89 protein-coding genes, 1 tRNA gene, 1 pseudogene and 1 riboswitch (2 of these 92 only partly in view) are annotated in these 115,343 nt (G+C 64.5%); of the genes and pseudogenes, 55 read left to right on the top strand and 36 right to left on the bottom strand.

Features of this window, described 5'->3' with window-relative positions:
* The 6 genes in view from ISP20_RS16840 to ISP20_RS16815 are tightly spaced (each overlapping or abutting the next) and all read left to right on the top strand, a layout consistent with a single transcriptional unit that may run on beyond the window.
* A protein-coding gene (locus ISP20_RS16840; RefSeq protein ID WP_204637260.1) for an AAA family ATPase crosses the window boundary here: on the top strand, positions 1–596 show its 3' portion. The gene continues 400 nt to the left of window position 1, outside the view; the window shows 596 of its 996 coding nt (coding positions 401–996); its start codon lies beyond the left edge, outside the window; it ends in the stop codon at positions 594–596.
* Complete coding sequence (locus ISP20_RS16835) at positions 593–1,525, top strand: DUF58 domain-containing protein (RefSeq protein ID WP_204637259.1); 933 nt, start codon at positions 593–595, stop codon at positions 1,523–1,525. The genes ISP20_RS16840 and ISP20_RS16835 overlap by 4 nt, the downstream gene beginning before the upstream one ends.
* Positions 1,522–2,016: a DUF4381 domain-containing protein gene (locus ISP20_RS16830; protein WP_204637258.1), complete on the top strand. Its 495-nt coding sequence runs from the start codon at positions 1,522–1,524 to the stop codon at positions 2,014–2,016. Before ISP20_RS16835 ends, ISP20_RS16830 begins: the two co-directional genes overlap by 4 nt.
* A complete protein-coding gene (locus ISP20_RS16825; RefSeq protein WP_204637257.1) occupies positions 2,013–2,993 on the top strand; it encodes a VWA domain-containing protein in 981 nt (326 codons plus the stop codon). The genes ISP20_RS16830 and ISP20_RS16825 overlap by 4 nt, the downstream gene beginning before the upstream one ends.
* Positions 2,990–4,909, top strand: a complete 1,920-nt coding sequence (locus tag ISP20_RS16820; RefSeq protein ID WP_204637256.1) for a VWA domain-containing protein — start codon at positions 2,990–2,992, stop codon at positions 4,907–4,909. The genes ISP20_RS16825 and ISP20_RS16820 overlap by 4 nt, the downstream gene beginning before the upstream one ends.
* On the top strand, positions 4,906–6,615 hold the full coding sequence (locus ISP20_RS16815; RefSeq protein ID WP_204637255.1) for a BatD family protein: 1,710 nt from the start codon (positions 4,906–4,908) through the stop codon (positions 6,613–6,615). Before ISP20_RS16820 ends, ISP20_RS16815 begins: the two co-directional genes overlap by 4 nt.
* Here ISP20_RS16815 and ISP20_RS16810 read toward each other — a convergent pair.
* Positions 6,599–7,120 (bottom strand): O-acetyl-ADP-ribose deacetylase, encoded by a 522-nt coding sequence (locus ISP20_RS16810; RefSeq protein ID WP_204637254.1) that lies wholly within the window; start codon positions 7,118–7,120, stop codon positions 6,599–6,601. The genes ISP20_RS16815 and ISP20_RS16810 overlap by 17 nt on opposite strands.
* Positions 7,121–7,193: 73 nt before the next feature.
* On the opposite strand from ISP20_RS16810, the gene ISP20_RS16805 reads away from it, so the two are divergent.
* The 3 genes from ISP20_RS16805 to ISP20_RS16795 all read left to right on the top strand — a co-directional run bounded on the left by ISP20_RS16805 (position 7,194) and on the right by ISP20_RS16795 (position 12,205).
* The gene (locus ISP20_RS16805) at positions 7,194–7,658 is read left to right on the top strand and encodes a MarR family winged helix-turn-helix transcriptional regulator (protein WP_204637253.1); all 465 of its coding nucleotides are present in this window, start codon (positions 7,194–7,196) and stop codon (positions 7,656–7,658) included.
* 305 nt (positions 7,659–7,963) lie between these two features.
* Positions 7,964–9,094, top strand: coding sequence for an efflux RND transporter periplasmic adaptor subunit (locus ISP20_RS16800; protein ID WP_204637252.1), 1,131 nt, complete (start codon positions 7,964–7,966; stop codon positions 9,092–9,094).
* Between the two features lie 9 nt (positions 9,095–9,103).
* Positions 9,104–12,205, top strand: coding sequence for an efflux RND transporter permease subunit (locus ISP20_RS16795; RefSeq protein ID WP_204637251.1), 3,102 nt, complete (start codon positions 9,104–9,106; stop codon positions 12,203–12,205).
* Positions 12,206–12,364: 159 nt separating this feature from the next.
* Here the strand turns inward: ISP20_RS16795 and ISP20_RS16790 are convergent, their stop codons facing one another.
* The 3 genes from ISP20_RS16790 to ISP20_RS16780 form a co-directional block, all read right to left on the bottom strand.
* The gene (locus tag ISP20_RS16790; protein ID WP_204637250.1) at positions 12,365–13,804 is read right to left on the bottom strand and encodes a M20/M25/M40 family metallo-hydrolase; all 1,440 of its coding nucleotides are present in this window, start codon (positions 13,802–13,804) and stop codon (positions 12,365–12,367) included.
* A gap of 141 nt (positions 13,805–13,945) precedes the next feature.
* Complete coding sequence (mscL, locus tag ISP20_RS16785; RefSeq protein ID WP_204637249.1) at positions 13,946–14,362, bottom strand: large-conductance mechanosensitive channel protein MscL; 417 nt, start codon at positions 14,360–14,362, stop codon at positions 13,946–13,948.
* A gap of 79 nt (positions 14,363–14,441) precedes the next feature.
* Entirely contained in the window at positions 14,442–15,128 is a 687-nt protein-coding gene (locus tag ISP20_RS16780; RefSeq protein ID WP_204637248.1) for a fumarylacetoacetate hydrolase family protein, read from the bottom strand.
* Positions 15,129–15,355: 227 nt separating this feature from the next.
* On the opposite strand from ISP20_RS16780, the gene ISP20_RS16775 reads away from it, so the two are divergent.
* From ISP20_RS16775 to ISP20_RS16760, 4 genes are all read left to right on the top strand, one after another.
* Complete coding sequence (locus tag ISP20_RS16775) at positions 15,356–16,609, top strand: efflux RND transporter periplasmic adaptor subunit (protein ID WP_204637247.1); 1,254 nt, start codon at positions 15,356–15,358, stop codon at positions 16,607–16,609.
* Between the two features lie 73 nt (positions 16,610–16,682).
* Entirely contained in the window at positions 16,683–17,369 is a 687-nt protein-coding gene (locus ISP20_RS16770) for an ABC transporter ATP-binding protein (protein WP_204637246.1), read from the top strand.
* Between the two features lie 10 nt (positions 17,370–17,379).
* Positions 17,380–18,546: an ABC transporter permease gene (locus ISP20_RS16765; RefSeq protein ID WP_204637245.1), complete on the top strand. Its 1,167-nt coding sequence runs from the start codon at positions 17,380–17,382 to the stop codon at positions 18,544–18,546.
* A gap of 10 nt (positions 18,547–18,556) precedes the next feature.
* Positions 18,557–19,876 (top strand): ABC transporter permease, encoded by a 1,320-nt coding sequence (locus ISP20_RS16760; protein WP_204637244.1) that lies wholly within the window; start codon positions 18,557–18,559, stop codon positions 19,874–19,876.
* A 71-nt stretch (positions 19,877–19,947) separates the two neighbouring features.
* Here ISP20_RS16760 and yedA read toward each other — a convergent pair whose 3' ends face one another.
* From yedA to ISP20_RS16745, 3 genes are all read right to left on the bottom strand, one after another.
* The gene (gene yedA / locus ISP20_RS16755) at positions 19,948–20,862 is read right to left on the bottom strand and encodes a drug/metabolite exporter YedA (protein ID WP_204637243.1); all 915 of its coding nucleotides are present in this window, start codon (positions 20,860–20,862) and stop codon (positions 19,948–19,950) included.
* A 126-nt stretch (positions 20,863–20,988) separates the two neighbouring features.
* Positions 20,989–21,867: a methylated-DNA--[protein]-cysteine S-methyltransferase gene (locus ISP20_RS16750; protein ID WP_204637242.1), complete on the bottom strand. Its 879-nt coding sequence runs from the start codon at positions 21,865–21,867 to the stop codon at positions 20,989–20,991.
* Between the two features lie 158 nt (positions 21,868–22,025).
* Complete coding sequence (locus tag ISP20_RS16745; RefSeq protein WP_204637241.1) at positions 22,026–22,298, bottom strand: hypothetical protein; 273 nt, start codon at positions 22,296–22,298, stop codon at positions 22,026–22,028.
* A 76-nt stretch (positions 22,299–22,374) separates the two neighbouring features.
* Here ISP20_RS16745 and ISP20_RS16740 point away from each other — a divergent pair, with 76 nt between their 5' ends.
* Entirely contained in the window at positions 22,375–22,719 is a 345-nt protein-coding gene (locus ISP20_RS16740; protein WP_204637240.1) for a Rieske (2Fe-2S) protein, read from the top strand.
* Positions 22,720–22,754: 35 nt separating this feature from the next.
* Here the strand turns inward: ISP20_RS16740 and ISP20_RS16735 are convergent, their stop codons facing one another.
* The 4 genes from ISP20_RS16735 to ISP20_RS16720 form a co-directional block, all read right to left on the bottom strand.
* Complete coding sequence (locus tag ISP20_RS16735) at positions 22,755–24,851, bottom strand: YjbH domain-containing protein (protein ID WP_204637239.1); 2,097 nt, start codon at positions 24,849–24,851, stop codon at positions 22,755–22,757.
* A gap of 38 nt (positions 24,852–24,889) precedes the next feature.
* Complete coding sequence (locus ISP20_RS16730; RefSeq protein WP_338031025.1) at positions 24,890–25,603, bottom strand: capsule biosynthesis GfcC family protein; 714 nt, start codon at positions 25,601–25,603, stop codon at positions 24,890–24,892.
* A gap of 71 nt (positions 25,604–25,674) precedes the next feature.
* Entirely contained in the window at positions 25,675–26,349 is a 675-nt protein-coding gene (locus ISP20_RS16725) for a YjbF family lipoprotein (RefSeq protein WP_204637237.1), read from the bottom strand.
* Positions 26,350–26,411: 62 nt separating this feature from the next.
* On the bottom strand, positions 26,412–27,416 hold the full coding sequence (locus ISP20_RS16720; protein WP_338031024.1) for a polysaccharide biosynthesis/export family protein: 1,005 nt from the start codon (positions 27,414–27,416) through the stop codon (positions 26,412–26,414).
* A 586-nt stretch (positions 27,417–28,002) separates the two neighbouring features.
* On the opposite strand from ISP20_RS16720, the gene ISP20_RS16715 reads away from it, so the two are divergent.
* From ISP20_RS16715 to ISP20_RS16670, 10 genes are all read left to right on the top strand, one after another.
* A complete protein-coding gene (locus ISP20_RS16715) occupies positions 28,003–28,452 on the top strand; it encodes a low molecular weight protein-tyrosine-phosphatase (RefSeq protein ID WP_338031023.1) in 450 nt (149 codons plus the stop codon).
* Positions 28,453–28,554: 102 nt separating this feature from the next.
* The gene (locus tag ISP20_RS16710) at positions 28,555–30,756 is read left to right on the top strand and encodes a polysaccharide biosynthesis tyrosine autokinase (RefSeq protein ID WP_204637235.1); all 2,202 of its coding nucleotides are present in this window, start codon (positions 28,555–28,557) and stop codon (positions 30,754–30,756) included.
* Positions 30,757–30,903: 147 nt separating this feature from the next.
* The gene (locus ISP20_RS16705) at positions 30,904–32,340 is read left to right on the top strand and encodes an undecaprenyl-phosphate glucose phosphotransferase (protein ID WP_204637234.1); all 1,437 of its coding nucleotides are present in this window, start codon (positions 30,904–30,906) and stop codon (positions 32,338–32,340) included.
* A gap of 99 nt (positions 32,341–32,439) precedes the next feature.
* Positions 32,440–33,990, top strand: a complete 1,551-nt coding sequence (locus ISP20_RS16700) for a lipopolysaccharide biosynthesis protein (RefSeq protein ID WP_204637233.1) — start codon at positions 32,440–32,442, stop codon at positions 33,988–33,990.
* A gap of 53 nt (positions 33,991–34,043) precedes the next feature.
* Complete coding sequence (locus ISP20_RS16695) at positions 34,044–35,006, top strand: glycosyltransferase family 2 protein (RefSeq protein ID WP_204637232.1); 963 nt, start codon at positions 34,044–34,046, stop codon at positions 35,004–35,006.
* A gap of 44 nt (positions 35,007–35,050) precedes the next feature.
* Entirely contained in the window at positions 35,051–35,797 is a 747-nt protein-coding gene (locus ISP20_RS16690) for a WecB/TagA/CpsF family glycosyltransferase (protein WP_204637231.1), read from the top strand.
* Complete coding sequence (locus ISP20_RS16685) at positions 35,784–36,986, top strand: hypothetical protein (RefSeq protein WP_204637230.1); 1,203 nt, start codon at positions 35,784–35,786, stop codon at positions 36,984–36,986. Before ISP20_RS16690 ends, ISP20_RS16685 begins: the two co-directional genes overlap by 14 nt.
* The gene (locus ISP20_RS16680; protein WP_204637229.1) at positions 36,979–38,109 is read left to right on the top strand and encodes a glycosyltransferase family 4 protein; all 1,131 of its coding nucleotides are present in this window, start codon (positions 36,979–36,981) and stop codon (positions 38,107–38,109) included. The genes ISP20_RS16685 and ISP20_RS16680 overlap by 8 nt, the downstream gene beginning before the upstream one ends.
* Before the next feature lie 58 nt (positions 38,110–38,167).
* A complete protein-coding gene (locus ISP20_RS16675; RefSeq protein ID WP_204637228.1) occupies positions 38,168–39,187 on the top strand; it encodes a glycosyltransferase in 1,020 nt (339 codons plus the stop codon).
* 204 nt (positions 39,188–39,391) lie between these two features.
* Positions 39,392–39,874, top strand: a complete 483-nt coding sequence (locus tag ISP20_RS16670) for a phosphatase PAP2 family protein (RefSeq protein ID WP_204637227.1) — start codon at positions 39,392–39,394, stop codon at positions 39,872–39,874.
* Between the two features lie 27 nt (positions 39,875–39,901).
* Here ISP20_RS16670 and ISP20_RS16665 read toward each other — a convergent pair whose 3' ends face one another.
* The 5 genes from ISP20_RS16665 to ISP20_RS16645 all read right to left on the bottom strand — a co-directional run bounded on the left by ISP20_RS16665 (position 39,902) and on the right by ISP20_RS16645 (position 46,293).
* Entirely contained in the window at positions 39,902–41,719 is a 1,818-nt protein-coding gene (locus ISP20_RS16665) for an SLC13 family permease (protein WP_204637390.1), read from the bottom strand.
* Positions 41,720–42,108: 389 nt separating this feature from the next.
* On the bottom strand, positions 42,109–42,822 hold the full coding sequence (gene trmB, locus ISP20_RS16660; RefSeq protein ID WP_204637226.1) for a tRNA (guanosine(46)-N7)-methyltransferase TrmB: 714 nt from the start codon (positions 42,820–42,822) through the stop codon (positions 42,109–42,111).
* A gap of 4 nt (positions 42,823–42,826) precedes the next feature.
* The gene (locus tag ISP20_RS16655) at positions 42,827–43,627 is read right to left on the bottom strand and encodes a thiazole synthase (RefSeq protein ID WP_204637225.1); all 801 of its coding nucleotides are present in this window, start codon (positions 43,625–43,627) and stop codon (positions 42,827–42,829) included.
* Positions 43,628–43,687: 60 nt separating this feature from the next.
* On the bottom strand, positions 43,688–43,888 hold the full coding sequence (gene thiS / locus ISP20_RS16650) for a sulfur carrier protein ThiS (RefSeq protein ID WP_121882580.1): 201 nt from the start codon (positions 43,886–43,888) through the stop codon (positions 43,688–43,690).
* 89 nt (positions 43,889–43,977) lie between these two features.
* Positions 43,978–46,293, bottom strand: a complete 2,316-nt coding sequence (locus ISP20_RS16645) for a DUF6600 domain-containing protein (RefSeq protein ID WP_204637224.1) — start codon at positions 46,291–46,293, stop codon at positions 43,978–43,980.
* Positions 46,294–46,628: 335 nt separating this feature from the next.
* Between ISP20_RS16645 and ISP20_RS16640 the strand changes: the two genes are divergently transcribed.
* The 6 genes from ISP20_RS16640 (at position 46,629) to ISP20_RS16615 (ending at position 50,982) form a co-directional block, all read left to right on the top strand.
* Positions 46,629–46,702 (top strand) — tRNA-Gly (locus ISP20_RS16640).
* A 47-nt stretch (positions 46,703–46,749) separates the two neighbouring features.
* The gene (locus tag ISP20_RS16635; RefSeq protein ID WP_204637223.1) at positions 46,750–47,205 is read left to right on the top strand and encodes an ATP-dependent zinc protease family protein; all 456 of its coding nucleotides are present in this window, start codon (positions 46,750–46,752) and stop codon (positions 47,203–47,205) included.
* The gene (rimK, locus tag ISP20_RS16630) at positions 47,202–48,119 is read left to right on the top strand and encodes a 30S ribosomal protein S6--L-glutamate ligase (protein WP_204637222.1); all 918 of its coding nucleotides are present in this window, start codon (positions 47,202–47,204) and stop codon (positions 48,117–48,119) included. Before ISP20_RS16635 ends, rimK begins: the two co-directional genes overlap by 4 nt.
* Before the next feature lie 113 nt (positions 48,120–48,232).
* Entirely contained in the window at positions 48,233–48,724 is a 492-nt protein-coding gene (locus tag ISP20_RS16625; protein ID WP_204637221.1) for a hypothetical protein, read from the top strand.
* Between the two features lie 301 nt (positions 48,725–49,025).
* A complete protein-coding gene (locus ISP20_RS16620) occupies positions 49,026–49,712 on the top strand; it encodes a response regulator transcription factor (RefSeq protein WP_046972192.1) in 687 nt (228 codons plus the stop codon).
* Complete coding sequence (locus ISP20_RS16615) at positions 49,696–50,982, top strand: sensor histidine kinase (RefSeq protein WP_204637220.1); 1,287 nt, start codon at positions 49,696–49,698, stop codon at positions 50,980–50,982. The genes ISP20_RS16620 and ISP20_RS16615 overlap by 17 nt, the downstream gene beginning before the upstream one ends.
* A 269-nt stretch (positions 50,983–51,251) precedes the next feature.
* On the opposite strand, the gene ISP20_RS16610 is transcribed toward ISP20_RS16615, so the two are convergent.
* The 3 genes from ISP20_RS16610 to metF form a co-directional block, all read right to left on the bottom strand.
* Positions 51,252–52,169: a branched-chain amino acid transaminase gene (locus ISP20_RS16610; protein WP_204637219.1), complete on the bottom strand. Its 918-nt coding sequence runs from the start codon at positions 52,167–52,169 to the stop codon at positions 51,252–51,254.
* Between the two features lie 73 nt (positions 52,170–52,242).
* Positions 52,243–52,836 (bottom strand): DUF4124 domain-containing protein, encoded by a 594-nt coding sequence (locus tag ISP20_RS16605; RefSeq protein WP_204637218.1) that lies wholly within the window; start codon positions 52,834–52,836, stop codon positions 52,243–52,245.
* A gap of 28 nt (positions 52,837–52,864) precedes the next feature.
* Positions 52,865–53,692 carry a methylenetetrahydrofolate reductase [NAD(P)H] gene (gene metF, locus ISP20_RS16600; protein WP_204637217.1) on the bottom strand — a complete coding sequence of 276 codons (828 nt, stop codon included), beginning with the start codon at positions 53,690–53,692 and terminating at the stop codon, positions 52,865–52,867.
* A gap of 224 nt (positions 53,693–53,916) precedes the next feature.
* On the opposite strand from metF, the gene ccoN reads away from it, so the two are divergent.
* Genes ccoN through ISP20_RS16550 form a run of 10 tightly spaced genes read left to right on the top strand, consistent with a single transcriptional unit; the run spans position 53,917 to position 62,736 of the window.
* A complete protein-coding gene (ccoN, locus tag ISP20_RS16595) occupies positions 53,917–55,362 on the top strand; it encodes a cytochrome-c oxidase, cbb3-type subunit I (RefSeq protein ID WP_204637216.1) in 1,446 nt (481 codons plus the stop codon).
* A 10-nt stretch (positions 55,363–55,372) separates the two neighbouring features.
* Positions 55,373–56,014: a cytochrome-c oxidase, cbb3-type subunit II gene (gene ccoO / locus ISP20_RS16590; protein ID WP_204637215.1), complete on the top strand. Its 642-nt coding sequence runs from the start codon at positions 55,373–55,375 to the stop codon at positions 56,012–56,014.
* A 1-nt stretch (position 56,015) separates the two neighbouring features.
* Entirely contained in the window at positions 56,016–56,156 is a 141-nt protein-coding gene (locus ISP20_RS16585) for a cbb3-type cytochrome c oxidase subunit 3 (protein ID WP_204637214.1), read from the top strand.
* Complete coding sequence (gene ccoP / locus ISP20_RS16580; protein WP_204637213.1) at positions 56,153–57,088, top strand: cytochrome-c oxidase, cbb3-type subunit III; 936 nt, start codon at positions 56,153–56,155, stop codon at positions 57,086–57,088. Before ISP20_RS16585 ends, ccoP begins: the two co-directional genes overlap by 4 nt.
* A complete protein-coding gene (locus ISP20_RS16575) occupies positions 57,085–57,387 on the top strand; it encodes a hypothetical protein (protein WP_204637212.1) in 303 nt (100 codons plus the stop codon). Before ccoP ends, ISP20_RS16575 begins: the two co-directional genes overlap by 4 nt.
* Positions 57,384–58,937 carry a 4Fe-4S dicluster domain-containing protein gene (locus tag ISP20_RS16570; protein WP_204637211.1) on the top strand — a complete coding sequence of 518 codons (1,554 nt, stop codon included), beginning with the start codon at positions 57,384–57,386 and terminating at the stop codon, positions 58,935–58,937. Before ISP20_RS16575 ends, ISP20_RS16570 begins: the two co-directional genes overlap by 4 nt.
* Positions 58,934–59,416, top strand: coding sequence for a FixH family protein (locus ISP20_RS16565; protein WP_204637210.1), 483 nt, complete (start codon positions 58,934–58,936; stop codon positions 59,414–59,416). The genes ISP20_RS16570 and ISP20_RS16565 overlap by 4 nt, the downstream gene beginning before the upstream one ends.
* Positions 59,359–61,824 (top strand): heavy metal translocating P-type ATPase, encoded by a 2,466-nt coding sequence (locus ISP20_RS16560; protein WP_204637209.1) that lies wholly within the window; start codon positions 59,359–59,361, stop codon positions 61,822–61,824. The genes ISP20_RS16565 and ISP20_RS16560 overlap by 58 nt, the downstream gene beginning before the upstream one ends.
* Positions 61,821–62,024, top strand: coding sequence for a cbb3-type cytochrome oxidase assembly protein CcoS (ccoS, locus tag ISP20_RS16555; RefSeq protein WP_204637208.1), 204 nt, complete (start codon positions 61,821–61,823; stop codon positions 62,022–62,024). Before ISP20_RS16560 ends, ccoS begins: the two co-directional genes overlap by 4 nt.
* Positions 62,014–62,736 carry a sulfite exporter TauE/SafE family protein gene (locus ISP20_RS16550; RefSeq protein ID WP_204637207.1) on the top strand — a complete coding sequence of 241 codons (723 nt, stop codon included), beginning with the start codon at positions 62,014–62,016 and terminating at the stop codon, positions 62,734–62,736. Before ccoS ends, ISP20_RS16550 begins: the two co-directional genes overlap by 11 nt.
* 137 nt (positions 62,737–62,873) lie before the next feature.
* On the opposite strand, the gene ahcY is transcribed toward ISP20_RS16550, so the two are convergent.
* Positions 62,874–64,307 carry an adenosylhomocysteinase gene (ahcY, locus tag ISP20_RS16545; protein ID WP_204637206.1) on the bottom strand — a complete coding sequence of 478 codons (1,434 nt, stop codon included), beginning with the start codon at positions 64,305–64,307 and terminating at the stop codon, positions 62,874–62,876.
* Positions 64,308–64,347: 40 nt separating this feature from the next.
* Positions 64,348–64,449: riboswitch (S-adenosyl-L-homocysteine riboswitch) on the bottom strand.
* A 141-nt stretch (positions 64,450–64,590) separates the two neighbouring features.
* On the opposite strand from ahcY, the pseudogene ISP20_RS16540 reads away from it, so the two are divergent.
* Together ISP20_RS16540 and ppc are read left to right on the top strand one after the other, a co-directional pair.
* Positions 64,591–66,978, top strand: a pseudogene (locus ISP20_RS16540) (S9 family peptidase); the annotation flags it as partial.
* A 238-nt stretch (positions 66,979–67,216) separates the two neighbouring features.
* On the top strand, positions 67,217–69,922 hold the full coding sequence (gene ppc / locus ISP20_RS16535; protein WP_204637204.1) for a phosphoenolpyruvate carboxylase: 2,706 nt from the start codon (positions 67,217–67,219) through the stop codon (positions 69,920–69,922).
* A gap of 84 nt (positions 69,923–70,006) precedes the next feature.
* On the opposite strand, the gene ISP20_RS16530 is transcribed toward ppc, so the two are convergent.
* Positions 70,007–71,875, bottom strand: a complete 1,869-nt coding sequence (locus tag ISP20_RS16530) for an ATP-binding cassette domain-containing protein (RefSeq protein ID WP_204637203.1) — start codon at positions 71,873–71,875, stop codon at positions 70,007–70,009.
* A gap of 387 nt (positions 71,876–72,262) precedes the next feature.
* Between ISP20_RS16530 and ISP20_RS16525 the strand changes: the two genes are divergently transcribed.
* The gene (locus ISP20_RS16525; protein ID WP_204637202.1) at positions 72,263–73,384 is read left to right on the top strand and encodes a serine hydrolase; all 1,122 of its coding nucleotides are present in this window, start codon (positions 72,263–72,265) and stop codon (positions 73,382–73,384) included.
* A 108-nt stretch (positions 73,385–73,492) separates the two neighbouring features.
* On the opposite strand, the gene ISP20_RS16520 is transcribed toward ISP20_RS16525, so the two are convergent.
* The gene (locus ISP20_RS16520) at positions 73,493–75,667 is read right to left on the bottom strand and encodes a TonB-dependent siderophore receptor (protein WP_204637201.1); all 2,175 of its coding nucleotides are present in this window, start codon (positions 75,665–75,667) and stop codon (positions 73,493–73,495) included.
* A gap of 265 nt (positions 75,668–75,932) precedes the next feature.
* Here ISP20_RS16520 and ISP20_RS16515 point away from each other — a divergent pair, with 265 nt between their 5' ends.
* The 4 genes from ISP20_RS16515 (at position 75,933) to ISP20_RS16500 (ending at position 89,213) form a co-directional block, all read left to right on the top strand.
* Positions 75,933–76,718: an alpha/beta fold hydrolase gene (locus ISP20_RS16515; RefSeq protein WP_204637200.1), complete on the top strand. Its 786-nt coding sequence runs from the start codon at positions 75,933–75,935 to the stop codon at positions 76,716–76,718.
* A gap of 158 nt (positions 76,719–76,876) precedes the next feature.
* Positions 76,877–77,809: a helix-turn-helix domain-containing protein gene (locus ISP20_RS16510; protein ID WP_204637199.1), complete on the top strand. Its 933-nt coding sequence runs from the start codon at positions 76,877–76,879 to the stop codon at positions 77,807–77,809.
* A 317-nt stretch (positions 77,810–78,126) separates the two neighbouring features.
* Complete coding sequence (locus ISP20_RS16505; RefSeq protein ID WP_425490842.1) at positions 78,127–88,788, top strand: autotransporter-associated beta strand repeat-containing protein; 10,662 nt, start codon at positions 78,127–78,129, stop codon at positions 88,786–88,788.
* A complete protein-coding gene (locus tag ISP20_RS16500) occupies positions 88,761–89,213 on the top strand; it encodes an autotransporter outer membrane beta-barrel domain-containing protein (protein ID WP_204637197.1) in 453 nt (150 codons plus the stop codon). Before ISP20_RS16505 ends, ISP20_RS16500 begins: the two co-directional genes overlap by 28 nt.
* A 41-nt stretch (positions 89,214–89,254) precedes the next feature.
* Here ISP20_RS16500 and ISP20_RS16495 read toward each other — a convergent pair whose 3' ends face one another.
* Positions 89,255–91,294, bottom strand: coding sequence for a S9 family peptidase (locus ISP20_RS16495; protein ID WP_204637196.1), 2,040 nt, complete (start codon positions 91,292–91,294; stop codon positions 89,255–89,257).
* A 208-nt stretch (positions 91,295–91,502) separates the two neighbouring features.
* Here ISP20_RS16495 and ISP20_RS16490 point away from each other — a divergent pair, with 208 nt between their 5' ends.
* The 3 genes from ISP20_RS16490 (at position 91,503) to ISP20_RS16480 (ending at position 93,401) form a co-directional block, all read left to right on the top strand.
* Positions 91,503–92,411 (top strand): LysR family transcriptional regulator, encoded by a 909-nt coding sequence (locus ISP20_RS16490; RefSeq protein ID WP_204637195.1) that lies wholly within the window; start codon positions 91,503–91,505, stop codon positions 92,409–92,411.
* 63 nt (positions 92,412–92,474) lie between these two features.
* Positions 92,475–93,005 (top strand): DUF3455 domain-containing protein, encoded by a 531-nt coding sequence (locus tag ISP20_RS16485; protein WP_204637194.1) that lies wholly within the window; start codon positions 92,475–92,477, stop codon positions 93,003–93,005.
* 102 nt (positions 93,006–93,107) lie between these two features.
* The gene (locus tag ISP20_RS16480; protein WP_204637389.1) at positions 93,108–93,401 is read left to right on the top strand and encodes a DUF6916 family protein; all 294 of its coding nucleotides are present in this window, start codon (positions 93,108–93,110) and stop codon (positions 93,399–93,401) included.
* Here the strand turns inward: ISP20_RS16480 and ISP20_RS16475 are convergent.
* The 4 genes from ISP20_RS16475 to ISP20_RS16460 are packed head-to-tail and all read right to left on the bottom strand — an operon-like array spanning position 93,394 to position 95,568.
* Entirely contained in the window at positions 93,394–93,948 is a 555-nt protein-coding gene (locus ISP20_RS16475) for a GNAT family N-acetyltransferase (RefSeq protein ID WP_204637193.1), read from the bottom strand. The two genes, ISP20_RS16480 and ISP20_RS16475, sit on opposite strands and share 8 nt — an antisense overlap.
* A 2-nt stretch (positions 93,949–93,950) precedes the next feature.
* A complete protein-coding gene (locus ISP20_RS16470) occupies positions 93,951–94,484 on the bottom strand; it encodes a phage tail protein (RefSeq protein ID WP_204637192.1) in 534 nt (177 codons plus the stop codon).
* Between the two features lie 34 nt (positions 94,485–94,518).
* Positions 94,519–95,046 carry a phage tail protein gene (locus tag ISP20_RS16465; protein ID WP_204637191.1) on the bottom strand — a complete coding sequence of 176 codons (528 nt, stop codon included), beginning with the start codon at positions 95,044–95,046 and terminating at the stop codon, positions 94,519–94,521.
* 15 nt (positions 95,047–95,061) lie between these two features.
* On the bottom strand, positions 95,062–95,568 hold the full coding sequence (locus tag ISP20_RS16460; protein ID WP_204637190.1) for a phage tail protein: 507 nt from the start codon (positions 95,566–95,568) through the stop codon (positions 95,062–95,064).
* 302 nt (positions 95,569–95,870) lie between these two features.
* On the opposite strand from ISP20_RS16460, the gene ISP20_RS16455 reads away from it, so the two are divergent.
* Positions 95,871–101,417 (top strand): putative Ig domain-containing protein, encoded by a 5,547-nt coding sequence (locus ISP20_RS16455; RefSeq protein WP_239535982.1) that lies wholly within the window; start codon positions 95,871–95,873, stop codon positions 101,415–101,417.
* A 159-nt stretch (positions 101,418–101,576) separates the two neighbouring features.
* A complete protein-coding gene (locus ISP20_RS16450; protein ID WP_204637189.1) occupies positions 101,577–102,161 on the top strand; it encodes a sugar O-acetyltransferase in 585 nt (194 codons plus the stop codon).
* Between the two features lie 78 nt (positions 102,162–102,239).
* Here ISP20_RS16450 and metK read toward each other — a convergent pair whose 3' ends face one another.
* Entirely contained in the window at positions 102,240–103,439 is a 1,200-nt protein-coding gene (gene metK, locus ISP20_RS16445) for a methionine adenosyltransferase (RefSeq protein ID WP_204637188.1), read from the bottom strand.
* Between the two features lie 266 nt (positions 103,440–103,705).
* A complete protein-coding gene (locus tag ISP20_RS16440; RefSeq protein ID WP_204637187.1) occupies positions 103,706–105,529 on the bottom strand; it encodes an FAD-binding oxidoreductase in 1,824 nt (607 codons plus the stop codon).
* 210 nt (positions 105,530–105,739) lie between these two features.
* Here ISP20_RS16440 and ISP20_RS16435 point away from each other — a divergent pair, with 210 nt between their 5' ends.
* On the top strand, positions 105,740–106,435 hold the full coding sequence (locus ISP20_RS16435) for an SGNH/GDSL hydrolase family protein (protein WP_204637186.1): 696 nt from the start codon (positions 105,740–105,742) through the stop codon (positions 106,433–106,435).
* Here the strand turns inward: ISP20_RS16435 and ISP20_RS16430 are convergent.
* Both ISP20_RS16430 and ISP20_RS16425 read right to left on the bottom strand, forming a co-directional pair.
* A complete protein-coding gene (locus ISP20_RS16430) occupies positions 106,429–107,259 on the bottom strand; it encodes a class I SAM-dependent methyltransferase (protein WP_425490841.1) in 831 nt (276 codons plus the stop codon). The genes ISP20_RS16435 and ISP20_RS16430 overlap by 7 nt on opposite strands.
* Before the next feature lie 76 nt (positions 107,260–107,335).
* A complete protein-coding gene (locus ISP20_RS16425) occupies positions 107,336–108,259 on the bottom strand; it encodes an alpha/beta hydrolase (protein ID WP_204637387.1) in 924 nt (307 codons plus the stop codon).
* Between the two features lie 289 nt (positions 108,260–108,548).
* Between ISP20_RS16425 and ISP20_RS16420 the strand changes: the two genes are divergently transcribed.
* Positions 108,549–109,439 (top strand): CsgG/HfaB family protein, encoded by an 891-nt coding sequence (locus ISP20_RS16420; protein ID WP_239535978.1) that lies wholly within the window; start codon positions 108,549–108,551, stop codon positions 109,437–109,439.
* A gap of 44 nt (positions 109,440–109,483) precedes the next feature.
* On the opposite strand, the gene dusB is transcribed toward ISP20_RS16420, so the two are convergent.
* Positions 109,484–110,470: a tRNA dihydrouridine synthase DusB gene (gene dusB / locus ISP20_RS16415; RefSeq protein ID WP_204637184.1), complete on the bottom strand. Its 987-nt coding sequence runs from the start codon at positions 110,468–110,470 to the stop codon at positions 109,484–109,486.
* Positions 110,471–110,618: 148 nt separating this feature from the next.
* Positions 110,619–111,887, bottom strand: coding sequence for a nucleoside permease (locus ISP20_RS16410; RefSeq protein ID WP_204637183.1), 1,269 nt, complete (start codon positions 111,885–111,887; stop codon positions 110,619–110,621).
* A gap of 217 nt (positions 111,888–112,104) precedes the next feature.
* On the opposite strand from ISP20_RS16410, the gene rhtC reads away from it, so the two are divergent.
* Positions 112,105–112,728, top strand: coding sequence for a threonine export protein RhtC (rhtC, locus tag ISP20_RS16405; protein WP_204637182.1), 624 nt, complete (start codon positions 112,105–112,107; stop codon positions 112,726–112,728).
* A gap of 114 nt (positions 112,729–112,842) precedes the next feature.
* On the opposite strand, the gene ISP20_RS16400 is transcribed toward rhtC, so the two are convergent.
* The 3 genes from ISP20_RS16400 to ISP20_RS16390 all read right to left on the bottom strand — a co-directional run.
* Positions 112,843–112,944, bottom strand: a complete 102-nt coding sequence (locus ISP20_RS16400; protein ID WP_204637181.1) for an FAD-linked oxidase C-terminal domain-containing protein — start codon at positions 112,942–112,944, stop codon at positions 112,843–112,845.
* Between the two features lie 151 nt (positions 112,945–113,095).
* Complete coding sequence (locus tag ISP20_RS16395) at positions 113,096–114,466, bottom strand: FAD-binding oxidoreductase (RefSeq protein ID WP_204637180.1); 1,371 nt, start codon at positions 114,464–114,466, stop codon at positions 113,096–113,098.
* A 42-nt stretch (positions 114,467–114,508) separates the two neighbouring features.
* Positions 114,509–115,343: the 3' portion of an alpha/beta hydrolase gene (locus ISP20_RS16390; protein ID WP_204637179.1), read on the bottom strand. It continues 623 nt past the right edge of the window; the window shows 835 of its 1,458 coding nt (coding positions 624–1,458); the start codon falls outside the window, past its right edge — the gene reads right to left on this strand; it ends in the stop codon at positions 114,509–114,511.

The following is a 115,343-nucleotide window of genomic DNA, read 5'->3' as shown; positions in this document are numbered from 1 at the left end:
GCCAGATCACCGTCGGCCGCAGCACCTGGCGCCTGCCCGACCTATTCATGGTGATGGCGACACAGAACCCGATCGAGCAGGAAGGCACCTTCGCGCTGCCCGAAGCGCAGCTCGACCGCTTCGTGATGCATGTGACCATCGGTTATCCCGATGCGGCCGCCGAACTGGCGATCCTGCAACTGGCACGCGAACAGGCCCGCAGGAGCCTGCATCCGCTGCCGGTCTCGCGTCCCACCCTGAGCCAGACCGACGTCTTCAACGCCCGCGATGCCGTGCTCGACGTGCACATGGCGCCGGCGCTGGAGGAATACATCACGCAGCTGGTGCTGGCCACCCGCGAACCCGGTGTCTACGGCGCCGAACTCAAGCGCTGGATCGCCTGGGGCGCCAGCCCGCGAGGCACCATTGCGCTGGATCGTTGCGCCCGCGCCCACGCGTGGCTGGCCGGACGCGACTACGTGCTGCCCGAAGACGTGCATGCCATCGTGCACGAGGTATTGCGTCACCGCGTGCTGCTCAGCTACGAGGCGGAAGCCGAGGGCGTGCGCAGCGACCAGGTGATCCGTCGCGTGCTGGATCTCGTGCCATTGCCGTGAACGCCGTTGTCGACAAGCCGGTGGACGGCGATGGCCGAACGCGCGTTCGCCTGGCGGAACTGATGGCCTTGCGTGCCCGCGTGGCCAAGGCGGCGCTGCCGCGGCTGGAAAGTCGCGCCATGCGCGCTGGCCAGCAATCCAGCCGTCTATACGGCCGAGGCATGGACTATGCCGAATCGCGTGTCTACCAGCCTGGCGATGATGTGCGCCGTCTCGATTGGCGATTGACCGCCCGTAGCGGCCGGCTGCATACGAAGTTGTTCCAGGAAGAACGCGAGGGGCAGTTGCTGATCCTACTGGATGCGCATGAGAGCATGCGTTTCGGCACGCGCGTGCGTCTGAAATCGGTGCAGGCCGCGCGCGCTGCCGCGTTGGCGGCGTGGTACGCGGTGCGGGCGGGCGAGCGCGTGGGGCTGATGTCCTTCGGCAACGGTCACAGCATGTTGCGGCCGCAGGCTGGCACGCGCGGTGCGCTGGCGGTGTGTGGCGCGCTGGCCGACTGGGATGCGAACTATCCGGCCCTTCCTGGCGAGCCGCTATCGGATGTGATCCTGCGTGCCGCGCGCTTGATGCATGGCGCCAATCGAGTGCTGTTGATCAGCGATGGACTCAGCTGCGACGAGGCGGCGCGCGGCCGCCTGCTCGATCTCTCGCACAAGGCAGGCATTCGCGTGCTGGTGGTGGCGGATGCCCTGGAACTGGGCCTGCCGCCGGCAGGCCGCTATCCGATGGAACACGACGGCACCCGGCGCGAGGTCGCGCTGTTTGGTGAGCGCCAGCGCCGTGAATTCCAGCAGGCACTGGGTGCCGGCCAGACGCGGCTCAACGCGATGGCGCAGGCGCTGGCCTTGCCGCATGTCACCATCGATACCGCGGCCGATCCGCTCGACGCCGTGATCTCGCTGCTGGCCCCCGGAGTGCGCCGATGAACGCGCCGGCTGCCACGCCACCGAACGGGCCGGTGCTGCGCGATATCCATCTGCCGCCCCACCCGTCCTGGTGGCCGCTGGCGCCCGGTTGGTGGTTCCTGACGGTGCTGGCGCTGCTGGCCGTGGGTTTGGCGATCTGGTGGTGGCGTCGTCAGCGGCGCCGTCATGCGGAAGAAAAACAGGTGCTGGCGGAAGTGGATCGGGTGCTGGCGCTGTGGCGTGAACAGCCGCAGGCGCTGGCATCCGGCCTGCACCAATTGCTGCGCCGTGGCGCATTGCGTATCGATGCCACCGCCGCGCAGCAGCGTGGCGACGCCTGGCGGCAGACTTTGGCAACGATGACGGTTGACCCAGGCACACTCGGCCAACTGGATGCCCTGGAAGCGGCGATGTACCAGCCCGGCGCACCGCTGGACGCCGATGCCGCCGCCAGCGCCACGCGCCGGTGGCTACAGCTGGCATGGCGCAAACGAGTTGAGGTGCGCCCGTGACCGAGTTCGTATGGCCATGGGTGATCGTGCTGGCACCGCTGCCGTGGCTGTTGCGCTGGTGGCTGCGGCCGGCGTCGCCCGGGCAGGCGCTGCATCTTCCTCATCCGGGCGTGCATCTGGACACGCCGGAGCGGCAGGGCCGCGGCGGCTGGCGCACCTGGTTGCTGGTGCTTGCATGGCTGGCCTTGCTGGTCGCCGCTGCGCGGCCTCAATGGGTGGGTCCCCCGCAGGCACAGCAGCGCAGCGGGCGAGCGCTGATGCTGGCGGTCGATCTTTCCGGAAGCATGCGCGCCGAGGATATGCAGTTGAGCGGTCAACCGGTCAGCCGCTTCGGTGCCGTGGAAGCGATTGCCGGCGATTTCATCGCGCGTCGCAGCGGCGATGAAATGGGGCTGATCCTGTTCGGCAGTCGCGCCTTCCTGGTCACGCCGCTCACCTACGATCTGCAGGCCGTGCGCGCGCAGCTGCAGGGCGCCGCCGTAGGGCTTGCGGGCACCGAGACCGCCATTGGCGATGCGATCGCCGTGGCAGTGAAGCGCCTGGCGGGTTTGCCGGAACAGGCGCGCGTGGTCGTGTTGTTGACCGATGGCGTGAACAACGCCGGCAATATCGCGCCGCTCGATGCGGCCCACGCCGCGCAGGCCGCGGGCGTGCGCGTCTATACCATCGGCATCGGTGCGACGGAGATGAGCGTTCCCGATCTGTTCGGCACGCATACGGTCAATCCTTCCGCCGATCTCGACGAAACCATGCTGCGTTCGATCGCCACGCAGACCGGCGGCCGTTATTTCCGCGCCACCGATTCGAGCCAGCTTGCCGATGCCTACCGCGCCATCGACGCACTGGAGCCGATGCCGCAGCAGGGACCCTCGCTGCGACCGCGGCACGAGTTGTTCCGCTGGCCGCTCGGCTTCGCCGTCATCCTCTGGATGCTGGCGTTTGCGCCGCGCCCGCTCCGCCGGGAGGCCATGGCATGAGCGAGGCCTTGCAGCAGATGCATTTCCTGCGCCCGTGGTGGTTGCTGTTGTTGCTTGCGCTGCCGCTGCTGGTGGTGCTCGCAACCAGGCGCCAGGGCGCGCGCGATCAGTTGTCGCGGCTGGTCGATCCGGAATTGCTGCCGTTCCTGTTGAAGGGCCATGCGGTGCGTAGGCGTGCGTCGCCCTGGCTGTTGGCGTGCGGATGGACGCTGGTCACGCTGGCGATGGCGGGGCCGACCTGGAGCCGCGTGGCGCAGCCGCTGTATGCGAAGCGGGCCGCACAGGTGGTGGCGGTATCGATGTCGCAACACATGCTGGCGCGCGACGTGACACCCAGCCGGCTGGACCGCACACGCTACAAGGTGCGCGATCTGCTCACGGCCAATCACGATGGACTCAATGCCCTGATCGCCTATGCGGGCGAGGCGTTCGTGGTCGCACCACTGACGTCGGACGCTTCCGCGCTCAACGAACTGCTCGACGCACTGTCGCCCGACACCATGCCGCTCGATGGCGACGATGCGGCCAAGGCCATCGAGCGGGCCGTCTCCTTGATTCACGATGCCAAGGTCGGCGGCGGCTCGCTGGTGTTGGTCACCGACGATGCCGATGCCGATGCGCAGGCGGCGGCGCGCAAGGCGGCGGCCGCAGGGGTGCGTGTGTCGGTGCTTGGCATCGGCACGTTGCAAGGCGGACCGGTGCCGCTGTCCGACAACAGTTTCCAGCGTGACGCCCAGGGCGGCGTCATCCTGGCGCGGCGCAACGATGACAACCTGCGCGCCCTGGCCGCCAGCGGCGGTGGCCAGTACGTGGCCATGACCGACGACGATCGGGACATACGCGCTCTTGCCAGCGAACTGAGCGCGAGCGGTCCGGAGACGCTGGCCACGGATCTGCACGGCGACGAATGGCAGGATCGTGGCCCATGGTTGTTGCTCGCGTTGTTGCCACTGGCGGCGGCATCGTTCCGGCGCGGCTGGTTGATGCTGTTGGCGCTGGCGTTGCTGCCGGCGATGCCGGGTACCGCGCAGGCGGGCGCATGGAGCGACCTGTGGCGTCGCCCGGATCAGCAGGCCGCCACGGCGCTTCAACAAGGCAACGCCAGGCAGGCGCAACAGCTCGCGCGCGATCCGGCACTGCGTGGCGCAGCGGCTTATCGCGCCGGCGACTACGCAGCAGCAGGCAACGACCTGCGTTCGCTGCCCGGCACCGATGCCCAGTACAACCTCGGCAATGCGCTGGCCAAGCAAGGCAATTATCAGGCGGCGCTGGCGGCGTACGACCGCGCGCTCAAGGCCGATCCGCACAATGCCGACGCGAGCGCGAACCGCAAGGCGGTGGAGGACTGGATGCGGCGCCAGCCGCAGCATCCGAAGAACGACAACGGCGCCAAGGACAACAAGGGCAAGGCAGGCGACGGCCCATCGACCACGCCGCCCGAGAATGCGCAGGGTCAGTCGGGCCAGCAGGGCGACAAGGACAAACAGGACCAGGGGCAAGGCAAGCCCTCGCAGGATGCGCACGGCGACGCCCAGGGCAACGGTGGCAATCCGCAGAGCGAACAAGGCCGCAACTCGCCGATGGATCATCCGTCCGACAAGGACTCGGCAGGCCAGCCGCAAACGCCCGAGCAGCAAGCCGAGCAGCAGGCGCGCCAGCAGCAGGCGCAGCAGGCGCTGCAGAAGCAGATGGACGAGGCGCTGGGCAAATCGCCGGGCAAGGACAAACCGCAGAACGGCGCGCACGAGCTGGGCGCGATCGAAAAGGACGATGCGCAGTCGAAACTGCCGGCCGACGTGCGCCAGGCGTTGCAGCGCGTGCCGGACGATCCGGGCGCGCTGTTGCGGCGCAAGTTCGAACTCGAATACCGGCAGCGCCACGGCGGCGCGTCGTCATCAGAAGGTGATTCGCAGTGAAGTCGCGTTACCTGATCTTGCTGTCGTTCTGTCTTGCCTGCGCATGGCCGCTGCTGTCGCTCGCCGCCGATGTCACGGCAACGCTCGACCGCAACCGCGTGGAACTCGGTGAAACCGTCACGCTCAACCTGCGCGCCAGCAGTGGCGCGATGGCGGCCACACCCGATCTCAGCGCGCTGTCGCAGGACTTCGCCGTGCTCGGGTCGTCCAGCAACACCAGCCTCAGCATCATCAACGGGCAGCGTTCGTTGCAGGTGACGGTGGGCGTGGCGCTGCGCCCGCTGCATGTGGGCACGCTGCACATTCCGGCGTTGTCGTTTGCCGGCGGCACCACCGCGCCGGTCGATGTGGAAGTGCTGCCGCCCGATACGGCGGCGGCCGCGGAAGGTCGCAAGGACGTTTTCCTCGAGGCCACGATCGACCCGGCGAGCGCCTATGTGGGCCAGCAGGTGGTCTATACGCTGCGCTTGTTCTATGCCACCGACCTCACCAGCGGGGCGCTGGAGGATCCGCAGCTGCCGGGCATGGACTTCCCTCGGCTGGGCGGTGAAATCAATTACCAGGCCGAGCGCGGCGGTCGCCGCTACAACGTGATCGAGCGTCGCTATGCCGCCACCTCGCAGCGCGTAGGCCACCTGCAGATTCCCTCGGTCGCCTTTCAGGGCGAGTCGGTCGACATGGCCAACCCGGATGCCTTCTTCGGCAACGGCACGCCGATCACTGCCTCGTCGCCCACGGTGGCTTTCGACGTGCGTCCCGCGCCGGCCCAGGCCGCGCAGGGCGCCTGGCTGCCGGCGCGGTCGCTCAACCTCACGCTCGACGGCGGTCCCTCGCACGGCGACCTGCACGTGGGCGAGCCGCTCAACCTGGTGATGAACGTGCAGGCCGTCGGACTGCCATACGAAGCGCTGCCGTCGCTCAGCCTGCCGTCGCTGGATGGCGCCACGGTGTACCCGGACAAGCCCGTCAACGGCTCGCGCGTGGAGGGCCAGTGGTTGGTGGGGCGCCGCCAGCAGAGTTTCGCGGTGGTGCCCAATCGTCCCGGCACGCTCACCATTCCGGAGACCACGCTCACCTGGTGGAACGTGCTGGAAAACCATGCCGAGACCGCGCGTGTGCCGGCCCGGACGTTTACCGTCATGGGTGCCGCGGGTGCGCCTGCCGCGCCGCCAGCGGCAGTGCCTCAGGCCGACGCCGCTGCTGTCGTCCATCCCAGTGCCTCGACGGCGCCCTTGGCAGTGAGCGGAGGCGGATGGTGGCGCACCGTGGCCCTGGTCAGCCTCGCCCTGTGGGTGCTGAGTGTGCTGGCCTGGATGCTGTGGCGCCGTCGATCGAACAAGACCGCCGGGGCCGCCCCCTCGCCGGCCGCAGCTCAGGGTTCGCCATCGCGCCTGCGTGCGGCGTTCCTGGTCCAGGCGCGCGGCAGTGACGCCCCCGGGCAGGCCGCTGCCTTGCTGGCCTGGGCGCAGGCGGAGCGTCCTTCGCTGCGGAATCTGGGCGAATTGGCGCAGGCCCTGTCGGCCGGGCCCCAGCGCGAGGCCATCGAGGCCTTGCAGCGCAAACGCTACGCAGGCGCAGACGAACCAGGCCTGGGTTCGCGGCTGGCCGCCGCCTTCCGCGATGATGGCTTTGCCTGGCAGCCGGCGACTGGCTCCGCGGATGCCTCGCCGTTGCCGCCGCTCTATCCGTTCAGCTTGCGTCGCTGAGCGCCTCGCGCCAGATATCGGCCATGTCCCGCCCAAAGCAGCAAACCAGCACCTGCGAGGGGCCGCCCTCAGGCGCATCGAGCAGGCTGCGCAGGGCCACGCGCGCTGCCCGCTTGGGCGGATAGCCGTAAACCCCGCAGCTGATGGCGGGAAAGGCGATCGAGGCCAGGTCGTATTCGGTCGCCAGCGTCAGGCTGTTGCGGTAGCAACGGGCCAGTTGCTCGGGTTCGCCGCTGCCGCCGCCGAGCCATACCGGCCCGACGGTGTGGATGATGTACCGGGCGGTGAGCTCGAAACCGGGCGTGATACGTGCCTCGCCGGTGGGGCAGCGCACGCCGGGGCTGAGCTCGGGCAGGGCCTGGCAGGCCTCCAGCAGCCGTGGGCCGGCGGCACGATGGATGGCGCCGTCCACGCCGCCGCCGCCCAGCAGGGTGGGATTGGCGGCGTTCACGATGGCGTCCACATCCAAGGCGGTAATGTCGCTAACAATGATCTCTATGTTCATTGGCATTGGCTTCGTAAAATGTTGCGACGTATGCTTGACCTTCCTAACGCCTCGCCCGGACTGACCTATCGCCATGACTAAGGCAGAAGACATCTCGTTTGGCTATCTGCTCAACGACGTCACCCTGTTGTTCCGCAAGCACTTCGACAGGCGCGCCGTGAAATTCGGGTTGACCCGCGCCCAGTGGCGGGCCACCAAGATGCTCTATCACCGCGAAGGCCTGCGCCAGACCGAACTGGCCGAATCACTGGAAATGGAGCCCATTGCGGTGGGCCGCGTGATCGATCGCCTGCAGGCGGCCGGTTTCGTCGAGCGCCGGCCCGATCCCAAGGATCGCCGCGCCTGGCGGCTGTACGTGACCGACCAGGCGCGTGGCGTCATCGCCGACATGGAGCTGATCGCCAAGGGCGTGCGCAAGGACGCCACCCAGGGTATCGGCGTGCCTGAGCTGGAACATGCGCTGGGCGTGCTCAACCGCATGAAGGAAAACCTGCAGGCGCTGGACAACGGCGGCCCATCCGACGACGCCGAGCTCTGATCGCCCGGAAAAATCCGCCAACCAGGCCTTCTGGCAGGTGTATGTCACACGCGTGCCACACTATGTTGCGATGAACATGTCGCCTGCCTGACGGCAGGCGGTTTGCCAAGTGCTGTCGGTCGTGCGAGCCACGGACGCTGGCTGCATCACAATGCCCAATGAGACGCACTGGACGGAGTGGGGCATGCTCCCGAGAGCATGCCCGGTGCGGCAATCCCCTTTTGGACAGACACGCAGCGCGGCCGCTAGGGCGGCATCCCGGCGCATGCCGGGCATGCCGGCAGCGGTGGGTGGTCGGAGACATCATGCAAGGCACGTCCCGCAAGAAACTCTTGGTATTGGCCGTCGTCATCGTGGCGGCGATCGTGGCCGCGCAGATGTTCCGCGGCAGCGAACGCGCCAAGGCGAAAACGCCTGCGGTGGCCGCGTCGGTGCCGGTGAAGGTGGCCAGTGCGCATCGCAGCGACCTCGATCTCACCTTGAAGGTGATCGGTCGCGCCGAGGCGTTTTCCACGGTGAATGTGCAGGCGCGCGTGAGCGGCCAGTTGCAGGCCCTGCTGTTCAAGCCCGGCGGACAGGTGAAGCAGGGCGACACCATCATCCGCATCGATCCCAGCCTGCTGCAGGCGCAGCTCGACCAGGCGCTCGGCAACCTGGCCAAGGACCAGGCGCAGCTGGACAACGCCAATACCGTCATCAAGCGTTACCAGCCTTTGCTCGGCAAGGGTTATGTCTCGCAGATGGACTACGACACCTACAAGGCCAACCAGGGCATCTACAGCGCGGCGGTGAAATCCGATCAGGCTGCGGTGGAGCTGGCCCGCACGCAGCTCAGCTATGCGCAGATCCAGGCGCCGTTCGACAGCATCGCGGGTGCGCCGCTCGTTTATCCGGGCGCACAGATCACGGCGAACGACACCTCCATCGTGGTGTTGAACCAGATCCGCCCCATCCACATCACCTTCTCGGCACCCGAGACGGGTCTCGATGGCATCAAGGCCGCCATGGCGCGCGGCAAAGTGCCGGTGTCGGTGGCCATCCCGAACACCAAGACCGCACCGATGGAGGCCGAGCTCGACTTCATCAACAACTCGGTGGACACCACCACCGGCACCATCCAGCTCAAGGCGCGCTACACCAACGACGACGATCGGCTCACACCGGGCCAGTTCGTGGAAGTGGTGTTGCCCACCACGCGCCTCTCCAACGTGGTGACGGTGCCGGTGGTGGCCTTGCAGAACGCGCCGCTCGGCAGCTTCGTTTTCGTCGTCAATGCGGACGGCACGGTGCAGCAGCGCATGGTGACGGCCGGGCCCAGCACGGGCGGCCAGATCGTCATCGAGAAGGGCCTGAACGGCAACGAGACCGTGGTCACGGACGGCCAATTGCTGCTGGTCGATGGCGCGCACATACACGTCGTCACCGACAACGGCTGAGGCGGCGCCATGAACCTGCCAGCCCTGTGCATTCAACGCCCGGTGATGACGACGCTGCTGATGGTGGCGTTGCTGGTATTCGGCGTCGTCGCGTATCCGAAGTTGCCGGTGAACGAACTGCCGAACGTCGACTTCCCCACCATCACGGTGAACGCGAGCCTGCCTGGCGCCGCGCCGGAGACGATGGCCACGGCAGTCGCCACGCCGCTGGAAAACCAGCTCTCGACCATTGCCGGCATCCAGTCGATGACCTCGACCAGCGCGCTCGGCAGCACCTCGATCACGCTCACCTTCGAACTCGATCGCAGCATCGACGGTGCCGCGCAGGATGTACAGGCGGCCATTTCCTCGGCGCAGCGCCAGCTGCCCACCAACATGCCCACGCCGCCCACGTTCCGCAAGGTGAACCCCGCGGACGCACCGATCCTCTATCTCACGCTGCGTTCGCGCACGCAGCCGCTGTCGGTGGTGGACGACTACGCGGAGACGCAACTGGCGCAGCGCCTGTCGATGATCGATGGCGTTGCCCAGGTGAGCGTCTACGGCGCGCAGAAATACGCGGTGCGCGTGAGCGTCGATCCGCAGAAGCTGGCGGCCAGCGGCATCGGCATCGATACCGTGCAGAACGCGGTGGCCGCGGCCAACGTGAATCTCGCCACCGGTTCGCTCAACGGCAGTCGCCAGCTGCTGCAGGTGCGTTCGGACGGCCAATTGCAGCGGGCGAATCAGTACAACAGCATCATCGTGGCCTATCGCAATGGCGCGCCGGTGCGCCTATCCGACCTGGGCAAGGCCGAAGACAGTGTGCAGAACGACCAGGTCGCGAGCTGGTACAACGGCGAGCGCGCCATCGTGCTGGCCATCCAGCGCCAGCCGGGTTCCAACACGGTGGCGACCATCGACCGCATCCGCTCCGTGCTGCCCACGTTCGAGGCCACCTTGCCGCCATCGATCAAGCTGGCCGTGCTGTACGACCGCTCGGTGTCCATCCGCGAATCGGTGAACGACGTGCAGTTCACCTTGATGCTCGCGGGCGTGTTGGTGGTGCTGGTGATCTACCTGTTCCTGGGCAACGCCTCGGCCACCCTGATTCCCGCGCTGGCGCTGCCGGTGTCCATCGTGGGCACGTTCGGCGCGATGTTTGCGCTCGGTTACAGCCTGGACAATCTCTCGCTGCTGGCGCTGACCCTGGTGGTCGGCTTCGTGGTCGACGATGCCATCGTGATGCTCGAGAACATCGTGCGTCACGTGGAAGAGGGCATGGACCCGTACGAAGCCTCGCTCAAGGGCGCCAGCGAGATCGGCTTCACCATTTTCTCGATGACGCTGTCGCTGGTGGCGGTGTTCCTGCCGGTGATGTTCATGGGCGGCATCGTCGGCCGTCTGTTCCATGAGTTCGCGGTGACGCTGAGCGTGGCGATCCTGATTTCGGGCTTCGTCTCGATCACCCTCACGCCGATGCTGTGCAGCCGCTTCCTCAAGCATGCCGAGCACGAGAAGAAAGCTCGGGTCGTGCTGTGGTTCGATGCCGGTTTCGAGCGCGTACGCCGCGGCTACGTGAGTTCGCTGACCTGGGCCGTGCATCACCCGCGCAGCATCATGGGACTGTTCGTGGCCAGCCTGCTGGCTACCGGCGTGTTGTTCGTGGTGGTCGACAAGGACTTCATTCCCGCCGGCGATTCGGGTCAGCTCAACGTGAATGTCGAAGGCCCCGATGACACCTCGGTGTCCAGCATGGCGCAACGTCAGCAGCAGCTGGCCAAGATCGTGGGCGAGGATCCGAACATCGCCAGCTACATGTCCTCGGTGGGCAGCGGCGGTGCGCGTACCACCACCAACAACGGTTCCCTGTCGCTCACGCTCAAGCCTGCCAGCGAGCGGCCGCTCGACGTCAACGGCATCATCCAGGAGCTGCGGGCGAAGTTCGCCAAGGTGCCGGGCATCCGGGCCTACATCCAGAACCCGCCATCGATCCAGGTAGGCGGACGACAATCGAAGGCGCAGTACCAATACACCTTGCAGTCGATCGATACGCCCGCGCTGTACGACTGGTCGGGCCGGGTGATCACCGCCTTCAGCAAGCTGCATGGTTTCCAGGACGTCACCAGCGACCTGGACCTCAACGGCCCGTCCATCGTGGTGGACGTGAATCGCGACAAGCTCGCCACGCTCGGCCTCACCATGGACCAGGTGCAGACGGCGCTGGGTTCGGCATTCGGCGCCAACCAGATTTCCACCATCTACGGTGCGTCATCGCAATACTGGGTGATCCTGCAGGTGTATTACGCCTTGCAGAATGATCCCGAGGTGCTGTCGCAGATCTACGTCACCTCCAGCAGTGGCGGGCTGGTGCCGCTCAATGCGGTGGCGAGTTTCGAACGCAAGCCGCAGGCGCTCACGGTGAATCACCAGGGCCAGATACCCGCGGTGACGGTGTCGTTCAACCTTGCGCCGGGCGTGAGCCTCAGCGAAGCGGTGGCGAGCATCGACAGCGCGATGAAGCAGATGAACCTGCCGCCCACGATCACCGGCAGTGTGCAAGGCACGGCGCAGGCGTTCCAGGATTCGATGCAGGGCATGGGCTTGCTGCTGGTGATGGCGTTGTTCGTGATCTATCTGGTGCTTGGCATCCTGTACGAGAGTTTCATCCATCCGTTGACGATTCTGTCGGGCCTGCCATCGGCGGGCGTAGGCGCGTTGGCGACGCTGATGATCTTCGGTGCGCCACTCGACCTGTTCTCCTTCGTCGGCATCGTGATGCTGATCGGCATCGTCAAGAAGAACGCGATCATGTTGATCGACTTCGCGCTGGAGAAGCAGCGCAGCGATGGCACCGCGCCTGCGCTCGCCATCGTGGAAGCCTGCCACGTGCGCTTCCGACCGATCATGATGACCACCGCGGCCGCGTTTGCGGGCACCTTGCCGATCGCTTTGGGATTGGGCGCCGGTGCCGAGACGCGTCGGCCGTTGGGCCTGGCGGTGGTGGGTGGCCTGCTGGTGTCGCAGGTGCTCACGCTGTACCTGACGCCAGTGATCTATCTGTATCTCGATCGCTTGCACACGCGGCTCTCGCGCAAGCGGCGCGTGGGCGGTGCTGAGACGGCACACTGAAGCGGAGACCCTGTGGGAGCGCACTTGTGCGCGACTGCGGCGCCTTGTCGATGCCGCTTCGTTGGCTTGTCGCGCACAAGTGCGCTCCCACAGGTGAGACTCACCAAATAAAAAAGGGCGGCCATGGGCCGCCCTTTTTCGTTCGCATGCGCGGAACGATCACTCCTCCGCGCCATCTCCCTTGAACGCACCCGGCGCCGAACCGAAGTTGCCGTCGGCCTGGGCGGCCATGTACGAGAACGCGGCATAGACGGCGACGTTCTGCGCCAGTTCCTTCGGGTCGATCTTGTCGAGCGTGTCGTTGGCGGTGTGGTGGTAGTCGAAGTAGTCGGTACCGTCCTGCACCAGCGAGAGCGCGGCCATGCCCTTGCCGTGCATCTGCGACAGGTCGGAACCGCCGCCGCCCGGCTTGCTCGCGTCATAGTCCACGCCGATCGGTGCAAGCACCTTGGCGATCTGCTCGATGGCGCCGCGCGACTCCGGCTTCACGCTGGCCGTCATCAGCCAGATCTTGCGCGCGCCGAAATCGGATTCGGTGCCGAGCTGGAACTTCGCCACGTCGGAGGCGTGCTTGTCAGCGTACGCGCGGCCACCCCACAGGCCCATCTCTTCGTTGGCGAAGGCGATCACGCGGATGGTGCGGTCAGGGCGCTGCGGCATGTCGTGGATCAGCTTGCCGGCCGCCATGGCGATCGCCACGCCGGCGCCGTCGTCGATCGCGCCGGTGCCCGGATCCCACGAGTCGAGATGGCCGCCAATGACCACGACCTGGTCCGGATGCTTCTTGCCGGTCACTTCGCCGATCACGTTGGCGCCGGTGTAGCTGCCGTTGAAGCCGACGTCCAGGTCCAGCTTGACGCTGACCGGCTTGCCGAAGCCGAGGATGCGCGTGAGCTGATCGGCATCGGGGTTGGAGAGTGCGGCGGCGGGAATGGCGTCCTTCGGATCGGTGAAGCCGGTAACGCCGGTGTGCGGCGTGCGGCTGTTGGCATCGGTGCCGGCCGAACGCAGCAGGAAGGCGGCGGCGCCCATCTTGGCGGCGATCACCGGGCCGCCCACGCGCACGCCCGAACCGATGGCGTAGTCGGCGCCGTCCTTGTGGCGCTGCATGTGCGCATCGACGTAGACGATCTTGCCCTTCACGCTGGCCGGATCGGCCTTCTTCAACGCATCGAGGCTGTCGAAGCGCACCACCTCGGCGGTGAGGCCGCCCTTGGGCGTGCCGGCCGAATAGCCCAGCGCAATCAAGTCCAGCGGCTGCGGGAACGGCGCCACGATGGCGGCGTGCTCGCTGCGGCGTTCCCACAGCGGATAGGTCACCTGCTCGGTATAGACCTTGTCGAAACCCAGTGCCTTGAACTTGGCAATGGCCCACTCGCGGCCGCGCAGGTCCGCCGGACCGCCGGCAATGCGCGGACCCACTTCGGTGGTCAGCGACTCGACGATCTGGTACGCCGTGTTGTCGTTCATCGCCTTGTCGCGCAGCTGTTCGGCCGTCTTTACGGCTGCGGCGGGAACCGTGGTCTGGGTGGCTGCATGGGCCGAGCCGATGGCGAACATCAGGCTGGCGGCGAGCAGGGTAAGCGGCAGTTGACGCATGGGGACGTTCCTTGGGCGGAAACTTCGATTATGGCCCGCGTGCTCGTGGCTGCTTAGGCCAGAAGTCATGCTGCGGGGGTCAAAAACAGCAAAAACAAAAAAGGCGCCGCAGCGCCTCTTTCGCGCAACGTTCCTAGCTGCTTACTTCGGGTTCCGCGCCTTGAGCAGGTCGCGGATCTCCGTCAGCAGCACCACATCGGCCGGCGGCGGCGCAGGCGCGGCCTCTTCGCGGCGGGTGAGGCGGTTGATCGCCTTGACCACCAGGAAGATCGCAAACGCGATGATGAGGAACTGGATCAGGGTATTGATGAAGGTGCCATAGCCAATAGCCACTTCGGCGATTTTGTGTGCCGGATCGGTAGTGTCGGCCGGCTTGAGCACCCATTTCATCTGCGAGAAATCGACACCGCCGGTGAGCATGCCGATCGGCGGCATGATGATCTGGTCCACCAGTGAGCTGACGATCTTGCCGAACGCGCCGCCGATCACCACACCGACCGCGAGGTCGATCACATTGCCGCGCATGGCGAATTCTTTGAACTCTTTGAGCATGCTCATGCTTCTCTCCCTGGGCTGGATGGCCTCGACACTCTAACGCAGCGCGATGTGCAGGCGGCATGCAGCCGCCTTCGCAAGTTCAGACGACGGTGCCTTCGAGCGTGGCCACGCCGGCCAGTTCCGCATGAAAGCGGTCGCCGCGTTGCATGGCTGAAACACCGGCCGGCGTGCCGGTAAAGATCAGGTCGCCGGCCTTCAACTCGAACAGCGTGGAGAGCAGCGCGATGATCTCGTTCACGCCGTGCACCATCTCGCCCAGGCGGCCTTGCTGGCGCGGCTGGCCGTTCACCGTGAGGGTGAGCGCGGTATCGGCATCGAGCGATACCTCGCCGGCCGGACGCAGCGCCGACACCGGTGCGGAATGGTCGAAGCCCTTGGCCACATCCCACGGATGGCTCTTGGCCTTGGCGACGGCCTGCAGGTCGCGGCGGGTCAGGTCCAGGCCCACGCCGTAGCCCCAGATCAGCGCACCGGCCTGCTGGGCGGAAAGGTCGCGTCCGCCCGCGCCCAGCGCCACCACCATTTCCACTTCGTGGTGCAGGTCGTGGGTGGCCTGCGGATAGATCACGTCGGCGCCGTCGGTGACCACGGCATCGGCCGGCTTGCAGAAGAACAGCGGCGTGTCCTTGTCCACCGTCGAACCCATTTCGCGGGCGTGCTCGGCGTAGTTGCGGCCGATGCAGAAGATCCGGCGCAGCGGGAAACGTTGGTCGCTGCCGATGATCGGCAGGCTAGGAACGGCAGGGGGCGTGATGGCGTATGACATGGCCGGGAAGGTTACCACTCCCGCTTGCGAGCGCCAGTCTGCTGTCACGTCAGCTTTTTTAGCAACCGGCATGCGAGTACAACCGGGCCGGTTCTCTGCCCTCGATCGATGTCGGCCAGGTGACAGCTGTCACCGCGTTTGGCTGATGAGGGCTTCTGGAGTCGGCGGGCCCGCTCCAGCAATGTGTATCGCATCACGGAACCGGCAGTGACCGGCAGGGAGAGCGTGTGGCGAATGCGGATCTGTTGAAGGAACTGCGCATCGAGAAACATCTGCGCGAGGAGCATGGCCAGGGGCCGGGCCGTTGGCCGTGGATCGTCGGCGGCGTGCTGCTCGTGCTGGTGTTGATCGCGCTGGCGGGCTGGTTCGTGATGGGCCGGCGCGCCATCGAAGTGCAGACGGCCCAGGCGCAGTCGCCGGTGGCCAATGCGGCGGCCGGTGCGGTGCTGCAGGCCACCGGTTACGTGACGGCGCGGCGGCAGGCCACCGTGTCGGCACAGATCACCGGCACGCTGACCGATGTGCTGATCGAAGAGGGTGACCACGTGAAGGAGGGCCAGGTGGTGGCGCGGCTGGACGACTCGCAGTACAAGGCGGCACTCGATGCGGCCCGTACCACGGCCGCCGCTTCGCACGCCCTGGTCGCGCAGTTCCAGGCGCAACTGGCGCAGAACCAGCGCGATGCCGTGCGCAACGAAGAGCTCGCGGCGAAGGGCCTGGTCTCCAAACAGCTCGCCGAGCAATCGCGTACGCTGGTCGACAGCACACGCGCCCAGCTGCTGTCGCAGCAGCGCAGCGCGGCCTCGGCCGATGCACAGGTCGTGGTGGCGAGGGTGAACTTCGACTACTGCGTGATCCGCGCGCCGTTCGACGGCGTGATCACCACCAAGGACGCGCAGGTGGGCGAAATCGTCTCGCCGTTCTCCGCGGGCGGCGGTTTCACCCGCACCGGCGTGGGCACGGTAGTGGACATGGATTCGCTGGAAGTGGACGTGGACGTCAACGAGGCCTATATCGGCCGCGTGAAGCCGAGCATGCCCGCCGAGGCCGTGTTGGACGCCTACCCCGACTGGAAAATTCCCGCCCACGTCATCGCCATTGTTCCTGCCGCCGATCGCGGCAAGGCCACGGTGAAAGTGCGCGTGGCGCTGGAGAAGAAAGACGCACGCATCGTGCCCGACATGGGCGTGCGCGTGTCCTTCCTCGAGCAGAAGCAGGACCAGGCACAGGCACAGACGCAGGCACCGCAGGGCGCGCTGGTGCCGACCACGGCGATCGCACAGCGCGACGGCCACGGCGTGGTGTTCATCGTCAGCAGCGACATCGTGCAGCAGCGCAGTGTATCGCCGGCCGCCTCGAAGATCGGCGACCAGAGCCTGCTGCCGACGGGCGTGCAAGTGGGCGACACCGTAGTGGTGTCCCCGCCAGCGGCATTGAAGGACGGCGACCGGGTCAAGCTGGCGGCAAAAGCCGCAGAGTGATCCGCCTCGTCAACGCGTGATCGGGTGCATCGCCAACCGCGATGCCTGGCTATTCGCATCAGGAGCACATGCAATGAGCACATTGATCGAAACCCGCGACCTCTCCAAGGTGTACGAGCGCGGCAAGCAGAAGGTGGAAGTGTTGCACCACATCGACCTCGACATTGCCGAGGGCGACTTCCTCGCGCTGATGGGCCCCTCCGGTTCGGGCAAGACCACCTTGCTCAACCTGATCGGCGGACTGGATACGCCCACTGGCGGCAGCATCACCGTCGCCGGCCAGCGCCTGGATCAACTGGGCGGCGGGCAACTGGCGAAGTGGCGCGCGGCGCACGTGGGCTTCGTGTTCCAGTTCTACAACCTGATGCCGATGCTGTCGGCGCAGAGGAACGTCGAGCTGCCGCTGCTGCTGACCAAGCTTTCCGCGGCACAGCGCCGCAAGAACGCCTCCATTGCGTTGCAACTGGTGGGCCTTGGCGACCGTGCCTCGCACAAGCCGAGCGAGCTTTCCGGCGGCCAGCAGCAGCGTGTGGCGATTGCGCGAGCCATCGTCTCCGACCCCACCTTGCTGGTGTGCGACGAGCCCACCGGTGACCTGGATCGCCAGTCGGCCGAGGAAGTGCTGGGCCTGCTGCGTGTGCTCAATCGCGAGCACGGCAAGACCATCGTGATGGTCACCCACGATCCCAAGGCCGCCGAGTACGCCAATCACACGCTGCATCTGGACAAGGGCACCCTGGTCGAACAGGCGCTGGCGTGAGGATGCGACGATGAAATATCTCCATCTCATCTGGGCGGCGCTGTTCCGGCGCAAGGCCCGCACCGTCCTCACGCTCGTCTCGATCATTGCTGCGTTTCTGCTGTTCGGCATGCTCGATGCGGTGCGCACGTCATTCGACCAGGCGGGGCAGAGCGCCAACGGTGCGCAACGCCTGCAGACCGGCTCGAAACTCTCCTTCATCCAGACGCTGCCGCAATCGCTGGAACAGCAGATCGCGCAGGTGCCGGGCGTGAAGATGGTGACCTACGCGAACTGGTTTGGTGGTGCCTACCAGGACCCGCACAACCAGGTCTTCAGCTTCGCGGTGGAACCGAACTACATCGATCTGTATCCCGAGATCGAAGTGAGCGCGGCCGAGCGCAAGGCGTTTGACGATACGCGCACCGGCATCCTGGTGGGCGAAAAACTGGCCAAGCGCTTCAACTGGAAAGTGGGCGACAAGATTCCGCTGCAGTCGACCATCTTCCCGGATCGCAAGGGCAGCAAGAACTGGACCTTCGACATCGTCGGCATCCTGCATTCGAAGGACAAGAAGAGCGGCGGCTTCTTCGACCAGATGCTGTTGTTGCATTGGAAGTATTTCGACGAAACCACGCCCTTCAATCAAGGCACCGTGGGTTGGTATGTCACGCGTGTGAACGACGTGAACCAGGCCGACCGCGTGGCCAAGGCCATCGACGCGATCTCGGCCAATTCCGATCACGAGACGCGCACGCAGACCGAACAGGCGGCCACCGCCAGCTGGATGAAGCAGCTCGCCGATATCGGCCTGATCGTGGGTTCGATCATGGGCGCGGTGTTCTTCACGTTGTTGCTGCTGTCGGGCAACACGATGATGCAGGCGGTACGCGAACGCACCAGCGAGTTGGCCGTGCTCAAGACGATCGGCTTTTCCAGCCATGCGGTGCTCGGCATCGTGCTGGCCGAATCGGTGCTGCTGCTGTTGCTGGGCGGTGTGATTGGGCTTGGGTTGGCGTCGCTGATCATTCCCCTCGTGAGCGCCGGCAGTGGCGGCATGCTCAACCTGCCCAGCGTGGGCACCAGCAGCTGGATCCTGGGCCTGGTGCTGATGGTTGCCATCGGTCTGCTGGTGGGTGCACTGCCGGCGGTGCGAGCGATGCGACTGAACATCGTCGACGCGCTGGCCGGCCGCTAAGGAGAGCCACATGAAGAATTTCCTGATCAATCTTGGCCTGCTCCTGCTGATTGCCGCAGTGCTCGTGGCCTGGATCATGCTGCCGTGGCAGGGCGTGATCGTGCTGGCGCTGCTGTTTGCAGCGTGGATGGCGTTCACTCGTAGCGGGCGCCGTGCGGCTTCGGTAGCAAGCGTTGGCATCAGCACGCTGAAGCAACGCCTTGGTTCCTCGGCGGTGATCGTGATCGGCATCGCTGGCGTGGTCGGCGTGCTGGTGGCCTTGCTGGCGATGGGCGAAGGCTACTCGGAGACACTGCGCAAGACCGGCAGCGACGATACCGTCATCGTGATGCGCGGCTCGTCCGCGGCGGAGGTGATGTCCGTGCTCGACCACGACAGCGTGACGCTGATCCCGCAGGCCGCCGGCATCGCCAAGGACGCCAAGGGCGAGCCCATCGCGTCGCCGGAACTGGTGGTGGCAGCGAATCTTCCGCTGAAGGGCAGCACCGCGGACGACGAAGGCAGCGTGCAACTGCGTGGTGTCGGCGAGCAGGCGTGGGCGGTGCGGCCGAACGTGAAAGTGATCGACGGACGCAACTTCAAGCCCGGCATGCGCGAGCTGATCGTGGGCAAGGGGGCGGCCAAGCAGTTCGAAGGCCTCACGCCCGGGCATACGGTGAAGCTGGGCAACCAGCAGTGGACCGTGGTCGGCGTGTTCTCTTCCGGCGATGCGATGGATTCGGAAGTGTGGGGCGACGCCAGCGTGGTGGCCGATACGTATCGTCGCGGCAGCAGCCGTGCCTCGGTGACGGTGCGCCTGGCCGATCCCAAGGCCTACGACAAGTTCAAGGCCGAGCTGGAAAGCAATCCGCAGCTGAAGGTCGATGTGAGCACCACGATCGCCTATTTCAGCAAGCAGTCCGAGGGCATGACCAAGGTGATCAGGGCGGTGGGCATCGCGGTGGGCCTGATCATGGCGATCGGCGCCATGTTCGGCGCGCTCAACACCATGTTTGCCGCGGTGGCCGCGCGTGCACGCGAGATCGCCACCTTGCGTGCGATCGGCTTTCGCGGCTTTCCGGTGGTGGTCGCTGTGATGCTCGAAACGATGTTGTTGGCGCTGATCGGCGGTCTGCTGGGCGGCCTGCTGGCGTGGCTGATCTTCAACGGCTACAGCGCATCCACGCTTGCCGCGGGCACCGTGGGCAAGCTGAGTTTCGAATTGCGCGTGTCGCCGGCGTTGCTGTGGACTGGTCTCAAGTGGGCGCTGGCCATCGGCTTCATCGGTGGCATCTTCCCGGCGATGCGTGCTGCGCGTCTGCCGGTGACGACGGCATTGCGCGAACTCTGAGGTTCACGTGGAAACAAAAAAAGGGCGCGTCGAATGGCGCGCCCTTTTTCTTCGCCAAGCCACGACGGTCGTCAGCGGCGCTGACGGGCCAGCGTGATGGCACCCACGCCCACCAGGATGATGGCCATGCCGAGGAGGTCGTACGGCCCCACGCTTTCGCCGACCAGCAGGACACCGAACAGCACGGCCACCGGCGGATTCACATACGCATAGCTGGTGGCCAGGGCGGGGCGCGCGTGCTTTAGCACATACAGGAACGCGCTGAAGGCGATGATCGATCCGAACACGGCCAGGTACACCAGCGCCAGCGTGGCGCGCGTGGTGGGATGGGCCGGCAGCTGTTCGCCCTGGGCGAAACCGACGATCAGCAAGGCCACGCTGGCGCACAGCATTTGCGCCGCCGTATTCATGGGGCCCGCCGGCATGTCCTGACGCCGGCTCCAGGTGGCGCCGAACGCCCAGCTCATGGCGGCGACCAGCAGCGCGATGGCACCCAGTCGCGAACCGGAGAGGCCGGCACCGAGGTTCAGCACGACCACACCCACGAAACCGATCACCAGACCGACGGTTTCGCGACGCGAGGGCCATTCGCCGTATACGCCGGCAAACACCGCGGCGAACAGCGGCATGCTCGCCACCGCGACGGCGGCGATACCCGAGCTCACGCGCTGCTCCGCAAAACACACCAACCCGTTGCCAACGCCCAGCAGCAAGAAACCGGTGATGCCGGCATTGCGCCATTGGATTGCCGTGGGCATCGCCACACCGCGCAAACGCAGGAAGGCGAACAGTGCGACACCCGCGCCGAGGAAACGAATGCCCGCAAGCAGGAAGGGCGGGTAGCTCTCCAGCGCGTAATGGATGCCCAGGTAGGTCGAGCCCCAGATGATGTACAGCGCAAACAAGGCCAACGGCACCAGCAGGCGCGTGTCGGCAACGGGCGCATGAACCACGGGGGCGGCTGAAGGAGTCGTCGTGTCGGTCATATCGGGCTACGCGGGGGACATGGCGGGGTGTATGTCGCCCATAGTTTATACGCAGCTCAACCATAGTCCGGGCGCCGACGGGTCGGAAGCGAGGCTTCCGCAAGGCAGCCTTGAGCGGCGCTCAAGTCACGCGGCGGAGCGCTGTCCCTGCCGGTGGTCGTCGCGCCGTTCGCTGGCAAGCAGTTCGCGCTTGCGCTCCACGCCCCAGCGCCAACCGCCGAGCGAACCGTCTTCGCGCACGATGCGGTGGCAGGGCACGATCAAGGCCAGGCGATTGTTGCCGCAGGCATTGCCGATGGCGCGGGCGCCCTTGGGCATGCCCAGTTCCGCGGCCAGCTCGCCGTAGCTCTTGGTGGTGCCCGACGGAATCCGCGTGAGCGCGTTCCACACGCGCCACTGAAACGCGGTGGCGGCCACGTCGAGCGGCGGCAGATCCGGCGCATCCGCATCGCTCCAGCCCAGTTCGCTGGCGATGCGGGCGATCACCGCATCGAGCCACTCTTCGCGGCCGGCATCCACGCGTTCGTGCGAGGCCTGCGGAAATTCATCGGCGAGGCGCTTTTCCAGCTCCGCATCGGTATCGCCCAGCGTCACCGAGCAGATGCCGCGCGAGGTGGTTGCCACCAGCAGCCGGCCCAGCGGCGTATCGGTGGTGGTGTAGCGAATGTCCGCGCCGGCACCACCCGCCCGGTAGCTCGCGGGGGTCATGCCGAGCAAACGGTCGCTGTGTTCGTAAACCCGGCTACCGGAGCCGAAACCCGCGCCGTACACCGCATCGGAGACGGCAGCGCCCTGGCGCAGGGCGCTCTTGAGCTGGCCGAAACGGCGTGCGCGGTGATACTCGGCCGGACTCATGCCGTAACGGCGCCGGAAGGCGCGTTGCAGGTGACTGGGGCTAAGACCGGAAGCCTCCGCCAGCGCCAGCAGGGTGGGCGCCTCGTCGGCGCGTTCCAGCAGCAGGCGGACCTGTTCGAGGGTTTTTCCGTTGGCGTGGCGGGCAGTCATGGTCGTTCATCCGAAGCACCGATGGGTCCAGCCTAGTGCCGGCAGCGGGTGCCAGCCATCCGGATCTTGCTCTGCACGGCGCTCAACGCAATGACCCGGTCATCGCCGGGTCATGACAACACTTCGGAATGTGGCGCGGCGGCCCGCAGGCCGGGACGTCAGCGGGCGACGTGATGTGTCCGGTGCAACACCACATATTCGCCCTCGATGACCTCGGGCTGGTGGCCACGGCGAGGCGCAGGCGATACGCTGCCGCGCTTGCGCGACCAATGGCGCAGTGCAAACACCAGTGTCCCGCCGATCAGCAGCACACCGGCCACCACCAGGCCGAACACCATCAAGATGCCCACCACAGCGAGCCCCAGCAGCAGCGACAGGGCGCGGACCAAGGGGTGGCGGGAACGACGCGGCATGGGCAGTGAGAAGCGCATGTTAAAAATCCGTGTGGTAAAATCAACGACTTACGTGCGTAACGATGGGGCCTTAGGGCCGGAGAGGCAAGTGCCGATGGATCCAGTGACACCCGACCAGGCGCTTTGCCGGCTGGACGATATCCCCGACGGCGGCGCCATTGCCGTTGATGCCGTGCTGCGCGACGGCGAAGAAAGCGTGATCGTGCTGCGTCGTGACGACGCGGTGCACGCCTATCTCAATATCTGCCCGCACGCAGGGCGCCGGCTGGACTGGGCGCCGGGCAAGTTCCTGCTGAAGGACGGCCTGCTGGTCTGTGCGGCGCACGGCGCCTCGTTCCAGGATGTCGACGGCCTGTGCGTGGGTGGCCCTTGCCGGGGCGAACACCTGCGCCGGGTGGAAGTGCGCGTGACCGAGGGCGACGTCTGGCTGGACGACTGAACGTCTCGTTGGCCCGGCCAAACCGGGCCTTGCCTTCACTCGGCGATCTTGTCGAGATTGCTGTTGAAGTTGTCCAGGTCGCGATCGCTGGTGAGCGAGTAGAGCGAGTAGCGCCGGCTCAACATGGCACCGCCATCGCGGATCAGCGGATCCCACACGAAGGATGCGCTCGCCCGGGTGGAGCGGGGCAGCATCAGGTCGAACGGAATCGACAGGTAGATGCCCTTGTCGAAGCTGCCTTCGCCGAACTGTTCTGCCGACACATTCGTCTTGGTGGCGTAAGCCCCCATGCGCACGCCGTTGCGAAATTCACGCGACACATCGAGCGTGGCGCCCCAGTCGCCGGCCAGGTAGCGGCCCGCGCTGATCGCCACCAGCACATCCTTGTAGCCCAGGTCGAAATAGCCGGTGACGTGACCGGTCACCACCTTGTAGCTGCGGAAGCTGAAGTCCTGGTCGTAACCGCGCTGCTTCACCCAGTTGATGTTCGAACCGATCGCCCAGCGCTCGCCAAACGGTCGATAGAGCACTTCGCCGCCCACGCCGCCGAACATGCTTTCGAGCATGCCGGCATAGGCCATGCCATAGAGATCCTGGCCCAGCTGCCGCGTGCCGGTGAACTGGAAGATCGGCAGGGTGACGGTGGAACTGGTGATGTACTTGCGCACATCGGTGCGCACGCGCGGCAAGTCGCTGGGCGCGTCGTATTTGAACTTGTCGTAGTTGTCGATCAGGTCGGCCGACACCACCGCACTCCACCAGAGGTTCCGGGTGAAGTGGAAATCGATGTTGTAGGTGGCGGCGATCTGATACAGCAGGAACGCGTCCGGACCGCCGAGGTTCTGCTGGTAGGTCAGCGCGAACGATTGCTCCACGCGTTTGACCGGCGCACGATAGAGCAGCTCTTCATGGCGTGGCGTCGGGGCGTTCTGCTCCACGCTCTGGCGGAACTCGCTCAGCGTGATGTCGTGATCCAGCAACTGCGCGAAACGCTGGCGATTCACGCTGGTCTCGGTGGTAGCGAGGCCTTCCTGTTGCGCAACGACGGTAAACCAGTCGACGCCCGGGCCCAGTGCGTTGTCGAGCACGCGTGCGGCCCGACCTACGCCCTTGGCGCTGTAGAAGTAGTCTTCCTGCTCACCCTTTACGATCACTTCGCTGCCGCGGCGCGTGATGCTCGACACCTGGATGCCGGCGTTGTCGCGCAGTGCGCGTGCCACCTCGGCCCAGTCCACTTGTTCTGGCGATGCCGGTGCAGCGCTGCGTTTGGGCGGTGCAGGATCGAGCAGCTTCGCCGGCCCTGTGTTCTGGGCCAGGTTGGTGTGCAACGTAAGGCCGAACATCACCGTATCGCCCCGTTCAAGCGCGACGCTAAGATCCATATTGCGATTCGGGCGAAACACTGCGCCGACGTTGATCGGCGAGCGTTGCTGCTGGTTGTTGTGCTGTGGCTCGTGCCGATAATCGTTGCCGTCGTATTCGGCTTTCAGCACCAACCAATCCCACGGTGTCTGGTAGTCGATGCCGCCAAACAGCGCTGTCGGACCGCGAAAATAGCGATTGCCGGAAAATTTGCCCGCGCCCTCATGACTGGCGGGGCGCACGTCGAACGTGTGGCTGATGATCGATAGCGGATTCTTGATGTCGCCACGCCCGCCTACATAACCCCAGCCCATGCCCAGGCTTGCATCGAACGGGCCGAAGCGCTTGCTCATGACCACATACTCACCGGCGAACAGGCCGGTGCCGCCGATATCGCGTGCGCCGATGCTGAGATCAGGCAGGTAGCGACTCTCCGTCCACAGGCGCAGCTTCACGTCGATCGACTTGTCTTTGTAGCTCTGGCCGCCGCTCAATGCCTCCGGGCCGTAAAGACGGTTGCTCACCGCGGTGTAGCGGAAGATGGCCTCCAGCCAGGGCAGCGGCTGGAGCGACACGTTATAGCGGTCATATGGCTCGACATGACTGGCGGTCAGTGCGGCCTCGCCTTCCTCCGCCATGCGCGCCGTCGGTGTCTGCCACAGGCCGACACCACCAAAGTCGCTTTGTGTGGGTGCGTTGTCGGCATGCGCCACGCTTGCAAGCAGGCCACCAGCCAACCACAGGCAGCCGTGACGTTGGCGAAGCCGCATGCTGGCCAGTCCAGCAGGACGTCCTGTCCATTTGCGCATTATCGAGAGTCCTCTTCCACGCCGATCGGCTGCGTAGCCAGAAACGCCGCCAGCTCGCGATTGAGATCCGGCGACACGGCGTGTCGCCCCGTCTCGCGCAGCGGTACAAAGATCACCGCGCCGGGCGCCAGTGGCATCGCCAAGCCACGATTCCACAGCCCCATGCCCTGTCTTGCGATGCGCCCATCGGGCTGGATGACGAAGATCCAATCGCCATCGGCCAGCGGCGACGGCTTGCAGGTGTCCAGATAGTTGCGTGCGTCCTGCAAGGTAATAAGCGGCAACGTACAGGTCCGTACCACGGCGCCGACCACGCGGATGGTGCTGGGGCGCCGCGGATAATGCACCGCGTCGCCATCGGCAACAGGCCAGTTCTCGGCGGCGTTCACTTCTACCGAGCGAGGATCGAGCAAGGCCACTTGCCGGCCCGTCACCGGCATCGGTGCCAGCCAATCGCGTAGTGATGCAATGGTGTCGGCCAACGCGGGAAAGTGGTCGCGCTGCGATTGTCGCTGCGCGCTGTCCAGCTCGAACATGAGTCCAGCCTTGAGGCGAGATTGTTCGACGCGTAGCGATGTGCGTTGCCAGGACGCACCGAGCGGGTAGGCATCCTCGCGCAGCGGACTGGCCAACGCGGCATCGCTGAGGCGGGCATGCCCGGCGAGCTGCTTGATGCCGGGTAGAGTCACGGCGCCGCTGATCTGGACGTCCACGGCGTGCGCGGCAAGCGTCGATAACCCTGCCGTCATCAACGCAAAAGCAACCCGATGAGAGTGGCGGCGCTTCAAGGCTCATCACCGCGATAGGGACGCAATTGCACAAGCTTGATGCCCACGCCAGGCATGACTTCCTGCTCGCTTACCCAGATGAAACCATCGGACGGATCCACCCAGTAGCGGTTGTTGGCGCGGTTGCGGGAAGCGCTCGTCGAGACCGCTTCGGTAACCAGTACCACATGGCGCGAGACACCAAGAATGTCGACGCGGTTCTCGCCGGATAGCTTCAGTTCGGCGTGCACTGGCACGCCATAGCGATAGCCGGGAGACCAGTCATCGGTGCGCTCGTAAGCCGTCGGCGCCGTGAGCTTTTGCAACCCACGTGCAAAGGGATCGTCGCCGTGATCGATCCGGCTGCGGTCGAGGTTCTGTGGCAATCCCATGGTTTGCACCACGCGACCGTGCTCCAACACCAAAGCAACGCCGTCCGCCCCATACCAGTACTGGCGGCTACCCACGACATTGCCCAGGATCAGAATGGCGTTGCCACGAGCGGTAATCGCCTGCAGCTGAAAATAAGGCTTCGCTTGCACTTGCTCGGCCGTGGGCGCCAGCTTGGCCGAGCCTCGCCAGGCGAGGCGCACGGTGTCGATGGTGGAATACGAAAGGCTGCTGCAGCCAACGAGAAGGGAGCCGGTCGCCGCGCAACCGGCGAGCAGCAGTGCAGGCCAACGCCAGCGCATGGCGCTGGATCGCCCCCCAAGCGCCAACCCGCCTCGTCCGCCCTGACAGGCTTGCCGTAACATCAGCGGTCGAGATTGTATGTTGCGCTTGCCGCGTTGCTGATGATGCCCGTCATCGGCAGCAGCTGCGACAAGAAGCGGTTCCAGCGAGTCACGCCCGCGGGGCCCACGAACACCACATCGCCCGGCTTCACCTTGAACTGGTCGGCGAGAACGAAGGCTTCAGGCGATCGCGCGTTCAGCTGATAGATCGTGCCTCTGACATTCTCCAGATCCGCGATGCCGCGGATGACGTAAACCGCGTTGCCGTTGGAGGTGGTTGGATTGAGGCCGCCAGCTCGGCCAAGCGCCTGAGTAAGCGTCACATCGGTCGTCTTGAAGGTGAGCGTCATCGGGCGATTCACCTCGCCGATGACATAGGCCTCGTGGCGATCGTTGTACGGCAGGAACAGGCGATCGCCCGGCTTGAGGTAAATGTCGCGCGCGATCGACTTGCTGGTGTTCAACGCGTCGAGATCGATGGGGTAATCACGACCATCGCGCGAAAGCACCAGACCGGAGAGATCCGCCTGCTCGGTATTGATGATGGCTATGCCAAGGGCTTGAGCCAGCGTGGTGGGAATGGCGGTGATCGGCTGCGGTTCGGTTTTGACGAACGCTCCCAGCACGGTGATCCGCTGGCTGCCGTAACCGATCACGCTGACATCGACCTGCGGATCTTCCACGTACTTGGCCAGCTTGTTGCTGATCGCCTTGCGCAGCTCTTCGATGGTCATGCCGGACACCTGCAATTCGCCCACATAGGGGTAGAACAGCGTGCCGTCCGAACGAACCAGACGGCCATTGGCAAGCGTCTGTTGTTGAGAGCCGGCGGGCGAGGTCAGTTCAGCGTGATCCCATACGGTGATGTAGAGCGTATCGCCGGCACCAATGCGATAGGGTTCCGGCGTATAGGCGAACAGTTCCGGCGCATTGATCGCTGCCGACTTCGCAGCTTTGTCCATCGCCAGCATTTTGGGTGTGATCGGCACGATGTCGACACGACTGTATTCGTCGTCGCGGCCCACTGAGCTGCTCGTGGAAAGGTACTGGCCCGGTGCCAAAGCGCAGCCTTGCAGAAGCAAGATAGAGACGGCGAGCGCCGCGGCAGAACGTAGATTCATGAGTGTGTCGCGTATCGAATAGGGGGTTGGCGCGTGCCCGCTTCAGCGGCATGGCTGCTTGACGGTGCTATTGGCGCAGCGACACACGACTTCTTGGATGGATCCCGAAGGCCGGTGAAGAACCAGGTGAAGTAGACACAATTTCTCTGATGAATTGAATAAGAGAAGTCGTAGCCGAAGCTGGTCTGAAATGGCTCCCGTGGATAGCAAGTTTCGGGAGCGAAGCAAGCGCTTATTGAAGCGTCGCCTATCTCGTTGGGCTGCTTGAAAAAGGCATTAGAAGGCCACTTTGATCTTCAAGCATCGTGCATCGATGCGGTAAAAAAACACACGTCATGCGATCGGTTTGGAGCATGCGACGTTGCGTTCATGTTCATCGATCGGCGCTGCTTTTCGGATTCGTCCGATGGTGACGAAGCGGACTAGGGCGCAGACTCATCGGCCGTTATCTGAGTTACCTCCCAATATCGTTGCGCTACTCGAATAGTTGGTGGCTGTGTTCAAGCGGATCTTGATCGTCTGTGTCGGAAATATCTGCCGTAGCCCCACGGCCGAATACATGTTCCGTCACCGCCTCTCCTTCGAGGGCACGTCTGTCCAAAGCGCCGGTCTCGGCGCGTTGGTGGGCAAACGCATGGACCCGTTGGCGCTGGAAATTCTTGGCGAAAACGGCATCGAAGGCGAAGGGCACCGCGCGCGGCAAGTTACATCGTCGATGTTGCGGGATGCCGGCCTGGTGCTGGCGATGGAGCAGGGGCACGTTGCGAGTCTGATGCGTATGGCGCCCGAAGCCAGCGGCAAGATGATGTTGCTGGATCGCTGGGAGCAGCGTGGCGACATCCCCGATCCCTATCGCCTGGGGCGCGAAGCCTTCGAGTACGTGTATCAGCGTATCGATCGAGCCGTAGAAAGCTGGATACCGCACCTACAGGCGCGCTGATCTGTCTGCCCGCAGCAGGCGATGAGCGCTGATGGGTGAGCTGAACGGATTTTTGAAGCGAAGCACGAACCAATTACCGCAGTAGATCCTGGATTACCGAGCATGGCTGTACCGGAAACCACCACGCCGCAAGACGATGCAGTCGACTTGCGGGAGCTGCTTGGAACGTTGGTCGATCACAAGTGGCTTATAGGCATCGTCACCAGCATGTTCCTCATGCTTGGTGTCGGCTATGCCGTGCTCGGCACGCCGATCTACCAGGCCGACGCGCTGGTGCAGGTGGAACAAAAGGTGCCAAGTCTGCCGGGTCTGAGTGCGATCACCCAGACGCTCGGTGCTTCGAGCTCAGAGTCGACCACCGAGATCGCTCTCATCACCTCGCGCTCGGTCATCGGCAAAGCGGTGGACGAGCTTGGCCTGCAGATTGAAGCGGCGCCCTATCACTTACCGATCTTCGGTGCCTGGCTTGCACGTCATTTCGTTGCGGCCTCGAGTATGGATGAAGCGTCTCCGCCAATCGGCATGAGCAGATACGACTGGGGTGGATCCAAGCTTGATATCTTCCAGATGAAGGTGCCGGCTTCGCTGGAGGAGAAGGAACTCTTGCTCGTTGCGGGCGAGCAAGGCGGCTATTCGCTCTACTTCGACGGCGAGGTGATGCTGACCGGCGGGGTGGGCCATCTCGCCAGCGGCCATGGCATCTCCATCCAGGTGCGCGAGCTTCGGGCCAATCCTGGCACGCATTTCAAAGTGGTTCACCACACGGCCCTGGCCGTCATCAACCGATTGCAGATAGACATCAACGCTGCGGAGCAGGGCAAGGAATCGGGCATCATTCAACTGTCGTACGAACACGAGAACCCCGACCTGGCCGTGCGGCTGCTCGACCATGTCACCCAGGCGTACGTAAAGCAGAACGTCGACCGCAATTCGGCGGAAGCCGCCAGCAGCCTTGCCTTCGTTCGCGAGCAACTGCCGCGCATCCGGCTGGATCTCGATAAGGCGCAAAGCGCTCTCAATGCCTTTCAAACCAAGGCACGTTCGGTCGACATCACGCTTCAGACCAAGGGTCTGCTCGACCAGGCCGTGGCCATCGAGACGAGCATCCAGCAGTTGCGCATGCAGCAGGCCGACATGGAGCGCCGGTTCACGGCGGCGCACCCGGCGTACAAAGCCTTGTTGGAGCAGATCGGCCAGCTTCAGGCGCAAAAGGGCGGCATCGACAAACAGGTCGGCGGCTTGCCCGATACGCAGCAGGAACTGTTGCGACTGACGCGTGACGTCGAGGTGCTCAATGCCACCTACACCGGCCTGCTTAATCAGGCGCAACAGCTCGACATCGCACGCGCTGGCACCGTGGGCAATGTCCGCGTGATCGATCCTGCAGCCGTGGATGTGTCAAAGCCGGCCAAGCCAAAGAAGGCGCTGCTGGTGCTTGGCAGCATATTTCTCGGTGCCTTCCTGGCGGTGGGCTTCGTACTGCTGCGGCAGATGCTCAGGCGCGGTGTGGAAGACCCGTCTGCCATCGAGCAGCTTGGCCTGGCCGTGTATGCATCGATTCCGAACAGCGTGGCGGAGAAGCAAAGCTTCCTGCATGGCCGGCGTTCACACGCCGACCTTACCCAGCGGCTGCTCGCGGTCAATGCGCCAGCCGACCTGGCCGTCGAGGCGTTGCGCAGTTTGCGCACCAGCCTCCACTTCGCGCGCATCGAGGCGAAGAACAATGTCCTGATGATCTCCGGCGCGAGCCCGGGAGCAGGCAAGACGTTCGTTGCCTCCAATCTGGCCGCTGTGATTGCCAAGGGTGGCATGCGGGTGCTGCTCATCGATGGCGACCTCCGTAAAGGCGCACTGCACACCGCCGTCGGCGGACGCCCCGACCGGGGCCTCTCGGAATTGATCGCCGGCCGGATCTCGGTCGAAGAGGCCGTGCGTCAGGTGCCGGATGTCCAAGGCTTGTACTTCATGGCACGTGGCAAGGCGCCGCCGAACCCCTCGGAACTTCTGATGCACGCCCGCTTCGCCGATCTGCTCGAGGCGATCAAGCCGCAGTATGACCTGGTGATCATCGATACACCGCCGATCCTGGCGGTCACCGACGCCGCGATCATGGGCCATCACGTCGGCACCAGCCTGCTGGTGATCCGTTTCGGTCTTAACCAGGCGCGCGAGATCGCACTGGCCAAGCAGCGCTTCGAGCAGAACGGCGTGCAGATCAAGGGCGCGGTTTTCAATGCCGTCGAACGTCGTAGTACCGGTTACTACTCGTATGGCTACTACGAGTATCGAAGCAGTCCAGGCTGAGCGACGTCCGGTGAGGGGCACTTTAGACACAAGGCTGCGCCAACCGATGTTCGGTTGGCCGACGCTGGCCGCGAGGCCGGGACGGGTCGAGCAACCCGCCCTGGCTTGTGCGATTGACGTGAACAGTTACATGGACGGAGCGTGGTGATGTTTTCCATTCCAGGCTTTCCGCAGCTGAGGCGGGCAGAGTCGCAGTTTCTCTCGAAGCACGCTGCAGTCTTGGACATCGCCCTGCGCATCGGCGATGTGCTGACGATCATCATGGCTGCACTCGCGATCCACCGGATTGAGCTCGGCCATTTCGAAGTAAGCGTGCGCTACTCCTACGGCCTGATCCAGACGGTGCTGCTCGCACTGGTGATCTTTCCCGCAGTAGGGATCTATCGCGGCTGGCGAGGCGAACGCCGCCTGCTGGAGATTGGCCGCCTGTGGGGCGCCTGGACTGCCGTCATCGTCGTTCTGCTCGTGACGGCCTGGGCGCTGAAGACCACGGAAACCCATTCGCGCATCGCATCGGGTGCATGGTTTGTTGCCGCCGGCCTCATGCTTACCCTCGAGCGGCTGATCTTGCGCCGGGTGCTCGGGAGCATCCGTGCTCGTGGCGTAGACGTACGCCGTGTCCTGCTTGTCGGCGGAACGCAGGCAGGCCAACGCATCGTCTCGGCGGCCCGAAAGAATGCCTGGATGGGTCTGGAAGTCGTGGGTTACATCAGTACGCCTGCTGACCAGGTGGATATCGTCGACATACCTTGTCTCGGTAGCATGGAAGAATTCGCCGAACAATGCCGCACGCCTGAGTTGGATCAGGTTTGGATTGCATTGCCGATGCGTGCGGAGAACGTCATCAAGCAAGTTCTTCGGCAAACGCTGGATGTTCCGGTCACCGTGCGATTGGTTCCCGATTTCTTCGGCTATGAACTCATCAATCATCACGCGACCCTGCTGGGCGGCGTACCCGTCATTACCCTTCGTGGGAGCCGGGTGGAAGGTCACGCGGGCGTAGCCAAGGCGATCGAAGACCGTTTGGTCGCCAGCGTGCTGCTGGTCCTGCTCGCGCCGCTGATGCTATTGCTGGCGGTAGGCGTGAAACTTAGCTCGCCGGGGCCGGTGATCTATCGCCAGAAGAGGCATGGGTTGGGCGGCAAGGAATTCGACGTCTGGAAGTTTCGCTCCATGCGCGTGCATGACGAACAGTCGGGTACGGTGACCCAGGCAACGCGCACCGACCAGCGCGTGACGCGATTTGGCCGGTTCCTCCGCTCATCGAGCCTGGATGAGCTGCCCCAGCTCTTCAACGTGCTCAAGGGCGACATGTCCGTTGTCGGCCCGCGGCCGCACGCCATCGAACACAACAGGCAATTCGGCGAGCGCCTCAACGGCTACATGCAACGAAACGGCGTGAAGCCAGGGATCACGGGCTTGGCGCAGGTCAAGGGCTTTCGCGGCGAGACCGAAACGCTGGAAAAGATGAGCCAGCGCGTCGAATGCGACATCCAATACATCAAGACGTGGTCGGTCTGGCTCGATCTGCTGATCCTGATCCGCACGCCGCTGGCCGTTTTGATCGGCAAGGGCGCGTACTGAGGTGGGCCTTGCGTGCGCATCTCGCGACCGCTCCCCTTCCAAAGCCCCGTAAGACAGGGGCGATCCATACCCGGCTCGCCCCGACAGTGAGAGAAACGCGTGTCACAATCTTCCCATCGAGTAGCGACCAATACCGCGCTCCTCTATCTGCGTACCGTGCTAAACATCGGCGTTCAGATAGTGGCGACGCGCGTTCTGTTGCGCTCGTTGGGGGTGGTGGATTTCGGCATCTTCTCCGTCGTTGCCGGTGTCGTCGTGTTGCTGTCGTTTCTGAATGCCGCGATGACCTCGGCCACGCAACGATTTCTTTCGTTCCATCAGGGCCGTGACGATTTGCCGGCTCAGCAGCGCGTCTTTGCCGCGAGCATATGTCTGCATCTGCTTCTGGCCGTCGCCGTGGTGCTGCTTTTGCTGGCGTTCTCGGGTGTCGTCGTGCAGCACGTCCTGCACATACCCGTGGCGCGAATGGAGGCGGCCCGCTTTGCGTTTGTCTGCATGTCTCTGGCCGTTTTCTCGACCATCGTCGTCGTGCCTTTTACGGCGAGCATCAACGCACATGAGGACATGATGACCATCCTCACTGTCGGAATAACGGAGATCCTGCTCAAGCTGGTGGCGGCGTTCTCGATCCTGTGGTTCGAAGCGGATCACCTGAAAGTCTACGCTTGCGGCATGGCCGCCGTCGCATTCATCACCAATGGCCAGTGCCTTGTTCACGCGATACGCAAGTATCCAGAGTGTGTGTTTCGCAGCGTGCTACGACCGACTACACAAGACCTCAAGGAGATCGGGTCGTTCGCGGGCTGGAATCTCTTTGGCACGCTTTCGCATCTTGGGCGTGTGCAGGGCCTTGCCGTGATCCTGAACGTGTTCTTTGGTCCGGCCATGAACGCCGCTTATGGCGTTGCCAATCAAGTGACCGGTCAGATGAACATGTTCTCGAGCATGATGATGCGCGCCATCAACCCGCAGATCATGAAGAGCGAAGGTGGGCGCGATCGGGACCGGATGCTCGATCTGTCCGTCCGGGCGAGCAAATTCGGTTTGCTTCTGCTCGGCGCGGTGGCAGTGCCACTCATGTTCGAGATGCCGTCCCTGCTGCGGCTATGGCTTGGGCATGCGCCCGTGGAAACAGCCATGTTCTGCAACCTGCTGCTGGTCGGCCTGATGATCAATCAGTCCACGACGGGGCTGCAGTCGGCGGTCCAGGCCACCGGCGACATCAAGCGATATGAAATCGAAGTGGGGGGCATTCTTCTGCTTAATCTTCCCATTGCCTACGTCATGCTCCGGCTGGGTGCGCCGTACTACACCATACTCATCAGCTATGTTGGGGTGGAGCTGGCGGCCGGTCTTCTCAAGTTGCGGTTCGCGCTTCGGCTCGCCGGCTTGAGGCCCGCGGCCTTTGCGGCAAACGTCTATGGAAAGGCCATGCTGCCCATTGCGGCAACGGCGCTATCGGGTGCGACGATGTCAGGCCTGCTTCGCCCTGAAGGCTTCTGGGGAATGTTGCTGTCGTTGGCATGCATGGAATGCGTCTACCTCACATCCACATACTTCCTGGCGCTGGCGCGGGATGAACGAGCCTGGATGAATGGCTTCCTTCGTCAATTGCTTGGCCGCGCCCGGCGCGAAAAGGCGATTGCCTGAAATGGACCGTCTTCCGTCGACTCCGTTGAGCCTCGTGGCTTTGGTGGATATGCATGAATAAGACGAAATTATGCTTCACCGCAGTGATCTGCAGCTTTGAAAACGCGGGACGCGAAAAGCGCCTCCAGCAAGTCATCGCCAATTTGCAGCGGCAGAGAGATATCACGCTGCAGATCGTGCTGGTCTGGAAAGGCTTCGATCGACGCCAGGTGCCTTTTTTCGACGGAGTGACGGTGATCGGCGTGCCATTCTGCGGATCCTCGGAAGCGCGAAACATCGGCGCCTCCCGGGCCAGCGGAGACATCATCTGTTTCCTTGACGACGATACCTTTCCTGTCGGCGACGATTTCTTCGTTCGCGCTGCGAACGAGCTCGACCTGCGCAAGCTCGACTTCCTGACGTGCAACATCAGCTCATCGGGCGCCGTCATGGCGGGGCAGGGTGTAAGCGCGGATGTAAAGCTCGTCGATGCAGGCCTCATAGGCAACATGTGGGAGCCCGGGCTGGTCGTCAGACGCGAAGCGTTTGCAAAGGTTGGCTTCGATCCCACATTGGGGATCTCATGCGTCCACGGTTCCAGCGAAGGCCTCGACTATGGCTGCCGTCTCGTGCAGGCGGGCTTTCGCGGCCAGAGGGTCGCGGCGCTTCTCATCGACCATCCGCCGCTGGATCTTAGTGATGGCCGGGCCGAGGACAGGACGTTCTTCTATTCGCTGGGCAATGGCAGTGTGCTGGTTCAACATCGTATGTACGCTGTCTACTTCAGACAGATCGCCAAGGCAGGCGGAAAACTTCTGCTGGCGACGGCCACCTTCGATCGCACGTCGCTCAAGCTCGCATTCATCCGGCTGATGTGCCTGATGCTCGGCCCCATGCTTCCACGGCAGAGCGCTCGGATACTTCCTCGCACAGGGAGCGGTGCGTTCGTCGGCATGGTGCAGGTTGACGATGTTGCCGCAACAGAAGGCACCGCCAGCAGCGACGTGGCCTCGCCCCGGGCCGAGGCGGAAAGTTGAACACGATGCCGCACCCTTCGAGTGAAAGGACCGTTATTCCCTTCATGGGCATCGCGTTCTGCGGGCTCTCGCTCGAGCAAATATCGGAGTTGTTGCTCAACGACCCGCCACGCGGAGCGAGCCTGGCGGTGACCTGCAACATGGACCATGCGCGGGAGTTGAGCATCAATCCCGACTTTCGCGCCGCGTATCGATCGGCAAGTATCGTGACCATGGATGGCAAGCCGCTGCAGGTATACGCGCGCCTCTGGGCCGGGTTGACGGTGCCGCATGTCACTGGTGCGGACATGTTTCTCCGGATGTTCAAGGGCCTTGATCCCGCGCGTCATCGCCCCTTCTTCGTGGCGAGCACGGACGAGGTCGGTTCGGCCATCGTGGCGGCACTCGTCGCAAGAGGGTTCGATCCCGATGGTTGCGGCTACGCTGTTCCCCCGCCGGGCTTCGAGCGCGATGCGGCTGGAACCACGGCATTGATCGAGGCGATCAATCTGCACCGGCCGACGCAGGTGTTCTTTGGCGTGGGCGCACCGAAATCCGAGATCTGGATCTGGCAGCATGCGAGCCGCCTGGCGCCTGCCCACTACGCATGTTTCGGGGCTGCGCTGGAATTCCTTGTCGGGACCAAGCGGCGTGCGCCGGGTTGGCTGGGGAGGCTTGGGCTCGAGTGGCTCTGGCGGCTAGCCAGCGAGCCACGAAGGCTTTCACGCCGGTACGCCAATAGCTTCTACTTCTTGTTGTCTCTGCTTCGCAAGAAGCCTACGCAGATCGATCTTCTCAATGAAAACCGCTAGCGGACTTGCCGAGTCGCAGAAGAATCTTCGCCTGCCCTTTGCGGTGGCTATTTTTTGCGCCACCTTCAATTTCGGGCTCGCCGTTCTCAATGCGGTGGCGGGCAGCGTCAATACGACGGTGGTGACGCTGGTGCAGGTTCTGGCGACGTCGATGGTCGTCGCGTGTCTCTTCAAATACCGCGCCCGGGTATCCCTGGGCTACCTCTATGTTGTCGTTGGTGTTGCGAGTTCCTGGGTCATGGTCTCCGCGTACAAGGGAAGTCACGACCTTTCAGGCCTATATGGCGCCGTTTCGGTACCGATCTTCGTCATCTTTGGAACGCTGTTTCGGCCATTTCCCACGCGCTGGTTGATGCGGTTCGTGCTGGTGGTGCTGGCCATCGCCATCTTCGAAACAGTCTTGCCCAACCTGTACGTCGCCATCGCCAATCCGCTTTCCTACTACCGCGCAACGCGAGCGTGGGTGGCAGCTCAGCAGGCTGCCGACAGCGATGGCCTCTATGTCGGAGCGATTCGAGCCGGAGGCTCGGTGTTCTCGTTCTTCAATCACCATCGTGCGGGAAGCATCTTTCTCGAGCCGCTTTCCCTCGGCTATTTCGCGTCCATCTCCTTCATCCTTTTCTCAGTCCTCTACCGTGGGCAGGGAAGACGTCTGTTCTCGGCATTTTGTGCGTGTGTCCTGATGTCGCTGTTGGCGGATACCCGGATATCGACGCTGATCATTGTCTTGACCATGGCGCTCATGGTCGTTCGGCGGCCTCCGGCTATCGCGACATGGACGATGATCGCGGTCGTCTACGTTGGCGGCTACCTGGCGTACCAGTGGATCGGCAAGTGGGGCGGAGATCTGGCCTATCGCCTCTCGCTGAGTTACGAGTCGTTCGCAAATGCCTCCTTCGGCCAGTGGCTTGCCGGCGACCTGCGAGTCCTGACGCTCGGCGACTCTGGCCTGGTGTCCATGCTGGGCAACTATGGTCTCATCGGGTTTGCGCTGTTCATGGTGGCTGCGCTCAACCTGCTGGATATCGCCTGGCTGCGAAGCTCGCATGCGCCGGTGGCGATTGCCTTGTACTTCTGCGTTGCGTCGCTCTTCGGTTCAGCGATGCTCTCCATCAAGACCTCCATATTTCTCGGTATCGCAGTGGGTGCGCTGGGGAAATTGCCAAGCCGGTCGATTAGCCATGCATAGCCATCCCCCAGCACGCCTGCCGACACTAACGATCGTGTGGCATGAAGCAGGCAACGAAAACTACAACGATCGCTACGTTTCGCTGCGTGACTGCTTCAACCTGGAGGTCCTTGGACCGAATCGATTTATGGGTAAGGCCTTCGGCAGATCCGCCGATCCATCGGTGTCTCTGCTGCCGTCGTTCTTTACCGGCCATTGGCTCACCTATCTTTCATTGCCGGTGCTATGGCGCATATGGCGTCGTCCGCCGAGCGTGTTGCACATCCATCAAGAGCCGCACTCGCTGATGGCGTTTTTCGCGTGCCTGTTTTGCCGGTCGAAGAGTGTTTTCCTGGAGTCGTCTGTCATCAACTCGAAGGGAAACCTGCGTGGATGGAACGTTTTGGAGCGGTGGGTCTACCGTCGCGTGGATTGCGTGCTCCCCAAGAATCCCGAAGTGGCTGAGGTTCTGGTTTCGCGTGGCTGCCCCAGGGACAAGATCACGGCACCTATCGGCAATGGTGTTTCAAGGCAATCGTATGCGCCCATGGACCGGGCCGAAGCCCGCCGGTATATGGCTGCCAAATTTGGTGTGGATGTCGGTGGCGAACCGGGTCGGCTCTGCCTGGGCTATGCGGGTCGGATATGGGAGGCGAAAGGACTTCGCCTGTTGGCCGACCTCAAGCGGCAGACCAACGTCGACGTATGGGTGTGCGGAGAAGTGAGGGACCAGGCCCTGCGAGACGACTTGCTCGCCTCGGGTGTGCAGTGTTTTCCAGCGCTCAAGAAGGCTGATCTGCGCTGCTTCTACAGCGCGCTCGATATCTTCGTGCTACCCAGCCTGCCTACTCCGGGGTGGCGGGAGCAGTTTGGGCGTGTTTGTGCGGAATCTATCTATTGCGGCACGGTAGCCATCGGTTCGCGTGTGGGCGGCATTCCCATGGTTGTCGGTGAGGCGCAGACATTTACAGCGGGCAGCATCGATGAAGCCATGCATCTTGTTGAGGCATTGACCGACAAGGGCGCGCGAGATCGCTGCCTGGCGTGGCAACAAGGGCATATCGAAAAGCACTTCTCCTGGGATGCCATAGCAAGACAGATGCAGGGGTTCCACACTGCACAATGCATGGATGGAGTTGGATGATGGCCGGCTTCCCGCAGGCAACTCTTGGCTTGCCTGATAAATTGGATGAGGGAACGGCATGATCGTCCATGATCTTGTCCTGGCTACGCGCGGCAAGCTGACGGGTATCGAGCGATTCGCCATCAACACGTTCGAAGCTGCGCGCGAGGATCGTGACGATGTGTTCGCTCTCGTGGCCAACGATGAACTACTGAACAGCAAGCGGAACGTCATCTCCGTCGGTCATGGAATGCTCTCCTGGATTAGGTCTGCATCGAGATTGCCGTATCCCCTGACGCCGGCCGATTCGCTCATATGCGCCGCATTTCCGCCAAGCCCGTCGATGCTTCGCCAGGACTGCTCGTTCGTGCGCGTCTTGCACGATGAGTTTGCCTGGACACGCTCTGCATCCCTGTCTTTCCAGGGGCGGCTGATGTTCAAGCACTACGAACAGCATTTGCTCACACGGTATGACCGTATCTTCTGCCCGACCGAACCGGTCCGTAGGGCGTTGCAAGGACTATTTCCGACCAGAAAATTCATGCTGTGCGGGAACGCGCCGGGGATCCAGCTCGCGCGGACATCCGCCCGACCTGTCGCCCATCTTGTCGGCAAGCCCTTCACGCTCCTGGTAGGAACCATCGAGCCGCGCAAAAATTATGAGCGACTTATCCGGCTCGCCGAAATTGCGCCCGAAAAATTGTTTGTCGTAGTGGGCAGGCCGGGTTGGGGTGGTGCAAGCGCATTGATGAGCGCAGCGACGTCTAACGTCTTGTGGTTAACCGATTGCGATGACGATCAAGTGGCGTGGCTCTACAACGCGTGCGAACTGTTCCTGAGCTTGTCGCATGCCGAGGGTTTCAACATGCCGCTCGTCGAAGCGGGCATGGCCGGATGCAGGATTCTCTATTCGGATATCGAAGTACATCGCGAGGTCGCCATTGCAACGGCCCGTCCGTTCGCCACCAACGCGGACGATGAGGAAGTTCTTGAGCAGCTGATCTCCCGTCACGAACGTCCTCGCGCAGATCTTGTCGAGTCATACAAGCACCGATTTAGCTGGGGCGCTGTCGCCGGAGCCCTTCAGAGGCGCGGCTGAGCGGGCGATCTTTAGCGTCGACCGCTGTCTGAGCATGCTCTTGTGTTCCAGCTTCGATACCTTGTCCGAAGGAGGTTCGCTTCGATGTCGTGGTGGCCTTTCGTTACCGCACTGGGTGATACCGGTGTTGTGCTCCCGGCATTCGCCTTCGCCGCTGGGTGGCTGGCCGTAAGGCGTCAGGTAGGCATGTGTCTATCGTGGACCATGCTTCTGATGCTTGTCGGGGGTGTGGTGATCGCTAGCAAGTTGGCCTTCATGACATGGAACCTAGGTATCGGTGCGCTCGATTTCACGGGACTCAGCGGTCATACGGCGATGTCGGTTGTCGTGTGGCCGCCCCTCTGCGTGCTTTTAGCGCGTCGCGAAGGCTGCCAGCGAGCCGTTGCCGGTATGGCGGGCGTTGTGCTTGCCCTGCTCATTGCCTGGTCGCGGATAGAGCTTCATGCCCATTCGGTATCGGAAGTCGTCGGCGCCCTATTGATCGGTTTGCCAGGCGTAGCGATCCTTTTCCGCACTCGGTGGTCGTATTGGGCCGTGTCCGGCGGACGAATGCTGCTGATCTTCGCTCTGTTGGCGATGCTGCCGCTTACATACGGGCATCGTTTCCCGTCCGATAAAATATTGCGTTTCGCAGCGATGCAGCTCAGTCCCAACCATACGATCTATCGGCGCGATCTTCTGCGCTGACGACTTGGGCATGAGCGAAACCTGGTTTCAGTGATACATCAAATTGATCGTCACCAACGTCAACACCAACACAAGCGCAGTGAGTGGCAAGCCGACGCGCAGGAAGTCCTTGCCGCGGTAGCCGCCGGGGCCGGCGACCATCATCAGGGCCGGATGGCCCGAGCTGAGCAGGAAGGTGTTGGACGAGGAAACGGCGACGATCAGCGCATAGGCCGATGGATTGTTGCCGGTGGCAACGGCCACGCTGATGGCAATGGGGACCATCATCACGGTGGCGCCGACGTTGGACATCACCTGCGAAAAGAGCAGGGTGAGGATGGCCAGCGACAGTTGCAGGATCCAGTGGTTGGTGTGGCCCAGATGCTGCAGCACTTCCTGCGCGAGCCAGGCGGCGGCACCGGTGGCATCCATCGACCAGCCCAGCGGAATCAGGCAGGCGGTGACGAAGATGGTCTTCCAGTTGATCGCCTTATAGGCCTCGTCCATGTTGAGCACGCCGGTCAACAGCATGCCGATGGCGCCGGTCATCATGGCCACGGAAAGGTCGAGGTGCGTGAACAGCGCGAGACACTTGGCCAACAGGAAGAAGCCCACGGCCTGCCAGACTTTGCCGGGTCGCTGTTCTTCCTTGGGAATATCGGTGACTACGACCAGATCGCGATCCTCGCTTGCAAGCACCAGGTCGCGCCAACTGGAATGCAACACCAGCGTGTCGCCGGCGCGCAAGCTCACCGAGCGCACGTCGTCGCGATAGACCTGGTCGCCGCGGTTCACCGCCAACACCGAGATGCCGTAGCGCTTGCGCAGCCGCAGGTCGCCCACGGTCTGCTTGAGGAAGCGTGAGCTGGGCGGAATCACGGCCTCGGAAATGCCGGCACGCGAGGGATTGAACAGCTCGCCCAACTGGCGCATGCGCGGCGAGAGCTTGCACAGCTGGTTGTTGGCGAACTGGTTGAGCTGGTCGCGCGGACCGAGCACGCCGAGCACGGAGCCCACCCAGATGACATGGTCCGCCGGCGGAGCCATGCGCGCATCGTTGCCGCTCTTGATCGCGAGAATCAAGGGTGCGCCGTAGAGCTGCTCGACTTCGCCGATGCTCATGCCGACCAGCGGGCTTTCCGCCGTGACCGTGAGCTCGGCGGTTTCGCCAACGATGCCGTAGGTATCGGCGAAGTAGCTCTCGGTGCGCCCGGGGGTAACCTTCAAGCGTTCGTCTTCGCGCTCGGGCAGCAGCTTCTTGCCGAAGAAGTAGAAGAACGCGACGCCCGTGAGCGCAAGCACCAGGCCCACCGGCGTGACGCTGAAGAGGCCGAACTTCGGAATCGTGTGCGCGCCGGCCGGCAGATTGGCGTTTGCGCTGGCGACCAAGTCGTTGAGCACGATCAGTGGCGAGTTGGCGATCAGCGTGGTGTTGGTGGCGGTGAGGATGCAGAACGCCATCGGCAACAACAGTCGCGAGATCGGCACGCCGGTGCGTGCGGCAAGGCGGCTGGTCACCGGGATCATCAGCGCGGCCAGCGCCTGGCTGGGAATGACCGCGCTGAAGAGGCTGGTGACGAGGTTGATCACCACGCCAAGGCGCGATTCCACGCCGCGCGCCATGCGCATCACGAAACTGGCAGTGAGCGTGAGCACGCCCGCGCGGTCCAGGCCGGCGCCCATGATCATGATGGCGATGATCGCGATGACCGCGTTGCCGGCGAAGCCGTTGAACACGCGTTCGGAAGGAATGAGCCCGGTGAGGCCGATCACCACCACCACCAGCAGGGCCACCATGTCGGCGCGGATCCACTCCAGCACCAGCATCAGCATGGTGAAGCCCACCAGCCCCAGCACCAGGATCATTTCAGGGGTGAGGGCAAGTCCCACTAGCGCGCGCCCCTTGGTCGGGCATCCTGGTGACGGTTGGATGTGGGCAGTGGGAGCTTCACGCTACGACGACTCGTCCCTGTTTGAGGCGTGAGTATAAACGTGTGCTGCGCTGGGCTGGTGAACCGTGTATGCACTGCGAGCCCGACATGTCGGTTACTCGATGGCGATGGCATACGGCGCAGATTCCCTCTCCCCTCCGGGGCGAGGGTTAGGGTGAGGGGCGGGTGCTCAAGATGGCGTTGCTAAGGCGGGCGCTTCGTGTGTGCGCCAAAAAAAGCTCGCAATAAACAGTGTCGAGGCAGCGTGGCCCCTCACCCCAGCCCTCGCCCCGGAGGGGAGAGGGAGCAACTGCGTGCCTCGTTCTAGCGCTTGCGGTACAGCAGATCCCACACGCCATGACCCAGTTTGAGTCCGCGGCGTTCGAAGTGGGTCTCGATGCGCCAGGCAGGTTTTTCGGCGTACTGGCCGGGGCCGAGCTCGTTGTGCCAGGCGGGGGCGGCTTCCATCACCTCGAGCATGTGCTCGGCGTAGGGCTGCCAGTCGGTGGCCAGGTGCAGCAGGCCGTTGGATGCCATGCGCGAGGCGAGCAGGGCCACGAAGTCGGGCTGGATGATGCGGCGCTTGTTGTGGCGTTTCTTGTGCCACGGGTCGGGAAACCAGATGCGCGCTTCGGCCAGGGTGCCGGGCGGGATCTCGTTTTCCAGCACTTCCACGGCATCGTGCTTGTACAGACGCACGTTGCCGGCATCGCGCGCGGCCAGCGCGTTCATCAGGCGGCCCACGCCGGGGCCATGCACTTCCACGCCGATGAAGTCGCGCTGCAGGTCGTGCTCGCTCGCCCACGCCAGCGCTTCGCCGTTGCCGAAGCCGATCTCCAGCACCAGCGGGACGCTGCGGCCAAAGCGTGAGGCAAAGTCCTGCGGCGAGCCGCTGTAGTCGATGCCGAAGCGGGCCCAGTGCTCGTCGAAGGCGCGTTGTTGCGCCGGCGTCATGCGCCCTTCGCGCAGCACGAAGCTGCGGATGCGGCGCATGAAGGGCGGCTGTTCGGCGTCGTCGTGGTCGTGCGTATCGCTCATGGAATCAGCCGATGGTGCCGTCGATCGGACTGGACGCCGAGGCAAAACGCTTGCGCGGGATGCGGCCGGCCTTGAAGGCAGCGCGACCGGCCTGGATGGCCAGCTTCATGGCGTGCGCCATCAGCACCGGGTCTTTCGCGCCGGCGATGGCGCTGTTCATCAGCACGCCGTCGCAGCCCAGCTCCATCGCAATGGCGGCATCGGAGGCGGTGCCCACGCCGGCATCGACGATGATCGGCACCTTGGCGTTCTCGATGATTTCCAGCAGGTTGTAGCGATTCTGGATGCCAAGGCCCGAGCCGATCGGCGCGGCCAGCGGCATCACCGCCACGCAGCCGATCTCTTCCAGGCGCTTGGCCAGGATCGGATCGTCGCTGGTGTAGACCATCACGTCGAACCCGTCGGCGACCAGCGCTTCGGCGGCCTTGAGCGTTTCCACCACATCGGGGAACAGCGTGCGCTGGTCGCCCAGCACTTCCAGTTTCACCAGCTTGTGGCCGTCCAGCAGCTCGCGCGCCAGCTTGCAGGTGCGCACGGCGTCCGCGGCGTTGTAGCAACCGGCGGTGTTCGGCAGCAGGGTGAACTCGTCGGGCGGCAGCGCGTCCAGCAGGTTGGGCTGGCCGGCGTCCTGGCCGAGGTTCACGCGGCGGATGGCCACCGTGACGATCTCGGCGCCCGCGGCCTGGCTGGCGCGGCGCGTCTCGTCGAAATCCTTGTACTTGCCGGTGCCGGTGAGCAGGCGCGAGCCGTAGCTCTTGCCGGCAATGATCAGCGGATCGGAAGCATCGAGCGTCTTGATATTCATGGGGAGTTCTTCAGTCTGCGGCGACGCCCTGGCGTCGCATGAGCGCGCATGCCGGGGCGATCAACCGCCGCCGATGGCATGGACGATTTCCACGCGGTCGCCGTCGGCCAGGCTGTGGCTGGCATGCAGGCTGCGCGGGACGATCTCTTGGTTCACTTCCACGGCGACGCGGCGCTGGCCGTAACCGGCGTCTTCAAGCAACTGGGCGACCGTGGTGGCGGGGGCGCAGTCGCGCGGACTGCCATTGAGCGTGATGTGCATCCGTCCATTGTAGCGGCTGGCGGCCCGAATGCCGCCCCGGACATGAAGAGGCCCGGCGGTGCCGGGCCTCCCGAGGGCGGTACGGACCCTCAACGCTGCTGGTCGTCCCGCCGTGGCGCCGGGTGGCGTTCCTCGTGGTTCGACTGCTGCTGCTGACGCTGCTCCGGCCGTGCCTGTTGGGGCTGCGGCTGCGGATTGTTGCGGGGCGCCTCGTAGCGCTGCTGCATCTCCTGCCGCTGTTGCATCTGCTGGCGTTGCTGCATGGCGTCGCGCTGCTGCATCTGCTGCTGCATGGCCTGGCGCTGCTGGGCTTCCTGTTGCTGCATCTGCTGCCGCTGCTGCAGGGCATCAGGCGGCTGCCTCTGTTGCTGCATCCGCTCGCGCTGCTGCAGGACGTCCTGCTGCTGCATCTGCTGCCGCTGCTCCAATTGCTGCTGTTGCTGGACCCGTCGCTGCTGCATCTGCTGTTGCTGGACGTCCTGGCGCTGCTGCATGGCGTTGTCGCGCTGGAATCGCTCGGCGTTGTCCTGGCGTGCCTGCTGCGGCTGGGCCGGTTCGATGCGGGGCGCATTCGGCAGCGTGCCGGGCGCCGCCTGGCCGCGCATGCGGTCCGAGTCGGCGCTGGGGATGAAGCTCACGCCGGGACGCGGCTGGTTGTTTTCGCCGCGCGGCTGCGCATTCGGCCGGGCGAAGCGGGCAGAGGGCAACTCGCCCGCGCGCATCGCGGCCGGTTCGTTGTCGCCGCGAGGCATCGGGCGGGCAGCGGGCGCATTGCCCCGAGGCCCGGCATTGGGCTGTGCCGCCGAGAAATCCTGGGGGCGCGCAGGGTTCGCGCCCCGCATGCCGGGACCCTGGCCATTGAGCAGCCGCACATTGTTCGGCGTGGGTGCCATGCGCGGTGCACCGGCGACATTCACCGGTCGACCGCCGAAGCCCGCGGCCGGCGGCGTACGCGCCACCACCTCGCGCTGGAATCCGCCGGCCGGCAGCGGACGCGCCGTGTTGGCGCGCGGCGGCGCAAAACTCGCCCGCACGGGGTTGAGGCCGCTGACGCCGCGCGGCATCACCGCCGCTTCGGAAAAGCGGCGCGGGTCGACCTGCGCCATATGGTTGCGGGCGTTGCGCGCGGCCACGAAATCCTGCCCCGACATGGCGCGGAACGCATGCGGCACGTCGCGGTTCATGTACCGCTCGTTGGGCATGGGGCGGCCATCGCGGAAATAGTTGTAGCGGTTGTTGATGTTGTTGATCACCAGGTTGCGGTTGTTGCGCACATAGATATTGGTGACGTTGACGTTGGTGTAGTAACCGCGGCTGGCGCGATACCACGGGTTGTAGACCTCGCCCGGTCCTAGCGGGAACCAGCCCACCGGGCCGCCCACGCCGATCGACACGCCGCCGCCGACGAAGGCCACCAGCGCCGGCGCATAGACCGGGCGCACGCCGACCGGGCCCGGCACCCAGCCCCAGCGGTTGCGCACATGGGCCCAGCGGCCGTAGTGATAGGGCGCGAAACCCCAGGGCGCGGCGTCCACCCAGGTCCAGCCCCATGGGCCGACGTACGACCAGTGGCCATCGCTATAGGGCGACCAGTCGGCACCCACGCTGGCGGGATACCAGACCTGGCCGTAGTCGGGATCGTTCTGCCAGTTGCCGTATTGATTGAGATCCTGGGCACCCACGATGTCCGGCGACACGTTCGGGTCGGCCGGGGTGGAGGCGTACTGCTGGTTGCGGCCATCCACCCAGGCGTCGAAATCGTCGCCGCCCTGGATGTCGTTGATGGACACCACGCTCAGCGACGAATCGACGAACTCGTACGAGCGGCCCGCGGCCACCATGCGCTGCGCGCCGCCCTCGCCATAGACCGTGGCGTGTCCGGCGAAGTCGGTGACGCGGGTGGACTTGCCGTCCTCGCTGATGTCCACCCGATAGCTGCCCGGTTGATCGATCACCAGCGCCACCGTGGGCGTATCGATTTCGTAGCTCTGGCCATCGTCCAGGCCCTGCACTGTCACGCTCGCCGTGCCCTGGGTCAGTTCGACCTGGGTGAGCTGGTCGTTGAGGGTGAGGAAGCCGAAATTGGAATCGTCGGCGATGCGTAGCGTGCCGCTGTCCAGCTGCAGTTCGGCGCGTGCGCCGTCGCCGGTGGAAAGGCGGTCGCCGGTGGTCAGCGGACGGTTGAGGCTGGCGTCGCCCCAGTCTTTCTCGCCGGCCGGCAACAGCCCCACATCGCCCTCGCGATAGGAGAGCCGTGCGATGCGCGACGGCGGATCGCCGGCGCCGTTGTCATCGGGTGGCGCCTGGGTCTGCGCCTGGGTCAACCCGCTGGCACAGAGCAACAAGGCCGCTGCCATCCATCGCCGGTGGTGCGGCGACGTCAGGAAAGCAGTAAGCACACGCATCGGGTTCTCCGGAGCTGGACGCGATGGGCATCGCGGAAGGGTGGCGTCACCCGCAAGAACGCATAGGGATTGCGGGCGCCGACGGACGCATTATGCGGATGTGTGCTCCGTCCATCGCAAGGACCGGCCGTGCCCGCAGAAAAAGTGGTTCAGCCGGCCGCCATGTCCGGTTCACGCCGTGTTCGGCTGTGGCAGGCGGAGCGCAACGCGAAATGAATGCCGGCGACCGCTGCGTCATGTCGCGATGCCATCGGCCGCCGATGCACCGATCCGTCGGACGTTCGCCATCGGCGGTTCCCAAGGCCCGCGGAGGCGGGTTACCATCGTCGGGCGTTGCGGGTGTAGCTCAATGGTAGAGCTGTAGCTTCCCAAGCTACTGACGAGGGTTCGATTCCCTTCACCCGCTCCATTTGCTCCCGACCCCCACGAGCTCCCTACACGCGGCGTACGCTGATCATGGCGGATGTGAACACCCTCGGCTGGCGGGAGCGCTTGGCATTGCCGATGCTCGGCATTCCTCTGCTCAAAGCCAAACTCGATACCGGCGCGCGTAGCAGTTCACTGCACGTGGACACGCTGGAGAGTTTCGAGCGCGCGGGCGATACGTGGCTGCGTTTTTCGGTGTCCGTGGGCGGCCGGCATCGCATCGCGGTGACCTGCGAGACGTTGGCGCTGGATCGCCGGGCGGTCACCGATACGGGCGGCCGGCGCACCTTGCGCTGGTTCATCCGCACGGACGTGGTACTGGCCGGCGAGCGCTTTGCCGTCGACATCAATTTGACCGACAGGCGCCATATGCTGTTTCCCATGCTGCTCGGTCGTAGTGCGTTGCACGGGCGATTCGCGGTGGACCCTGCGCTTTCCTATACACAGCCTCGACCCCTCCGGGCGGGCATCACGGGTGTTTCATGAAGATTGCCATCCTCTCGCGCAACACCCGTCTGTATTCGACGCAACGTCTGGTCGACGTCGCGCGCGAGCGCGGCCATGTGGTGCGCGTGCTCGATCCGTTGCGCTGCTACGTGCGCATTGCGCCGGGCAACATGTCGATCCGCTACAAGGGCAAGGCGATCAAGGGCATCGATGCGGTGATTCCGCGCATCGGCGTCACCAGCACCTTCTACGGCACCGCGGTGCTGCGCCAGCTGGAAATGATGGGGGTCTACACGCCCAACTCGTCCGATGCGGTGCTGCGCGCGCGCGACAAGCTGCGCTCGCTGCAGATCCTGGCGGCCCAGGGCCTGGACATGCCCGCCACGGTGTTCGGCGACAACCCCGACGATACCGCCGACGTGCTGGCCATGCTCGGCGAGCCGCCGCACGTGATCAAGCTCAACGAAGGCAGCCAGGGCACCGGCGTGGTGCTGGCCGAAAAGCGCAGTGCCTCGCAGAGCGTGATCGAGGCGTTCCGCGGCCTCTACGCCAACTTCCTGGTGCAGGAGTTCATCGCCGAAGCCAAGGGCACCGACCTGCGCTGCTTCGTGGTGGGCAAGAAAGTGGTCGCCGCAATGGAGCGCGAGGCCAGCCCCGGCGAGTTCCGCGCCAACATCCATCGCGGGGCCACCGCCAAGGCCGCCACGCTCAGCGCCGAAGAGCGGCGCATCGCCGTGCGGGCCGCCGCCGCCCTGGGTTTGGGCGTGGCCGGCGTGGACATGCTGCGCTCCAAGCGTGGCCCCTTGATTCTCGAGGTGAATGCCTCGCCCGGCCTGGAAGGCATCGAGGCCGCCTCGGGCGTGGACGTGGCCGGGGCGATCATCAAGTTGCTGGAAGGCGAAGCCGGCATCGGCCAGGCCCTGGTGAAGCGCAAACCGCAGCGCGCGGCGTAATTTTTTGCCAAAACCCGCCTTTCGGCCTTTGACCCGGTGCCGGAGCCCGGCCTAGCATGGGGATTCCTGCAGGTCGCGTCCCGAGGGGGGATGCCGCAGGGTGGAGGAAAACAATGAAGCGGAAGTACTGGCTGCCGGTCGCGGCGGCGATGATGCTCGTGTTGCAGGTGGCGTCGGTTCACGCAAAGGAAACCAAGCCTGACGTCAAGGCCGACACCAAGGACGAATTCGCCGCAGTGGCCGATCACGTTCGTCAGCAGATGGCCCCCGGCGGTCGGTTCGATTCGATCCCCAAGAACGACCAGCAAACGGTCACCCGCGACCTCAGCAGCATGGAGTCGCTGTTCGACAAGTTCGGCAAGGTCGATGCGATGGACCAGCCTTCGAAGGTCGAGTTGTTCAACAACCAGTCCGAAGTGAACGCCATCCTGACCCGTCACGACGGCGACCGTCAGGTGTGCGAACAGATCAAGCCGATGGGTTCGAACATTCCCAAGACGGTGTGCAAGACGCAGCGCCAGATCAACCTGGAGAACGACCAGTCCCAGCGCACCTTGCAGGACATCCAGAACCAGAGCCGCCAGAGCGCCGTCGGCGGTCACTGAGCGGTGGCGGTTAACGGTGGCGTGAGTACCGGTTAACCGCGATGTAACTGCGGGGCACCTATAAAGGCCCCACTGCAATGTGTCTGGCACTTTCCGCAAGGTCTGGTGACAGCAGATTTCGGTATCGGGGCAGTAGCTTGAGCCCAGGCGAGCGACCACGAGTCGAGCGGCCTGGGCTTTTTTCTTGCCCGATTTCGATACTTGTTCAGTTTCGCGGCCGCCAAGGCCCCCTTTCCCCGGCACAAGCTTGTTAAGCTTGTTGCCTCGGTCGGCCCTCATGCCGGCTGCGTATGGAGGATGCATGCGCGTATTGGTGATCGAAGACAACAGCGATATCGCGACGAACATCGGCGATTATCTGGAAGACCGGGGTCATGTGGTGGATTTCGCCGGCGACGGCGTCACCGGCCTGCACCTGGCCGTGGTGCATGATTTCGACGTGATCGTGCTCGACCTGACCCTGCCGGGCATGGATGGCCTGGATGTGGCCCGCAAGCTGCGCCACGAAGCGCACAAGCAGACGCCCATCCTCATGCTCACCGCCCGCGACGCGCTGGAGCAGAAGCTCACCGGCTTCGAGTCCGGCGCCGACGATTACATGACCAAGCCGTTCGCCCTGCAGGAACTGGCGGCGCGCCTGGAAGTGCTGGCTCGCCGCGGCAAGGGTCCGCAGAGCCGCGTGCTGAAGGTGGGCGATCTCACCTACAACCTGGACACGCTCACGGTCACCCGCGAGGGCAAGTCGATCCAGCTCAATCCGATCGGCCTGAAGTTGCTGCAGGCGCTGATGGAAGCCAGTCCCTCGGTGGTCACCCGCCAGGATCTGGAACAGCGCGTGTGGGGCGAAGAATTGCCCGATAGCGACTCCCTTCGTGTGCACATCCACGGCTTGCGTGCGGCCATCGACAAGCCCTTCGACAAGCCGCTGATCCACACACGTCACGGCATTGGATACCGCATGGTCGAACCGGATGCAGTCCAGGCGTAAGCTCAGGTTTCGCCTTGTCGTTTCGTTCGCGCTGTTCGGTTTCGGCCTCAGCGCGTTGTTCGCGTTTGCGGCGCTGAACATCCGTAGCAGGGTGGAGGACCAGTTGGTCAACTCCAGCCTGATGGATGATGCGAAATATGCGAACCAATTTGCGCAGGCGCATCCCGATGCGCCCGGTCCGGGCTCGCGCCTAATCACGGGCATGACGAAGAGTGAGCGCACGATCTACAAGGCGCCGCTGCCGTGGCAGAACCTGGATACCGGTATACACGACATCAACGAGCTGGCGGAGGATGGAACCCCGCATCACTACAAGCTGGCGGTGTACCGAGAGAACGGCATCATCAGTTTCGTCCGCTACGACGTTTCGCGAGAAGAGTTGGGCAAGCGGCAGCTGATTGTCAGTGTGGTCGCCGCGGTGTTTTTGTTTGGGCTGCTGTCACTTGTACTTGGCTTCTGGTTATCGCGCAAAGTTCTGAAACCGGTAAGCGATTTGGCACAACGGCTGCGTGATTTTCGCAAGAACGGCAAGGCCGAGCTCCTTGCGCCACACTTCGCCGATGACGAAGTGGGCGAGCTGGCGCTGGTGCTGGATGAATATTCCCAGCGACTCACCGCGATGGTGGAGCGCGACCGCGAGTTCAACTCCGACGTGAGCCACGAACTGCGCACGCCGCTGGCAGTCATTTCCAGCACAACCGAATTGTTGCAGGGCTCGCCCGATCTCACCGACAAGTTGCGCGAACGCCTCAAGCGCATCGAGCGCTCGTCGCGTCAGGCGACCGAGCTGATCGAGGCGTTGTTGCTGCTGTCTCGCGCCGAACGTCGCGGTCCCACGCGTGGCGAAACCACTGACGTGGGCAAGGTGGCTTCCGATGTCATCGAAAGCCAGCGTCCGCAGATGCGCGACAAGCCGCTCGAAGTGGAGTTGAGCGTGCGCCAGCCGGTGAGCGTGAATGCGCCGGCCTCGGTGCTGGCGGTGGCGCTGACCAATTTGATCGGCAATGCCATCAAGTACACGCTCGAAGGTCGCGTGACGGTGGAAGTGAGCGCCAATCGCATCGAAATCATCGATACCGGCCCGGGCATCAAGCCCGAAGATGCCGAGCGCCTGTTCCAGCGCGGCGTGCGTGGCGAAGGTGCAGGCGGCAGCGGTGCGGGCCTTGGTCTGGCGATCGTGCGTCGCCTGTGCGATCTCTACGGCTGGGACGTGTCGATGCGTCCGCGCACGGATACCAACGGCGCCATCGCGAGCATCGTGTTCGGTTGATGGGATGGCGTGCGAAGCGCCGGCCCTTTTTGCTCGTCATTCCGGCGCAGGGCGGAATCCAGTAGCGATGCAATCGAGTTTCGCGCGAGCTCACACAGCAGGCTGCCACGATGCGACAACCGGGCACAGACGCTACTGGATTCCGGCCTGCGCCGGAATGACGGCTAGGGGTGGTCGCGTTCGACTGAAGGCACGGTCCAACGCTGCACTCTGAAAAAAAGCGGCGCCATCACGGCGCCGCTTGCATAACTGCTGAAGTCCTCAGCGAATCAAAGCGGCTCCAGCCAACCCCACTGGTCGTTGGTCTTGCCGTTGAACAGGCCGAAGAACAGTTCCTGCAGGCGACGCGTCACGCGGCCGGCCTTGCCGCTGCCGATCTGCTTGCCGTCCACCGAGCGGATCGGGGTGATTTCCGCCGCCGTGCCGCACATCAGCAGCTCATCGCACAGATACAGGTATTCACGCGGAATATCGCGCTCCACCACTTCGATGCCGTCTTCGTGCGCCAGCGTCTTGAGCGTGTCGCGGGTGATGCCGGTGAGGATCGACGCGCTGGCCGGCGTGGTGTGCAACACGCCGTCGAAGACCAGGAACAGGTTCTCGCCCGCACCTTCGCTCAGCAGGCCGCTGGAGGCCATCGCAATGCCTTCGCCGAAGCCCAGGCGGCGCGCCTCACGCGCGATCAGCTGGCCGGAAAGATAATTGCCGCCCGCCTTGGCGCCGGCCGGGATGGTATTCGGGGCGAAGCGTTGCCAGCTCGACACGCAGGCCTCGATGCCGTTCTCCAGCGCTTCCGGGCCGAGGTACGGACCCATCGCCCAGGCGGCCACCGCGACGTCGATCGGCGTTTCCGCGGAAAGGCCGAAGCCGCCCAGGCCGCGGTAAGCCACCGGGCGCAGATAGGCGGCGGACAGGCCGTTCTTTCGTACCACCTCGCGGCAGGCGGCGGCGAGTTCGTCCTGCGAGTAGGGCAGCACCATGTCGTAGATCTTGGCCGACTGGTACAGGCGCTTGAGGTGGTCGGTCAGGCGGAAGATCGCGGCGCCGTCCGGCGTCGCATAGCTGCGGATGCCTTCGAACACCGACGAGCCGTAGTGCAGCGCATGCGCCATCACGTGCGTGGTGGCGTCCTGCCAGGGCTTGATGGCACCGTTCTGCCAGATCCATTCGGGGTACTGCTGCGCCATGGGGAGGGCTCCGGGGAAAAATCGCGCCATGATACCGCGAGCGCGCCGCCGGCGATTTTGCGCAGCACCAAGCTCAGCCCGAAGGGCGCAGCCACAGGCAGCCCGAGCGACGCACCACGGCGAAGCGCGTTTCACGGGGTATGCCGCTACCGTCGCCCGCGGCGGTATGGACGATCAGTTCATCGCTGTCCGTGGCGGGCCGTGAGGTCGCGGTGGGACCGGTGGCCTCGCCGTTGTCAGTCGATGGCGCTGGCGGATCGTCGCTCGCACCTGCCGTGCCGATATCCAGCAGGGGACGCTGCATCAACGACCCGAGCGAGCGGATGTTGGCCACCACCGCATCGCGCCCATAGCCGTTCCAGATCATCAGCCCGGCCAGCCGGTTGGGATCGCGCGCGGCGAAGGCGTCCGTCATGCCCTGGCGCAGGTCGGCCACCGAGGTGGCGCAGCTCACCGGCGGTGGCGTCGCCGTGGCGACGTCCAGGGACGCCTGCGGCTTCGGTGTGGCAGGCGGCGTATTCACCGGCGTCGCCTGCAGCGCGGCGCAGGGCTGGTCGGTGAACAACGGATTGCCATCGGAGCCGATGCAGCGATGAATGCCGCCTTCCTGCGCCATCGCACGGAGTGGCAGCAGGAAGATCAGCAGGATCAGCCAGGCTCGCATCATCCATCGAGCTTACGCTCGATGGCGTTGCTTATCCGTGCAGCCGGTCGAGGATCGCGCGTGTGGCGCGCGCACGGTTCAAGGTATAGAAATGCAGGCCCGGCGCGCCGCCGTCGAGCAGCCGGCGGCAGAGCTGTGCCACCACGTCGGCGCCCAGTTCGCGAATGGATGCGGCATCGTCGCCATGGGCCAGCATGCGCTTGGCGATCCAGCGCGGAATCTCGGCCCCGCAGCCATCGGAGAACCGCTTGAGCTGCGAGAAGTTAGAGATCGGCATGATGCCCGGCACGATCGGCACTTCGACGCCCAGGCGGCACACGTCGTCGACGAAGCGGAAATAGGCGTCCGCGTTGAAGAAGTACTGGGTGATGGCGCCGTTGGCACCGGCGTCGACCTTGGCCTTGAAGTGGCGCAGGTCGGCGAGCGCGTCGTCCGCCTGCGGATGCGTTTCGGGATACGCCGCCACTTCGATGTGAAAGTGATCGCCGGAATGCTCGCGAATGAAACGCACCAGTTCCGAGGCATAGCGAAAGTCGCCCGGCGTGGCCATGCCCGAGGGCAGGTCGCCGCGCAGTGCGACGATGCGGCGGTAACCCGCGGCGCGATAGTCGTCCAACAGCGCCGCCAGCTCCGCGCGGGTGCCGCCGACGCAGGAAAGGTGGGGCGCCACGCTCAGGCCGTGCTGGGTATGCAGGTGATGCACCGTTTCGCCCGTATAGCTCAGCGTCGAGCCACCCGCGCCGAAGGTCACCGACACATAGTCGGGGGAATGCGATTTCAGCAGCGTCGCGGCCTGGTCGAGCTGGCTGCGCTGTTCGTCGGTCTTGGGCGGGAAGAACTCAAAGCTGATGCTCGACATCGAGGCGCTCCGTGGCGTCGTGGTGGCGGGTGCCGGGGAGTATATATCTCTTTTTCGCGATATAGAGATATGTGGTTGCCGAGCCGATCCGCGGCCCGCTCCTACGCCCGCCTGCGACAAACCGCAGCAGCGGTTTCCCTGGCGCCACTTGATCCAGATCAATTGGCGACGTCAGCCCGGCCCCCAGACTTCCTTCCGTTCAGTTATGCCTAGGAGTGGGCTTCATGGTGGGCGTCGAGGGGACTTACAACGACAAGGTCATACGGCAGTTTTCCGTCATGACCGTGGTCTGGGGTGTGGTCGGCATGCTGGTGGGCGTTTTCATCGCCGCCCAGCTGTATTGGCCTGCCCTCAATTTCGATATCCCGTGGCTCAGCTACGGCCGACTGCGCCCGCTGCATACCAATGCGGTGATTTTTGCGTTCGGCGGTTGCGCGCTGTTCGCCACCAGCCTGTATACCGTGCAGCGCACCTGCCATGTGCGGCTGATCTCCGACAAGCTCGCCGCCTTCGTGTTCTGGGGCTGGCAGCTGGTGATCGTGGCCGCCGCCATCTCGTTGCCACTGGGCTATACCCAGGGCAAGGAATACGCCGAGCTCGAATGGCCGATCGCCATCCTGATCACCATCGTTTGGGTGGCGTATGCGGTGTTGTTCTTCGGCACCATCGTCAAGCGCAAGGTGAAGCACATCTACGTCGCCAACTGGTTCTACGGCGCGTACATCATCACCATTGCGTTGTTGCATGTGGTCAACCATCTGGCCATTCCGGCCGGCCCGATGAAGTCGTACTCGGTGTACTCGGGTGCGGTGGATGCGATGGTGCAGTGGTGGTACGGCCATAACGCCGTGGGTTTCTTCCTGACCACCGCCTTCCTCGGCATGATGTATTACTTCGTGCCCAAGCAGGCCGATCGCCCGATCTATTCCTATCGCCTGTCGATCGTGCACTTCTGGGCGCTGATCGCCATCTACATGTGGGCGGGCCCGCATCATCTGCAGTACACCGCGCTGCCCGACTGGGCACAGAACCTGGGCATGGTGTTCTCGCTGGTGCTGCTGGCGCCCTCGTGGGGCGGTGCGATCAACGGCATCCTCACGCTGTCGGGCGTCTGGTACAAGCTGCGCACCGATCCGATCCTGAAGTTCCTCGTCGTCTCGCTCTCGTTCTACATGATGAGCACGTTCGAGGGGCCAATGATGTCGATCAAGACGGTCAACTCGCTCAGCCATTACACCGACTGGACCATTGGTCACGTGCATGCCGGCGCGCTGGGCTGGGTCGCGATGATCTCCATCGGTTCCATCTACGCGATGCTGCCGCGCCTGCTGCGCCTGCCCAAGATGTACTCGATCAAGCTGATCGACGTGCACTTCTGGCTGCACACCGTCGGCGTGGTGGTGTACATCGCCGCGATGTGGATCGCCGGCGTGACGCAGGGCCTGATGTGGCGTGCCACCGATCCGGACACCGGCACCCTCACGTATGCCTTCGTCGAAGCGCTCAATGCCACCAAGCCGTATTACGTGGTGCGCATGGGCGGTGGCGTGATCGTGCTGGCCGGCATGCTGGTGATGGCATGGAACATGTTCAAGACTTTCCGCCTGGCTGCCGCGAGCACCGAGCCGCAACCGCTGCTCATGCCCGATGCCGCCGACGCCCGTGCCTGAGGGAACAGACATGAGCAATGCACACGCAAAACTCGAAAAGAACATCGGCCTGATGGGCATCCTGGTGGCGGTCGCGGTGTCCTTTGGTGGACTCGCCGAAATCGTACCGTTGATGTTCCAGGCCGAAACGATCAAGCCTCTGCCGGGCATCAAGCCGTACCCCGCACTGGAGCTGGCGGGCCGCGACGTCTACGTCCGCGAAGGCTGCTACAACTGCCATTCGCAGATGGTGCGCACGCTGCGCTTTGAAACGGAGCGTTACGGCCATTACTCATTGGCGGGCGAATCGGTCTACGACCACCCGTTCCAGTGGGGCAGCAAGCGCACCGGTCCCGATCTCGCCCGCGTGGGCCTGCGCGGCTATTCCGACGACTGGCATCGCGCGCATCTGCACAATCCGCGCGACGTCGTGCCCGAATCCAACATGCCCGGTTATCCGTGGCTGGCGGATAACAAGCTCGACGGCGAGGAAGTGGCCACGCACATGCGTGCGCTCAAGCGCATCGGCGATCCGTACAGCGAAGAAGACATCGCGGGCGCGGCCAAGGCCGTCGAAGGCAAGACCGAACTCGATGCCGTGATCGCCTACCTGCACGCGCTTGGCACGCATGTGTCGCAGGCCGACATGCAGGCTGCCGAAGGAGCGGAGTGAGATGGTCCCTGGACTGATTACCGCATTCCTGCTGGTGCTCTTCGTTGGCTCCTGCATCTGGATCTGGCGGCCGGGTACGAAGCCCGCCATGGATGCCGCCGCGCAAATGCCGCTGGACGATGACAAGGAGGAAATCGCATGACTTCCGGATGGACCTGGTACGTCATCGCCATCGTGGTGGCCAACCTGATCGGTTGCGTGTGGCTGCTGCGCGCCAACACGCGTCGTAGCCCCACCGATCCCAAGCCCGATGAAACCGGCCACGTGTGGGACGGCAACCTCACCGAGTACAACAAGGCGTTGCCGCGCTGGTGGATCAACCTGTTCTACATCACCATCGTGTTCGCTGTCGGCTACCTGATCTGGTACGGCGTGGGCAATGTGCAGGGCATCGGCCATTGGAGCTCGCACAAGGAGTGGGCGCTGGAATCGGCGGCCGAAGACGCCCGCCTCGACGACACGCTCAAGCTCTATGCTGGCCAGCCCATCGACGTGCTGGCCAAGAACCCGCAGGCGGTGGAGATGGGGCGCACGATCTTCATCAATCGCTGCGCGGCATGTCATGGCTCGACCGGGCATGGTGCCAACGGCTTCCCCGATCTGACCGACGACATCTGGCATTGGGGCGGCACGCCGCATCGCATTCTGGAGACCATCCAGGAAGGGCGTCAGGCGGTTATGCCGGCCTGGGCGACCACGCTCACCGCGCAAGGTGGCCCGAGCGCAGTCGATGACACGATTGCCTATGTGTTGTCGTTGTCCAAGCCGGCGCAGGCCAAGGATGAGGCGACCGAGCGGGGCGAGAAATTGTTCCAGACCATCTGCGTGGCTTGCCATGGCCCGCAGGGCAAGGGTAACCAGGTCGTGGGTGCGCCGGATCTTTCGGATAGCTATTGGCTTTACGGCAGCAGCAAGGCCTCGCTGCACAGGACCTTGAACGAAGGTCGGCAGGGCGTGATGCCTGCATGGAAGCCGGTGCTTGGCGATACGCGCACGCGCCTGGTCGGTGCCTACGTTTGGACACTGTCGCCCCACAGGGATCCGCCGCCGGCGGGTGCAGTAGTCGCCGAATGAGCCAGCGGAACACCATCGTGCCCGCCCGTCACGAGCCAGCCTCGCAACGCCTCGGTGCGTTGCTGTGGCCGAGCTTCTTCGTGGCCGGCGTGGTGACGATGGTGTTCTTTGCCTTCATCGATCCGATCGCCCTGAGGGACATCACCTTTCCCTCGTTGAAGATCGGGCGCGAATTTGGCTACACCCTCGGCTTCTTCCTCATCTGGCTGGCAACGGCCTCGTCGAGCCTGTTCACCTGGATCCTCCTTCGCCCCAGTCGCGAGGTGCGGTCTCTCAAAGGTCCCGGTAAGCAACCATGAGTCGCCGCATTCCACTCAACGTCGTCGACGACGGGAGCGATTCGTACTACGTCAGCGAACGCAAGGTCTATCCGCGCGACGTATCCGGTCGCTTCAACCGCCTTCGGGTGGCTGCGGTCATCTGGTTGCTGGGCATGTACTACAGCTTCCCCTGGCTGACCTGGCAAGGACGGCAGGCGGTGTTGCTGGATCTGCCGGCGCGCAAGTTCCATGTCTTTGGATGGATGTTCCTGCCGCAGGACTTCCTGTTCCTGGCGTTGCTGTTGATCATCGCGGCGCTGGCATTGTTCTTCTTCACCGCGCTGGCCGGCCGCCTGTTCTGCGGCTACGCGTGCCCGCAGACGGTATGGACCGAAGTGTCGCTGTGGATCGAGCGCTGGTGCGAAGGCGATCGCAACAAGCGCATCAAACTGGACGCCGGTGGCTGGACGCGCGAAAAGATCCTGCGCAAGAGCGCGCGCCACACCCTGTGGATCGTGTTCTCGCTGTGGACCGGTTTCACTTTCGTGGGCTACTTCAGCCCGATCGGCGAACTGGCGCGCCGCACGCCCTTCGCATGGGGCGGATGGGAAGCGTTCTGGATCCTGTTCTATGCGTTCGCTACCTGGGGCAATGCGGGTTTCTTGCGGCAGCAGGTCTGCAAGTATATGTGCCCTTACGCGCGCTTCCAGAGCGCGATGTTCGACCGCAACACCCTGCTGATCGCCTATGACCCGATGCGTGGCGAGCCGCGCGGACCGCGCAAGCGCGGACTGCAAAGCGTGCTTGAACGTGCGCGGGGTCTGCTCGACACGGTCACGGCGTACGACTACGTGTTCCGTGCAAGCCAGCATCCTTCCGCGGCCGACAATCGCGCACAGGCCGGCGGCACCATCACGCTGGCGGCCCTGGGCGAAGAAGCCAAGCCGCTGCCCAGGTTCACGCTCGACGAGCTGGGCGACTGCATTGACTGCACCATCTGCGTGCAGGTGTGCCCGGTCGGCATCGATATCCGCAACGGCCTGCAATACGAATGCATCGCCTGCGGTGCCTGCATCGACGCCTGCGACGAGGTGATGGGCAAGGTCGGTTATCCCAAAGGCCTGATTCGTTACACCACGCAGAACCAGATCGATGGAAAGCCGGCCAGGGTCTTGCGTATCCGCATCCTGGTTTATGGGGTGCTGCTGTTCGCCCTGATGGGAGGCTGGCTGTACGGCGTGACCCACCGCAGCCCGTTGATGGCCGAAGTGCTGCGCGATCGCAACGCGATGTACAACGAGGCCGCCAATGGCGACATCCAGAACGCTTACACCTTGAAGTTGGTCAACAAGGCGCAACAGGCGCATCGCTTCGCCATCGACGTGCGCTCCACTGATGTCGCCGACATTCGACTGGGCGGAGGATCGAAAGCGGTACTTGCGCAGAGCGGCGAAGTGCTCTCGATACCGCTCACGGTGACCGCCTCGCCGGAAACCGCCGGCCGTCATGAAGTGACATTCCACGTGCGCGATCTCGACGCCGACGCCTCCGTCGACGTCAAAAGCAGCTTCTTTGGACCTTTGCCATGAACCAGACACGCAGTACCTGGCGCGAACCGATGGTGTGGATGCTGGTGGGCCTGCCACTGGCATCGGTGGCCATCGGCTTCGCCTTGTTGTTTGCAGCCGTCCACCCCGGGCGCGAAGACATGGAGACCGTCACCCAGGCCACCCATGTGGGCAAGATGCTGGTATCCGCGCAGGATGCGCCTGCCACCGAGGTCTCCACCAAGGGGCTGGTGCTTCGATTGAAGGGCGACATGATCGAAGCCGTGCCGATGGATGGCGATTTCCCGCGTGGCGGCAAGCTGCGGCTCACGCTCAGGACTGGTGACACACAAGCGGTGGATCGCACCGTGGAACTATCGCCCAGCGAGCTGGGCTGGCGCGGTGTGGAATCGCTGGACGGTGGGCATGACTGGCTGGTCGAACTGAGCCCCGACAACGCGGCATGGTCTCTTCGTGGACGCTGGACGGTGCAAGCGCGAGCCATTCGCCTGACGCCCTGATCGTGGACCGCGCCGTCGATGTCGACCCGACCGGTCGGCCACAGCTCTGCTATCACTGCGGCGAGGCATTGCCGCAGGAGCCGTTGCAGTTCGACGTCGAAGGCACCTCACGAGGCTTCTGCTGTCACGGCTGTGTCGCCGCTGCCGAATGGATCCGCCATTCCGAGCTGGGCGACTACTACCGCCTGCGCAGTGCCGCGGGGACGCGCGTCGAGGATGTGCCCGATCTCGCCAGCTGGGATCGCGATGACCTGTTGGGCGAACACGCACTGCCGGTGGCCGGTGGCCTCGAAATGACCCTGCTGACCGACGGCATGCGTTGCGCCGCCTGCGCGTGGCTGATCGATCAGGCACTGCGGCGCGAGACGGGCGTTTTCGACACCAGTGCCAACGCGGTCACCGGCCGCATCCGCATCGGCTGGAATCCGGCGCAGGTTCGACTGTCGCAACTGCTTCAACGCCTGGCGATGCTCGGTTATCGCCCGTACCTCGCCACCGGTGCCGCACGTGAGCGCGAACGCGTGGCAGAGCATCGCCGTTGGCTGACGCGCTTGGGCATTGCAGGCCTGGGCGCGATGCAGACCATGATGTTTTCCGAGGCGCTCTATCTGGATTTCGGTCATCACATGGCCGGAGCGACGCGCGACTTCTTTCGCTGGACCGCCTTTTTGGTTGCCACGCCCGTGGTGTTCTACTCGGGCTGGCCGTTCCTGCAGGGCTGCTGGCGGGAGCTGCGGCAGCGACGTCCAGGCATGGATACGTTGATCGCCAGCTCGACGCTGCTGGCCTACCTTGCCAGCGTGGTGGAAACCGTCCGTAGTGGCGCACAGATCTGGTACGACGCCGCGACCATGTTCGTCTTCCTGTTGCTCACGGCGCGACTGCTGGAGCAGCGCGCGCGTCGCGTTGCCAGTGCGCAGGTGGATGCGCTCGCGCGAGCGCGTCCCACCCTGGCCGTCCGCGAACGCGATGATGGCAGTCGCGAGTCGGTGCCGGTGGCATCGCTCCAGGTCGGCGATATCGTCTGCATCGCGGTAGGCGAGGTGGTGCCCGCCGACGGTTGCCTGCTCACGGCGGAAGCGTCGTTTGAAGAGGCATTGCTGACCGGCGAGTCGCGGCCGATGACTCGTGCGAAGGGCGCCACCATCTACGCCGGTACGGTGTGCCGCGAGATTCCCGCGCGACTCGAAGTGACGCAGACCGGAGCTGCCACGCGTTTGTCGCAGCTGGCGCGGCTGGTCGAGCAGGCGCAAGCGCAACGCCCGCGTTTGGCGCGCATCGCCGATCGCATCGGCAGCGTGTTCGTCTCGGTGCTGTTGGTGCTGGCGGTGATCGTCTACGGGGTGTGGCGTTGGCACGATCCGGCCCGTGCCTTCGAAGTGACGCTGTCGCTGCTGGTCGTCAGTTGTCCCTGCGCGCTTTCACTGGCGGTGCCTGCCGCGTTGGCGGCAAGCCATGGAGCATTGGCGCGCATGGGCGTGCTCTCGATCCGCGCCGGCGGCCTGGAGCAGCTTGCGCGGGTCAACGACATGGTGTTCGACAAGACCGGCACGCTGACCAGCGTGCAGCTCGCGCTGGGCGACGTGCATACAACGGCCGAGATATCGCCTGCCATGGCCTTGCAGATGGCAGCCGCGCTGGAGCGGGACAGCAACCATCCGATCGCCCGGGCGTTCGCCGATACGAGCACGTCGCTGCAGGCACACGACCTGCGCACAGTGACCGGACACGGCGTGCTTGGACTGATCGACGGCAAGGCATGGAGGCTGGGGCGCGCATCGTTTGCGGGGCGCCGCGAAGACGATGGCCAGCTCTGGCTGGGCGATGGACAGCGGGTGGTCGCGCGCTTCTCCCTGCAGGAAAGTCTGCGCGCGGATGCCACTCAAGCCATCGCCGCGCTGCGGGCTCTGGGCATCGAGCTACACCTCGCCAGCGGCGATGCGGCCAACCCGGTGCGGCGCTTGATGACCGAGCTGAAGATCGGCAGGGCGCATGCCCGCCAGTCGTCCGAGGACAAGCTGGCGCTGGTGCGCGCGCTGCAAGCCAAGGGGCGCGTGGTGGCGATGGTGGGCGATGGGCTCAACGATGCGCCGGTGCTGGCGGGCGCCGATGTATCGATCGCCATGGGCGAGGGCGCTTCATTGGCGCAGCGCGCCGCGGACATGGTGTTGACCTCGCCATCGCTGCTGCGGCTCTCCGACGCCATTCGGCTTTCGCGCCAGACGCAGCGGATCATCCGCCAGAACTTTGCCTGGGCGGTGGGCTATAACGTGCTCGCGCTGCCCCTGGCGATGACCGGGCACGTGACGCCGGCCATCGCGGCCCTGGGCATGGCGCTGTCCTCTCTGGTCGTGACGATCAATGCGCTCCGCCTGACGCGGTCGCGCAATACGGAGGCGACGCGATGATCATCCTGCTGATGCTGGTGCCGCTGAGTCTGATGCTGCTCGCCTTCGCGATCGGTGCGTTCGTATGGGCCGTCCGCAAGGGACAGTTCGACGATATGGACACGCCGGCGCTGGATATCCTGCGTGACGATAGCCGGCCGGACTTACCTCCAGCAGGACGGGATGCACCGGGCAAGGACGTCGTTCCCGATGGCGATTGACTCGCTGGCGTTGTCGGCCGCGCTGTTGACCGGCGTGCTTGGCGGCGTGCACTGCGCTGCCATGTGTGGCGGCATCGCTACAGGTTTCTCGATGTGGTCGCCTCGCCATGGGCTGATGGCGTCCGTGCAGTTGAATGCGGGCCGTGTGCTTGGCTACGCGCTGGCGGGCGCCTTGGTCGGCGGTGTGGGCGACGGCGTGCTGCGCCTGTTCGAATGGCATGCGCTGATCGTCGGTGCGCGGATGGCGATGGGCCTGGTGCTGGTGCTGGTGGCGTGGCGCTTGCTCGACAAGCGCGGTCGCCTGCGTTTCCTCGGACGTCCGGCCACACGCCTTTGGCGTTGGCTGCAGCCGTTGCAGCGACGTCTGCTTCCGGCGAACACGCCGCTTCGGCGACTCGTTGCCGGCATGCTGTGGGGATGGATGCCCTGCGGCCTTAGCGGGACGCTGCTGGCTGCCGCGTGGCTGCAGGCGAGTGCCGTGGGCGGCGCGGCCATCATGGCGGCGTTTGGTCTGGGCACGTGGTTGATGATGGTGCCGCTTACGTGGTCCGGCGTGAGGATGGGACGCTGGATGCAGCGCGAGGGGGCGCGGCGAGGCGTGGCGGCGTTTGTGCTGCTGGCTGGGGTGATGACGATGGCGGGGCCATGGCTGATGCAGGTGCCGGCGCTGCATGGCGTCATGGGGTGGCTGGGGTGTGGATCGCTTCGTTGAGTCGCGCACAAGTGCGCTCCCACAAGTTGGCGGTATTCCTGTAGGAGCGCACCCTGTGCGCGACGCCGTTTGCCTCAGTCCACACAAAAAAAGGCCGCCTTTCGGCGGCCCTTTTCAATCTGCCCGAAGGCAAACGATCAATAACGGTAGTGATCCGGCTTGTACGGACCTTCCACCGGCACGCCGATGTAGTCGGCCTGTTCCTGCGTGAGCTTGGTCAGCTTCACGCCGATCTGCTCCAGGTGCAGGCGAGCCACTTCCTCGTCCAGTTTCTTGGGCAGGCGGTAGACCGTGTTCTCGTAGACGTCCTTGTTCGCCCACAGGTCGAGCTGGGCCAGCGTCTGGTTGGAGAAGCTGTTGGACATCACGAAGCTCGGGTGGCCATGGGCGCAGCCCAGGTTCACCAGGCGGCCCTCGGCCAGCATGTAGATGCTGCGGCCGGTCTGCTCGAACGTGTAGCGATCCACTTGCGGCTTGATCGTTTCGCGCGACACGCCCTTGGCGCCGTTCAAACGATCCATCTGGATCTCGTTGTCGAAGTGGCCGATGTTGCACACCAGCGCGTTGTTCTTCATCGCCGCCATGTGCTCCAGCGTGATGATGTCCTTGTTGCCGGTGGTGGTGACGTAGATGTCGCCCAGGCCCAGGGTGTCTTCAATGGTGGTGACCTGGAAGCCTTCCATCGCGGCCTGCAGGGCGTTGATCGGGTCGATCTCGGTCACGATCACGCGGGCACCGAAGCCCTTGAGCGAATGCGCGCAACCCTTGCCCACGTCGCCGTAACCGCAGACCACGGCCACCTTGCCGGCGACCATCAGGTCGGTCGCGCGCTTGATGCCGTCGGCCAGCGATTCGCGGCAGCCGTAGAGGTTGTCGAACTTGCTCTTGGTCACCGAGTCGTTGACGTTGATCGCCGGCACCAGCAGCTTGCCGGCTTCGGCGAGCTGGTAGAGGCGGTGCACACCGGTGGTGGTTTCTTCGGAGACGCCCTTCCATTCGGCGGCGATCTTCTTGAACCAGCCCGGACGCGCGGCAGCGGTGCGCTTGACCAGGTCCTTGATGACCTGCTCTTCGTGGTTGCCGCTGGGCGTGTTGACCCAGTCGCTGCCGTCTTCGAGTTCCACGCCCTTGTGGATGAACAAGGTCGCGTCGCCGCCGTCGTCGACGATCAGCTGCGGGCCGAGCTCACCCGGGTGGGTCAGCATGTCGAGCGTGCATTCCCAATACTCTTCCAGCGTCTCGCCCTTCCAGGCGAACACCGGCAGGCCACCGGCGGCGAGCGCTGCGGCGACGTCGTCCTGGGTCGAGAAGATGTTGCACGAGGCCCAACGCACCGACGCACCCAGCTCACGCAGGGTTTCGGCGAGCACGGCGGTTTCCTTCGTGCAGTGCAGGGAGCCGGACAGGCGCACGCCCTTGAGCGGCTTGTCCTTGGCGTAGCGGGCGCGGATCTGCATCAGGCCCGGCATTTCTTCTTCGGCCATGCGGATGCGGCGGCGGCCGAGTTCGGCGAGCGACATATCGCGGACCTTGAAGTCCTGCGAGGCGGAATCCTTGGTAACTGCGTTCATTTGGCTTAGCTCCGGGTGTTGCGGCTGAAAAAGCCGCATCGTTGTCCGGGCGCCGTTACAGGAAGAATCCGTCGAGCCTGGCCGGGTTCGTGGAACACGCTGGGGTGTGCACGGAGCCGCGGTCGCAGCGCCCCTCGACGGGACGCATGAGTATAGCGTCCTCGGATGATGGTTTCGTCGCCGAAGGGCCATCGGGTTCAGGCCAACCATGACCGATGGCCTAGTGGCGCCGGCCGGCGAGAGGGTAATGTCGCAGGAGTCATGACACAGGGGATCGCCTCGCATGGATAAGTCGTTGCGCCGTTTCGTGCTGGCCGGCTTGTTGCTGGCCACCTCACCGCTGGTGCTGGCGGATACGCCGCCACCGGCGCCCGCCGCCACCGGCTATCTCGCGCCGCCCGCGCCGTTGCAGGCGCTGGTGGATGCGCCGCGACCGCCGCAGCTGTCGATCAGCCCGCATCGGGACCTGCTGGCGCTCACCCAGACGCCGCCGCTGCCCGGCATCGACGTGGTGGCGCAACCTGAACTGAAACTCGCCGGCCTGCGCATCAATCCACGCACCTATGCGCAGAGCCGCTTCGTGTTCGGCAGCGACCTGTGGCTGATGGATGTGGCCACCGGCAAGGAGATCCGCCTGCAGGGGCTGCCCAAGCCGCTGTCCATCGCCACCTCGGCGTGGTCGCCCGACCAGCGCTATCTCGCCTTCAACCAGGTGAATGCGCGCGAAGGCAGCAACGAGCTGTGGGTGGTCGACATCGCCGCCCGCTCGGCGCGCCGGCTGATCACGCTGCCGTTGAATACCGTGGCAGGTCGCGGTTATCGCTGGATGCCCGACAGCTCGCAGCTGCTGGTGCAGTTGCAGCCCGAAGGGCAGGGTCCGGCACCGGTCGCCAGCATCATCCCGACCGGCCCGGATACGCAGCAGACGGCGGCCGGCGGTGGCGTGAAGGCCATCCGCACTTATCAGGACATGCTGCGCAACGAAGACGATGCGAAGTTGTTCGAGTACTACCTGCGCTCGCAGTCCGCGCTGGTGTCGCTGGACGGCAAGGTCACCAAGCTCGGCGCGCCGGCCTTGACGCTCGGCATCGCGCCGTCGCCCGATGGCCGCTATCTGCTGAGCGAACGCGTGGAGCGTCCGTTCTCCTATCTCGTCCCCGTGGAAAGTTTCCCGCGTCGCATCGAAGTGCTCGATCGCGACGGCAAGCTGGTGAAGGAAATCGCCCATCTGCCGCTGGTGGAAGGCCTGCCCACCGGCAACGATGCCGTGCCCACCGACGTGCGCGACATCACCTGGCGTGCCGATGCACCGGCCACGCTGGTGTGGGCGGAAGCACAGGATGGCGGCGATCCCGCACGTGCCGCGGATGTTCGCGACCTCGTGCAGACGCAGGCCGCGCCGTTCGAGCAGGCGCCGGTGACGCTGGCGAAACTCGGCGGCCGCTATGCCGGCGCGTATTGGGCCAACGGCAAGCTGGCGTTGATCGACGAGTTCTGGTGGAAGACGCGTCACGTGAAGGAATGGCGCGTGTCGCCCGATCAGCCGACGCAGGCGCCCGCGCTGGTGCGCGAGGGCTCCTCGGAAGACCGCTATCGCAATCCAGGCACGCCCGCGACCATGCCCGATGAGCATGGCGAATCGCGCCTGATCGTCACCGCCGATGGCCAGAGCATCTATCGCCTCGGTGAAGGCGCCTCGCCCGAGGGCGATCGTCCGTTCATCGACCGGGTGAACCTGCAGACCGGCGCGAACACGCGATTGTTCCAGTCGCAGGCGCCGTACTACGAAGACCCGCAGATCCTGCTGGACGCGGAAGGCACGCGTGCGCTGATCTCGCGCGAGTCGCCCACCGAGCCGACCAACTACTACGTGCGCGATCTCGCCGCGAACGGCAAGCTGCGCGAGCTGACCCATTTCCCCAATCCGCTGCCGCAACTGGTGGGCGTGAAGAAGGAGCAGATCCGTTACAAGCGCAAGGATGGCGTGGAACTCACCGGCACGCTCTACTTGCCGCCCCATTACGATCCGAAGAAGGATGGCCCGCGCCCGATGCTGATGTGGGCTTATCCGGCCGAGTTCAAATCGGCGGATGCGGCGGGGCAGGTCACCGACTCGCCGTATCGCTTCAACCGCATCAGCTATTGGGGCCCGCAGGCCTTCCTAACCATGGGCTACACGGTGTTGGACAACTTCTCCGTGCCGATCGTGGGCGAAGGCAGCAAGGAACCCAACGACACCTACATCCCGCAGCTGGTGGCCAGTGCGGAAGCCGCGGTCGATGAAGTGGTGCGCCGTGGCGTGGCCGATCGCAACCGCATCGCGGTGGGCGGCCACTCCTATGGTGCGTTCATGACCGCCAACCTGCTCGCGCATACGCGCCTGTTCAAGGCGGGCATCGCGCGCAGCGGCGCCTACAACCGTACCTTGACGCCGTTTGGCTTCCAGTCGGAGGAGCGCAACTACTGGCAGGCACCGGAGGTCTACAACACCATGTCGCCGTTCAACTACGCGGACCACATCAAGGACGCGTTGCTGATGATCCACGGCGAGCAGGACAACAACTCCGGCACGTTCCCGATCCAGAGCGAGCGCATGTACGCCGCCATCAAGGGTCTGGGCGGCACGGCGCGGCTGGTGTTGTTGCCGAACGAGGCGCATGCGTACCGGGCGCGCGAATCGATCATGCAGATGCTGGCCGAGATGAACAACTGGCTGGACGTGTACGTGAAGCAGGCCAAGCCTGCGGGCAAGGCCGCAGCCGCGCACTGAGCGGCTGCGAACGAACAGGAGAGAGCGGGGCGCATCGTCGTCCCGCTTTTTTTATGTCGCTGAACGATTTTGTGGCATTGCACAAATGTGCCTCGCTTGGGGTAGTCTTGGACGTCCAGACATCCGCCACGTGGCATCGATGAACCAGCACCGCAGTCCTGAGTTCTCTCCGCACGACGCGCCCCTGCGCGAAGACGTCCGCCGCCTCGGCACGCTGGTCGGCACCATGCTGGCCGAGCAAATTTCTCCCGAATTTCTCGATGAAGTCGAGCGCATACGCACAGCGGCCATCGAACGCCGCGTGGAAAATGCGCCGCTCGACGTGCTGGGCAGCCTGCTCACTGGCCTGGAAACCGGCCAGGCGGAATCGCTGGCTCGCGCCTTCGCCACCTACTTCCAGGCGGTGAACATCGCCGAACGCATCCATCGCATCCGCCGCCGCCGCGATTACCAGCGCGAGGGCGGCGCGCCGCAACCGGAGTCGCTGCTCGATGTGCTGACGCGCCTGAAGGCGCAGGGCGTGGAAGCGGGCGAACTGATCGAGTGGCTGGAACGGTTACAAGTGGAACCGGTTTTCACAGCGCATCCCACCGAAGCCGTGCGCCGCTCACTGCTGGAAAAGGAACAATCGATCGTGCGCGCGCTGGTCGACAATTTCGATCCCACGCGTACGCCGCAGGAGCGCAAGGAAGACGACGACCGCATCTTCATGGCGCTCAGCTCGGGCTGGCAAACCGCCGAAGCCTCGTCGGTGAGTCCCAGCGTGCAGGACGAGCACCATCACGTCGGCTTCTATCTGGCCAATCCCATCTATCGCATCGTGCCGGCGTTGTACGAGTCGCTCGCCGATGCGTTGCAGACGGTGTATGGCGTGGCCGTGCCGATCCCGCGCCTGCTGAGTTTCGCCACCTGGGTGGGAGGCGACATGGACGGCAATCCGAACGTCGGCGCCGCCACCATCGCCAACAGCCTGTCGACGCAGCGCGCCCATGTGCTCGAACATTACATCGAGGACATCGCCGGCCTTTCGCGCCTGTTGAGCCAGACCGAGGACCGCGTGGACGTGGGCAACGATCTGGCCCATCGCCTGTTCGACTACCGCGTCCGCTTTCCCGAGGCGGCGGCCAAGGTGCGGCCACGCCACGCCGACATGCCGTATCGCAGCCTGTTGACCATCATCGGTGCGCGCCTGCAGGCCACGCTCGAAGACGATCATCCCGAAGGGTATGCCTCCGCCGACGAGTTGCTGGAAGACCTGCGCCTGATCGCCATCAGCCTGATCGATCATCACGGCCTGCACGCGGGCGCGTATGCGGTACGCCGTCTGATCTGGCGCGTGCGCACGTTCGGCTTCCATCTGGCTCGCCTGGACGTACGCCAGGATTCGCGTGTGCACGACGATGCGCTGGCGCAACTGTTGAAGGACGACGACTGGTCGTCGCGCCCGCCGGACCAGCGCGCCGAGCGGCTGCGCCGTTTTGCCGGCGGACAGGACTCGCTGCCCAACAGCGACGATGCCACTGCCACGGCGCTGCACGACGTATTCGCCACGTTGCGCGAAGCGCGCGGCCGCTACGGCGCGGATTCGCTGGGCCTCTACATCATCAGCATGGCGCGCTCTGCCGCCGACGTGCTGGCGGTGCTGGCGCTGTCGCGTTACGGCGGGCTCACCGAGCAGGGCCGGGTGCCGCTCGACGTGGCGCCGTTGTTCGAAACGGTGGATGACCTGACGAACGCGCCCGCCACGTTGCGCGCGCTGCTCGATGATCCCGTCTACCGCGATCACCTGGCCTCGCGCGGCAATCGCCAGTGGGTGATGCTGGGTTATTCCGATAGTGGCAAGGATGGCGGCACGCTCGCCTCGCGCTGGGGTTTGCAACGCGCGCAGGTGGAGTTGCTGGAAGTCGCTGCGGAAGCCGATATCCGACTGTCTTTCTTCCATGGTCGCGGTGGCTCCGCCAGCCGCGGCGGTGCGCGTATCACACCGGCCTTGATGTCCTCCCCGCGTGGTTCGGTGGCCGGTGTGCTGCGTGTGACCGAGCAGGGCGAAGTGATCCATCGCAAGTACGGCATCCGTGCACTGGCGTTGCGCAATCTCGAACAGATGGTCGGCGCGGTTTTGCGTGCATCGTTGCGGCCGCGCACGCACGAGTCTCGTGAAGAAGAATGGCGCGAGCGCATGAGCCGCCTGGCGGCGCGCAGCCGCGAACATTACCGGGCCTTCGTGGATCGCGAAGGCTTTGTCGACTACTTCCGTTCCGCCACGCCGATCGACGTGATCGAACGCATGACGTTGGGTTCGCGTCCGGCGCGCCGCCGCAGCATGCGCGGCGTGCAGGATCTTCGTGCCATTCCGTGGGTGTTCGCGTGGACGCAGTGCCGCTCGATCCTGCCGGGATGGTACGGTTTGGGTTCGGCGCTGGAATTCGGCGCGGCGGAATACGGCGAGCAGGCGATGTCGGAGATGGCGCACGACTGGCCGTTCTTCGCCAACATGCTCGACGACGTGTCGATGGTGCTGGCCAAGAGCGACTTAGGTATTGCCGAAGCGTTCTCGCAACTCGCCGGCCCGTTGCACGAGCCGTTCTTCACGATGATCCGCGAGGAATTCGAGCGCACGCGTCATTGGCTGATGCAGCTCAAGCACAACGACAGCCTGCTGCAGAATGCGCCCCGGCTGGCGACTTCGATCGAGCTGCGCAATCCCTACGTCGATCCGATGAGCCTGTTGCAGGTGGATCTGCTCAAGCGTTGGCGCGAAGGTGGCGAGAGCGACGATGCCCTGCTCACGGCGCTGGTGGCGTGCGTGAATGGCGTGTCGCAGGGGCTGCAGAATACGGGTTGAGACCGAGGCAGTCGCGCACAGGGTGCGCTCCCACAAAAGAGCGCTCGTTGTAGGAGCGCACCCTGTGCGCGACTGCCTTTCGCGTCAGCCGTCCAGCTCCGCCCAGCGTGCGTAAGCCGTATCCAACTCCGCCTGCAGCTTGGACAGCGCTTCATTGGCCTTGGTAAGCGCCGCATTGTCCTGGCGGAAGAAATCCGGATCGTTCATCGCTTCGCTGCGCGCAGCGATATCCGCCTCCAGCTTCTCGATCCGCCCGGGCAACTGCTCCAGCTCGCGCGCATCCTTGTAGCTCAGCTTGCGCTTCGCTTCAGGCGCAGCGGCAGTGGCCGCTGCAACGGGTGCCTTGCTTTCCAGGCTCTTGATCGAAGGCGCCAGCGGTGCACGGCGCTGGCGCAGCCAGTCCGTATAACCGCCCACGTATTCGCCGATCTTGCCTTCGCCTTCGAGCACCAGCGTGCTGGACACGACGTTGTCCAGGAATTCGCGGTCATGCGAGACCAGCAGCAAGGTGCCCTGGTATTGGGTCAGCAACTCTTCCAGCAGCTCCAGCGTTTCCACGTCCAGGTCGTTGGTGGGTTCGTCCATCACCAGCAGGTTGGAGGGCTGCGCGAACAGCTTGGCGAGCAGCAGGCGATTGCGTTCGCCGCCCGACAGGCGAGTGATCGGCGCGCGCGCACGTTCCGGCGAAAACAGGAAGTCCTGCAGATAGCCGATGATGTGCTTGCGCGAGCCGTTGAGCTCGATGAATTCACGCCCTTCGGCCACGTTGTCCAGCGCATTGAGCTGATCGTTGAGCTGCACGCGGTGCTGGTCGAAGTAGGCGATCTGGATGCCGGTGCCCAGCGTGGCGTGGCCACGGTCAGGCTTGAGTTCGCCCAGCATGATCTTCAGCAGCGTGCTCTTGCCGGCACCGTTCGGACCGATGATGCCCACGCGGTCGCCGCGCATGATGGTGGTGCTCAGGTTCTCGATCAGCACGCGACCGCCGTAACTCTGGTGCACGTGCTCCAGGTCGATGACCTTCTTGCCCGACGCCTGCGCATTGGCCATCGTCATCTTGACGTTGCCCGAAAGTTCGCGACGCTGCGAACGCTCCACGCGCAGCGCCTTCAACGCGCGCACGCGGCCTTCGTTGCGCGTGCGGCGCGCCTTGATGCCCTGGCGTATCCACACTTCTTCCTGTGCCAGCTTCTTGTCGAAGTGCGAGTTCGCCTGCGCTTCGGCGTGCAGGCGTTCCTCGCGGCGGCGCAGGTAGTTGTCGTAGTCGCCGGGCCAGTCGGTGAGCTGGCCGCGATCGATCTCGACGATGCGCGTGGCCAGTGCGCGCAGAAAACTGCGGTCATGCGTGATGAAGATGATGCTGCCTTCGAACTGGCGCAGGAACGCTTCGAGCCAGCCGATGGCTTCGATGTCGAGATGGTTGGTGGGCTCGTCGAGCAGCAGCACGTCGGGCTTTCGCACGAGCGCCTGGGCCAGCAACACGCGACGCTTCATGCCGCCGGAGAGCGCGGCGAAATCGGTGTCGCCGGGAAGCTCCAGGCGCGTCAACACGTCGGTGACGCGTCGGTCGAGATCCCAGCCGTGCTGCGCTTCGATCTGCGTCTGCACATCGCCCAGCGCATCCATGTCGCCTTCGGCGAGAAGATGGTGGTAACGGGCGAGCAGCCGGCCCAGGTCGCCGAGGCCTTGCGCGACCACGTCGAACACGCTGCCGGCCGTGTCTTGCGGCACCTCCTGCGCCATGCGCGCAACGACGATGCCGTTCTGCACACGTACTTCGCCATCGTCGGCTTTCAACTCGCCGGCGATCAGCTTCATCAGGGTGGATTTGCCTTCGCCGTTGCGACCGACGATGCACACGCGCTCGTTCGCCTCGATGGAGAGGTCGACGTGTTCGAGCAGGAGGGGGCCGCCGATGCTGAAGTCGACGCGCTGGAGTTGTATCAGGGACATCCGGCCATTTTAAGCGATGCGCTGCAGCAATCGTTCGCTTTGCCGCTCAATACCGGCGCCTATCGGCCGATGAGGAAAGGCCGGAGGAGAAGGCGTGCTCCCGGTCGATGAGGCAGGCGTCTGGCGGAGTAATTGTTTTTTAACGAAAAAATGTGGCGCCTACACGCAAATAGTCCTTTCGCCATACGCTTTTTGCGGGCACACTCCCTTGACGCGTAGACATCGCCTTCACGGTGAAATCTACGTTACGACTCAGCCGGGACGCTGTCATCGTTTTATCGTCCATGGAAACATGGACTTATGTGACCTAATTCAAGTATTGTCTTGACCCGTGGCGACGGTGCTGCGGTTCAGGGTTTGTAACGCCGGTTGAAGCGAGGAACTGGGGTGGCTATCAAGTCCAACACGCTGGCCAGGGCAGCATCCTGGCGCCAAGCTCTACTGGCGTTGCTGGTAGTCGTTGCCGGCGGTTTCGCGAGCGTGGCCCAGGCGGGCTATGCCGCCATCGTCATCAATGAAACCGATGGCCAGGTGATTACGGCAGTGAATGCCGACGAGCCGAATCATCCGGCCTCGCTGGCCAAGATGATGACCATGTACCTCGCCTTCCAGGCGATCCAGAACGGCACGTTGAAGATGGACCAGGAGCTGCCGGTGTCCTCGTGGGCCGCCGCCAAGGCGCCGACCAAGCTCGACCTGCGCAACGGCCAGACCATCACGGTCGAAGATTGCATCCTCGGCATGATCACCAAGTCGGCCAACGATGCCGCCACCGTGGTCGCCGAAGGCCTGGGCGGTTCCGAGGGCCACTTCGTCGAGATGATGAACGCGCAGGCCCAACTGCTGGGCATGAGCAACACGCGCTTCGCCAACGCCTCGGGCCTGCCCGATCCGGACGACACCACCACGGCCCGCGACATGAGCAAGCTGGCCATGGCGCTGTACCACGACTTCCCGCAGTACTCGCACTTGTTCGCGACCAAGGACTTCATGTTCCGCGGCCGTCTCGTGCGCGGCCACAACAACCTGATGGACAAGTACCCGGGCATGGACGGTCTGAAGACCGGCTTCACCAACGTCTCGGGCTTCAACCTGGCCTCCACCGCGGTGAAGGATGGGCGTCGCCTGTTCTCCGTGGTGATGGGTGGGCGCACCGCCGGCATGCGCGACCGTCTGATGGCTCGCCTGCTGGACGATGGTTTCGAGAACCAGGAAACGCCTGCCGCCTTGATCGCCCAGGCCGGTGAAGCCCCGGCAGTCGTGGCGGGTGGGAAGGGCCGTCGCGTCAAGGGTGGCGTTGCCGCCAAGGCCACCGCCGTGGCCGATGCCACGCCGGCTTCGCGTCGCCATCACCGTCGCGGCGCGAAGGCGGACACGGTTGCCAGTGCGGCGACCTGCTCGAAGAAGAAAAAGGGCGCGACTTGTCCGGCTACCACCGCGCGCAGCACGAAGGTGGCAACGGCGGCGGGGCAGAAGGTTGCCTCCGTGGGCGGATCGCCCGACAAGTAAGCGCCGTTCGAATCGGATTGCATGAAAAGCGGGCTGCCTCAGGGCGGCCCGCTTTCGTTGTTGTGGGACCTGATCCGGCGGCAAGCGGCGCCGCCGGAAGTGCACGCATCAGAAGAACTTGTAGTTGAAGCTGAGCATGAAGTTCGCCGGCGGTGCGTTGTACAGGTTGCTGTAGTCGTCCAGCACGAAGTACTTGCGGTTCAGCAGATTGTCGCCGTTGACCTGCAGCGAGGCGTGATCGTTGAACGCGTAGCGCGCCATCGCACCGAGCAGCAGCACGGAGGACTGATTCACGTACTGCGTGCCGTTGGGACCATCCACCGGCGCCTTGCTCGCGTCCTGCCAGTTGATGCCGCCGCCGACGGTCAGCCCGCTCAGGCTGCCGCCCAGTTCGTAGGTGGTGAAGGCGCGGACCAGCACACGTGGCAGCGCGGTGTGGATGGCGCCTTCGCCCGGCGCCTTGATGTTGAAGTGCGACCAGCCGATGGTGCCGTTCCAGTGGTCGCTGAACTTGCCCGACGCTTCGAGTTCGTAGCCGCGCGACTGCGTGCCATTGAACGAGGTGTAGGCCTGCGTGATGCCGTCCGGCAGATAGCCGCCGGGAATGGCTTCGGCCACGTTGCTCATGCGCGTGTCGAACAAGGTCAGCGAGGTATTCAGCGCGCCGTCGAAATGGCGGCCTTTGATGCCGAGCTCGCGGCTGCTGCCGATCATCGGATCGAGATAGCTGCCATCCTGGTAGCGATTGGTCTGCGGATCGAAGATCTTGGTGTAGCTGGCGAACGCCGAATAGTTCGAGGTGATGTCGTAGATCAGGCCGGCATACGGCAGCGTCTTCGATTGCGACTCGTGGTAGACGCCCAGCACGGCATCGTCGGTGTCGTTCTTCCAACTGCTGTAACGCGCACCCACGATCAACTTCAGCGGATCGGCCAGCGACAGGCGTGCCGCCGCGTACGCACCTTGTTGGCGAATGCGCGTATCGGAAACGAATGCCGATTGCGACGCGAACGGGGGATACGGATAGTTGCCGGTCCACTGCAGGAAGTTGCCCGGGTCGGGCAGGTCGCCGCTGGGATAGTCGAAGTAATCATTGGAATAGCTCGAACCGTTGATGCCGACCACCAGCTCGTGCTCGCGGCCGAATGCCTGGAACGGTCCGGTGGCATACAGATCCACCATGTTCTGGCGACCGCGCTGGAAGCTCTTGTAAGCGTACGGCGTGACCCCTTCGCCGGTTTCCCGGTTGGGAAAACCGTAGACGTAGAACAGCGCCGAATCGGCATCGGTCTGCCGATGGCTGGCCTCGGCGTGCAGCTGCCAGCCGTTGTCGAAGTCGTGCTTGAGCTGCACGAAGGCCGTCTGCGTGGTGTTGTTCCAGTACGTCCAGTTGGCCGCACTGCTGAAGCTGCGCGGCCAGTGGATCAGCGTGCCGTCGTCGTAGAACGCGGGGAACGAACCCCAGGTGACGCCGGTGGGCTTGGTCTTCTGGTAGTCGTAGCCCACGCTGAGCACGGTGTGCTCGCCGAGGTCGGCGTCGACGACGCCATAGAGCACGTTCTTCCTGTTGTGATAGCGATCGAGATACGAGTCGCCATCCTCGTGCGTCGCCACCAGCCGGGCGCGCACGCTGCCCGAAGCGTTGAGCGGGGTGGAACCATCCGCCGTGATGCGCCTGGTATTCCACGAACCGTAGCTCAGCGTCACGTCGGCTTGCGGCGTGGGGCTGTCGGCGTGTTTGCGCACGAAGTTGATCATCGCCGACGGGCTGCCCGCGCCGCTCAGCAGGCCGGTAGCGCCGCGGATCACTTCGATGCGGTCGTAGACCGAGGTGTCCAGCGAGCCGTCGGCGGACTGCGCATTGAGACTCGACGCCACCGGCACGCCGTCGTACGCCATGTTCTCGATCAGGAAACCGCGCGACCAGAAGATCACGCGCTCGGTGTCGTATGCGGTGGACTGCACACCGGTGGTGTTGTCGAGCACGGCGCGCACCGAGGTGAGGTCTTGATCGGTCATGCGCTGCGAAGTGATCACGCTGATCGACTGCGGCGTGTCCTGCAGGGTGAGCGGCAGGCGCGTGGCCGCCGAACTCTGGTCCACCGTATACGCAGGCAGCTGTTGGCCCTTCACGTTGACCGCGTCGAGCGTGGTGGTCTTTTTCCTGGCCGTGCCGTCGTCGCCATCCGGCGTCGTTTGCGCCTGCGCCAGCAGTGGCATGGCGGCGAGAAGGGCGAGGAACAGCGGACGGACGCGCAGCCGCGGGCGGCAGCAATGATGCATGGCAAACCCCTACATAGTGAGACGTGGCGACGAGGCTTGACCTGGTGGCGTCGGCTGGCAGGGGTGATACAAGCGTCATTTTCGCAAATGATAACCAGTCGCATTAACGCGGTGCAAGGCAACAACGGCGGGTCGGCCCTTGCCGACGGGCGTCTGGGCGTCTACTCGCTGCCGGGGATTGGGCTGCACGGGCTGCTGCCGCATGATGGTCGACCGATTTAGGTGAGGAACCGTCGTGCCAACGTCATACAGGTCCCGAACAGGGATGCATTGGCTCGAAGAGGGCCCGGATGATGCGCCGGCCGTGGTGCTTATCCATGGCCTTGGCGGGGACGCGCAGTTCTGGGGAGTCGAGCAAGCTGCGCTCGCCAGGCACTTCCGGGTGCTCGCGGTCGATCTGCGCGGTTCCGGATTGTCGCCGGGTACGGTCGAAGCGTTCTCCATCGAGGATCTGGCACGCGACATCGAGTCGATGCTCGACGAGGCCGGGATTTCGTCCACCCATGTAATTGGATTCTCCATGGGCGGCGTCGTTGCCCAGGCGCTTGCGGTCGCGTCGCCGCAGCGGATCGACCGTCTTGTGCTGGCGGCGACCTTTGCGGTCGTCAATCCGCAGGCGCGGCTTTTTCTCCAGGCGATCGGTTCGGTGTATCGCGACGGGTTGTCCGCCAGGCAACTCTATGAGCTGGTATTGCCCTGGCTGTTCTCCGTGGCGTTCCTGGACGACTCGCGCTCGGCGCCGTATCTGGCGTATCCGGACGAACAGGGCGAGGAGCAGTCGCGCGACGATTGGCTGAGCCTGCTTGCCGCACTGCTTGCATTCGATGGGCGCGCGCGCCTCAGCGCCATTCGCGCACACACCCTGATCATCAGCGGCGACGAAGATTGTCTCGCGCCACTGGCCGGTGCAGAGGAACTGGCCCATGGCATCCACGGGTCCGTGCTGAAGATCGTCGCGGGCGGGCATCTCATGAACGTCGAATCGCCGGACGAGTTCATCGGGCAGATCGAACGATTTCTCTCGCTGCACCGGCAGCCTGCCCTCGCTTAGCCTGTCTCACGCCAGTGATTTTGTTGCGCGCGAAACCATGACTTTCGTGCCATCCGGCGAGTAAATCCCCTGTGCTAGCATCCCGCGAAATTTGCATCTCGCTGCTGTGCGAGATGAAAAGACGTGGTGCCATCGAGAGCCGACAGGGGGCGTTGGGGATGGCTGATGATGTTCGCCATTCCGCCGCACATATCGCGGCGGACGTGCAGGACGATCTGCCGCAGGAATTGACGCGGCCGGTGTGGCAGACAGCACCTGTCGCGAGAAATTGCGATGCTCGCGCGGAAGTGGCCGTGCAGCCGCGCGGCAGGGTCCGGTTGTTGAAGGACGTCACCGCAATCCGTCGTCCAAGCCCTTCCGCCGAGGCGCAGAGCGAGGCCGATCACTATGTGCTGCAACTGCTGACGGCAGGATCGCCGCAGGGCGACATTGCCAGTGGCGCGATGTGCGCGGATGTCGGGGATATCTGCATCGTCGATCCGATGCAGCTTTGTCCATCTCCGGTCGAAGCGGTATCGATCGCGATGTCGCGTCCCGTGCTGGAGAGCGCCGTCGGTGTGCGCCAGCTGCACGGCGTCGTGCTGAAGGCGAATGCGGCGATGACGCCGGTGATCGGCTCCTTGTTGATCGCGTTGTGTTCCCTGGTGGCGCCGTTGCCGGACATGCAGGCGATGGCGGCGCAGGAAGCGATCATCACCCTGCTCGCGGCGGCACTGAAAGACCACCGCACAAACGACGCTGCGCTCGATGCTTCCGTGCTGGGCGCGGGCCTGCGCCAGCGGATCGTCGAATTCATCACGCGCAACGTCCAACTGCTCGAGTTGTCGCCGGAATTTCTCTGCCACCATTTCAAGGTGTCGCGCGCGCATCTCTATCGCGCTTTTGCCAGCGATGGCGGTGTAGCGAAGGTGCTGCGCAACATCCGACTGGATGCAGCCTATCGGGAGCTGACCCAGCCGGCGCGCAGTTCGCGTTCGATCACCGAGATCGCCTACAGCCTTGGTTTTTCCAGCGGCAATCAATTGCTGCGGACGTTTCGCAGTCGCTTCGGCGTCACGCCCAGCGAGGCCAGGACGAGCGAGCAGGGCTGATCGCCCGAAGATGGTGAGGACCCGCGCTGGCCTCGATCGCTCCCGCGGCGAAGCCTTCACGTCTCCTGCGCAAATAGCCGCGGACTGCACCACGGCGTTTGAAATGAGACGCCATGCCGAACGAAAAGAGACGCCACGCCGATTTTGCGCGGCGGCGGTTGCATACGCTTGCGGCGAGCTTTCCATAAGGCGCGGCGGATTCGGTACAGGGCACCGATCCGCGTGTGTTGGCGGTTGGTCGGCCGGAGAACCCCCTCCGGCACAGGGGTTATAAAAAGTGGCGACGTCTCTCTCGCATTTAAATCGATTCACCATCGATGGTCGCCCGCATGCACGGGCGCGCCTGCGCACGCATCGCGATCGCCGCCGCCCGGCCACCGCTCGACTTCGCTCTGTCTATCGGCGCGTTACGCGTCTTCTCACAGGCCTGGATTCGGCCTGAGTTTCTGGCGACCACGCGTCGCCGCACACATCTGCATCCGTTTGCACATCGACAGGGGAAAGTGATGAACCGGGTATTCCGCATCGTCTGGTCTACGGCCTTGAACGCGTGGGTAGTGGCTTCCGAACTCACCGGCAAGCACGGCAAGGGACGCGGATGTGCCGCGTCGGCGACGATCGACGAACGGTCATCACCTGTGCGCGCGTCGCAAAGCGGGTGGACGCTACGCCTCGGCGTGCTGATGGGCCTGGCGTCGTTGTATGCGGCACCCACGATGGCAGCCGACAAGTACTGGGACGTCAATGGCGGTTCGGCCGGCAGCGGTGGCGTGGGTGTCTGGGATACCACGCTGGCCAACTGGAATTCCGCCGCCGATGGCGTGGCCGGTCCCTTCACTGTGTGGAACAACGGGAACCTCGACAACGCCATCTTCGCTGGCACCCCGGGCATCGTGACGCTGGGCACGGGTGTCACGGCGAACTCGGTCACCTTCAACGTGGCCGGGTACACGCTGCAGAACGGCACGCTGACCCTGGCCGGCACCACGCCCAGCGTCTCCGGTGCAGGCACGATCCTCTCGGTGATCGCCGGCAACGCAGGGCTCGCCAAGAATGGAGCTGGCCTATTGACGCTCGGTGGTGCCAACACGTTCACCGGCGGGATCGCCGTCAACGCGGGCACGTTGGCAGTGACCAGCGATGCCAACCTGGGTAATGCGAGCAACGGCATCACCCTGGCAAACGGTACCGGACTCACCGCCACCGTTCCGACGGGCGGCACGGCACTGGCCGCCACCCGTGTGGTGACGGTCAACGGCACCGTCAACATCGGGGGTAATGGTGTTGGTGCGGCACGCTTCACGGGCGCCGGCAATCTGAATCTCGGCAGTGGCGTCACTTTGACCAACGCCGCCAACGATTACACCGGCGTCACGGGCTTCAACACTGGCGGCAACTACGGCTTCACCTCCATCGGCAACCTGGGTGAAGCCAGCTCGCTAGGTGCGCCTACCACCGTGGCGAACGGTACGGTGACCGTGGCATCCGGCGGCGGCTTGGCCGGCAGCCTTTATTATTCAGGCGACGGCGACGTCTCCAATCGAAACTGGTCGTTCATTGGCGGCAGCACGTCGCTCAGGAATACCGGCACCGGCACCCTGGATCTGAGCGGTACGATGGCCATGGCCGGCGGCACGACGGCGAGCCCCCAGGCTTTCGATGTCGAGACGGGAGACATGATCCTGCGCGGCGTCATCAGCGATGCGGTGGGACGTTCGGTTTTCTACACCGGCGTGGCGGGACGCAACATCACGCTGACTGGCGTGAATACCTACATCGGCCCCAGCCTCATCACCAACATCAACGTATACGCGTCGTCACTGACGGATTCCGGCACCGCCAGCTCTCTCGGCACCGGTGGGCACGGCAACATCACGCTGACCAACGGCAAGCTCTATTACACCGGTGGTACGACGTCGACGAACCGCTTCTATGCATTCGATGGCGCCAGCACCTTCGCCAACAACGGCACGGGCGGACTTTCGCTCACGGGCGGGGCCACCTTCGTGGCGGGTGGCACCGACTCGATCACGCTGGGCGGCACGTATGCGGGTACCAACACGTACGCCAGCGCCATCAGCGGCACCGGCAGCGTAGTTGTCAACAACAGCGGCAATTGGGTGTTGAGCGGCGCCAATACGTATGTGGGCACGACCACGGTGACCGCAGGCACGCTGACCGCCGGCAGCACGAGTGCCTTCGGCGCCTCGACGGGCGTGATCGTCAATGGCGGCACGCTGGATCTCAACAGCCTCGCCATCACCGTGCCGTCGCTGGCCGGCACGGGCGGCACGGTGAACCTGGGCAGCGGCTCACTCACGCTCAACGCCGCCTCGGGCAGCACCTCGTACGCGGGCAGCATCGGTGGTACCGGTGGCCTGACCAAGCTCGGTGCGGGCACGCAGACGCTCACCGGAGCCAATACCTACACCGGTGCCACCACCATCGGCGGCGGCACCTTGGCGCTGGACTACTCGGTCGCGGGTGCGCCGGCAAGCAACATCATCAACAGCAGTTCGACGCTCAACCTCGATGGCGGCACGCTGTCCCTCAAGGGCAAGGCCGGCGCCAACACGCAGGCGTTCAACGGACTCGATATCACCGGCGGCAACAACCGCATCAGCGCCACAGCCGGCACGGGCGGTACGTTGGCGCTCTCGCTGGGTGCGATCAATCGCAGCAGCGGCCTGATCGATTTCGCTTTCAACACCGGTGCCACCATCACCACCACCAACGCGGATGGCGCACTTGGTGGCTGGGCCACGGTCAATCAGTCGGACTATGCGCAGGTGGCCGGTGGCGTCATCACTGCCTTCACCAATTACGCGGACAAGGACGATGCGAGCACCTGGGTGAGCGGCGACATCGTCAGCGACGAAGGCGGCAATGCCAACACGCCGTACTTCGGTACGGTCAACGGCAATGTCGCGTTGGGCGGCATGAAGGTTGCGGCGGCGGCGACTTCCATCGTGACCGTCGGTACCGGCAATACGCTGAGCGTCGACGGCAGCATCATCGTGTCGCCGACCGCGGGCGCGGCCACAGAGACGATCCAGGGTGGCTCGTTGACTGGAGGCGCGGCGGGCAGTCCGCTGGGCGTGCTGCAGAACAGCGCGGGCAACTTCAATATCAGCTCGACCATCGTCGACAACGGCGGCGCCACCAGCTTTGCCGTGAACGGCCTGGGTACGGGCGCGGTGACGCTTTTTGGCGCCAACACCTATACCGGCTCGACCACGGTGAGCGGTGCCACGCTGGGCTTCAACAGCGTCGCCAATGGTGGCGCAGCGAGCGCCATCGGCGCCTCGTCCAACGATCCGGCCAACCTGGTGCTGGAGAACGGCACGCTGCACTACACCGGCGCGACCGCCAGCACCGATCGCGGCTTTACCTTGGTCAACAATGGCCCGTCGCGAACGATACAGGTCGACGGCACCACCGACCTCACCTTCAGCGGCCTGGTCACCAGCCCTGACGACGCCGGATTCACCAAGACCGGCGCGGGCACTTTGACGCTGTCCAATGGCGCCAACGATTTCGTTGGCCCGGTCACGGTCAGCAACGGTCTGCTGTCGACCGGCACGCTGGCCAACGGCGGCCTGGCAAGCGGTATCGGTGCGGGCAGCAATGCATCGAGCAGCCTGGTACTGCAGACCGGCGGTGGCCTGGAGTACACCGGCGCCACCACCTCGACCGATCGCGGCTTTACGCTTGCCGCCGGTCAAGGTCATGTGAGCGTCGACGCGGCGGCCACCACCTTGACCGATAGCGGCACCATTGTCGGCGCGGGCAATCTCTACAAGGATGGCGATGGCACCTTGGTGCTATCCGGCGCCAATACCTATACGGGTGGCACGACGGTCACGGACGGCATCCTCCGTGCCGGTTCCAGTACAGCCTTCGGCGCCAACGGCCCGATGACGGTCAATGCCGGAGCCACGCTGGATGCATCCACCTTCCCGGTCACCATTGGCGCGTTGAACGGCGCGGGCAATGTCACGCTGGGTGCGGGCAGCGGTCTGACCATCAATGGCAGCGGCACATGGTCGGGTGCCATCAGCGGCGTGGGCGGTGTAACGATCGGCAGCGGGCGCACCCAGATCATGACCGGTTGCGGCAACAGCTATACCGGCGCCACCACGATTTCGGCCAGCACGCTCAGCACCGATTGTCTGGCCAACGGCGGCCAGCCCAGTGGCATCGGCGCTTCCAGCAACGCAGCCTCCAACTTCATGCTGGGCGGCACGTTCATCTATACCGGCACCAGCGTCTCCATCGATCGTGGCATCCAGCTGATCGCCAATTCCGCCATCAACGTCAGCAATGCGGGGACCACGCTGGGTTTCAGCGGCCCGATCGTGAACAACGGTCAGATCCAGAAGCAGGGTGCGGGTACGCTGGTGCTGAGCGGCACCAACAACAATATCGTCGGCACCTACGTTCGCGGCGGTATCTTGCGCGCCGGCACTACCAACGCGTTCGGCAGCGGCTACCTGGTGACGGACAACCTTGCCGGCCTGTCGGTCGACCTCAACGGCTTCAATACCCAGGCGAGCTATCTGGCGGGCGGCGGCACCGCGGGCGGCAACATCAATCTAGGCAGCGCGACGCTGACGGTCACCAGCGGAAGCGGTTTGGCTTCCACCGCTACCTATGCCGGTGCCATCACGGGCACGGGCAGCTTCGTCAAGAACGGTGCGAACATCCAATATCTCAGCGGTGGCGCCAGCACCTATACCGGCACCACCACCCTCGGCAGCATCTCTCCCACCACGGGCGCCACGATCTCCCCTGGCGGCACCCTCCAGGTAAACGTGCTTGCCGACGGCGGCATGGCCAGCTCCATCGGCGCATCGAGCAATGCAGCCAGCAACCTCGTGCTCAACAACGGCACGCTGCAGTATCTGGGCGCGGGCAACAGCACCGACCGCCTGTTCACGCTGGGACCGTCCAGTGCGCTGGATGCGTCCGGCACCGGTGCGGTGCAGTTCACCAATACCGGCGCGGTCGCGTTCAGCGGCCCCGTCAATTCGGCACAGGTCGTTGCGATTACCGGCACCAGCACCGACAACAACAGCCTGGCGCTGCGGATCACCGACAACGGCACCGGGAGTACCTCGGTCAGCAAGACCGGCACCGGCACCTGGATTCTGCGCAATGCGTCTAGCACGTACAGCGGTGTCACCACCATCTCGGGCGGCGTGCTTGGCGTCGACCATCTCACCAACGGCGGCCAGGCCAGCAGTATCGGCGCGTCGTCGAATGCGGCGTCCAACCTGGTGATCGGCAACGGTGCGACCTTGCGCTACACCGGCACGGGCGACACCACCGACCGCCTGTTCACTCTGTCGGCGGGCACCAGCGTGATCGAGTCGTCCGGCACGGGCGCCATCGTGTTCAGCAACACCGGGCAAGCGGCGTATGCGGGCAACGGCACGCGCACGCTGGGCCTGGGTGGCACCAACACCGGCAACAACACCATGGGCGGCACCATTGTCGACGGCCCGGGTGGTGTCACCACCGTGGGCAAGAACGACGCTGGCACCTGGCTGCTGACCGGCAATAACACCTATACCGGCAACACCGTGATCAATACCGGTCTGCTGCAGATCGGCAACGGCGGCACCACGGGTTCCATCGCCAGCCCCACCGTCATCGTCGACACCGCTGGCACCCTGGGCTTCGATCGCTCCGACACGATGACGCTGGCCGGCACCATCTCCGGCGCGGGTAACGTGGTGCAGTCGGGCACCGGTACCACGGTGCTGACGGCCACCAATATCTACACCGGCGGCACGGCGATCACCGCGGGTACGCTGCAGCTGGGCAATGGCGGTGCGAACGGTACCATCGTCGGCAACGTGGCCGACAACGGCACGCTGGCCTTCAACCGTTCGGACGTCTATACGTTTGGCGGTTTGGCTTCAGGTACGGGTGGCGTGACCCAGCTCGGCAGCGGCACGACCGTGCTCAATGCGTCGAACAGCTACACGGGCGCGACGAACGTGCAAGCGGGTACGCTGCTGATCGACGGTGATCAGTCCACCGCCACTGGCGCCACCACGGTACAGAGCGGCGCCACGCTCGGTGGCGCCGGCACCATCGGCGGCAGCGTGACCGTGTTGAATGGCGGTGCGCTCAACCCGGGCGACACCAGTGCAACGGGCACGCTCACCATCAATGGCGGCCTCACGCTGGGTGCCACCTCGACCCTGAACTATCAGTTCGGTCAACCCAACGTGGTCGGCGGCGCGCTCAACGACCTCACCGTGGTGCACGGCAACCTTGCACTGAACGGCACGCTCAACGTGTCCGCCACGCCGGGCGGCAGCTTCGGCCCGGGCCTGTATCGCATCATCAGCTACGACGGCACGCTCAGCGGCAACGGCTTGACGTTGGGCACGACGCCGGCCGGCACGTACCAGGTGCAGACATCGGTCGCCAATCAGGTGAACCTGCTCAACAGTAGCGGGCTGACGCTGAATTTCTGGGATGGCCCCAACGGCCACGCGAACAACACCATCGACGGCGGCACCGGTGTCTGGCAGGGCACCGGCGGCAACAACAACTGGGCCGATCAGACGGGTCAGTTCAATGCGCCCTATACCGATGGCGAGTTCAGCATCTTCATGGGCACGCCGGGCACGGTCACGGTGGACAACACCGTGGGCACCGTGCACAGCTCCGGCATGCAGTTCGCGGTGAATGGCTATACCGTCACGGGCAGCCCGATCACCCTCGTCACCGGACAGGATGTGATCCGTGTGGGCGATGGCACCGCTTCAGGTGCCAACATGACGGCGACCATCGGCGCCTCGATGATCGGCACCAACGTCCAATTGGTGAAGGAAGATCTCGGCACGCTGGTGCTTACCAACAGCAACGCCTTCACCGGCAATTTCGCGATCAATGCCGGTGTGGTGCAGGTCACCAACAATTCCTTCCTTGGCGGTGCCGCGGCCACGCTCAGCTTCGACGGCGGCACGCTGCGCAATACGGCCGCGTTCACGCTCGCTCGCACCACCACGATCAACCAGGGCGGTGCAACGTTCGATACGGAAGCCGACTTGTCTGCTCCGCGCACGATCTCCGGCGCCGGTGCGCTTATCAAGACCGGTGCTGGCGCGCTGACCCTGGCAGGCACCAACACGTATGCCGGCGGCACCACCATCGATGCCGGCAGCATCGTCGTTTCCAGTGATGCGAATCTTGGCAACGCGAGCGGCGCGCTCACCTTCAATAGCGGTGTGCTGGAGAACACGGCGGCCTTCACCTCCAGCCGCGCCGTGACGTTGAACAGTCCGGGCGGCAGCTTGCTGACCGACGCCGATCTCACGCTCACCGGCGCCATCGGCGGCGCCGGCGCGCTGACCAAGAGCGGCAACGGCGCACTCGTGCTCACCGCGGACAACAACTACACCGGCGGCACGGTCCTCCAGGCAGGCACGCTGCAGCTGGGCGACGGCGGCACCAGCGGTTCCATCCAGGGCAACGTGGCCAACAGCGGCACGCTGGTGTTCGATCGTTCCGACAGCGTGGCTTTCACGGGTGCCATTTCCGGCACCGGTGCGCTGGAACAGCAGGGCACGGGCACCACCGTGCTCAGCGCCGCCAACAGCTACACCGGTCCGACGGCAGTGCGCGCGGGCAGCCTGATCATCAATGGCGATCAGTCGGCCGCCACGGGCACCACCTCGGTCGACAGCGGCGGCACCTTGGGCGGCAAGGGCATCATCGGCGGCGATGTGACGGTGGCCGATGGCGGCACGCTGAGTCCCGGCGACGTCGGCAGCGCGCCGGGTACGCTGACCGTCAAGGGCAGCGTGGCCTTGAGCGACACCTCCAACCTCAACGTCAACATGGGCCAGGCGAACGTGGTCGGCGGTCCGCTCAACGACCTGGTGCAGGTCAACGGCGACCTCACGCTGGACGGCACGCTCAATGTCTCGGTGTCCTCGGGCGGCACCTTCGATCCGGGCATCTACCGGATCATCGGCTACACCGGCGCGCTGACCGACAACGGCCTCACTATCGGCTCGGTGCCGTCGCCCGATTACTTCCTGCAGACCTCGATCGCGCAGCAGGTGAACCTGGTCAACACCAACGGTTTGGCGGTGAATTTCTGGGACGGCAACGGCGCGCGCGGCGACGGCCAGGTGCAGGGCGGCGATGGCCTGTGGCAGAACGCGTCCGGCAACGACAACTGGACGGTGATCGACGGCAGCCTCAATGCGCCCTACCAGGACAGCAGCTTCGCCATCTTTGCCGGCGCCGCCGGCACGGTGACGGTGGATGCCAGCCTGGGCGCCATCAACAGCAACGGCATGCAGTTCGCCACCGACGGCTACCGCGTCGAAGGCGATGCGATTGCGCTGGTCGGTTCCGCTCCAGTGATTCGCGTGGGCGACGGCACCACGGCCGGTGCGGACATGACCGCGACGATCGCCTCGGTACTGACCGGCAGCAACGGCATGACCAAGTCCGATCTCGGTACGCTGGTGCTGGCGGGCAACAACACCTATACCGGCGGCACCACGATTACCGGCGGCACGCTGCAGTTGGGCGAAGGCGGCACCAGCGGTTCGATTCTGGGCGACGTGGCCGACAACGGCACGCTGGCGTTCGATCGTTCGGACGTCCAAACGTTCGGCGGTGCCATCTCCGGCACCGGTGGCGTGACGCAGATGGGAACGGGCACCACCACGCTCACCAGCGCCAACACGTACACCGGCGCTACCACGGTGTCGGGCGGCACGCTGTTGATCGAGGGCGACCAGACCGCCGCCACCGGTGCGACCACCGTGATGAGCGGTGGCACGCTGGGTGGCACGGGCACGATCGGCGGCGATGTGACGGTGGCCAATGGCGGCACGCTCAGCCCCGGCATGTCTCCCGGCACGCTCACCGTCAACGGCAACCTCACCTTGAACGCGGGTGCTTTGGTCGACTATCAGCTGGGCCAGGCCGGTACGGTGGGCGGTAGCCTCAACGACCTCACCGTGGTGCACGGCAACCTCACGCTGGACGGCACGCTCAACGTGACGACCACGCCGGGCGGCACGTTCGGCGCGGGTGTGTATCGCCTGTTCAACTACGACGGCACGCTGACCGACAACGGCCTGGCGATCGGCAGCTCGCCGAGCACGAACGTGTTCGTGCAGACCTCGCTCGCCAACCAGGTGAATCTGGTCAACACCGATGGCCTGACGCTCAGTTTCTGGGACGGTCCGGGACACGCGAACGACGGGGCAATCACCGGCGGCACCGGCACCTGGCGTCTCAGCGACAACGACTACTGGACCGACGCTTCCGGCTCGCTCAATGCGCCGTTCACCAACGGCAGTTTTGCGGTCTTCGGCGGCACCGGCGGTACGGTGACGGTGGACAACACGAACGGGCAGGTGAGTGCCTCGGGCCTGCAGTTCCAGGCCGACGGTTATCGCGTGACCGGCGACGCCATCGCACTGACGGGCGGCGCGTCCACCATCCGCGTGGGCGATGGCACCGCGGCCGGCGCGAGCATGACGGCCACCATCGATGCTGCCCTCACCGGCACCAGCATGCTGGTGAAGGACGACCTGGGCACGCTGGTGCTCAGCGGTGCCAACACCTATAGCGGCGGCACCGACGTGCACGCAGGCGCGCTGCAGGTGGCCAACGACGGCAACCTCGGTCTTGCGGCGGGCAGTCTGTCCATCGACGATGCCACGCTGCACACCACCGGCAGTTTCGTCAGCACGCGCACGGTCGGTCTGGGTGGCGCCGCCACCATCGACACGGACGACGGCACCACGCTGCAGCTGAGCAACGGCATCGGTGGCACCGGCAGTCTCAGCAAGACCGGCACTGGCACGCTGACGCTGGGTGGTACGTCCACGTATGGCGGCGACACCACCGTCGCCGCCGGTACATTGAGCGCTGCGGTGGCCAATGCGTTCAATGCATCCTCCGCGACGACGGTGCAGAGCGGTGCCACGCTGAATCTGGGCGGCTTCGCACAGCGCACCGGCGCACTCACCAACGCCGGCACGGTGAACTTCGGCCAGACACCGGGCACCAGCCTGACCGTGCAAGGCGATTACGTCGGCCAGGGCGGCACGCTCAACTTCAACACCGCATTGGGCGGCGACGGCTCGGCCACCGACATGCTGGTGGTCACCGGCAGCACCTCAGGCAACACCACGATACAGGTGACCAACGTGGGTGGCGCCGGTGCAGCGACCGCGCAGGGCATCAAGCTCATCGACGTGCAGGGCGCCTCCAACGGCACCTTCGCCTTGAAGGGCAACTACGTGTTCCAGGGCCAGCAGGCGGTGGTCGCCGGTGCGTATGCCTATCGCCTCTACCAGAACGGCGTCGATGGTACGGACGGCGACTGGTACCTGCGCTCGGCGTTGACCAATCCGCCGTCCGATCCGGGCAATCCCGGCAACCCGGGCAATCCGGGTGGTCCGGGCTCGGGCACGGGTGGCGCGACGCCGCTGTATCAGCCGGGCGTGCCGCTGTACGAAGCCTATGCCGGCATCCTGCAGCAGGCGAATACGCTCGACACGCTGTTCCAGCGCACTGGCGATCGCCAGTGGGCCGATGCGCAGGCGACCGATGGCATGAAGCCGGGCGAGGGCGTGTGGGTGCGTGTGCAGGGCGGCGATCAGGACATCAAACCCGAATCGAGCACCAGCGGCACGCGCTACGACATGTCCAACTGGAAGTCGGAAGTGGGTATCGACACCACGCTATCGGACAACGGGGGCGGCAAGCTGGTCGGCAGCGCCTCGCTGCATTCGGATCACTACAACTCCGACGTGAGTTCGGCCTATGGCGACGGCCGCATCAACACGCGTGCCTACGGCGTGGGCGCGGCGTTGACCTGGTACGCCGACAACGGCCTGTACGTGGACGGCCAGGCGCGCTGGACGCATCTGGATTCGGATCTGCACTCCAANCCGGCGTGGAAGTCGGCCAACGCTTCCGCCTGAGCGATGCATGGTCGATGGTGCCGCAAGCCCAGTTGAGCTGGGGCAAGGCATCGTTCGACGGCTTCAACGATGCATTCGGCGCACGCGTCTCGCAGCAGGACGGCAACGCCGCCTCGGCACGCGCCGGCACCACCTTCGACTACCTGAGCACGCATCAGGGTGCCTCCGGTGCGGTGGTGACGCACGTCTACGCCATCGCCAACGTCTACGACTACTTCACGGACGCGGCGCAGGTGAACGTCTCGGGCACCGATTTCACTACGCGCAACGAACGCTGGTGGGGTGGCCTCGGTGTCGGTGGCGCGATCGATTGGGCGGGTGGCCGCTACTCGATCTACGGGGAAGTGCAGGCGCAGACGGGCTTGTCGCACTTCGGCGATTCGCATGCGGTGAATGGCAGCGTGGGTTTCCGCATGCGCTGGTAACACGGTACGGCAAACGAGCCCGCTCGATCGAGCGGGCTCGTTCATTCACCCGCTTGCGCATGCCTGCGCGTGTACTTGTCCATCCAGGCGAAGGCCTGCTCGTACCAGGCGATGCTGTTGCCGGGTTTCAGTATCCAGTGTCCCTCGTCGGGAAAGTCCAGCAGGCGCGAGGGAACATGGCGTAATTGCAGCGCGGTGAAGGCCGCAATGGCCTGGGTCGGCGGGCTGCGGAAATCCTTTTCGCCGGTGACCACGAGCATCGGTGTCTTCCACTGGCCGACGCTGTTGACGGGATTCCACTTCTCGAATTCCCCGGGCGCCTGGAAGTACGGCTGATCGCCAAAATCCCATTCGTCGGCGCGTAGTTCATCGGTCTCGAAAGTCATCGCTCGCGTGTCGAACACGCCATCGTCTTCGATCAGGCACTTGAACCGATCGGGCCAGTGGCCTTCGATCCAGTTCATCATGTAGCCGCCATACGAGCCGCCCGTTGCGCACACGTCGTTGCCATCGAGGAAAGGAAAGCGCGCGATGGCTGCCGCGAGTCCGAGTTGGAGATCGGTGAGCGGCTTGCCACCCCAGTCGCGATGGATCGAGTCGGTGAACGCCTGACCGTAGCCGGTACTGCCGTGGAAATCGATCGACACCACGGCAAAGCCATGCCACGCCCAGGCTGCTGCGTTTTGTTGATACGACCAGCCGTCGCGTTGGCTGTTCTGCGGGCCGCCGTGCACGATCAGGATCACGGGCGCCTTGGCTTGCGCTGCAAGATCCGCCGGGCGCAGCGCAAAGCCCGAGACCGTATCGCCCCCGGCGCCTGCAAAAGAAAAGCGCGTCGTGGTGGGCCAGTCGACGCCCGCGAGCGTCGCTGCATTGACGGCAGTCAAGCGCGTCACGAGGCCATTTACATCGAGTTTCCAGAGATCGGGCGGCGCGACCAGAGTGTCCAGCGAATAGACGACGCCACCCTGAGGCAGCGGCAGCACCGTGCCGACATGGCCTTGCGTGGTCATCCGATGCACCGTGCCATCTGCGATGTCGATGCGGAACAGCGGATGATCGAGTCGTTCGTCGGCCGTGACATAGAGCGCCGTCGAATCGGCGGTCCAGTGCAGCTGGTCGATGGAGCGATCCCAATCCGCGGTCAATGCGCGCGCCCTGCCGCTGGCCAGATCGCGCAGCATCAGCTGCTTGCGATCGGAGTCGTAGCCTGCGCGCGTGGTCGCGGCCCACGCGAGCCAGCGTCCATTGGGCGATACGGCAGGGAGTGTGTCGATGGCGTTGTTTGCCGGCGTCAGATTGACAGGTGCCGTCGACCCATCGGCAGGCACGGCGAAGAGGTCGAAGTTGATCGACAGCGGCTCGATCCGTCCCGCCTCGCGCAGCGTGAAGTAAACGGTGCGGCCGTCCGCACTCCATGCGATCTCCTCGCCGCCACCGAAGGGCTTCGACGGGGTATCGCCCACCAGTGGTCCTTCGATCGCTCGTCCTGCGCCAGGCGCGCGACCGTGGGCGAGTGGCAGCACGAACAGCTGCGATCGCCGTCCATCGGCCCAGCGATCCCAGTGATGCACGAATAGCTGGTCGTAGATGCGCGGTCCGACTTGCTTGTCGTCGTGGCGAGTGCCGGTGTCGTCGAGCGAGCGTGCGCCAACCGGTTTATCGGCCCACACCAGTAGGGCGTTGCCCTGGGGCGAAAGTTTGAAGCCCGCGAGGTCGTGGTCATCGGTCACTTGCGCCGGTGCATCGCCATCCATCGTTGCGCGCCAAACCGTGGCAGGAGCGTCCTTGCGCGAAGACAGGAAATACAACGCACCATCGCTGCCGAACTGCGGAGCGCTATCGTCGGCGCCGGCACGTATGGCGAATCGTTCGGGAACAGCGCCGCGATCTTGCAGATCGAGCCGCCACAGACCTTCATGGCCAGTGTTGCCGGCGAGATCGATCTCGCGTTGATCCCATACCAGCCAATGACCATCCGCAGACACCGTAGGCGTGCCGATGCGCGCCAGCGACACCAGGTCCTTCGGCGTGAACGGTCGGGCGAACACGGGCATGACGAAGCAGGCGGCAAGCAGCATCGCGAGTCTTGCCGTCCGCGCGCTGCTGCAGGTTCTTTCGAACGCGCGATACGGCCTTGGCGGGCCCGGATGTAACCGCAGCAGCGTGAGCCGCGAAAAGGAGAATGCGCGAGACATCGGAGATCCTGCAGGGCGAGCCGTCACGCTAGCAGTGTTCTGATAAGCTCGATATTTAGCCTGGCTATATTTGCGACTAAGGCGAAACTTAATGTTGACCTCCGTCGACATCGAATTTTTCGCGGTCATCGCCGAATCGTCGTCGCTGGCCGCCGCCGCGCGCCGGCTCGATGTGACGCCGCCGGCGGTATCGCAGCGATTGCGTCAGCTGGAATCGCGCATGGGTGTGCGGCTGGTCGATCGCTCCAGCAAGCAACTCAATCTCACGCCTGAAGGCGAGCTGCTGGCGGCGCGAGGAGCCGGCGTACTGAGCGACATCGAAGTGATCTCGGCCGCGCTCTCGAAAAGTCGAAACAGCGTGAGCGGCCCTTTGCGCGTGGCTGCGCCCTTCGGCTTCGGCCGCGCCCATGTCGCGCCGGCGATGGCGGCGATGAAGCAACGTTTTCCCGACGTGGAACTCGTACTCAACCTGTTCGACAACCCCTTGGGCAGCGTGCGCAGCGACAGCTGGGATGTGCTTGTGCACCTCGGCGCACCGCCGGACTCGACCTTCCGGCTGCGGCGTCTCGCACCGAACCGTCGCGTGCTCTGCGCGGCACCCGATTATCTGGAGCGTCACGGCGAGCCTTTGCATCCCGACGACCTGCGTCGTCACGTCTGCGGTGTCATCCGCGAAGACGAGAAAGACGTCAGCCTCTGGCGCTTCACTCTCGCGCAGAGCGAATCGCCGACCGTTCGCATTCGGCCGGCCTTCGCCAGCAACGACGGCGACGTGGTCACCGCGTGGGTGCTGGCGGGCCTGGGCATCGTCGAGCGCTCGGAGTGGGCCGTCGCCGACGATCTGCGCGCCGGGCGCCTCATCGAAGTTCTGCCGGACTGGCGACTCGCCGATGCGGATGTCGTGGCGTTGCTCGGGCCGCGCGAAGGACGCGCGGTTCGCGTGGATCATTTCGTCGATACGCTGAGAGAAGCACTCACCCCGACGCCGTGGCGAAGCTAGCCTGGCGCTCGTCTTGCCGTCACACATCGCTTGTAAGTTACGACATAAACCAGGACAAAAGACATGCTCGCAAAAACTCGAATCGGCTGGTTGGCGGCCGCGCTATGTTCCATCGTGGGTATCCATGCATCGCACGCACAAGAGGCTGTGCCAAGCGCGCTGCAGCCTCCCGCCGGCTACACCGTTGCGTTCACTGCCAAGGCCAGCGGCGTGCAGATCTACAAGAGCACGGCGGAAAACGGGGCGGTGCCGAAGTGGACCTTCGAGGCGCCCCTGGCGGAATTGAGCGCTCCCGCGCAAGCGATCCATCACTATGCCGGCCCATCATGGGAAGCGGCCGACGGCAGCAAGATCGTGCGCGACACGAATACGCCGGTCGCCACGGTTCCTGCAAAACAGGCCGCTACCGATATTCCATGGTTGCTGATCAAAGTGACGGCCGACTCGATGCCGGGCCTCTTGAGCAAGATAGGGTACGTCCAGCGCGTCTCGACCAGCGGCGGAGCCGCACCGGCCACGCCACCGGTACGCGAGGGAACAACGGTGGGCGTTCCCTATACCGCGACCTATGTGTTCTACGCGAAATCGCACTGACGTTCGGACGGCTCAATACTTTGCAATCAGCCTCGGGCCGCGGGCGAGCGTGTGTTGAAAGCCGTCCACGGCTCGGGCATGCTCGCCGGTCAGGGGGATGTCATGCAGTTCTTTCAATTGAGCCATTTCGCCGGTCACCTCAACGAAACGTTCAAGGTCGACATCGATCAGATCAGCACGTCGTTTGTGCTGGTGGAAGCGCGGCCGCTTCCTTATCGTCCGACGGCAGGGATGGTACGCGAACCGTTTTCCCTGCTGTTTCGCAACGAAGCGGCGGTGGTATTCCCGCAGCGCATTTACAGCATACGGCACGACAGTCTCGGCGAGTTCGGCATCTTTCTGGTGCCGATTGCCCGCGATCGCGACGGCTTTATCTATCAGGCCTTGTTCAACTGAGCGAGGCGTTCGGCGGCGTCCAGGCCATGCTCACATGCATGCCGTGGATTTCACGGGCTTGGAAACCAAGGCGCCGATAAAGCTGGTGCGCCGCGGTATTGTGCTGCAGCACTTGCAACGCGAGTGACGCCACGCCGGCTTGCGGCAGCAACGATTGCAACCAGCGCAGCAGCGTCGAACCGATGCCTTGTCCCTGTGCGTCCGGCAGCAACAGGATATCGACGATGTGCAATTCGGTAGGCGTCCATTGCAGGTACAAGCGTCCCACCGCTCGATCATCGCGCATCACCACGGTGAATGCGCCGGGCATCGTGTAGCTCAGATAGTGACGGTGCTGCAGATCGAACTGGCTGTCGCAGAACGCGCGCTTGGCCTGCTCCGGCCATGGCATGCATGCCAGTTCGGCGGCACGCGAGGAGGCGTACAGCTCACGCAGAAAGGGTAGGTCGTCAGCGCGCGCCAGCCTGAGCTGGAGCCCGGACGCGATGCGTCCGGGCAGGTCCAGCCAAGGCGGAAGCGCTGGCTCGGGAAAGCCCTGCGCCTCCATGCTTACGGCCGCTGCGGAAACTGTCCCGACAAGGCGATGCAGAAATTCATCGCCAGGAAGGGCTGCCGGTTTTCATGCGGCAGCGAGCCACCGGCGGGTTGCACCATCTGCATGGCAAATGAACCCGTTGGCGAGGTGCCGCCTATGTACGGGGTGATTTCAGCCGGCAACGTCAGCGCACTGCCGGTCGCCGGCGCGCTTTGGCGCTTGGACGTGTCGGTCTGGTTGTAGGCGTTGAATGGGTGCGTATGGGTCGGTATTTCCAGGGGATTCAGGGTGACGGTCTCGGAACCGAAGGTCTCACCGATGACTCGTTCCGTTAAGCCCGGACCGCTACCCACGCCACAGGCTGCCGAGCCTTGGAAGTTCGGCAAACCGAAGGTGGTTTTGCCATCGCCGCCGAAATTGGTGCCAAGCAGGGAAAACAGCGCGGTGTTTTGCGAGATGGGAAGGAGCTGGCCGTTGCACGGCGCCCAATTGGCCGGATTGAAGCCGAAGGCAAAGAGCTGGATTTCGCCGAGAAAGTTATTGCTCATGATGCGTTGTCCTGAAAGTGATGGCGACGCGCCGTTACGACTGACTGGGGAAGACGCCTGCCAGCGCAATGCAAAAGCGAACGGCGAGCGTCGGCATCGTGTTGTCGTGCGCCTGGTTGCCACCCGCCGTACTGAGCATGCTTGTGGCCGCAGGGTGTGCGGTCAGGCCGGTAATGTCGCTGGTGTACATCGTGTCGCCGCTGATGGTGCCCAGCTCAGCCGTGCCCGATGGAGCGCCCGTGCTGGCGGGGGCGCTGGTGGCCTGTACCGTATGCGTGTGCGCGGGCAGGTTCCCCGAGATCAGGGTGACCGCTTCCGTGCCGGCTATTTGGCCTAGTACGTAAGAACTAAGCCCTCGACCCGTGCCGCGATGAATGGGCAAGCGGCCGCGCAGGTCGGGTACGGCGAACGTGCTGACTCCATCACCGCCGTAGGTGGTGCCGAGCAAGACGTACAGCGCTTCGTTTTCCGCGATGGACAGCAAGCTGCCATCGCAGTCCTGCCAGCCCACCGGTGCAAAGTTGAACGGCAGCAGGCGAATTTCGCCAAGGTAAGGTTGCATGTGTCGATCTCCGACTCAGGGGCGCGGCGGGTAGATGCCGCTCAGCGCGATGCAGAAATTCAGTACCGAAAACGGCTGAAGATTGGAATGCGGTACGCCTTGCCCGGTGGCACCGGCGGTGTTGGCGTTGAGCGTCACCTGCGAACCGGTGGCTGCCGCGTAAATCGAGGTGGCACCGGTATTGCCGTAGAGTGCATTGGCCGGGTTGCGCACGGCACCATTCTGCGTGCTGTAGCCGGCGGTGTGCACGTGCGACGGAATCTGGTTGGTCTGCAGGGTCACCGCTTCCTGGCCGCCGAGCTGGCCCAGGGTGTAGTTGTTGCCTATGCCATAAGGCGTACGTCCGCGCAGATCGGGTAGTTGAAATGTGGTCTGGCCGTCGCCGCCATAGACGGTGCCAAGCAACGAAAAAAGCGCTTGGTTTTGATTGATGGCCATGAGGGCGCCGTCGCACTGCGCAAAGGTTCTTGGCGCAAACGCAAACGGAGCGAGCATGACTTGCCCCACGAAAACATCGGTCATTGGAAATCCCCCTGGTGAGTGTGCGAGCGCATCCTGTGGCTGCACCAATCTACTGTCTCTTAGTCAGAGAACCTTGACAAGTAACCCGTGACGAAGCTCACAATATTCAAGTCGATAACGTAAGCATTTATAGGTCGACGCTGATTGCAAAAAATCGCAGCGCTGTTTAAGCGAAGGCGATGCTTCACTGCTTCACAGGGGCGGCTTGGGAATAAAGCCGTAGCAGTTCGAATGATTTGACGTTGAGCGCGAGTGCAGCACGCGTCATTGCTGTGCGCGTAGAACAGGGAGTCGGGGGAATCATGTCTCATCGCTTGCCGATGCAGCGCGCCGTGGCGCGCCTTTTGTCGTTGTCGCGTAGTGTTTTCAGCTGGCTGTTGGTGATGGCCTTGCTCGGGCTGATGCCGGATGCCGCGCGCGCCGCCTGCGGCACCATCACCGTGCCGGACGTCTCCAACACCACGCCGTCGACGTCGCCGATGGTGGCGAACACGTCGATTGCGATCAATATCGGCGATCAATGCGATGGGCTCGGTCTGAATCCGTACCCGCATGCGGGCACCACCAATCCGCAATACGGCACGGTTAGCGTGAACACGCTGTCGGGTGTCGTCACGTATACGAACAATGGCTCACAGTCGGCCGCCACTACCGACTCGTTCGTGGTGGAAGATTCCCTGGGCGAGCCATTCACCATCGTCGTGAACATTGCCGCATCCGCCAGCCAGATCAGTATCAGTCCAGCTTCGTTTCCCACGCTGCAAGTGGGTACCAGCTTCACTCAGGTGTTGAGCGCCTCTGGCGGAAACGGTACCTACACGTACGCGTTGACGGGCGGCTCCTTGCCCTCGGGCCTGAGCCTGAGCGGCAACACCATCAGCGGTACGCCGAACCAGGCGGGGTCGTATTCGTTCACCATCACGGCCACCGACGGCGCAGGCGTGTCGGGTCCGAAGTCGTATACGGCGGTGGTGCCCAATCCTTCGTCGGGCATCTCGGTGGCCACGCCACAGAATGCGGGGATCAATAGTCCATACAACTACCAGTTGCAGGCATCGGGGGCGCTTGCGCCTTTCACCTTCGCGTACAGCAGCGGTACCTTGCCGCCAGGCATCAACTTGGCGGCGGATGGCACGCTCAGCGGCACACCTACGTCGCTGGGTCCGTACAACTTTTCGGTCCTGGTCACCGACGGCAGCTCTACCCATTACTTCAAGGTGGTGCCGGTTACGTTGACGGTATTGAACCTGCCGCCCACCACCGGCCCGGTGTCGGCGACGGTCGCCTACAACAGCACCAACAATCCCGTGACGCTGAACATCACCGGCGCGACTGCCACGTCGGTGGCGGTGGGCACGCAGGCTACGCACGGCACGGCCACGGCCAGTGGCACGTCGATCACCTATACGCCTACCGCGGGTTACGTAGGGAATGATTCGTTTACCTACACGGCAACCAATGGCGCGGGCACGTCCTCGCCGGTAGGCACGGTGACGGTCACGGTGAGTCAGCCAACCATCATGTACGCGCCGACTCAGCCGCCGCATCCCAGGGCAGGCGCGGCGTACAACCAATCCATCGCAGGTGCCAGCGGTGGCGCGACGCCCTACACCTACACGGTGTCTGCGGGCACCTTGCCTGCGGGCCTGACTTTGGCCGCCAACGGCACCATCAGCGGCACACCGACCGTCCAGGGTACGTTCACGGTGCAGGTCACGGCGAAGGACAGCTCCACCGGCACCGGGCCGGTCTCCTCGACGCCTGCCAACGTCACACTGGTCGTCGATAAGCCGGTCGTCACGATCACGCCTGCCACTCTGCCGAACGGCGCGGTCAACAGCGGCTACTCCCAGCAATTCACGCCAACGAACGGCACCGCGCCGTACATCTTCCCGAGCGCGAGCGGTTTGCCGGCGGGCGTGACCTTGTCGTCCAGTGGCTTGTTGAGCGGCACGCCGACGCAGGCAGGTACGTTCAACATCACCATCAACGTGAGCGACTCCACCACCGGTCCGAGCACTCCCTATACCACCGCGATTCCACTCACGCTGACGATCGCCGCGCCGACCATCACGGTGTCGCCGTCCAGCCTGGCCAACGCCACGGTGGGCACGGCGTATTCCCAGTCGATGTCCGCTTCCGGTGGCATGGGTCCCTATAGCCTCTCCGTCACCGCTGGCGTGCTGCCTCCCGGCCTGACCTTGGCGCCTAGCGGCACGCTATCGGGCACGCCCACTACGGCGGGTGACTTCAGCTTCACCGTCACGGCCACCGACGCACAGAGTTTCACCGGCACGGGGAACTACACGGTGCATGTCGCGGCCATCGCGTCCGACGCGCCGACCGGCGTCAGCGCAACGGCTGGCGATACCCAGGCTTCCGTGAGTTTCACGGCGCCGGCAAACACCGGTGGCGCGCCGATCACCGGCTACACGGTCACCTCCAGCCCCGGCGGGCTCACCGGCTCGGGCGCGAGCAGCCCGATCGCCGTGACCGGATTGACCAACGGCACCGCGTATACCTTCACTGTGACCGCCACCAATGTGGTGGGCCCCGGTGCGCCATCGGCGGCGTCGAACGCCGTGACGCCGAGGGGCGGCCAGACCATCACCTTCAGCAATCCCGGCACGCAGAACTTCGGCACCACACCGACGCTGACAGCGAGCAGCACGTCCGGCTTGCCGGTGACGTTCACTTCGTCATCCACCGGCGTGTGTACGATCACCAGCGGTGGCGCACTGACCTTCGTCACGGCGGGCAGTTGCAGCATCCATGCCGACCAGGCAGGTAACGGCACCTTCAGCGCCGCGACTCAGGTCACGCAGGTCTTCGCCGTAGCGGCAGTCGCGCCCGGCGCGCCGACCATCGGCACCGCCACGGCGGGCAACACGCAGGCCAGCGTGTCGTTCACCGCGCCGGCAAACACCGGTGGCGCGGCGATCAGCACTTATACGGTGACGTCCAACCCCGGTGGACTTACCGGCACCGGCGCCAACGCTCCGATCACGGTGACCGGATTGACCAACGGCACGGCTTACACCTTTACCGTTACGGCGACGAATGGTTCCATCACCGGCGCTGCGTCGGGCGCGTCAAACAGCGTGACGCCGCAAGGTACGCAGACCATCAGTTTCGCCAATCCGGGCGCGCAGAATTTCGGTACGACGCCGACGCTGACGGCCACGGCGACCTCGGGCCTGCCCGTAACGTTTACTTCCGCCACCACCGCGGTATGTACGGTTACTGCAGGCGGCATACTGACGACGCTTGCACCGGGTACGTGCACGGTCAATGCCAACCAAGCCGGCAACCCTGCCTTCCTTGCCGCGTCGCAGGTGCAGCAGTCGTTCGCGATCGTGGTGCCGGGTGGCGCGGTATCGTTTGTTACGGCGTCGCCGCTGAGCGCTGTGACTGGCGGTTCGCCGTATTCGCAGACGATCACTGCTGTCGGTGGCGCAGCGCCGTACACCTTCAGTCTCACCGGTGGCAGTCTGCCCACGGGTCTGACGTTCTCGCCGGCAGGCGTGCTGTCGGGTACGCCCACCAGCGCGGGCACGTATAGCGTCACCCTGCACGTTGTCGACGCGGCCACGCAGACCGCTGACAAGACCTATCAGATCACGGTCAGTGCGCCAGGCATCGCGCTCACGCCGACCACTTTGCCGCAAGGCAAGGTAGGAGTGGCCTACACCTCGACGACGCTCTCGGCTTCGGGTGGTAATGCGCCGTATACGTATGCGTTGACCAGTGGCGCACTGCCGGCTGGCTTGAGCTTGAGTCCTGCAGGCGTGCTGTCCGGTTCTCCGACGGCAGCGGGTTCGTTCAACGTCACCGTGACGGTGACGGACCGTTTCGCTTTCCAGGGCTCGCAGGCGTACACCATCGCCATCGCGCAGCCGGTGCCGATCGCGGTGAACGATACGGCGAGCGCCAACGCGAACGGTTCGTCCACCATCCCAGTGACCGCCAACGACACCGGCCCGATCACCAGTATTACCGTCACTCAGCAGCCATCGCATGGCACGGCGACGGTGAACGGCTTGAACGTGGTGTACACGCCGGCGGCCAATTACTTTGGCACCGACACGCTCAACTACACGGCCACCGGCCCAGGCGGCACGTCGGCGCCGGCGACGGTGACCGTCACGGTGATTCCGGGTGCCGTGCCGGTCGCAGCGCCACAGTCCGTCACGCTGCTGGCGGGCAAGACCGTGACCATCCATGCGGTGGCGGGTGCGACCAATGGACCGTTCGTCAGCGCGGCTGTCACCACGGCACCTGCCTCGGGTACGGCGGTGGTGCAGGGTACGGACATCGTCTACACCGCGGCTGTCGATGCATCGGGAACGCTCGGCTTCGATTACACCGTGAGCAATCCGTTCGGTGCATCCAAGCCGGCGCACGTCACGCTCAACGTCAATCCAATGCCGGTGGCGCCGAACTTGAGCTCTACCGTGATCGCCGGCAGGACGGTGCAGGTGGATCTGACGGCCACCGCGCACGGCGGTCCCTTCACCGGGGCGAAGCTGGTGTCGATCTCGCCGTCGAACGCCGGTTCGGCGACCATCCAATCCAATGCCAGCGGCTACGCGCTGTCCTTCACGGCGGCGGCAGGCTTCAGCGGATCGGCGCAGCTCAGCTATACGCTCAGCAATGCCTTTGCCGAATCGGCGCCGGGCACGATCAACGTGGCGGTGACACCGCGCAGCGATCCGTCGAAGAACGCCGAAGTGATCGGCGTGCTCGATGCGCAGGCCGATGCGGCACGCCGCATGGCCACGGGCCAGATCAGCAACTTCCAGCAGCGCCTGGAGAGCCTGCACGGCGGTACCAATGCCAGCGGCTTCAGCAATGGCATCACCATGACCTCGGCGAGCAGCCTGCGCAATCCGCAGTCGCTGTCGGAGTTGGGTGAGCAGCAGGGCATGAATCGTTACCGCGTCCAGCCCGATGCAGGCGACACGCCGCAGGCGCCGCCGGCCACCACGTTGCAGGGTGGCGGACTGCCTGGTGGCATCGCGGTGTGGACGGGTGGTGCCGTCAACTTCGGCAAGATGCAGACCGGCACCAGCGACAACGGCATCGACTTCACCACGTCCGGCCTGAGCATGGGCATCGACAAGGCCTTCAGCCGGGACTTCGCGGCGGGCTTCGGCGTGGGCTACGGCCACGACGTGTCCGATGTCGGCAAGAACGGCAGCCGCAGCGCGCTCGACAGCTACAACGTGGCGTTCTATGCCAGCTATCACCCGGCCAACTCGGTCTATGTCGACGCACTGGCGGGTTACCAGTGGCTGCAGTTCGATGCGCGCCGTTACGTCACCGATGACGGCAACACCGTGCATGGCAACCGCGATGGCACGCAGCTGTTCGGCTCGGTCTCGGTCGGTTACGAGCACCAGACCGACGACATGATGCTCACTCCCTACGGCCGCCTCGATATCGCCCGCGCGCATCTGGACGGCTATACGGAAAATGGCGACTCGGTGTACTCGCTGGCGTACCAGGGCCAGACGGTGAAAACCAGCACCGGCACGCTGGGCCTGCTGGCGCAGTGGACCTTCAAGGAAGACTACGGCGTGTGGTCGCCGCAGGCGCGCGCGGAGTTCGGGCATGACATGCAGGGCTCGAACCTGGTGACCATGCGCTACGCCGACCTGCTCAACGGTCCGCTGTACCAGACATCGCTGACCAACCAGTCGCGCAACCACACCATGCTTGGCGTCGGCGTCGCGCTGCAGTCGTTGCGCGGCTGGTTGTTGCGCATGGAGTACCAGAACTACCTGGACAACACGAGCAGCGGCAACCAGTCCATCCTGCTCGGCGTGGAAAAGAAGTTCGATCCGTAAGCGGCAAGTGCGAGTCATGCTGCCGCCATGGCAGCATGACTGGCGACAAACGCCGGAAGCCAGGCGACCGGCAAGACGCAGGTTCCGGAATGCGTTCCGGCGGCGAGCGCGTTCGTGTTTCAATCCAGGCTGTGGCTGGCATGGATACGGAAGCGCCGAATGACGAACGACGATCGCACCAAGGTCATCCACAGGAGAACGCCGGAATCGGCGAAGATGGTGGCCGCGGTCAAACGCGCGGGGATGATCACCACTGCACTCAACCGTTTGACCTTCGACGATGCCGATGAAGTGCGGGCCTTGTTCTCCGAACTCATCGGCCAGCCCGTCGACAACAGCTTCCTGTTGATCCCGCCGTTCTACACCAGCGGCGGCGAGGAGATTCGCGTCGGCCGGAATGTCTTCATAAACCAGAACTGCACCTTCTACGATCTCGGCGGCCTCCACATCGCGGACGATGTGATGATCGGACCTAACGTGAGCATCATCACATCGGGCCACCCGCTGGATCCCGCACAGCGTCGTTCCGTCACGTTCGGAAAGCGCATCGTGATCGAGCGGAATGTGTGGATCGCCGCCGGAGCAACGATCATCGGCGGGGTCACGGTGGGGGAGAACTCGGTGGTCGCTGCGGGCTCGGTGGTCACCAGGGACGTTCCCCCGAACAGCCTCGTCGGAGGAAATCCAGCGCGCTTCATTCGTTTGGTCGATGGCTGCGCGTCCGCGCAGGATGGGGCCGGGTAAGCCCTCGGGAGCGCAGCGCGCACCCAAACGAAAACGGGCCGCTTTCGCGGCCCGTTTTCTTGGCAAAGCAAGCGTGGCTTACTTCAGCTTGGCATCGGCGCGCAGCGCTTCGGCCTTATCGGTCTTTTCCCACGAGAACGCGGTGTAGGTCTTGCCGTCCGGACCCTTCACTTCGTACGGGGTGCGGCCGAAGTGACCGTAGCTGGCGGTCTGCTGGTACATCGGGTGCACCAGGTCGAGCATCTTGATGATGCCGTACGGGCGCAGGTCGAAGTGCTTGCGGATCAGCTTCTCGATCTTCTCGTCGCTGATCTTGCCGGTGCCGAAGGTCGTCACCGAGATCGAGGTCGGCTCGGCCACGCCGATGGCGTAGCTCACCTGCACTTCGCAACGGTCGGCGATGCCGGCAGCCACGATGTTCTTGGCGACATAACGCGCAGCGTAGGCGGCCGAACGGTCCACCTTCGACGGATCCTTGCCCGAGAACGCGCCACCACCGTGACGGGCCCAGCCGCCGTAGGTGTCGACGATGATCTTGCGGCCGGTCAGGCCGCAATCGCCCACCGGGCCGCCGATCACGAACTTGCCGGTCGGGTTGATGTGGAACTTGGTGCCCTTGTGCAGCAGCTTGGCCGGCAGCACGGGCTTGAGGATGTGCTCGCGCACGGCCTCGATCAGATCCTTCTGCTTCACGCTCGGATCGTGCTGGGTCGACAGCACCACGGCGTCGATGGCGGTGGCGACACCGTCTTCGTAACGCAGGGTGACCTGGCTCTTGGCGTCCGGACGCAGCCACGGCAGCGGCGAATTCTTCTTCTTGCGGACCTTGGCCTGCTGCTCGACCAGGCGGTGCGAGTAGTAGATCGCAGCCGGCATGTAATCCTTGGTCTCGTTGGTCGCGTAGCCGAACATCAGGCCCTGGTCGCCAGCGCCCTGTTCTTCCGGCTTCTTGCGATCCACGCCCTGGTTGATGTCGGGCGACTGCTTGCCGATCAGGTTCAGCACGCCGCAGGTCTCGCCGTCGAAGCCGACTTCCGAAGAGTCGTAGCCGATGTCGACGATGACCTTGCGGGTCAGCGCTTCCAGGTCGATCCAGGCGCTGGTGGTGATCTCGCCGGCGACGATCGCCACGCCCGTCTTCACCATCGTTTCGCAGGCCACGCGCGCACGCGGATCCTGCGCGATGATCGCATCGAGGACGGCATCGGAGATCTGGTCGGCGACTTTGTCCGGATGGCCTTCAGAGACCGACTCGGAGGTGAAGAGGAAGTTGCTCATCGCGGGTTATATCCTTCCTTACGGATGAAGAGATGAAAGAGGGTGGCGCATGATACACGGCCTACCCCGGGTTTGCAGCCTCAGCTTGGCGGCCGCACATGACGATTTCATGCCGATTCAGCCATTTGGACGGCTTTGCGGCCCTTTTCCGGGGTGCCCCGGAGACGCCAAAACCGCCCAAAGGGCGGCGGCGCAAGCGGCCAGAATACTCCAAGGGTGTCGCATAGGCCCCGGCCGGGTGTCAGCCGGGGCCTTGCCGGCGGGCCTCAAACAGGCGGCTTCAGACGCGTGAAGCCGTCGTCGCTCCAGCCCTCGCTGCCCACGCCGTGGCGCACGAAGAACAGGCCTTCCGGGTCGTACCGGCGCTTGGCGGCGGCCAGCCGCGGGTAATTGCCGCCCCAGAACGAGGTTTGCCAGTCGCGTTCGAAATAGTCGCTTTCCGAGACATAGGAGCCGGCGCCGGGCGCGACCGTCAGCAGGGCGTCCATGCACTGGTCGTTGCCTTGTTTGTCCTGGCGGGCCCGCTCGAGATTGGGTGTGTTGCCGGGCATGCCCGGAAAGGCAGGCTTGCTCTCGCTGCCGGTGATGGCCAGGGCGAATGCATCCATCGCACCGGGATTCATGGCGGTGTCGCGCGAACGGGCGATGGCATCGGCGGGCGCACCGGCAAGTCCCTTGTTGAAATGCAGCGAGAAGCCCCAGTGACGCGTGGCCTGGAACATCGCCTCGGCGAGCGCGTCGAGCCGGCGTTCGTCGAGCAGCGACTGCGGCAGCCAGGCGGAGCGGTAGCCGTGGATGAACTGGCCGACCTGTCCCTCGTCGCCGGCCCACAGCACACGGTCAGGCGGCGCATCGGGACGGCTGTCGGCAACGATCAGTTGCGGCGCGTGCTGGCGAAAGAACTCCGCATCCCAGAAGTGCCGGGCGGGCATGGCGATCACCTGCACCTCGTTCTTGAAGCGATACGCGTTGCGGGCCTTGATCCAGGCGAAGAACGGCGCCCACACCTGCTCCGCTTCCTGCTTGCTCAAGCCCTGGAACACCATCGACAGATGCAGCGTGTTGTCGCCATGGAACGTCAGCTGCTCGCCCCAGTGCGGGTTGAACAGTGCATCGCGGTAGAAGCGCATGGTCTGCGCCAGGAGTGCGCGATAGGCCTGATCCGAATCGGCCTGCACGCTGCCGAACACGGCGCCGAAGGTGTCCGGCAGATCGTGCGTCAGCAGGGTCAGCCTGGTCACCACGCCAAGACTGCCCCCGCCGCCACCCTTGATGGCCCAGAACAGCTCCGGTTCGCGGCAGGCGTTCACCGTGTGGACCTTGCCGTCGGCCGTGACTACCTCGGCTTCCAGCAGATTGCCGCTGGCCGTACCGAAACGCTTGGAAAAACTGCCGAAGCCGCCGCTCTGCACCAGGCCGGCGACACCCACCGTCATGCAGCCGCCACCCTGCACGTAGCGGCCCGCTTTGGTGGTGACGGCGTTGTATGCGTCCACCCACATCGCACCGGCTTCCACCGTGACAGCCGGCCGTGCAGGCCCTTCGCAACCTTGCGGAACAAAGGCGTCATGCAGCGCGATCTGGTTCATGTGGCGCGTCCAGATCAGCAGCGAGTCGGGCGCATCCGAGGTGCCCTGGTAGCTGTGCCCGCCGCCTTTCACCACCAGCCGCAGATGGTGTTTGCGGGCGAAGTTCACCGCGGCCACCACGTCGCTGGTGTTCTCCGCTGCCACGGCATAGACGCTGGGGCGCGAGGTCCAAGCATCGGCCCAACCGCTGGTCTGGGTGAGCGATGGGGTATCGCCCAGGTAGTAGGGATTGCGCACCTGCTTCAGCGCCTCCTGGCAGGCCGCATCGCCGGTGCCGCAGTGTTCGAATGGCGACTGCAGACGTTGCAGCCGGCCGCCGACCGCATGGCTCAGTTCGTCCCATTGCGCCGATGTCGGCCAACCCGGTTGGCCCGGACGCACCCGCGAGTGCCACGTGCCCACCGCACTGAGCGCCTGACGGGCGCCGGCGACAGTGGGCGACATCGCCCAGGGCAGCAAGGGCAGGGCAAGGGCGGCCTTGAGCAGATCGCGACGATGCATGGGCGTACTCCGATGGGAATGACGCCACTCTGCGCCCGCCCGACGAGCCGACAAGCATGAAGTGACGAATGGTGCCGCTGCTGGGACGAATGGCGGGTCCGCGGTGATCGCGCCAGGCGTCGACTCTGCTCTCGAACATGCGTGCCATTGGCTAGACATACCTGTCGAGACATCCATAATCGAACTCCCGCCCCCCGCAGGAGAAGTTGCATGAAGCGATTGACCGGACTGATCTTTCTCGCAGCGTCCCTGGTTGCCTCGGCGTTTGCCCATGCCGACAGCCAGCCACCCTCGCATTGGCAGGCCGACATCGCCGCCTTCGTGGCCGCCGACCACCAGCATCCGCCGGCCCAGCACGGGGTTCTGTTCATCGGCAGCTCGTCGATCCAGTTCTGGAAGTCGCTGGCGCAGGATTTTCCGGGCATCCCCGTGATCAACCGCGGCTTCGGCGGTTCGGCGCTGCCCGACTCCACCTATTACGCCAAGCAGATCGTGTGGCCTTACCAGCCCAAGCTGATCGTGATGTATGCCGGCGACAACGACGTCAACGACGGCGCCACGCCCGAGCAAGTGCTCGCTTCGTTCCAGCAGTTCGTGGCGCGTGCGCGCCAGGGCGTTCCCGCCGTGCCCATCGTCTACATCTCGATCAAGCCCAGCATCGCGCGCCTCGCGCTGTGGCCGACCATGAAGGCCGCCAACGACAAGATCCGCGACTGGGCCGCCACGCAGAACAACATCCGTTTCCTCGACATCGCACCGGCGATGGTCGATGCGCAAGGCAAGCCGCGTCCCGAACTGTTCCGCCCCGACGGCCTGCACATGCAGCCGACCGGTTACGCGCTGTGGATCGCCGCGTTGAAACCCGTGCTGGCCGGCTACGGCTTCGTCGCCAAGCCGGCTCAGTAAACCAACGCCCGCGCCTGCACGAAGGCGAAAAAGAACACCGCGTTCGGATCGTTGCGCACCGCCTGCAATTCGCTGCGCATGCCCTCGACCGTCGCGGTGTCGACCTTGCCGGTGGCCACCAGCTGGTCGGCCGCCGAGAGCAGCAGTTCTTCCCAGAACGCCATCATCTGTTTGCGCTTGCCGGGCTGGCGATTGTCGAGGTGGAAACTCTTCACCTCGGTCTGCACATCGCGATAGCCGCCGGCCAGCAGCAGGTTGCCCAACTTGGCGCCGATGAACGGATCGCCGCCGCTGTCGTACTGGTAGTCGTTGAAGGCCATCCAGTAACGCAGCAGATGCGGTGAATACGGATCGAGAAAGAACGAAGTGTTGAGCACTTCGGTGACGTACACCACCGCGCCGGGGCTGAGCACGCGGCGCAGTTCGCTCAGCACGCGCGCGGGACTGGGCATGTGTTCCAGCACCCAGCACAGGTACGCCGCATCGAAGCTTCGATCGGGAAACGGCAGATCGGTAGCATCGGCCTGCTGCAGCGTGTAGCGCGACGTGCACCAGGCGGACTGGGCCAGATGGCGTTCGGCCGCTTCCAACTGCGCCCCGGAGCGATCCACGCCAGTCACTTCAAGATGCGGAAAGCGCCGCAGCAGGATTTCCGTCTGCGCACCCACGCCGCAACCGACTTCGAGCAGACGCGAAGCCTCGCTGTAGTCGATGCGGCTGAACAGCGTGGTCTCGAACATGCGCGCCTGACGGATCAGGCGCGATTGCTCGTCCGACGAAAAGCCGTGGATATAGGGAAACTCACCGGTGACGATGCTGTTCACGACGGCATCCGCTCGCTGGGAACGTGGATCTGCAACGCTACGCCGACGCTTGTGGAGGGAAAGTGTCGCAGCGCGCTCAGGGAGCGTGTGTGGCAGCTTTGGCGTGCGGATGCGCCGCAATGAAGGCGAGGATGTCGCCCAGCGCCGGCGCACCGCCACGCAGCGGCCGCGACAGGCTGAACAGCAACGCTTCATGCCCCACGCCGGGATAGGTGCGCAACGTGCTGTCACCATGCACAGCCTGCGTGGCCCGGTAGAGCGAGATCGCGTTCGACGGTTCCACTTCGCCGTCGTCGGTGCCTTGCAGCAACAGCATCGGCGGCTCGGCGCCGTGCACGTAGCTGACCGGCTGCCCGCGACGCTGTTGCTCGACCGTGCTGCCGAAGACGCCAAGCATGATCGGATCGTCCTGCGGCACGGGTACGAAGTCGTAGCAGCCGGCGAGACCGATGAAGCCGGCCAGCTCCGTCGGCTTCAAGCCGTGGCCGCCCAGCCATTGCGGGTCCGTCGCCAGCAGGGCGGCGATCTGGCCACCGGCCGAGTGCCCCATCACGAAGACATCGTCGGGTGAGCCGCCGATCTCTGCCGCGTGTGCGTGCGTCCAGGCGACGGCCTCGGCGGCATCCTGCATGAAGCCATCGAGTTTCACCTGCGGGTATTTGCGGTAATCGGGAATCACCGTGATGACGCCATGCGCAGCCAGCGTCGTGCCCACGAAGCGATACCAGGCGCGTTCGCCGCGTACCCAGGTGCCGCCGTAGAAGAAGACCACGATGGGTGCGTGCTCCGCGTGAGTGGGCGCATAGACGTCCAATGCCAACGTGTGTGTCGCGTCGAACACGATGCCGTGCTGTTCGACGATGTCCTTGCGCGCATTGGTGGCGTTGAGCCCGGCGAACAGCGTCGCCTCGCATCCGGCGAGCAACAGTGCGAGCCCGCTCAGTAGCAGGGTGCCGGTTATCCGCGATAGCCATGGGCGACGAAAAATGGGTAGGGGCATGAAGGTGACGGTAGCAAGCTGGCGGCCATCATGCCGGCTGGCGTTGCGCAAGGGTTTGCGGCCTTTCCCCGACATTTTTACGCTCAGTAGGAATTGGCCTACAAGATTCTGCGATGTTCGCCGCTATATCCGTCGCTTCGTGATTGAGACCTTTCTTAAGTTTACAGGGGCGCTCGCGCGCGAGCGTTTGCAGCAGTTTCAATCACGTAAGGAAGGGCAAATGGATCGTTGCAAGAGAACCGCCATCAGGGGCGGAGCATGGAGTTTTGCGCTGATCATGGCGGCCGGCATGTCCGTCCATGCGGAAAGCGCCCAGGATCAACGCGCCGCGCAGATGACGCAGATCCCCACCTGCGCGACCAAGCTGGGCACGCTGGCGGTAGAAGAACCCGAGCGCGGCGTGGACTGGTGGAGCGAGCGCCAGCTGCCGTCGCCGACCAAGCTGATCAAGGTATTCGTGGCCAAGTCGGGCTGCTTCACCCTGGTCGATCGCGGTGCCGGCATGGCCATGGCGCAGCAGGAGCGCGACCTGGCCGCCAACGGCGACCTGCGTGTGCGTTCCAACGTGGGCAAGGGGCAGATCAAGGCGGCCGACTATGTGCTCGTCCCGGACCTGATCTCCAGCAACAAGGATGCCGGCGGCACCTCGGTGGGCAGCGTGCTCGGCGGCCTGCTCGGCGGCAGCAAGGTGGGGCGCCTCGCCGGCAACCTCAGCATTTCCAGCAAGACCGCCGACGTGGTGCTGACCCTGACCGACGTGCGCTCGTCCGAACAGGTGGCCACGGCCGATGGCAGCGCCAAGAAGAACGACATCGGTTTCAGCAGTGGCGGCGCGCTATGGGGCGCCAGTGGCGTGGGCGGTGCGGGCGTGGGCGGATACGCCAACACCGAGATCGGCCAGGTCGTCACCATGGCCTACCTGCAGGCGTACAACAAGATGGTGGCGCAGTTGGGTTCGTTGCCATCGAACGCTTCGCAGGCGGGCGCGCAGCAGGCCGTGACCATGCTCAAGCCGGGTCATCTGCTGGCCAGCGCCACCGGCGGCTCGGCGGTGCGCACGCTCGATCCGGGCATGATGCTTTATCCCACCGGCAACAAGCAGGGCACCATGTGGGAAGTGGAAGACGAACTGGGCAACAAGGGTTGGGTGTCGTCCACCCTGCTGCAGCTGTCGCACTGAGTTGAGTCATCCGGGCCGTCGATTGGCGGCCCGGATATCGTTGCTCAGGCGGCGAGCCGCACGCCGTCGTGCAGGCTGGCGAAATACTCGCGCGTCAGGCGCAGCTGATCCTGGGCATTTTCCGCGCGATTGACCACGTTGCGGAACGCGGCGTTTTCCGGCCGGTCCTTGGCATACCAGCCCAGATGTTTGCGTGCGATGCGCACGCCCTGCAATTCGCCGTAGAACGCGTACAGATGTTCCAGGTGATGCAGCAGGATCTCGCATACCTCGGCCGCCGTCGGCTCGGGCAGGCTCTCGCCGGTGGCGAGGTAGTGGGCGATCTCGCGGAAAATCCACGGCCGTCCCTGCGCACCGCGGCCCACCATCACGGCGTCGGCGCCGGTGACGTCGAGCACATGCTTCGCCTGTTGCGGCGTCAGCACATCGCCATTGGCGAGCACGGGTATGCGCACGCTGGCCTTGACGGCAGCGATGGTGTCGTACTCCGCTTCGCCTTCGTATTTGTCGGCGCGCGTACGGCCATGCACGGCGAGCGCGGCAATGCCGGCGTCTTCGGCGATCTTCGCGATGGTCAGCGCGTTCTTGTTCTGCCGATCCCAGCCGGTGCGGATCTTCAGCGTCACCGGGATGTCGACCGCATCGACCACGGCTTTGACGATGCGCGCCACCAGCGGCTCGTCCTGCAGCAGCGCGGAACCGGACCACACATTGCAGACCTTCTTGGCCGGGCAACCCATGTTGATGTCGATGATCTGGGCGCCGTTGTCCGCGTTGTAGCGCGCCGCTTCGGCCAGCATGCTGGGGTCGTAGCCGGCGATCTGCACGCTGACGGGCTCGGGCTCGCCCTCGTGATCCATTCGCTGCAGCGACTTGCGCGTCCGCCACAGGCGGGGATCGGCGTTGGTCATTTCCGACACGGCCAAGCCCGCGCCCAGCCGTTTGCACAGCAGGCGAAAAGGCTTGTCGGTGACCCCGGCCATGGGCGCGAGCACCACGGGCGGGTCGATGCGGTAGGGGCCGATCTGCATCCGGCTATTGTACCCGGCCGGAAAATCCAGTGTATCCAGGCTGGAAAACCCTTGTGGGAGCGCACTCGTGCGCGACAGCCACACTTCAATTCACCGCTTCGTAGGTTTGTCGCGCACAAGTGCGCTCCCACAAGGAAAGCAGTTTGGCTCAGTGCGCGATCTTGGCCGCCAGCGCTTCCGCCGCCACCCGGTCGTGCTTGTGCTTGAACAGCACCATGAACAACACCGACACGATCAGCGAATAGCTGGCGAAGGTGATCCAGATGCCGTGCCAGTCCTTGCTCTGGTCCGGATGGGTGAAGAACGCCTCGATCACCAGGCCGCTGATCGAGCTGCCCAGCACCGCGCCGACGCCGTTGGTCATCAGCATGAACAGGCCCTGCGCGCTGGCGCGGATGGACGGATCGCTCTGGCCTTCCACGAACAACTGGCCGGAGATATTGAAGAAGTCGAACGCCATGCCGTACACGATGCACGACAGCACGATCATCCACAGGCCCGCGCCCGGATCGCCAAAGGCAAACAGGCCAAAGCGCAGCGTCCACGCCAGCATGCTGATCAGCATCACCGTCTTGATGCCGAAGCGGCGCAGGAAGAACGGAATGGCCAGGATGAACAGCGTTTCGGAAATCTGCGAGATGGACATGATGATGGCGGGGTAACGCACCGCCACCAGATCCTTGTACGCATCCATCTTGGCGAAGTCGTGCAGGAACGTATCGCCGTAGGCGTTGGTCAGCTGCAGCGCCGCACCCAGCAGCATCGAAAAGATGAAGAACACCGCCATGCGCGCGTCGCGAAACAGCTTGAACGAGGTGAGGCCGAAGGTGTCCAGCAACGACTGGTTGTCGCGGCGCTGGAAGCGCGGCGGGCAGGGCGGCAGCGTGAAGGCGTAAAGGCCCAGCAGCAGCGACGCGCCCGAGGCCACGTAGAACTGGCCCGACGAGGTTTCCAGGTGCAGCAGGCTCACCGTCCACAGCGCGGCGATGAAACCCACCGTGCCCCACACGCGGATCGGCGGAAAATCGCGAACCACGTCCTTGCCGTCGCTCTTGAGCGCGTTGAACGCCACCGCCACCGAAAGCGCGATGGTCGGCATGTAGAACATCATGTTGATCAGCATCACCCAGAACATCAGGCCCGGGGACTGCACCATCGGCACGCAGAACAGCACGATCGCGCCGCCGATGTGGAACAGGCCGTAGAGCTTTTCCGCGTTGATGTGCTTGTCCGCGATCACGCCGGCAATGGACGGCATGAACAGCGAGGCGATGCCCATGGTCGAGAAGATCGCGCCGAACTGCGCGCCTGACCAGTGCTTGGTCTGGAACCAGTATGCGCCGATGGTAAGCAGCCACGACCCCCACACGAAGAATTGCAGGAAGTTCATGGCAATCAGGCGCAGTCGCAGGCTCATCAGCGTATGTCTGTGGTTGAAGCGGTTAGTGGGCAGGTGGCGCGCTCATGCCTCCAGGCGGGCGGAAGCCGGACCTGTCTGGACGAGCCGCGAATCCCCCTGCAGAGGCTTGGGAAGTCCCAAGGCCGTGCCAAAACGGGCAGACTAGAGGACCGCTGCGGTGGCGACAAGCTGCGCCGCCACGAAGACATCGGCCCCATTCCCCGAGGAGACCTCCGTGAGCCTGTTCCTGACCATCGCCCTGGTGCATCTGGTGGCCTTGCTGAGCCCCGGTCCGGACTTCTTCTTCGTGTCGCAGACGGCAGTGAGCCGCACGCGCCGCCAGGCCATGTTCGGCGTGCTTGGCATCACCCTGGGTGTGGTGGTGTGGTCGGCGCTGGCGCTGGCCGGGTTGCAGTTGCTGTTGCAGCGGCTGGCCTGGCTGGAGCGCCTGATCGCCATCGCCGGCGGCCTCTATCTCGCCTGGATGGGCCTGAAGATGCTGCGCGGCGCCGTGAAGGCTCCCGTTTCGGCCAGCGAACCGCGCGCCGTGCTGCAGCAGAGCGACTGGGCCACCTTGCGCGCCGGTCTGCTGACCAATCTGTCCAATCCGAAGGTGGTGATCTATTTCGGCAGCGTGTTTTCAGCGTTCCTGGGCGATCGCGTCGATACCGCCACGCGCTGGGGGCTGTGGACCCTGGTGATCGTGGAAACGCTGCTGTGGTTCACCGTGGTCGCAGGCGTGTTCGCCTTGCCCGCCATGCGCCGCGGCTATCTCAAGCTTTCGCGCTGGATCGACGGGCTGGCGGGCGCCGTGTTCGTGCTGTTCGGGTTGCACCTGATTTTTGCGCGCAAGGTCTGAGCGCAGAGCACGGCCGCACACTGTAGGAGCGCACCCTGTGCGCGACCGCAGCCCCACAAGTCTTCGCTCAGGGTAGGTTTGTCGCGCACAGGGTGCGCTCCTACAAGGGCAGAATCAGGGCAGCAGCTTGCCCGGATTGAGAATCCCCTCCGGATCGAAAGCCGCCTTCACATGGCGCATCAACTGCAGCGTCGAAGGCTGCAGCGCCAGCGGCATGATTTCTTCATCATCTTTGCGCGCAAGGACTGAGCGGACGCCGATCGCTCATCTTTTGTGGGAGCGGACTTGTGCGCGACCGCAGCGTCACAGGTATCGCTCAGTGAGAGGCTTGTCGCGCACAAGTGCGCTCCCACAGGACTGAGACAGATCAGGGCAGCAGCTTGCCCGGATTGAGAATCCCCTCCGGATCGAAAGCCGCCTTCACATGGCGCATCAACTGCAGCGTCGAAGGCTGCAGCGCCAGCGGCATGAATTCCTTCTTCACCAGCCCGATGCCGTGCTCGCCCGACAGCGTGCCTTCCAGCGAAATCACCAGCGCGAAGACATCGGCCAGGCAGGCATGCGCGCGCTCGCGCTCCGACTCGTCGCGGGGCAGCAGGTTCACATGGAGATTGCCGTTGCCCGCATGGCCGAAACTCACGATGAGCACGTCGTGTTTCCTGGCCAGTTGCTTGATGCCATCGACCAGTTCGGGCAGATGGCTCACGGGAACCACCACATCCTCGTTGATCTTGTTCGGCGAGATGGTGCGCTGCGCCGGCGACAGCGCCTTGCGCGCCGACCACAACGCCTGCGTTTCCTCCGCGGTTTCGGCCACGCGCAGGTCTTCCAGACCATCGCCGCGCGCCGCGCGGGAGACGGCGTCCACCGCGCTCGGCAGCGTCTCTGCTTCACCATCCACTTCGATCATCAGCATTGCGCCGGCCAGCGGCACCGAATCGCCACCGTAGTCGCGCGCCAGTTTCAGCGCGACGTCGTCGATGAATTCCAGCGCGCACGGCGTGACCGGCTGGGCCATGATGCGCGCGACGGCGCGTGCCGCCGCCGATACATCGCGATAGGTGGCACGGATGGTGCGCAGCGCCGATGGCTTGGGCGTGAGCTTGAGCGTGGCCTCGGTGATCAGTGCCAGCGTACCTTCCGAGCCGATCAACAGCCGCGTGAGGTCATAACCCGTGGCGCCCTTGCTGGTATAGGTGCCGCAACGAAATCCTTCGCCCGTGCCGGCCACCGCGCGCAACCCCAGTGTGTTCTCGCGCGGACTGCCGTACTTCACCGTGCGCGGCCCCGCCGAATTGCAGGCGAGGTTGCCGCCGATGCTGCACCAGGGCGAGGACGAAGGATCCGGCGGCCAGAAGAAGCCGTGCGGCTTCAACGCCTGTTGCAGATCGCCATTCAGCACGCCGGGTTCCACCACCGCGAGCCGATTGTCCGGATCGATGCGCAGGATGCGATTCATCCGCTCGAAACTCGCCACCACGCCGCCCGCCACCGGCACCGTGGCACCGGTGGTGTTGGTGCCGCGACCGCGGCCGATCACCGGCACCCGGTGCGCACGGCATGCCTTTACCAGCGCTTCGGTCTGTTCGTGCGAGGTCGGGAAGACCACGGCATCGGGCAGCGCGTTGCGGCGGGAGTTGTCGTAGGCATAGGCCAGGCGCTCGGCCATGCCGGTCGCCAGGGCATCGCCCGGGAAATGCGTGCGGAGCGTGTCGAGCAAGGCATCGGGAAGAGTCATGCGATGAGTATCCCACTCTCCGCCGCCGCTTGCCGTGACTGCTCAGCTACGCGGTGGCAGCAACTGCTCGATCCGCTCGCGGATATAGGGATAGAACGGATTGGAGCTGATGCGCAGTGCCGCATCGAGATTGAGGATGAGCGCGCCACGCTCGCCGCGAGGCGCCACCGTGCCGAGACGAATGCCGTAGTTCTCCGACAGGTCCGGCTCCGTGCCGTAGAGCGGATCGTTCGAGGGGAACGGCAGGGCGATATGCGAAAGCGAGAAGATGTTGTCGGGGTACAGCTCCGACAAGCGCGTCACCGTCGGCGCGGTCTGGCCTGCTTCGGTGCTGCGGGCGACGGTGTGTTCGTCATCGTCGGTCACATTGGCTACCACCGTGGCGCGATACGACTGCGGTCCAGCCGGCAGCATGCGGTTGACGGCCGCCAGTGCGCTGGGCTTGAGCAGCGCGTCGAAGCGGCGGTTGCGATTCACGTCGAACAACACGACCTCGCTGCCGTTGCCCGGCACATGTGCGTAGAGCGTGCGCATCACGGCGGACGCGCTCACCGTATCGTCCACCACGGACTGGAAGGTGAGGATCGGCGGCAGCCGGGCGAGCTTCTTATCGCGCGCCATGCGAACCATCTGGCTGTGGATCGCATCCGTCAACAAATACGACTGCCGCGCGGCATTGACCGGAAACGAGTTGTACTTGAACGGGTTGTACTCCGGCAGCAGATCCAGCCATGCCGCCTTGGCAAAGCGCGGCAACATCGCAGGCAGTCCGGCAAGGCCGGCGAAGCGGGCGAAACTGGTCACGCCGATCATCGGCGACAACAGTACAAGGCGTGTGGGCATGCTGAGCTCAGGGTGCTCGCATGCATCCAGCGTG

It is taken from the genome of Dyella kyungheensis, from assembly GCF_016905005.1.
Lineage (GTDB): Bacteria > Pseudomonadota > Gammaproteobacteria > Xanthomonadales > Rhodanobacteraceae > Dyella > Dyella kyungheensis.
Note: the sequence above shows the minus strand (reverse complement) of the source record. Positions and strands in the feature narration are given on the sequence as shown.

Excerpts from the sequence above, each read along its gene's own strand:
- ISP20_RS16685 (WP_204637230.1), top strand. The coding sequence starts at position 35,784 with ATGAAAACCGCTAGCGGACTTGCCGAGTCGCAGAAGAATCTTCGCCTG.
- ccoN (WP_204637216.1), top strand. The coding sequence starts at position 53,917 with ATGGTGGGCGTCGAGGGGACTTACAACGACAAGGTCATACGGCAGTTT.
- ISP20_RS16625 (WP_204637221.1), top strand. The coding sequence starts at position 48,233 with ATGAAGCGGAAGTACTGGCTGCCGGTCGCGGCGGCGATGATGCTCGTG.
- metK (WP_204637188.1), bottom strand. The coding sequence starts at position 103,439 with ATGAGCAACTTCCTCTTCACCTCCGAGTCGGTCTCTGAAGGCCATCCG.
- metF (WP_204637217.1), bottom strand. The coding sequence starts at position 53,692 with ATGTCGAGCATCAGCTTTGAGTTCTTCCCGCCCAAGACCGACGAACAG.
- ISP20_RS16570 (WP_204637211.1), top strand. The coding sequence starts at position 57,384 with ATGAGTCGCCGCATTCCACTCAACGTCGTCGACGACGGGAGCGATTCG.
- ISP20_RS16475 (WP_204637193.1), bottom strand. The coding sequence starts at position 93,948 with ATGGAGGCGCAGGGCTTTCCCGAGCCAGCGCTTCCGCCTTGGCTGGAC.
- ISP20_RS16635 (WP_204637223.1), top strand. The coding sequence starts at position 46,750 with ATGGCGGATGTGAACACCCTCGGCTGGCGGGAGCGCTTGGCATTGCCG.
- ISP20_RS16400 (WP_204637181.1), bottom strand. The coding sequence starts at position 112,944 with ATGCCGCTGGCGCTGCAGCCTTCGACGCTGCAGTTGATGCGCCATGTG.
- ccoO (WP_204637215.1), top strand. The coding sequence starts at position 55,373 with ATGAGCAATGCACACGCAAAACTCGAAAAGAACATCGGCCTGATGGGC.
- ISP20_RS16460 (WP_204637190.1), bottom strand. The coding sequence starts at position 95,568 with ATGACCGATGTTTTCGTGGGGCAAGTCATGCTCGCTCCGTTTGCGTTT.
- ISP20_RS16710 (WP_204637235.1), top strand. The coding sequence starts at position 28,555 with ATGGCTGTACCGGAAACCACCACGCCGCAAGACGATGCAGTCGACTTG.
- ISP20_RS16760 (WP_204637244.1), top strand. The coding sequence starts at position 18,557 with ATGAAGAATTTCCTGATCAATCTTGGCCTGCTCCTGCTGATTGCCGCA.
- ISP20_RS16690 (WP_204637231.1), top strand. The coding sequence starts at position 35,051 with ATGGGCATCGCGTTCTGCGGGCTCTCGCTCGAGCAAATATCGGAGTTG.
- ISP20_RS16410 (WP_204637183.1), bottom strand. The coding sequence starts at position 111,887 with ATGAGCCTGCGACTGCGCCTGATTGCCATGAACTTCCTGCAATTCTTC.
- ISP20_RS16465 (WP_204637191.1), bottom strand. The coding sequence starts at position 95,046 with ATGCAACCTTACCTTGGCGAAATTCGCCTGCTGCCGTTCAACTTTGCA.
- ISP20_RS16780 (WP_204637248.1), bottom strand. The coding sequence starts at position 15,128 with ATGTCATACGCCATCACGCCCCCTGCCGTTCCTAGCCTGCCGATCATC.
- ISP20_RS16585 (WP_204637214.1), top strand. The coding sequence starts at position 56,016 with ATGGTCCCTGGACTGATTACCGCATTCCTGCTGGTGCTCTTCGTTGGC.
- ISP20_RS16745 (WP_204637241.1), bottom strand. The coding sequence starts at position 22,298 with ATGCGCTTCTCACTGCCCATGCCGCGTCGTTCCCGCCACCCCTTGGTC.
- mscL (WP_204637249.1), bottom strand. The coding sequence starts at position 14,362 with ATGAGCATGCTCAAAGAGTTCAAAGAATTCGCCATGCGCGGCAATGTG.
- ISP20_RS16695 (WP_204637232.1), top strand. The coding sequence starts at position 34,044 with ATGAATAAGACGAAATTATGCTTCACCGCAGTGATCTGCAGCTTTGAA.
- rimK (WP_204637222.1), top strand. The coding sequence starts at position 47,202 with ATGAAGATTGCCATCCTCTCGCGCAACACCCGTCTGTATTCGACGCAA.
- ISP20_RS16575 (WP_204637212.1), top strand. The coding sequence starts at position 57,085 with ATGAGCCAGCGGAACACCATCGTGCCCGCCCGTCACGAGCCAGCCTCG.
- ISP20_RS16795 (WP_204637251.1), top strand. The coding sequence starts at position 9,104 with ATGAACCTGCCAGCCCTGTGCATTCAACGCCCGGTGATGACGACGCTG.
- ISP20_RS16705 (WP_204637234.1), top strand. The coding sequence starts at position 30,904 with ATGTTTTCCATTCCAGGCTTTCCGCAGCTGAGGCGGGCAGAGTCGCAG.
- ISP20_RS16750 (WP_204637242.1), bottom strand. The coding sequence starts at position 21,867 with ATGACTGCCCGCCACGCCAACGGAAAAACCCTCGAACAGGTCCGCCTG.
- ISP20_RS16725 (WP_204637237.1), bottom strand. The coding sequence starts at position 26,349 with ATGCGCTGGCGTTGGCCTGCACTGCTGCTCGCCGGTTGCGCGGCGACC.
- ISP20_RS16440 (WP_204637187.1), bottom strand. The coding sequence starts at position 105,529 with ATGCATCGTCGCGATCTGCTCAAGGCCGCCCTTGCCCTGCCCTTGCTG.
- ahcY (WP_204637206.1), bottom strand. The coding sequence starts at position 64,307 with ATGAACGCAGTTACCAAGGATTCCGCCTCGCAGGACTTCAAGGTCCGC.
- ISP20_RS16675 (WP_204637228.1), top strand. The coding sequence starts at position 38,168 with ATGATCGTCCATGATCTTGTCCTGGCTACGCGCGGCAAGCTGACGGGT.
- ppc (WP_204637204.1), top strand. The coding sequence starts at position 67,217 with ATGAACCAGCACCGCAGTCCTGAGTTCTCTCCGCACGACGCGCCCCTG.
- ISP20_RS16510 (WP_204637199.1), top strand. The coding sequence starts at position 76,877 with ATGGCTGATGATGTTCGCCATTCCGCCGCACATATCGCGGCGGACGTG.
- ISP20_RS16605 (WP_204637218.1), bottom strand. The coding sequence starts at position 52,836 with ATGATGCGAGCCTGGCTGATCCTGCTGATCTTCCTGCTGCCACTCCGT.
- ISP20_RS16670 (WP_204637227.1), top strand. The coding sequence starts at position 39,392 with ATGCTTCTGATGCTTGTCGGGGGTGTGGTGATCGCTAGCAAGTTGGCC.
- ISP20_RS16735 (WP_204637239.1), bottom strand. The coding sequence starts at position 24,851 with ATGCGGCTTCGCCAACGTCACGGCTGCCTGTGGTTGGCTGGTGGCCTG.
- ISP20_RS16805 (WP_204637253.1), top strand. The coding sequence starts at position 7,194 with ATGACTAAGGCAGAAGACATCTCGTTTGGCTATCTGCTCAACGACGTC.
- ISP20_RS16655 (WP_204637225.1), bottom strand. The coding sequence starts at position 43,627 with ATGAATATCAAGACGCTCGATGCTTCCGATCCGCTGATCATTGCCGGC.
- ISP20_RS16790 (WP_204637250.1), bottom strand. The coding sequence starts at position 13,804 with ATGCGTCAACTGCCGCTTACCCTGCTCGCCGCCAGCCTGATGTTCGCC.
- ISP20_RS16435 (WP_204637186.1), top strand. The coding sequence starts at position 105,740 with ATGAAGCGATTGACCGGACTGATCTTTCTCGCAGCGTCCCTGGTTGCC.
- ISP20_RS16810 (WP_204637254.1), bottom strand. The coding sequence starts at position 7,120 with ATGAACATAGAGATCATTGTTAGCGACATTACCGCCTTGGATGTGGAC.
- ISP20_RS16485 (WP_204637194.1), top strand. The coding sequence starts at position 92,475 with ATGCTCGCAAAAACTCGAATCGGCTGGTTGGCGGCCGCGCTATGTTCC.
- ISP20_RS16395 (WP_204637180.1), bottom strand. The coding sequence starts at position 114,466 with ATGACTCTTCCCGATGCCTTGCTCGACACGCTCCGCACGCATTTCCCG.
- ISP20_RS16420 (WP_239535978.1), top strand. The coding sequence starts at position 108,549 with ATGTCCGTCCATGCGGAAAGCGCCCAGGATCAACGCGCCGCGCAGATG.
- dusB (WP_204637184.1), bottom strand. The coding sequence starts at position 110,470 with ATGCAGATCGGCCCCTACCGCATCGACCCGCCCGTGGTGCTCGCGCCC.
- ISP20_RS16830 (WP_204637258.1), top strand. The coding sequence starts at position 1,522 with ATGAACGCGCCGGCTGCCACGCCACCGAACGGGCCGGTGCTGCGCGAT.
- ISP20_RS16425 (WP_204637387.1), bottom strand. The coding sequence starts at position 108,259 with ATGCCCCTACCCATTTTTCGTCGCCCATGGCTATCGCGGATAACCGGC.
- ISP20_RS16490 (WP_204637195.1), top strand. The coding sequence starts at position 91,503 with ATGTTGACCTCCGTCGACATCGAATTTTTCGCGGTCATCGCCGAATCG.
- ISP20_RS16455 (WP_239535982.1), top strand. The coding sequence starts at position 95,871 with ATGTCTCATCGCTTGCCGATGCAGCGCGCCGTGGCGCGCCTTTTGTCG.
- ISP20_RS16765 (WP_204637245.1), top strand. The coding sequence starts at position 17,380 with ATGAAATATCTCCATCTCATCTGGGCGGCGCTGTTCCGGCGCAAGGCC.
- ISP20_RS16560 (WP_204637209.1), top strand. The coding sequence starts at position 59,359 with ATGGTCTCTTCGTGGACGCTGGACGGTGCAAGCGCGAGCCATTCGCCT.
- ISP20_RS16820 (WP_204637256.1), top strand. The coding sequence starts at position 2,990 with ATGAGCGAGGCCTTGCAGCAGATGCATTTCCTGCGCCCGTGGTGGTTG.
- ISP20_RS16520 (WP_204637201.1), bottom strand. The coding sequence starts at position 75,667 with ATGCATCATTGCTGCCGCCCGCGGCTGCGCGTCCGTCCGCTGTTCCTC.
- ISP20_RS16770 (WP_204637246.1), top strand. The coding sequence starts at position 16,683 with ATGAGCACATTGATCGAAACCCGCGACCTCTCCAAGGTGTACGAGCGC.
- ISP20_RS16480 (WP_204637389.1), top strand. The coding sequence starts at position 93,108 with ATGCAGTTCTTTCAATTGAGCCATTTCGCCGGTCACCTCAACGAAACG.
- ccoP (WP_204637213.1), top strand. The coding sequence starts at position 56,153 with ATGACTTCCGGATGGACCTGGTACGTCATCGCCATCGTGGTGGCCAAC.
- ISP20_RS16470 (WP_204637192.1), bottom strand. The coding sequence starts at position 94,484 with ATGAGCAATAACTTTCTCGGCGAAATCCAGCTCTTTGCCTTCGGCTTC.
- ISP20_RS16550 (WP_204637207.1), top strand. The coding sequence starts at position 62,014 with ATGGCGATTGACTCGCTGGCGTTGTCGGCCGCGCTGTTGACCGGCGTG.
- ISP20_RS16565 (WP_204637210.1), top strand. The coding sequence starts at position 58,934 with ATGAACCAGACACGCAGTACCTGGCGCGAACCGATGGTGTGGATGCTG.
- ISP20_RS16680 (WP_204637229.1), top strand. The coding sequence starts at position 36,979 with ATGCATAGCCATCCCCCAGCACGCCTGCCGACACTAACGATCGTGTGG.
- ISP20_RS16450 (WP_204637189.1), top strand. The coding sequence starts at position 101,577 with ATGACGAACGACGATCGCACCAAGGTCATCCACAGGAGAACGCCGGAA.
- ISP20_RS16740 (WP_204637240.1), top strand. The coding sequence starts at position 22,375 with ATGGATCCAGTGACACCCGACCAGGCGCTTTGCCGGCTGGACGATATC.
- ISP20_RS16530 (WP_204637203.1), bottom strand. The coding sequence starts at position 71,875 with ATGTCCCTGATACAACTCCAGCGCGTCGACTTCAGCATCGGCGGCCCC.
- ccoS (WP_204637208.1), top strand. The coding sequence starts at position 61,821 with ATGATCATCCTGCTGATGCTGGTGCCGCTGAGTCTGATGCTGCTCGCC.
- ISP20_RS16800 (WP_204637252.1), top strand. The coding sequence starts at position 7,964 with ATGCAAGGCACGTCCCGCAAGAAACTCTTGGTATTGGCCGTCGTCATC.
- thiS (WP_121882580.1), bottom strand. The coding sequence starts at position 43,888 with ATGCACATCACGCTCAATGGCAGTCCGCGCGACTGCGCCCCCGCCACC.
- yedA (WP_204637243.1), bottom strand. The coding sequence starts at position 20,862 with ATGACCGACACGACGACTCCTTCAGCCGCCCCCGTGGTTCATGCGCCC.
- ISP20_RS16645 (WP_204637224.1), bottom strand. The coding sequence starts at position 46,293 with ATGCGTGTGCTTACTGCTTTCCTGACGTCGCCGCACCACCGGCGATGG.
- ISP20_RS16665 (WP_204637390.1), bottom strand. The coding sequence starts at position 41,719 with ATGATCCTGGTGCTGGGGCTGGTGGGCTTCACCATGCTGATGCTGGTG.
- ISP20_RS16515 (WP_204637200.1), top strand. The coding sequence starts at position 75,933 with ATGCATTGGCTCGAAGAGGGCCCGGATGATGCGCCGGCCGTGGTGCTT.
- ISP20_RS16615 (WP_204637220.1), top strand. The coding sequence starts at position 49,696 with ATGCAGTCCAGGCGTAAGCTCAGGTTTCGCCTTGTCGTTTCGTTCGCG.
- trmB (WP_204637226.1), bottom strand. The coding sequence starts at position 42,822 with ATGAGCGATACGCACGACCACGACGACGCCGAACAGCCGCCCTTCATG.
- ISP20_RS16620 (WP_046972192.1), top strand. The coding sequence starts at position 49,026 with ATGCGCGTATTGGTGATCGAAGACAACAGCGATATCGCGACGAACATC.
- ISP20_RS16495 (WP_204637196.1), bottom strand. The coding sequence starts at position 91,294 with ATGCTGCTTGCCGCCTGCTTCGTCATGCCCGTGTTCGCCCGACCGTTC.
- ISP20_RS16610 (WP_204637219.1), bottom strand. The coding sequence starts at position 52,169 with ATGGCGCAGCAGTACCCCGAATGGATCTGGCAGAACGGTGCCATCAAG.